78 protein-coding genes, 1 tRNA gene and 1 pseudogene are annotated in these 98,301 nt (G+C 72.8%); 34 read left to right on the forward strand and 46 right to left on the reverse strand.

Features of this window, described 5'->3' with window-relative positions:
- Positions 1-155: 155 nt before the first annotated feature.
- Both AC0693_RS32780 and AC0693_RS32785 read right to left on the reverse strand, forming a co-directional pair.
- Positions 156-500, reverse strand: a pseudogene (locus tag AC0693_RS32780) (hypothetical protein); the annotation flags it as partial.
- A gap of 24 nt (positions 501-524) precedes the next feature.
- A complete protein-coding gene (locus AC0693_RS32785; protein WP_356409243.1) occupies positions 525-1,466 on the reverse strand; it encodes a heme o synthase in 942 nt (313 codons plus the stop codon).
- A 284-nt stretch (positions 1,467-1,750) separates the two neighbouring features.
- On the opposite strand from AC0693_RS32785, the gene tkt reads away from it, so the two are divergent.
- The 5 genes from tkt (at position 1,751) to pgl (ending at position 8,508) form a co-directional block, all read left to right on the forward strand.
- Positions 1,751-3,838: a transketolase gene (tkt, locus tag AC0693_RS32790; protein WP_469337758.1), complete on the forward strand. Its 2,088-nt coding sequence runs from the start codon at positions 1,751-1,753 to the stop codon at positions 3,836-3,838.
- 33 nt (positions 3,839-3,871) lie between these two features.
- Entirely contained in the window at positions 3,872-4,990 is a 1,119-nt protein-coding gene (gene tal / locus AC0693_RS32795; protein ID WP_468467374.1) for a transaldolase, read from the forward strand.
- 5 nt (positions 4,991-4,995) lie between these two features.
- The gene (gene zwf / locus AC0693_RS32800) at positions 4,996-6,525 is read left to right on the forward strand and encodes a glucose-6-phosphate dehydrogenase (protein ID WP_469319259.1); all 1,530 of its coding nucleotides are present in this window, start codon (positions 4,996-4,998) and stop codon (positions 6,523-6,525) included.
- A complete protein-coding gene (gene opcA / locus AC0693_RS32805; RefSeq protein ID WP_469337762.1) occupies positions 6,522-7,595 on the forward strand; it encodes a glucose-6-phosphate dehydrogenase assembly protein OpcA in 1,074 nt (357 codons plus the stop codon). Before zwf ends, opcA begins: the two co-directional genes overlap by 4 nt.
- A 130-nt stretch (positions 7,596-7,725) precedes the next feature.
- Positions 7,726-8,508 (forward strand): 6-phosphogluconolactonase, encoded by a 783-nt coding sequence (gene pgl / locus AC0693_RS32810; RefSeq protein ID WP_469321094.1) that lies wholly within the window; start codon positions 7,726-7,728, stop codon positions 8,506-8,508.
- Between the two features lie 86 nt (positions 8,509-8,594).
- On the opposite strand, the gene pgi is transcribed toward pgl, so the two are convergent.
- From pgi to AC0693_RS32875, 13 genes are all read right to left on the reverse strand, one after another.
- Entirely contained in the window at positions 8,595-10,247 is a 1,653-nt protein-coding gene (gene pgi / locus AC0693_RS32815) for a glucose-6-phosphate isomerase (RefSeq protein ID WP_469337933.1), read from the reverse strand.
- A 153-nt stretch (positions 10,248-10,400) separates the two neighbouring features.
- A complete protein-coding gene (locus AC0693_RS32820; protein ID WP_008741068.1) occupies positions 10,401-10,736 on the reverse strand; it encodes an RNA polymerase-binding protein RbpA in 336 nt (111 codons plus the stop codon).
- Positions 10,737-10,915: 179 nt separating this feature from the next.
- Positions 10,916-11,155, reverse strand: coding sequence for a preprotein translocase subunit SecG (gene secG / locus AC0693_RS32825; protein WP_356409259.1), 240 nt, complete (start codon positions 11,153-11,155; stop codon positions 10,916-10,918).
- Between the two features lie 138 nt (positions 11,156-11,293).
- On the reverse strand, positions 11,294-12,070 hold the full coding sequence (tpiA, locus tag AC0693_RS32830; protein WP_356409262.1) for a triose-phosphate isomerase: 777 nt from the start codon (positions 12,068-12,070) through the stop codon (positions 11,294-11,296).
- Positions 12,071-12,076: 6 nt separating this feature from the next.
- The gene (locus AC0693_RS32835) at positions 12,077-13,288 is read right to left on the reverse strand and encodes a phosphoglycerate kinase (protein ID WP_356409265.1); all 1,212 of its coding nucleotides are present in this window, start codon (positions 13,286-13,288) and stop codon (positions 12,077-12,079) included.
- A gap of 140 nt (positions 13,289-13,428) precedes the next feature.
- Complete coding sequence (gap, locus tag AC0693_RS32840) at positions 13,429-14,433, reverse strand: type I glyceraldehyde-3-phosphate dehydrogenase (RefSeq protein WP_351046250.1); 1,005 nt, start codon at positions 14,431-14,433, stop codon at positions 13,429-13,431.
- Between the two features lie 215 nt (positions 14,434-14,648).
- Entirely contained in the window at positions 14,649-17,597 is a 2,949-nt protein-coding gene (locus AC0693_RS32845) for a M14 family metallopeptidase (RefSeq protein ID WP_478803794.1), read from the reverse strand.
- A gap of 168 nt (positions 17,598-17,765) precedes the next feature.
- Complete coding sequence (gene whiA, locus AC0693_RS32850) at positions 17,766-18,761, reverse strand: DNA-binding protein WhiA (RefSeq protein WP_330329807.1); 996 nt, start codon at positions 18,759-18,761, stop codon at positions 17,766-17,768.
- A complete protein-coding gene (locus AC0693_RS32855) occupies positions 18,752-19,822 on the reverse strand; it encodes a gluconeogenesis factor YvcK family protein (protein ID WP_356409270.1) in 1,071 nt (356 codons plus the stop codon). Before AC0693_RS32855 ends, whiA begins: the two co-directional genes overlap by 10 nt.
- Positions 19,819-20,766, reverse strand: a complete 948-nt coding sequence (gene rapZ, locus AC0693_RS32860) for an RNase adapter RapZ (protein WP_356409273.1) — start codon at positions 20,764-20,766, stop codon at positions 19,819-19,821. Before rapZ ends, AC0693_RS32855 begins: the two co-directional genes overlap by 4 nt.
- Positions 20,763-22,811: an excinuclease ABC subunit UvrC gene (gene uvrC, locus AC0693_RS32865; RefSeq protein WP_469318878.1), complete on the reverse strand. Its 2,049-nt coding sequence runs from the start codon at positions 22,809-22,811 to the stop codon at positions 20,763-20,765. The genes rapZ and uvrC overlap by 4 nt, the downstream gene beginning before the upstream one ends.
- Positions 22,812-23,077: 266 nt before the next feature.
- On the reverse strand, positions 23,078-23,905 hold the full coding sequence (locus AC0693_RS32870; protein WP_478803795.1) for a hypothetical protein: 828 nt from the start codon (positions 23,903-23,905) through the stop codon (positions 23,078-23,080).
- Positions 23,906-23,910: 5 nt separating this feature from the next.
- Entirely contained in the window at positions 23,911-24,504 is a 594-nt protein-coding gene (locus AC0693_RS32875) for a papain-like cysteine protease family protein (RefSeq protein WP_356416965.1), read from the reverse strand.
- Positions 24,505-24,815: 311 nt separating this feature from the next.
- Between AC0693_RS32875 and AC0693_RS32880 the strand changes: the two genes are divergently transcribed.
- On the forward strand, positions 24,816-25,739 hold the full coding sequence (locus tag AC0693_RS32880; protein WP_468467607.1) for a hypothetical protein: 924 nt from the start codon (positions 24,816-24,818) through the stop codon (positions 25,737-25,739).
- A gap of 183 nt (positions 25,740-25,922) precedes the next feature.
- On the opposite strand, the gene AC0693_RS32885 is transcribed toward AC0693_RS32880, so the two are convergent.
- Positions 25,923-26,354: a QcrA and Rieske domain-containing protein gene (locus AC0693_RS32885; RefSeq protein ID WP_478803796.1), complete on the reverse strand. Its 432-nt coding sequence runs from the start codon at positions 26,352-26,354 to the stop codon at positions 25,923-25,925.
- A gap of 118 nt (positions 26,355-26,472) precedes the next feature.
- Here AC0693_RS32885 and AC0693_RS32890 point away from each other — a divergent pair, with 118 nt between their 5' ends.
- Entirely contained in the window at positions 26,473-27,384 is a 912-nt protein-coding gene (locus tag AC0693_RS32890) for a carbohydrate kinase family protein (protein WP_478803797.1), read from the forward strand.
- Here AC0693_RS32890 and AC0693_RS32895 read toward each other — a convergent pair.
- Entirely contained in the window at positions 27,359-27,982 is a 624-nt protein-coding gene (locus tag AC0693_RS32895; RefSeq protein WP_356416959.1) for a TetR/AcrR family transcriptional regulator, read from the reverse strand. The genes AC0693_RS32890 and AC0693_RS32895 overlap by 26 nt on opposite strands.
- Before the next feature lie 94 nt (positions 27,983-28,076).
- Here AC0693_RS32895 and AC0693_RS32900 point away from each other — a divergent pair, with 94 nt between their 5' ends.
- Positions 28,077-28,727 (forward strand): NAD(P)-dependent oxidoreductase, encoded by a 651-nt coding sequence (locus AC0693_RS32900; protein WP_478740384.1) that lies wholly within the window; start codon positions 28,077-28,079, stop codon positions 28,725-28,727.
- A 90-nt stretch (positions 28,728-28,817) separates the two neighbouring features.
- Here AC0693_RS32900 and uvrA read toward each other — a convergent pair whose 3' ends face one another.
- Entirely contained in the window at positions 28,818-31,829 is a 3,012-nt protein-coding gene (gene uvrA / locus AC0693_RS32905) for an excinuclease ABC subunit UvrA (protein WP_469318883.1), read from the reverse strand.
- 178 nt (positions 31,830-32,007) lie between these two features.
- Between uvrA and AC0693_RS32910 the strand changes: the two genes are divergently transcribed.
- The 3 genes from AC0693_RS32910 (at position 32,008) to AC0693_RS32920 (ending at position 34,879) form a co-directional block, all read left to right on the forward strand.
- Positions 32,008-32,697, forward strand: coding sequence for a maleylpyruvate isomerase family mycothiol-dependent enzyme (locus tag AC0693_RS32910; protein WP_478803798.1), 690 nt, complete (start codon positions 32,008-32,010; stop codon positions 32,695-32,697).
- Positions 32,698-32,706: 9 nt separating this feature from the next.
- Positions 32,707-33,363 (forward strand): MBL fold metallo-hydrolase, encoded by a 657-nt coding sequence (locus AC0693_RS32915; protein WP_469318885.1) that lies wholly within the window; start codon positions 32,707-32,709, stop codon positions 33,361-33,363.
- A 226-nt stretch (positions 33,364-33,589) separates the two neighbouring features.
- The gene (locus tag AC0693_RS32920) at positions 33,590-34,879 is read left to right on the forward strand and encodes an MFS transporter (protein ID WP_478803823.1); all 1,290 of its coding nucleotides are present in this window, start codon (positions 33,590-33,592) and stop codon (positions 34,877-34,879) included.
- Positions 34,880-34,896: 17 nt separating this feature from the next.
- Here the strand turns inward: AC0693_RS32920 and AC0693_RS32925 are convergent, their stop codons facing one another.
- From AC0693_RS32925 to uvrB, 4 genes are all read right to left on the reverse strand, one after another.
- Positions 34,897-35,886, reverse strand: coding sequence for a TerC family protein (locus tag AC0693_RS32925; protein WP_356413017.1), 990 nt, complete (start codon positions 35,884-35,886; stop codon positions 34,897-34,899).
- Positions 35,887-36,160: 274 nt separating this feature from the next.
- The gene (locus AC0693_RS32930) at positions 36,161-38,158 is read right to left on the reverse strand and encodes a TerD family protein (protein WP_478803799.1); all 1,998 of its coding nucleotides are present in this window, start codon (positions 38,156-38,158) and stop codon (positions 36,161-36,163) included.
- Between the two features lie 85 nt (positions 38,159-38,243).
- A complete protein-coding gene (locus tag AC0693_RS32935) occupies positions 38,244-38,822 on the reverse strand; it encodes a TerD family protein (RefSeq protein ID WP_356413021.1) in 579 nt (192 codons plus the stop codon).
- An 83-nt stretch (positions 38,823-38,905) separates the two neighbouring features.
- On the reverse strand, positions 38,906-41,050 hold the full coding sequence (gene uvrB, locus AC0693_RS32940; RefSeq protein WP_469337914.1) for an excinuclease ABC subunit UvrB: 2,145 nt from the start codon (positions 41,048-41,050) through the stop codon (positions 38,906-38,908).
- Between the two features lie 444 nt (positions 41,051-41,494).
- Between uvrB and AC0693_RS32945 the strand changes: the two genes are divergently transcribed.
- The 3 genes from AC0693_RS32945 to AC0693_RS32955 all read left to right on the forward strand — a co-directional run bounded on the left by AC0693_RS32945 (position 41,495) and on the right by AC0693_RS32955 (position 44,823).
- Entirely contained in the window at positions 41,495-42,544 is a 1,050-nt protein-coding gene (locus tag AC0693_RS32945) for a glycerophosphodiester phosphodiesterase (RefSeq protein ID WP_469337912.1), read from the forward strand.
- Positions 42,545-42,611: 67 nt separating this feature from the next.
- Positions 42,612-43,163, forward strand: coding sequence for a methylated-DNA--[protein]-cysteine S-methyltransferase (locus AC0693_RS32950; protein ID WP_469318889.1), 552 nt, complete (start codon positions 42,612-42,614; stop codon positions 43,161-43,163).
- Between the two features lie 382 nt (positions 43,164-43,545).
- The gene (locus AC0693_RS32955; RefSeq protein WP_469318949.1) at positions 43,546-44,823 is read left to right on the forward strand and encodes an MFS transporter; all 1,278 of its coding nucleotides are present in this window, start codon (positions 43,546-43,548) and stop codon (positions 44,821-44,823) included.
- Here AC0693_RS32955 and AC0693_RS32960 read toward each other — a convergent pair.
- Positions 44,813-45,211: a cupin domain-containing protein gene (locus AC0693_RS32960; protein ID WP_356413029.1), complete on the reverse strand. Its 399-nt coding sequence runs from the start codon at positions 45,209-45,211 to the stop codon at positions 44,813-44,815. The genes AC0693_RS32955 and AC0693_RS32960 overlap by 11 nt on opposite strands.
- 185 nt (positions 45,212-45,396) lie before the next feature.
- Between AC0693_RS32960 and AC0693_RS32965 the strand changes: the two genes are divergently transcribed.
- Both AC0693_RS32965 and AC0693_RS32970 read left to right on the forward strand, forming a co-directional pair.
- Entirely contained in the window at positions 45,397-46,320 is a 924-nt protein-coding gene (locus AC0693_RS32965) for a pseudouridine-5'-phosphate glycosidase (RefSeq protein WP_478803800.1), read from the forward strand.
- On the forward strand, positions 46,317-47,276 hold the full coding sequence (locus AC0693_RS32970; RefSeq protein ID WP_469318890.1) for a carbohydrate kinase family protein: 960 nt from the start codon (positions 46,317-46,319) through the stop codon (positions 47,274-47,276). Before AC0693_RS32965 ends, AC0693_RS32970 begins: the two co-directional genes overlap by 4 nt.
- A gap of 48 nt (positions 47,277-47,324) precedes the next feature.
- Here AC0693_RS32970 and AC0693_RS32975 read toward each other — a convergent pair whose 3' ends face one another.
- Positions 47,325-48,002, reverse strand: coding sequence for a nucleoside/nucleotide kinase family protein (locus tag AC0693_RS32975; protein ID WP_478803801.1), 678 nt, complete (start codon positions 48,000-48,002; stop codon positions 47,325-47,327).
- 92 nt (positions 48,003-48,094) lie between these two features.
- On the opposite strand from AC0693_RS32975, the gene AC0693_RS32980 reads away from it, so the two are divergent.
- Positions 48,095-49,534 (forward strand): WGR domain-containing protein, encoded by a 1,440-nt coding sequence (locus tag AC0693_RS32980; protein ID WP_469318892.1) that lies wholly within the window; start codon positions 48,095-48,097, stop codon positions 49,532-49,534.
- Here AC0693_RS32980 and AC0693_RS32985 read toward each other — a convergent pair.
- Positions 49,498-49,998 carry a cupin domain-containing protein gene (locus AC0693_RS32985; protein ID WP_478803802.1) on the reverse strand — a complete coding sequence of 167 codons (501 nt, stop codon included), beginning with the start codon at positions 49,996-49,998 and terminating at the stop codon, positions 49,498-49,500. The two genes, AC0693_RS32980 and AC0693_RS32985, sit on opposite strands and share 37 nt — an antisense overlap.
- Positions 49,999-50,151: 153 nt before the next feature.
- On the opposite strand from AC0693_RS32985, the gene AC0693_RS32990 reads away from it, so the two are divergent.
- Positions 50,152-50,844, forward strand: a complete 693-nt coding sequence (locus AC0693_RS32990) for a DUF2293 domain-containing protein (RefSeq protein ID WP_478803803.1) — start codon at positions 50,152-50,154, stop codon at positions 50,842-50,844.
- Here the strand turns inward: AC0693_RS32990 and AC0693_RS32995 are convergent.
- Positions 50,820-51,461, reverse strand: a complete 642-nt coding sequence (locus AC0693_RS32995) for a chaplin (RefSeq protein ID WP_478740391.1) — start codon at positions 51,459-51,461, stop codon at positions 50,820-50,822. The two genes, AC0693_RS32990 and AC0693_RS32995, sit on opposite strands and share 25 nt — an antisense overlap.
- 189 nt (positions 51,462-51,650) lie before the next feature.
- On the opposite strand from AC0693_RS32995, the gene AC0693_RS33000 reads away from it, so the two are divergent.
- Positions 51,651-52,193: an HAD domain-containing protein gene (locus AC0693_RS33000; protein WP_356413042.1), complete on the forward strand. Its 543-nt coding sequence runs from the start codon at positions 51,651-51,653 to the stop codon at positions 52,191-52,193.
- A gap of 34 nt (positions 52,194-52,227) precedes the next feature.
- Here the strand turns inward: AC0693_RS33000 and AC0693_RS33005 are convergent, their stop codons facing one another.
- Both AC0693_RS33005 and AC0693_RS33010 read right to left on the reverse strand, forming a co-directional pair.
- A complete protein-coding gene (locus AC0693_RS33005) occupies positions 52,228-53,439 on the reverse strand; it encodes an SWIM zinc finger family protein (protein ID WP_478803804.1) in 1,212 nt (403 codons plus the stop codon).
- Complete coding sequence (locus AC0693_RS33010; protein ID WP_478803805.1) at positions 53,436-56,303, reverse strand: DEAD/DEAH box helicase; 2,868 nt, start codon at positions 56,301-56,303, stop codon at positions 53,436-53,438. The genes AC0693_RS33005 and AC0693_RS33010 overlap by 4 nt, the downstream gene beginning before the upstream one ends.
- A gap of 498 nt (positions 56,304-56,801) precedes the next feature.
- On the opposite strand from AC0693_RS33010, the gene AC0693_RS33015 reads away from it, so the two are divergent.
- Positions 56,802-57,038, forward strand: a complete 237-nt coding sequence (locus AC0693_RS33015; protein ID WP_478803806.1) for a hypothetical protein — start codon at positions 56,802-56,804, stop codon at positions 57,036-57,038.
- 149 nt (positions 57,039-57,187) lie between these two features.
- On the opposite strand, the gene AC0693_RS33020 is transcribed toward AC0693_RS33015, so the two are convergent.
- The 4 genes from AC0693_RS33020 to rpsA form a co-directional block, all read right to left on the reverse strand.
- A complete protein-coding gene (locus AC0693_RS33020; protein WP_356413104.1) occupies positions 57,188-57,523 on the reverse strand; it encodes a tetratricopeptide repeat protein in 336 nt (111 codons plus the stop codon).
- A gap of 181 nt (positions 57,524-57,704) precedes the next feature.
- Positions 57,705-58,313 carry a dephospho-CoA kinase gene (gene coaE, locus AC0693_RS33025; protein ID WP_469337889.1) on the reverse strand — a complete coding sequence of 203 codons (609 nt, stop codon included), beginning with the start codon at positions 58,311-58,313 and terminating at the stop codon, positions 57,705-57,707.
- A 44-nt stretch (positions 58,314-58,357) separates the two neighbouring features.
- Positions 58,358-59,296 carry a PAC2 family protein gene (locus tag AC0693_RS33030; RefSeq protein WP_469318901.1) on the reverse strand — a complete coding sequence of 313 codons (939 nt, stop codon included), beginning with the start codon at positions 59,294-59,296 and terminating at the stop codon, positions 58,358-58,360.
- Between the two features lie 208 nt (positions 59,297-59,504).
- Complete coding sequence (rpsA, locus tag AC0693_RS33035; RefSeq protein WP_283452132.1) at positions 59,505-61,028, reverse strand: 30S ribosomal protein S1; 1,524 nt, start codon at positions 61,026-61,028, stop codon at positions 59,505-59,507.
- A 352-nt stretch (positions 61,029-61,380) separates the two neighbouring features.
- On the opposite strand from rpsA, the gene AC0693_RS33040 reads away from it, so the two are divergent.
- Both AC0693_RS33040 and AC0693_RS33045 read left to right on the forward strand, forming a co-directional pair.
- A complete protein-coding gene (locus tag AC0693_RS33040; protein ID WP_478803807.1) occupies positions 61,381-62,232 on the forward strand; it encodes a class I SAM-dependent methyltransferase in 852 nt (283 codons plus the stop codon).
- Positions 62,233-62,235: 3 nt separating this feature from the next.
- Complete coding sequence (locus AC0693_RS33045; protein WP_478803808.1) at positions 62,236-64,974, forward strand: ATP-dependent RNA helicase; 2,739 nt, start codon at positions 62,236-62,238, stop codon at positions 64,972-64,974.
- Positions 64,975-64,979: 5 nt separating this feature from the next.
- Here the strand turns inward: AC0693_RS33045 and pgfA are convergent, their stop codons facing one another.
- From pgfA to AC0693_RS33060, 3 genes are all read right to left on the reverse strand, one after another.
- Complete coding sequence (gene pgfA / locus AC0693_RS33050) at positions 64,980-66,002, reverse strand: cell envelope lipid trafficking protein PgfA (protein ID WP_469318904.1); 1,023 nt, start codon at positions 66,000-66,002, stop codon at positions 64,980-64,982.
- 14 nt (positions 66,003-66,016) lie between these two features.
- Positions 66,017-66,157, reverse strand: a complete 141-nt coding sequence (locus tag AC0693_RS33055; RefSeq protein ID WP_356413058.1) for an SPW_0924 family protein — start codon at positions 66,155-66,157, stop codon at positions 66,017-66,019.
- Positions 66,158-66,244: 87 nt separating this feature from the next.
- Positions 66,245-67,456 carry a lytic transglycosylase domain-containing protein gene (locus tag AC0693_RS33060; protein ID WP_478803809.1) on the reverse strand — a complete coding sequence of 404 codons (1,212 nt, stop codon included), beginning with the start codon at positions 67,454-67,456 and terminating at the stop codon, positions 66,245-66,247.
- 327 nt (positions 67,457-67,783) lie between these two features.
- Between AC0693_RS33060 and AC0693_RS33065 the strand changes: the two genes are divergently transcribed.
- Positions 67,784-68,683 (forward strand): DUF4184 family protein, encoded by a 900-nt coding sequence (locus tag AC0693_RS33065; RefSeq protein ID WP_469337883.1) that lies wholly within the window; start codon positions 67,784-67,786, stop codon positions 68,681-68,683.
- Positions 68,684-68,746: 63 nt separating this feature from the next.
- Here the strand turns inward: AC0693_RS33065 and polA are convergent, their stop codons facing one another.
- Positions 68,747-71,467 carry a DNA polymerase I gene (polA, locus tag AC0693_RS33070; protein WP_478803810.1) on the reverse strand — a complete coding sequence of 907 codons (2,721 nt, stop codon included), beginning with the start codon at positions 71,465-71,467 and terminating at the stop codon, positions 68,747-68,749.
- Positions 71,468-71,699: 232 nt separating this feature from the next.
- Between polA and AC0693_RS33075 the strand changes: the two genes are divergently transcribed.
- From AC0693_RS33075 to AC0693_RS33110, 8 genes are all read left to right on the forward strand, one after another.
- Complete coding sequence (locus AC0693_RS33075; protein WP_478803811.1) at positions 71,700-73,994, forward strand: FdhF/YdeP family oxidoreductase; 2,295 nt, start codon at positions 71,700-71,702, stop codon at positions 73,992-73,994.
- 128 nt (positions 73,995-74,122) lie between these two features.
- Complete coding sequence (locus AC0693_RS33080; protein ID WP_478803812.1) at positions 74,123-74,599, forward strand: PaaI family thioesterase; 477 nt, start codon at positions 74,123-74,125, stop codon at positions 74,597-74,599.
- A gap of 39 nt (positions 74,600-74,638) precedes the next feature.
- The gene (locus AC0693_RS33085) at positions 74,639-75,121 is read left to right on the forward strand and encodes a hypothetical protein (RefSeq protein WP_478803813.1); all 483 of its coding nucleotides are present in this window, start codon (positions 74,639-74,641) and stop codon (positions 75,119-75,121) included.
- A gap of 980 nt (positions 75,122-76,101) precedes the next feature.
- Positions 76,102-77,334 (forward strand): branched-chain amino acid ABC transporter substrate-binding protein, encoded by a 1,233-nt coding sequence (locus tag AC0693_RS33090; RefSeq protein WP_356413071.1) that lies wholly within the window; start codon positions 76,102-76,104, stop codon positions 77,332-77,334.
- A gap of 91 nt (positions 77,335-77,425) precedes the next feature.
- Complete coding sequence (locus AC0693_RS33095) at positions 77,426-78,355, forward strand: branched-chain amino acid ABC transporter permease (RefSeq protein ID WP_356413073.1); 930 nt, start codon at positions 77,426-77,428, stop codon at positions 78,353-78,355.
- 5 nt (positions 78,356-78,360) lie between these two features.
- Positions 78,361-80,175, forward strand: a complete 1,815-nt coding sequence (locus tag AC0693_RS33100; protein WP_478803814.1) for a branched-chain amino acid ABC transporter permease — start codon at positions 78,361-78,363, stop codon at positions 80,173-80,175.
- 4 nt (positions 80,176-80,179) lie between these two features.
- Positions 80,180-81,064, forward strand: a complete 885-nt coding sequence (locus AC0693_RS33105) for an ABC transporter ATP-binding protein (RefSeq protein WP_468467445.1) — start codon at positions 80,180-80,182, stop codon at positions 81,062-81,064.
- Positions 81,061-81,777, forward strand: a complete 717-nt coding sequence (locus tag AC0693_RS33110; protein ID WP_356413077.1) for an ABC transporter ATP-binding protein — start codon at positions 81,061-81,063, stop codon at positions 81,775-81,777. The genes AC0693_RS33105 and AC0693_RS33110 overlap by 4 nt, the downstream gene beginning before the upstream one ends.
- A 116-nt stretch (positions 81,778-81,893) precedes the next feature.
- On the opposite strand, the gene AC0693_RS33115 is transcribed toward AC0693_RS33110, so the two are convergent.
- Positions 81,894-82,583: an ANTAR domain-containing response regulator gene (locus AC0693_RS33115; protein WP_356413079.1), complete on the reverse strand. Its 690-nt coding sequence runs from the start codon at positions 82,581-82,583 to the stop codon at positions 81,894-81,896.
- A 74-nt stretch (positions 82,584-82,657) separates the two neighbouring features.
- On the opposite strand from AC0693_RS33115, the gene AC0693_RS33120 reads away from it, so the two are divergent.
- A tRNA-Leu gene (locus AC0693_RS33120) sits at positions 82,658-82,732 on the forward strand.
- A gap of 114 nt (positions 82,733-82,846) precedes the next feature.
- On the opposite strand, the gene AC0693_RS33125 is transcribed toward AC0693_RS33120, so the two are convergent.
- A complete protein-coding gene (locus AC0693_RS33125; RefSeq protein ID WP_478803815.1) occupies positions 82,847-83,500 on the reverse strand; it encodes a TetR/AcrR family transcriptional regulator in 654 nt (217 codons plus the stop codon).
- Positions 83,501-83,594: 94 nt separating this feature from the next.
- Here AC0693_RS33125 and AC0693_RS33130 point away from each other — a divergent pair, with 94 nt between their 5' ends.
- Positions 83,595-84,005: a hypothetical protein gene (locus AC0693_RS33130; RefSeq protein WP_478803816.1), complete on the forward strand. Its 411-nt coding sequence runs from the start codon at positions 83,595-83,597 to the stop codon at positions 84,003-84,005.
- 75 nt (positions 84,006-84,080) lie between these two features.
- Here AC0693_RS33130 and AC0693_RS33135 read toward each other — a convergent pair whose 3' ends face one another.
- The 3 genes from AC0693_RS33135 to AC0693_RS33145 all read right to left on the reverse strand — a co-directional run bounded on the left by AC0693_RS33135 (position 84,081) and on the right by AC0693_RS33145 (position 89,140).
- A complete protein-coding gene (locus tag AC0693_RS33135; RefSeq protein WP_478803817.1) occupies positions 84,081-86,684 on the reverse strand; it encodes an MDR family MFS transporter in 2,604 nt (867 codons plus the stop codon).
- A 131-nt stretch (positions 86,685-86,815) separates the two neighbouring features.
- Positions 86,816-88,243 carry a pyruvate kinase gene (gene pyk / locus AC0693_RS33140; protein WP_356413086.1) on the reverse strand — a complete coding sequence of 476 codons (1,428 nt, stop codon included), beginning with the start codon at positions 88,241-88,243 and terminating at the stop codon, positions 86,816-86,818.
- 156 nt (positions 88,244-88,399) lie between these two features.
- Positions 88,400-89,140: an SIMPL domain-containing protein gene (locus AC0693_RS33145; RefSeq protein ID WP_469337864.1), complete on the reverse strand. Its 741-nt coding sequence runs from the start codon at positions 89,138-89,140 to the stop codon at positions 88,400-88,402.
- 173 nt (positions 89,141-89,313) lie between these two features.
- On the opposite strand from AC0693_RS33145, the gene AC0693_RS33150 reads away from it, so the two are divergent.
- Positions 89,314-91,122 (forward strand): bifunctional metallophosphatase/5'-nucleotidase, encoded by a 1,809-nt coding sequence (locus AC0693_RS33150; RefSeq protein ID WP_478740404.1) that lies wholly within the window; start codon positions 89,314-89,316, stop codon positions 91,120-91,122.
- A 45-nt stretch (positions 91,123-91,167) separates the two neighbouring features.
- On the opposite strand, the gene AC0693_RS33155 is transcribed toward AC0693_RS33150, so the two are convergent.
- From AC0693_RS33155 to AC0693_RS33175, 5 genes are all read right to left on the reverse strand, one after another.
- On the reverse strand, positions 91,168-92,580 hold the full coding sequence (locus tag AC0693_RS33155; protein ID WP_356413091.1) for a lysine N(6)-hydroxylase/L-ornithine N(5)-oxygenase family protein: 1,413 nt from the start codon (positions 92,578-92,580) through the stop codon (positions 91,168-91,170).
- Positions 92,577-94,004: a pyridoxal phosphate-dependent decarboxylase family protein gene (locus AC0693_RS33160; RefSeq protein WP_478803818.1), complete on the reverse strand. Its 1,428-nt coding sequence runs from the start codon at positions 94,002-94,004 to the stop codon at positions 92,577-92,579. Before AC0693_RS33160 ends, AC0693_RS33155 begins: the two co-directional genes overlap by 4 nt.
- A 125-nt stretch (positions 94,005-94,129) precedes the next feature.
- Positions 94,130-96,649 carry an aminopeptidase N gene (gene pepN, locus AC0693_RS33165; RefSeq protein WP_478803819.1) on the reverse strand — a complete coding sequence of 840 codons (2,520 nt, stop codon included), beginning with the start codon at positions 96,647-96,649 and terminating at the stop codon, positions 94,130-94,132.
- 96 nt (positions 96,650-96,745) lie between these two features.
- Positions 96,746-97,054: a chorismate mutase gene (locus AC0693_RS33170; protein ID WP_356413096.1), complete on the reverse strand. Its 309-nt coding sequence runs from the start codon at positions 97,052-97,054 to the stop codon at positions 96,746-96,748.
- Between the two features lie 143 nt (positions 97,055-97,197).
- Entirely contained in the window at positions 97,198-97,989 is a 792-nt protein-coding gene (locus AC0693_RS33175) for a serine protease (protein WP_469318919.1), read from the reverse strand.
- Positions 97,990-98,301: the final 312 nt, after the last annotated feature.

The following is a 98,301-nucleotide window of genomic DNA, read 5'->3' on the forward strand; positions in this document are numbered from 1 at the left end:
ACAGCGGGGGCAGCGGAAGCCGCAGGCTCGGCGGCCGGCTTCGCCGCAGCAGGCGCCGCGGCAGCGGGGGCCGAGGAGGCCACAGGCTTCGGCTCGGCCGCGGCCACCGGCTCAGCCACCGGCTCCGGCTCAGCGGCAGCGCCCCGCACCGGCGGGTTCTTCGGGCCGCCCAGTTGGAGGCCCGCCATCCGGGTCCACTCGTACGGACCCGTCCGCACCCGCGCCGCCATCTCGCCGTCGAAGGCGTCCTGGAGCGTCAGGCCGGCCTGCTGCGCCGCGAGCTCGGCGCACGCGTGGTCGGGGGCCACCAGGTCGCCCCAGCCGCCGTCGGTGCCGACGAGCACGATCCGGGTGCCCGCCTGCCCGATGTAGGCGAGCTGGCCCTCGGCGCCGCCGTGGGCCGCCGCGAAGGCGCCGATCTGCTTGGCCAGCTTCGCCGCGGTACGGGCCCGCTTCTTGTCGCCGGTGGCCTCGGGAGTGACTGCTGCGGTATCTGCCATGACTGGCATGCTACCGGCGAGTAATCAACGGAGGAAGGGATCCACGGCCACCGCCACGAACAGCAGCGACACATAGGTGATCGACCAGTGGAACAGCCGCATCTCCTTGAGCTTCGCGCCCGTCACGCCGGACTTGGCCCGGGCGTGCAGCGCGTGCGCCTCCCACAGCCACCAGCCGCCGGCCAGCAGCGCCACGGAGGTGTAGAACCAGCCCGTGTAGCCCAGCGGGGTCAGCAGCAGCGAGACCGCCACCATCACCCAGCTGTAGAGGACGATCTGCCGCGCCACGACCCGGTTGCCCGCGACCACCGGCAGCATCGGTACGCCGACCCGCGCGTAGTCGTCCTTGACCTTCATCGACAGCGGCCAGTAGTGCGGCGGCGTCCAGAAGAAGATGACGAGGAAGAGGATGACGGCGGCCCACGAGACCTCGTTCTTGACCGCCGACCAGCCGATGAGCACCGGCATGCAGCCCGCGATCCCGCCCCACACGATGTTCTGCGAGGTGCGCCGCTTCAGCAGCATCGTGTAGACCACGACGTAGAAGAGGAGCGCACCGAGCGACAGCGCGGCGGACAGCCAGTTGACGAGCAGTCCGAAGAACAGGGTGGAGACCACCCCGAGCGAGATGCCGAAGACCAGGCATTCGCGCGGGCTGACCATGCCGGTCACCAGCGGCCGCTGCGCGGTCCGGTCCATCAGCGCGTCGATGTCGCGGTCGATGTACATGTTCAGCGCGTTCGCGCCGCCCGCGGACAGGTAGCCGCCGAAGCAGGTCACCAGGACCAGCCACAGCGACGGCACGCCCTGCTCGGCGAGGAACATCACCGGCACGGTCGTGATGAGCAGCAGCTCGATGATCCGCGGCTTGGTCAGCGCCACGAAGGCCATGGCCCGGGCCCCGAACGGCCGGTGACCGGATGAGGTACCGAGCACCCCCGCTGGACGGGATTCGACGGCCGTCACGCACACCCCTGACAGAGACTCCCAGCAAGCTCCGGGCGGGAAGGCCCGGTGAAGACTTGCGCGTACCACGCCACTGTAGACGTTGCCCTTGTGTCGCCCCGCGCGGGGGTCGCCCCGTGTTGGGCCGATCGCGGTGAACCCGGCGGGCCCGGGGGACGTGCCAAGGTGGTGACGGCGTGGTGGCACTCGAATAGCTGCACGCCGCGGCGAGGGTAGGCTCGGAATCGCGCCGGTGCACGGTACGTCACCGGGATTCGACATGTGGAGAGGAGCCCTGACCCACGGTGAGCACCAAGCCGACGACCACAGAGCTCGAGTGGACCGAACTGGACCAGCGCGCCGTTGACACGGCCCGCATCCTCGCCGCTGACGCGGTGCAGAAGGTCGGGAACGGCCACCCCGGGACGGCCATGAGCCTGGCCCCCGCCGCCTACACCCTCTTCCAGAAGGTGATGCGGCACGACCCGTCGGACCCCGACTGGGTCGGCCGGGACCGTTTCGTGCTCTCCGCGGGGCACTCGTCCCTCACCCTGTACACCCAGCTCTACCTGGCCGGTTTCGGCCTGGAGCTGGACGACCTCAAGGCGTTCCGCACCTGGGGTTCCAAGACCCCCGGCCACCCCGAGTACGGGCACACCGCGGGCGTCGAGACCACGACCGGCCCGCTGGGCCAGGGCGTGGCGAACGCCGTGGGCATGGCGATGGCCGCCCGGTACGAGCGCGGCCTGTTCGACCCGGAGGCCGCCCCCGGCACCTCCCCGTTCGACCACATGGTCTACGCGATCGCGGGCGACGGCTGCCTCCAGGAGGGCATCTCCGCGGAGGCCTCCTCGCTGGCCGGCCACCAGAAGCTCGGCAACCTCGTGCTGCTGTGGGACGACAACCACATCTCCATCGAGGGCGACACCGAGACGGCCGTCTCCGAGGACACCCTGGCGCGCTACGAGGCGTACGGCTGGCACGTCCAGCGCGTCGCCCAGCTGGAGAACGGCGACCTCGACCCGAAGGGCCTGTACGCCGCGCTCGCGGCCGCCAAGGCCGAGACGGAGCGCCCGTCCTTCATCGCCGCCCGCTCGATCATCGCCTGGCCCGCGCCGCACGCGCAGGGCACCGAGGCCGCGCACGGCTCGGCCCTCGGCGACGACGAGATCGCGGCCACCAAGGCCGTCCTCGGCTTCGACCCGGCCCGGACCTTCGAGGTGTCGGACGAGGTCATCGCGCACACCCGCAAGGCGCTGGACCGCGGCCGCGAGGCCAGGGCCGCGTGGGAGAAGGACTTCTCCGCCTGGCGCACCGCCAACCCGGAGCGCGCCGCCGAGTTCGACCGCATCCAGGCCAACGAGCTGCCCGCGGGCTGGGAAGACGAGATCCCCGTCTTCGAGACCGGCAAGAGCGTCGCCACCCGCGCCGCCTCGGGCAAGGTCCTCGGGGCGCTCGGCGCGGTCATCCCGGAGCTGTGGGGCGGCTCGGCCGACCTCGCGGGTTCGAACAACACCACCATCGACAAGGACTCCTCGTTCCTGCCGGTGGGCAACCCGCTGCCGGAGGCCGACCCGTACGGCCGCACCATCCACTTCGGCATCCGCGAGCACGCCATGGCCGCGGCCATGAACGGCATCACCCTGCACGGCCACACGCGTGTCTACGGCGGCACCTTCCTGGTGTTCTCCGACTACATGCGCAACGCCGTGCGCCTGTCCGCGCTGATGCACCTGCCGGTGACCTACGTGTGGACGCACGACTCCATCGGCCTCGGCGAGGACGGCCCGACGCACCAGCCGGTCGAGCACGTCGCCGCGCTGCGCGCGATCCCGGGCCTGAACGTGGTCCGCCCGGCCGACGCGAACGAGACCGCCATCGCCTGGCGCGAGATCCTGCGCCGCCACACCAAGGTGTACGGCAAGGGCGCGCCGCACGGCCTGGCGCTGACCCGCCAGGGCGTGCCGACGTACGACCGCAACGAGGACGCCGTCAAGGGCGGCTACGTGCTCTTCGAGGCCGAGGGCGGTCCCGCCGAGGTCGTCCTCATCGGCACCGGTTCCGAGGTCCAGCTCGCCGTCGCCGCGCGCGAGGCGCTGCAGGCCGAGGGCGTCCCGGCCCGTGTGGTCTCGATGCCCTGCGTCGAGTGGTTTGAAGAGCAGGACCAGGAGTACAAGGACAGTGTGCTGCCTCCCTCGGTGAAGGCGCGCGTCGCCGTCGAGGCCGGCATCGGCCTGACCTGGCACCGTTACGTGGGCGACGCGGGCCGGATCGTCTCGCTGGAGCACTTCGGTGCCTCGGCCGACGCGAAGGTGCTGTTCCGCGAGTTCGGCTTCACCCCGGAGGCCGTGACCGCGGCCGCCCGGGAATCGATCGCCGCCGCCGCGCGCTGACGCCCGTACAACACAAGTAGGAGATGCAATCCCATGACAGACGCACTCAAGCGCCTCTCCGACGAGGGCGTGGCGATCTGGCTGGACGACCTGTCCCGCAAGCGCATCACGTCCGGCAACCTGGCCGAGCTGATCGACCAGCAGCACGTGGTCGGTGTCACCACCAACCCGTCGATCTTCCAGAAGGCCATCAGCCAGGGCGACGGTTACGACCAGCAGCTCTCGGACCTCGCCGCCCGCAAGGTGACCGTCGAGGAAGCCATCCGGATGATCACGACGGCGGACGTCCGCGACGCCGCCGACATCCTGCGGCCGGTCTTCGACGCCACCGACGGCCAGGACGGCCGGGTCTCGATCGAGGTCGACCCGCGCCTGGCCCACAACACCAAGGCGACCACCGCCGAGGCCAAGCAGCTGGCCTGGCTGGTGGACCGCCCGAACACGCTCATCAAGATCCCGGCGACCATGGGCGGCCTGCCCGCGATCACCGAGGTCATCGGCCGGGGCATCAGCGTCAACGTCACGCTGATCTTCTCGCTGGAGCGCTACCGCCAGGTCATGGACGCCTACCTGGCGGGTCTGGAGAAGGCCAAGGCCGCGGGCCTGGACCTCTCCAAGATCCACTCGGTGGCCTCCTTCTTCGTGTCCCGCGTGGACTCGGAGATCGACAAGCGCCTCGACGCCATCGGCACCGACGAGGCCAAGGCCCTCAAGGGCAAGGCGGCGCTCGCCAACGCCCGTCTGGCCTACGAGGCCTACGAGGAGGTCTTCTCCTCCGAGCGCTGGGCGGCCCTGGACAAGGCGCACGCCAACAAGCAGCGTCCGCTGTGGGCCTCGACCGGCGTCAAGGACCCGGCCTACAAGGACACCCTGTACGTGGTGGACCTGGTCGCCCCCGGCACGGTCAACACCATGCCGGAGGCCACCCTGGAGGCCACCGCCGACCACGGCGAGGTCACCGGCGACACCATCCGCGGCACCTACGACCAGGCGCGCGCCGAGCTGGCCGCGGTCGCGAAGCTGGGCATCTCGTACGACGATGTGGTGCAGCTGCTCGAAGACGAGGGCGTCGAGAAGTTCGAGGCGTCCTGGAACGACCTGCTGAAGTCGACCGAGGCGGAGCTTGAGCGCCTCGCACCCACGGAGGCCTGAACACTTTGTCTGTGAACGGAGCGAACCCGCTTCGTGACGCACAGGACCGGCGGCTCCCGCGCATCGCGGGGCCGTCCGGCCTGGTCATTTTCGGCGTTACGGGTGACCTGTCGCGCAAGAAGCTGATGCCCGCCGTCTACGACCTGGCGAACCGCGGCCTGCTGCCGCCGGGTTTCTCGCTGATCGGCTTCGCCCGCCGCGAGTGGCAGGACGAGGATTTCGCACAGGAGGTGCACGACGCGGTCAAGCAGCACGCCCGCACGCCCTTCCGTGAGGAGGTCTGGCAGCAGCTGGTGCAGGGCTGCCGGTTCGTCCAGGGCGACTTCGACGACGACGAGGCGTTCGAGACGCTGAAGTCGACGATCGAGGAACTGGACAAGGCGCAGGGCACGGGCGGCAACTTCGCCTTCTACCTCTCCGTCCCGCCCAAGTTCTTCCCGAAGGTCGTCGCCCAGCTCAAGAAGCACGGGCTGGCGGACCAGAAGGAGGGCTCCTGGCGGCGCGCCGTCATCGAGAAGCCGTTCGGTCACGACCTGACCAGTGCCCAGGAGCTCAACCAGCTGGTGCACGACGTCTTCCCGCCCAACGAGGTCTTCCGGATCGACCACTACCTCGGCAAGGAGACCGTCCAGAACATCCTGGCGCTCCGCTTCGCGAACACGATGTTCGAGCCGATCTGGAACCGGTCGTACGTCGACCACGTGCAGATCACCATGGCCGAGGACATCGGCATCGGCGGCCGGGCCGGGTACTACGACGGCATCGGCGCCGCGCGCGACGTCATCCAGAACCACCTGCTCCAGCTGCTCGCGCTGACCGCGATGGAGGAGCCCGGCTCCTTCCACCCCAAGGCGCTGGTGGCGGAGAAGCTCAAGGTGCTCACCGCCGTCGAGCTGCCCGAGGACCTGGGCAAGCACACCGTGCGCGGCCAGTACTCGGCCGCGTGGCAGGGTGGCGAGAAGGTCGTCGGCTACCTCGAAGAGGACGGCATCGACCCCAAGTCGAAGACCGACACCTACGCCGCGATCCGCCTGGAGATCAACAACCGCCGCTGGGCGGGCGTGCCGTTCTACCTGCGGACGGGCAAGCGCCTGGGCCGCCGGGTGACGGAGATCGCGGTCGTCTTCAAGCGGGCCCCGTACCTGCCGTTCGAGTCGGGCGCGACCGAGGAGCTGGGGCAGAACGCCCTGGTCATCCGGGTCCAGCCGGACGAGGGCGTGACGGTGCGCTTCGGCTCCAAGGTTCCGGGCACCTCCATGGAGGTCCGGGACGTGACGATGGACTTCGCCTACGGCGAGTCCTTCACGGAGTCGAGCCCGGAGGCGTACGAGCGGCTGATCCTGGACGTGCTCCTGGGTGACGCCAACCTCTTCCCGCGCCACCAGGAGGTCGAGCTGTCCTGGAACATCCTCGACCCGATCGAGGAGTACTGGGACAAGCACGGCAAGCCCGCGCAGTACCCCTCGGGCACCTGGGGACCGGTCGAGGCGGACGAGATGCTCGCACGAGACGGACGGAGCTGGCGCCGGCCATGAAGATCGACCTCACGGAGACCACCTCCAGCAAGATCAACGCCGCGTTGGTGCAGGCGCGCCGGGACATCGGCACGCCCGCGATCGGCATGGTCCTGACGCTGGTGATCGTGACCGACGAGGAGAACGCGTACGACGCGCTCAAGTCGGCGAACGACGCGGCCCACGAGCACCCCTCGCGGATCATCGTCGTGATCAAGCGGGTCAGCCGTTCGCCCCGCAGCCGCCGCGACGCCCGGCTCGACGCGGAGATCCGCGTCGGGGCGGACTCCGGCACGGGCGAGACGGTGGTGCTGCGGCTGCACGGCGAGCTGGTGGACCACGCGCAGTCGGTGGTCCTCCCGCTGCTGCTGCCGGACGCCCCGGTGGTCGTGTGGTGGCCGCAGGGCGCGCCGCCGGACCTGGCGGGCGACCCGCTGGGGGCCCTGGGCCAGCGCCGGATCACGGACACCTACGCGTCCGAGGAGCCCATCGGGGCCCTCGCCACCCGGGCGGCCGCCTACGCGCCCGGCGACACGGACCTGTCCTGGACCCGGATCACGCCGTGGCGCTCGATGCTCGCGGCCGCGCTCGACCAGCAGAAGGCGCTGCGGATCGTGTCGGCGACGGTCGAGGGCGAGGACGAGAACCCGAGCTGCGAGCTGCTGGCCATGTGGCTGGCGGACCGCCTCCAGGTCCCCGTCAAGCGCACCCACTCCGAGGGCCCGGGCTTGACGGCCGTACGCCTGGCGACCAAGGACGGCGGCATCGTCCTGGACCGGGCGGACGGCTCGCTGGCGACGCTGTGCATGCCGGGGCAGCCCGACCGCGCGGTGGCGCTCAAGCGCCGCGACACGGCCGAGCTGCTGGCGGAGGAGCTGCGCCGGCTGGACCCGGACAACACCTACGAGTCCGCGCTGAAGTTCGGCGTGCACGGCCTGGACCACGGGTCTGCCGAGGTTCCGGCGGACGCCCCCGCGGCGCCCGCGGCCGAAGCCACCGCTAAGGCTCCGGCGGCGAAGTCCGCGGCCAAGCGTCCGGCCAAGCCGGGCTCGGCCGCACCGGCCGCGGCGAAGAAGTCCGCGGCCAAGTGAGCACGGCGCGGCGCCGTACGCATCCCCCGCACGGGGGCGCGTACGGCGCCGCGCCCGTTCCACCGCACGCTCCGCACTCCCCCGACACCGCACCCCCTCACCCGACCAAGAAGGCGGCACCAGCATGGGCATGACGACTCCTCAGGTCGTCGTCCACCGGGACAAGGAACTGATGGCGCAGGCCGCCGCGGCCCGGCTGATCACGAAGATCGTCGACGCCCAGGCCGCCCGCGGCACCGCGTCGGTCGTCCTGACCGGCGGCCGCAACGGCAACGGCCTGCTGGCCGCCCTCGCCGCCGCGCCCGCCCGGGACGCGGTCGACTGGGGCAGGCTGGACCTGTGGTGGGGCGACGAGCGCTACGTCCCGGCCGACGACCCCGAGCGCAACCACACCCAGGCCCGCGCCGCCCTGCTGGACGCCGTCCCCGTCGACCCCGCGCGCGTGCACGTCATGCCCGCCTCCGACGGTCCCCACGGATCGGACGTGGACGCGGCCGCCGCGGCCTACGCGCAGGAGCTGCGCGAGGCCGCCGCTCCCGAGGACCACGGCCCCGTGCCCCGGTTCGACGTGCTGATGCTGGGCGTGGGCCCGGACACGCACGTGGCGTCCCTCTTCCCGGAGCACCCCGCCGCCCGGGAGACCGAGCGCACGGTGGTCGGCGTGCACGGCGCGCCCAAGCCGCCGCCGACCCGGATCTCCCTCACCCTCCCGGCCATCCGGGCCGCCCGCGAGGTGTGGCTGCTCGCCGCCGGCGAGGACAAGGCGGGCGCGGTGGCCGTCGCGCTCGGCGGGGCGGGCGAGGTCCAGGCCCCGGCCGCCGCCGCGTACGGGCGCGCGCGCACCCTGTGGCTGCTCGACCGGGCGGCCGCAGCGAAGCTGCCCCCCGCGCTGTACCCCCCGGCCTCCGCCTGAGACGCCCCGCGCACACGGGAGCGCCCCGCACCGTCCGGTGCGGGGCGCTCTCGCGTCCGTACGGCCCCTGCGGGACCCCGCGGGAGTCAGCGGCCGCGCAGCTCGCGGTACGTGGCCACCAGGGCCCGCGTGGAGGCGTCCAGGCCGGGCACCTCCGCGCCCTCCACGAGGGCGGGCTCGATCCGCTTGGCCAGGACCTTGCCCAGCTCCACGCCCCACTGGTCGAAGGAGTCGATGTTCCACACCGCGCCCTGGACGAACACCTTGTGCTCGTAGAGCGCGATCAGCTGCCCGAGGACCGACGGGGACAGGTCCTGCGCCAGGATCGTGGTCGTCGGGTGGTTCCCGCGGAAGGTCTTGTGCGGGACGAGGTCTTCGGCGACGCCCTCCGCGCGGACCTCGTCCGGGGTCTTGCCGAAGGCCAGCGCCTGCGTCTGCGCGAAGAAGTTCGCCATCAGCAGGTCGTGCTGCGCGGCGAGATCCGGGGAGAGCGTCGGGACCGGGCGGGCGAAGCCGATGAAGTCCGCCGGGATCAGCTTCGTGCCCTGGTGGAGCAACTGGTAGTAGGCGTGCTGTCCGTTGGTGCCGGGCGTGCCCCACACCACGGGACCGGTCTGCCAGTCCACCGGCTCGCCCTGGCGGTCCACCGACTTGCCGTTGGACTCCATGTCCAGCTGCTGCAAGTACGCGGTGAAGCGCGAGAGGTAGTGGCTGTACGGGAGCACGGCGTGCGCCTGCGCGTCGTGGAAGTTGCCGTACCAGATCCCCAACAGGCCCATCAGGAGCGGGGCGTTCTGCTCCGGCGGGGCCGTGCGGAAGTGCTGGTCCATCGTGCGGAAGCCCTGGAGCATCTCGCGGAAGGCGTCCGGACCGATCGCGATCATCAGCGAGAGGCCGATGGCCGAGTCGAAGGAGTAGCGCCCGCCGACCCAGTCCCAGAACTCGAACATGTTCTCCGGGTCGATGCCGAAGCCGGTGACCTTCTCGGCGTTGGTCGACAGGGCGACGAAGTGCCGTGCCACGGCGCTCTCGTCGCCGCCGAGGCCCGCGAGCAGCCAGGCCCGCGCCGAGGTGGCGTTGGTGATGGTCTCGATGGTGGTGAAGGTCTTCGAGGCGACGATGAAGAGGGTCTCGGCCGGGTCCAGGCCCTGGAGCGCCTCGTGCAGGTCGGCGCCGTCCACGTTGGAGACGAAGCGCAGGTTCAGCTGCCGGTCGGCGAAGGCGCGCAGCGCCTCGTACGCCATGGCCGGACCCAGGTCGGAACCGCCGATGCCGATGTTGACGACGTTCTTGATGCGCTTGCCGGTGGCGCCGAGCCACTCCCCCGACCTGACGCGGTCGGCGAAGTTCCCCATCTTGGCCAGGACCGCGTGGACGGCGGGGACGACGTTCTCCCCGTCGACCTCGACGACGTCCTGCGGCGCGGCGCGCAGCGCGGTGTGCAGGACCGCGCGGTCCTCGGTCGTGTTGATCTTCTCGCCGCGGAACATGCGCTCGCGCAGCTGCTCCACGCCGGTGGCCGCCGCCAGTTCGCGCAGCAGCCGGAGCGTCTCGTCGGTCACGAGGTGCTTGGAGTAATCGATGTGCAGGTCGCCGGCCCGCAGGGTGTAGCCGGTGCCGCGGCCCGGGTCGGATTCGAACAGCTCCCGCAGATGCGTCTGCCCCAGCTCTTCCCGGTGCTTGCCGAGTGCCAGCCACTCCGGCGTCCGGTGGAGCCTCGTACGTCCGTCTGCGTTCATCTCGGACATCAACCCACTTCTTCCGTCCTGTTGTGCCCCGCCGTACTCCAACCTAAGGGATCGGAAGCCGGGCCGGACAACTGACACAAAGGGGCCCGGCCCGCGGAAGAAGATCTTCCGCGGGCCGGGCCCGATGTCGTGGGGTGGTGCGGCTCAGATCTCGCCGCGCAGCTTGGCGAGGGCCTCGGCGAGGATCGCCTCGCCGTCCGCGTCCGTGCGCCGCTCCCGTACGTACGCCAGGTGCGTCTTGTACGGCTCGGTGCGCGGGGGCGCCGGAGGGCTGTCCCGGTCCTGGCCCGCGGGGAACCCGCAGCGCGGGCAGTCCCAGGTGTCCGGCACCTGCGCGTCGCTGGCGAAGCTGGGCTGCGTCTCGTGCCCGTTCGAGCACCAGAAGGAGATGCGCAGGCGGGGCGCGGACTCGCCGCGCTCGGCCTCGCCCATCGGCCCCGCTCCGACCCGACTTCCACGGATCGCGTTGCCACTTGCCACGGTCGTAACTCCCTGCGTGATGGTGCCGCGAAGCGTGAATGGAATTCCGCTGCGGGCGCCCCAGTCTACGTAAGGCCCAACGCGCGTCCAGTGACCGGAGTTACTACTTCCGGAGTAGGGGCGCGGACCTCATGATAGATCGGGTGGAGCCTGCCTGACCGCCGAAAGGGCCGGATCGTTCAGTTGCCCTGCGACTTCATCAGCAGACCGAGCGCGACGATGCACGCGAACCAGAGCAGGCCGATCACCATCGTGATGCGGTCGAGGTTGCGCTCGGCGACCGAGGAGCCGCCGACGGAGGACTGCATGCCGCCACCGAACATGTCGGAGAGGCCGCCGCCCTTGCCCTTGTGCATCAGCACCAGGAGCATCAGCAGCAGGCTGAAGACGACCAGGGCGATCGAGAACCCCATAATCACGGCTGATTCCTACTTTCTGACATTCCCTGGTGTGCTGTGAACCCCGACGGGGGCCGGTGACTGTCGCTCCAGCCTCCGGCCCCCGCAAGGGTACGACGGATCCGTCCTAGCGCATACTCGCTGCGACGATCAAGGTGCTCACTGGTCGCGGAAGCGGACGATCTTGACGAACTCGTCGGCGTCCAGGGCCGCGCCGCCGATCAGGGCGCCGTCGACGTCGGGCTGCGCCATGATCGCGGCGATGTTGCCGGACTTGACGGAGCCGCCGTACTGGATGCGGACCTTGTCGGCCAGCTCCTGCGAGTACAGCTCCGCGAGGCGGGTGCGGATCGCCCCGCAGACCTCCTGCGCGTCCTCGGGGGTGGCGACCTCACCGGTGCCGATCGCCCAGACGGGCTCGTACGCGATGACGATGGACTCGACCTGCTCCGCCGGGATGCCCGCGAGGCCGCCGTCGAGCTGGGCGAGGGTGTACTCGACCTGCTGACCGGCCTTGCGGACCTCCAGGCCCTCGCCGACGCACAGGATCGGGGTGAGCCCGTTCGCGTAGGCGGCCTTGACCTTGGCGTTGCAGAGCTCGTCGCTCTCGCCGTGGTACTGGCGGCGCTCGCTGTGGCCGACGGCCACGAAGGTGCACTTGAGCTTCGCGAGCATCGCGCCGGAGATCTCCCCGGTGTACGCGCCGGACTCGTGCGCCGAGATGTCCTGGGCGCCGTACTTGATCTTCAGCTTGTCGCCGTCGACCAGGGTCTGGACCGACCGCAGGTCGACGAAGGGCGGCAGGACCGCGACCTCGACGGCGTCGTAGTCCTTGTCGGTGAGCGCGAAGGCGAGCTTCTGGGTGTGCGCGATGGCCTCGAGGTGGTTGAGGTTCATCTTCCAGTTGCCGGCCATGAGCGGGGTGCGCGTGGTCATACGGGGTCAGACCTCCAGAGCGGCGATGCCGGGGAGCGTCTTGCCCTCGAGGTATTCGAGGGACGCGCCGCCACCGGTCGAGATGTGGCCGAACTTCGTCTCGTCGAAGCCCAGGTTGCGGACGGCCGCGGCGGAGTCGCCGCCGCCGACCACGGTGAAGCCCTTGCTGTCGAGCAGGGCCTGCGCGACGGCGGCGGTGCCGCCCGCGTAGTCGGGATGCTCGGCGACGCCGACCGGACCGTTCCAGAAGACGGTCTCGGCGTCGACGATCTTCGAGGCGAACAGCTCGCGGCTCTTGGGGCCGATGTCCAGGCCCTCCTGGTCCGCGGGGATCTTGTCCGCGTCGACGACCTCGAAGGTGGCCGGGGCCTTGGTCTTGAGGTCGGGGAAGTCCGTGGAGACGAGCACGTCGACCGGCAGGACCAGCTCGACGCCGTTCTTCTCCGCGCGCTCCATGTACTCCAGCACCACCGGGATCTGGTCCTCCTGGAGGAGGGAGATGCCGACCTCGTGGCCCTGGGCCTTGAGGAAGGTGTAGGCCATGCCGCCACCGATGAGCAGGCGGTCGGCCTTGCCGAGGAGCTCGTCGATGACGGCGAGCTTGTCGGAGACCTTCGCGCCGCCGAGGATCACCGTGTACGGGCGCTGGACGTCCGTGGTCAGCTTCTTCAGGACGGCGACCTCGGTCGCGATCAGGTAGCCGGCCGCGTGCGGGAGGCGCGCGGGCAGGTCGAAGACCGAGGCGTGCTTGCGGTGGACGGCGCCGAAGCCGTCGCCGACGTAGACGTCGGCCAGCTCCGCGAGCCGGTCCGCGAAGGCGCCGCGCTCGGCGTCGTCCTTCGCGGTCTCACCGGCGTTGAAGCGCAGGTTCTCGATGACGGCGACCTGGCCGTCGGCGAGGGCGGCGACCGTCTCCTTGGCGGAGGCGCCGACGGTGTCGGTCGCGAAGGCCACGTCCTGGCCGAGCAGCTCACCGAGCCGGGCGGCGGCGGGGGCCAGCGAGAAGGCCGGGTCCGGCGCGCCCTTGGGGCGGCCGAGGTGGGACGCGACGATGACGCGGGCGCCGGCGGCGGCGAGCTTCGCGATCGTCGGCTGGACGGCGCGGATGCGGCCGTCGTCGGTGATCTCGGTGCCGGCGAGCGGCACGTTCAGGTCGGCGCGGACGAAGACCCGCTTGCCGGAGACGCCCTCGGCGAGAAGTTCGTCGATCGTCTTCATGTGTATTTCTACTCCTTATCCCCATACATGGCTTTCGCCTGTGCGGAGCGAGAGGTACGAGGCAAGCAACAGGGCCCGCACAGCGCTTCATCGCGCTGCCCGAGCCCTGATGCTTCACATCGCGGTGCCTGCCCTGAAGATTAGAGCTGGCCGCCGACGAAGACGGTGAGGTCGACGAGACGGTTGGAGTAACCCCACTCGTTGTCGTACCAGCCGATGACCTTGACGCTCTTGCCCTGGACCATGGTGAGGGAAGAGTCGAAGGTGCAGGAGAACGGCCAGTTCACGATGTCGGAGGAGACGATCGCGTCCTCGGTGTAGTCGAGGATGCCCTTCAGCTGGCCCTGGGAGGCCTTCAGGAAGGCGGCGTTGACCTCTTCCTTCGTGGTCTCGCGCTCCAGCTCGATCACCAGGTCGGTCACGGAACCGGTCGGGACCGGGACGCGCATCGCGATGCCGTCGAGCTTGCCGGCCAGCTCCGGGATGACCAGCGCGGTGGCCTTGGCGGCACCGGTGGTGGTCGGGATGATGTTCTCGGCGGCGGCGCGGGCGCGGCGCAGGTCCGAGTGCGGGAAGTCCAGGATGCGCTGGTCGTTCGTGTACGCGTGGACCGTCGTCATCATGCCCTTGACGATGCCGAAGTTCTCCAGGAGGACCTTGGCCATCGGCGCCACGCAGTTGGTGGTGCAGGAGGCGTTGGAGATGACGTGGTGGTTGGCCGCGTCGTACTTCTCCTGGTTGACGCCCATCACGATCGTGATGTCCTCGTCCTTGGCCGGAGCCGAGATGAGGACCTTCTTCGCGCCCGCGGCGATGTGCTTGGCGGCGTCGGCCTTCTTCGTGAAGATGCCGGTCGACTCGATGACGATGTCGGCGCCCAGCTCGCCCCAGGGGAGGTTCGCGGGGTCGCGCTCGGCGAAGGTCTTGAAGGTGTTGCCACCGACCGTGATGGTGTCGTCGGTGTGGGAGACCTCGGCCTTGAGGCGGCCCAGGATGGTGTCGTACTTGAGCAGGTGCACCAGGGTCGCGTTGTCAGTCAGGTCGTTGACACCGACGATCTCGATGTCCGCTCCCTGCTCCAGGAGCGCCCGGAAGTAGTTGCGGCCAATTCGGCCAAAACCATTGATGCCTACGCGGATCGTCACGAACCGATCTCCTCGTTGGTGCGCCGGCCTGTCCGCCGGCGAGCTGTATGGGATGTCCCCGACCGCTTATGACCCTACCTCTCCGTGAGCTTGGGGGTGACATCGGAAGGGGCCTGACACGCCCCGGCGGCCCGTACCACACGCTGCGGTACGGGCCGTCGGGCACTTCGTCCCCCCTCACTCAGCGTGAGGGGAGGGGGGTCCGCAGGTCAGTGCTACAGCGAGCGGAGCGCCTTACCGACGAGTACCGCTCGGTCCTTCGCGGCCGGCAGGTGTTCCAGGCCGAAGCCGAGGAGCACGGTGTCACGCGTAGTGACCGCCGCGTAGGACTTGAACAGCTCCCCGGAGCGGGACCAATCGCCCGGAACATCGGGACTTCCGGCAGGTGCGCCCTGCGCCGTCCATGCCCCGAGCGAGGTCTCGAAGCCCTCGGCCGCCTGGTCGGCGCCGCCGACGGACAGCCGCGCCTCGTCCGCGAAGACCCCGCGGCCGCCGCTGCCCGGGTCGGTGATGGAGGAGAGCGAGACCTCGACGGTCCTGCCCGCGTACGCGCTCAGGTCGAAGGAGACCTGCTTCCAGCCGCCGGAGGAGCCGGTGAAGCTGTTCCACGCGCCGCTGCTGCCCTCGGCGGTGCAGCCGCCGGACGCGAGGGTGAGGTAGTGGCGCAGGAAGGGGTGGCCGTTGATGAAGAAGCCGCCCGCGCACTCCGCCGGGACGGCCGTGCCGCTCTGGCCGCCCGCCTCGGGCAGGGTGGTCCAGTCCTCGGCGCCCGTGGTGTGGGCCTCCAGGACGGCGTGGTCGTAGCCCGGCTCGGTGTCCCAGTTCAGGGCCATCTTGAGGGTGGGCCGGTCGGCGGCGCTGACCCCGGTCAGGTCGACCGTGCGAACCAGGCGCTTCCAGTCGTTGTCGTTGTGGACGGCCGAGGCCATCCAGGACCCGGCGTAGGGGGCGTAGGGATTGACGATGCCGTCGTACAGGCCCGCCTGGGCGCTCTTGAACTGCGGGAACTGCGCGGCGGCCAGGGTGTCGGAGGTGACGCTGTAGGCACCGGGCCGGTCCAGCGGGTTGCCGGGGGCGCCGCCGAGCGTTCCCTTGGCGCCGCCGAGCGCGCCCGCGCCGGTGAAGCCGGTCGCGCCCGTGCCGGTGCTGCGGTCGTAGGCGCCGAGGTAGTACTGGCTGAAGTCGTCGGTGACCGCGCGCCCGACCTTGGCGTCGCCGCCGGCCAGTTCACCGGCCTCGATCAGCTTGCCGCCCTCGTTCAGGAAGTCGCGGACCGCCAGCTGGGTGGGGCCGCCGGGAGCCTGGGCGCCCGTGTAGTGGACGGCCGTGCCGAAGTGGGAGAGCACCCCGAGGTGGTGCGGGGCGCCCTGGGTGGCGACGTCCCAGACGGCGGCGGAGCGTCCGTTGGCGCGCAGCGCGTCCACGTACGTCTGGGCCTGCTGGGCCTTGGCCCCTTCCTCCGCGATCACCAGGACGTCGGCGCGGGGCCGCTCGGCCACGCTGTAGGTGAAGTGCTCGCTGGAGACCCGCTTGGATCCGTCGCGGCCGGTGAACCAGACCTCGACCTTGTCCCCGGGCCGCGCGCCTTCCACCGCGGCGCGGTACTGGTCGTACCAGTTGTTGTCGTCGCCGCCGTAGGTCTCGCCGCCCTTCCAGGCCTTGAGGTCCTCGTCGTGGACGCGGCCGCCGTTGATCCGGTAGTTGAGTTCCTTGTCCTTCAGCGCCTTGCGGGCGGTGACGGAGACCTTCTGGTCCTCGCCGCGGGCGGCGTAGGAGGTGGTGAAGGGGTCCGTCGTGAAGTCGGCGGCGCTCAGGCCCACCGAGGAGACCGGCTTGTCCGGGTGCGCGGCGGACTGGGCGACCGAGAGCGCGAAGGGGACGTTCTTCTGGAACTCCGCCTGGACGAGCTTCTCGTCGTCCGGGAAGTTGAAGCCGGAGGCGCAGTCCTCGGACTTCCACTGGTCGTCCGGGACGCTGTCGGAGGCGGTCTGGCAGGTGGTCATCTCCGGCGTGAACATCATGACGCCGTTGACGTTGCCCGCGTGGCCGTCCGCCTCGCCGTTGGTGGTGTACAGCTCCGAGGAGACCTGCGGGTAGTACCCGGGGATCGCGGAGTGCTCCGGGGTGCCGGCGAGTGCCTTGTAGGCCACGTCGTCGGGGGTCGGGGTGGCGACCTGCCAGCCCACGCCGTAGAGCAGCAGCTCGGCGGCGGAGTGGTAGTTGACGGCGTACTCGAAGCCGATGCGCTTCTCGAAGGCGTCCAGCGCCGCGGTCTCGGGCTCGGACTCCGCCTTCGGGCCGCGGTAGGTCTCGCTCGACGGGTTGGCCGAGGAGCCCTCGTTGTCGTAGCCCCATTTGTAGGGGAAGTTGCGGTTGAGGTCGACCCCGTCGAGGGCGGTGTGCTTGCCGTCGCCGGTGTTGTCGCGCATGTTCTTGCGCCACAGCCGGTCGCCGTCGGGGGCGTGGGTGAAGTCGTAGCCGTCCGGGTTGGCGGACAGGACGAACCACATCTCGGTGGAGTCGACCAGCTGCGTGATGCGCTGGTCCTTGCCGTAGTTGTCCAGGTAGTGGTGCATCAGCCGCCGGGTCATCTCGGGGGTGATCCACTCGCGGGCGTGCTGGTTGGACATGTACAGGACCGAGGGCTTGGAACCGTCCTTGGCCTGCCGGGCGTTCTTGGTGAGCTTGAGGGCGAGGATGTCCTTGCCCTCCACGGTCTTGCCGATGGAGACGACTTTGGTGAGGCCGGGATGGCTCTGGCCGGTCGAGACGATCTCCTCCTGGAGACCGCCCTTGCCGCTGTAGGGGCGGAAGACCCCGTCGCCGGCCGCCTTGGCGCGCGCGGCGGCCTTGGCCGGGACCTTGCGCTCGGCGAGCTTGACGCCCTGGGCGCCGAGCTGGCCGGCCTGCGCGGTGGTGAGGAACAGCTCGACCCGGGCGGTGCCCCGGTCCGGTGCCTGCGCGGTCAGCTCGTGGGCGTCCTGGCCCGCGGCGAGGACCAGGGGCACCTGCTCCTTGGTGATGTCGGCGTCGTAGACCCGGACTTCATCGGCGGCCGGTCCTGCCGCGGATCCGTTCTGGGCCTGCGCCGCGACCGGTACGGCGGCGAGTGAACCGAAGACGAGTGCGCTTGCGGCGAGGATCGATCTCGCGCGGTGCCTCATGTGCCCCCCTGGGCGTCGTCTGCCACGAAAGAGTTCGCACGACAGGCTCACGACCCTCACATGCCCATGTCAATGGGAAACGCCGAAAGGGGCCCGCACGTGATCACGTGCGGGCCCCTTTCGGCCGAGGACGGACGGTGCGGCCGGGGCCGCGGCGGATCGGCCCGGTCAGCCGACCAGGTTGTCGGCCATCTCCTCGGCCTCGGTGAGGTTCGACTCGGTGCCCGGGATGCCGAGGTCCTGGGCCCGCTTGTCGGCCATCGCCAGCAGCCGCCGGATCCGGCCGGCGACCGCGTCCTTGGTCAGCGGCGGGTCGGCGAGCGCGCCCAGCTCCTCCAGGGAGGCCTGCTTGTGCTCCATGCGCAGCCGCCCGGCCGCCGCCAGGTGCTCGGGGACCTCGTCGGCGAGGATCTCCAGGGCGCGCTGGACGCGGGCTCCCGCGGCCACCGCGGCCCGGGCCGAGCGGCGCAGGTTGGCGTCGTCGAAGTTGGCGAGCCGGTTGGCGGTGGCGCGGACCTCGCGCCGCATCCGGCGCTCCTCCCAGGCCAGCACCGAGTCGTGGGCGCCGAGGCGGGTCAGCAGGGCGCCGATCGCGTCGCCGTCGCGGACCACCACCCGGTCCACCCCGCGCACCTCGCGCGCCTTGGCGGCGATGGAGAGCCTGCGGGCGGCGCCCACCAGGGCCAGGGCGGCCTCCGGACCGGGGCAGGTGACCTCCAGGGAGGAGGACCGGCCCGGTTCGGTGAGCGAGCCGTGGGCCAGGAAGGCACCGCGCCAGGCGGCCTCCGCGTCGCAGGTCGCACCGGAGACCACCTGCGGGGGGAGGCCCCGGATCGGGCGGCCGCGGCCGTCGACGAGCCCGGTCTGGCGCGCCAGCTGGTCACCGCCGGCGACGACCCGGACGACGTACCGGTTGCCGCGGCGCAGCCCGCCGGGGGCCATGATCACCAGGTCCGAGGAGTGGCCGAAGATCTCCAGGATGTCCTTGCGCAGCCGCCTCGCCGCGATCCCCGCGTCCAGCTCCGCCTCGATGACGATGCGGCCGCTCACCAGGTGCAGCCCGCCCGCGAACCGGAGGATCGCCGAGACCTCCGCCTTCCGGCAGCAGGTACGGGTGACGGGCAGCCGGGCGATCTCATCCTTCACCGCGGGCGTCATCGCCATGGGCCGATCCTTCCATGCATCCGAAAAATACGGTCGTACGCGGCGGCCAACAGCTCCGGATCGTGCTTCGGAGTCCCGTCGGGCCTGGCCACCGGCGCCAGCTCGACCGCGGCACCGAACCGTTTCGCGGCATCGGAGAGTGACTCGCGGTCGGGCACGGCGGCCTCGTCGGCCAGCACCACGTCCAGGGCGAGTTTAGGGGCGTGTCGGGCCAAAACCTCCAAATGACGCTGCGGAGAGAACCCCTCTGTTTCACCGGGTTGCGGCGCGAGGTTCAGCGAGAGGATCCGCCGGGCCTTCGTCTGGACCAGTGCGTCGAGCAGTTCCGGCACCAGGAGGTGCGGGATCACCGAGGAGAACCAGGAGCCCGGGCCGAGCACCACCCAGTCGGCGTCCAGGACCGCGGCGACGGCCTCCGGCACGGCCGGCGGGTCGCTCGGCACCAGCTGTACGGACTGCACCTCGCCCGGGGTCAGCGCCACCGTGGCCTGGCCACGGACGGTGTCCACGTCGTCCGGGCGGGCCGGGTCGTGGCCGCGCACCAGCGCCTGGAGCTCCAGGGGCACGGCCGACATCGGCAGCACCCGGCCGTGCGCGCCGAGCAGCTTGCCGACGAGGTCCAGGGCCTGCACCGGGTCGCCGAGCTTCTCCCACAGGGCGACGATCAGCAGGTTGCCGACCGCGTGCCCGTGCAGGTCACCGCGGGACTCGAAGCGGTGCTGGATGACCCGGGACCAGGTCTGGCCCCATTCGTCGTCCCCGCACAGCGCGGCCAGCGCCTTGCGCAGGTCGCCGGGCGGCAGGACGCCCAGCTCCTCGCGCAGCCGGCCGCTGGAGCCCCCGTCGTCGGCGACGGTGACCACGGCCGTGAGGTCGCCGGTGATCCGGCGCAGCGCGGCCAGGGAGGCGGACAGGCCCATGCCGCCGCCGAGGGCGACGACCTTGGGCGCGACCGCCTCGGGCGCGGCGCCGCGCCGCAGCTCGGCGGCCGGGGCGCCGTTGCCGCCCCGGCCCGCCGTCAGCCGGCGCAGGCGGCGCAGCCGCAGGCTCCGTCCGGTCACTCGCGCCCCATGTCCCGGTGGACGACGACGGTCTCTACTCCCTCGGAGGCGAGGCGGGCGGCGAGCTTCTCGGACATGGCCACGCTGCGGTGCTTGCCGCCGGTGCAGCCGACCGCGATCGTCACGTACCGCTTGCCCTCGCGGCGGTAGCCGGTGGCGATGAGCTGGAGCAGCTCGGTGTAGCGGTCGAGGAACTCCTTGGCGCCGGGCTGGCTGAAGACGTAGCCCGAGACCTCTTCGTTGAGCCCGGTGAAGGGGCGCAGCTCCGGGACCCAGTGCGGGTTCGGGATGAAGCGGCAGTCCACGACGAGGTCGGCGTCGACGGGCAGGCCGTACTTGTAGCCGAAGGACATGACGGTGGCCCGCAGCTCGGGCTCCTCGTCGCCCGCGAACTGGGCGTCCATCTTGGCGCGCAGTTCGTGCACGTTGAGGCTGGAGGTGTCGATGACCAGGTCGGCGTCGCCGCGCAGCTCGCGCAGCAGGTCGCGCTCGGCGGCGATGCCGTCGACGATGCGGCCGTCGCCCTGGAGCGGGTGCGGGCGGCGGACCGATTCGAAGCGGCGCACCAGCGCGTCGTCGGAGGACTCCAGGAACACGATGCGCCGGGTCACCCCGCGCGCTTCGAGGTCGGAGAGCGACTCGCGCAGCGCGTCGAAGAACTGGCGGCCGCGGACGTCGACGACGACGGCGATGCGCGCCACGTTGCCCTGCGAGCGGGCTCCCAGCTCCACCATCGTCGGGATCAGCGCCGGGGGCAGGTTGTCGACGACGAACCAGCCCAGGTCCTCCAGGCACTTGGCCGCCGTACTGCGGCCGGCTCCGGACATGCCGGAGATGATCACCAGCTCGGGGATGGCCGCCTCGGCGGTATCGCCGGGCTCCACTGTCGTGCCCGTACTCACCTGTACTCCGTCTCGGTCGCGCTCTGCTGCGTGCTCGGTCATTGCTCGCTCCCCCGTTCGGACGGTGCTCCCGCGGGCGCGGGGGCCTCGTCCTCAATGATCTCTCCTGTGGCCGTGTTGACGGCCGGAGCGGCGGGAGCCGCCTGGGCGAGGGCCACGGCCACGGTCTCGGCCGTCTTGCGGCCTATACCCGGGACCTCGCAGATCTGGTCGATTGTCGCCTGTCTCAGCTTCTTCACCGAACCGAAGTGCTTGATCAGCGCCAGCCTGCGGCTCTCCCCCAGGCCGGGTACGTCGTCCAGCGGTCCGGATTTCAGCCGCTTGGCCCGCTTGCCGCGCTGGTACTGGATGGCGAAGCGGTGGGCTTCGTCACGCACCCGCTGGAGCAGGTAGAGCCCCTCGCTGGTACGGGGCAGCACCACCGGGTCGCTCTCGCCGGGCAGCCACACCTCCTCCAGCCGCTTGGCCAGGCCGCACACGGCGACGTCGTCGATGCCCAGCTCGGCCAGGGCCCGCTGGGCGGCGGCGACCTGCGGCTGGCCGCCGTCCACCACAACGAGCTGGGGCGGGTAGGCGAAACGCTTCGGGCGGCCGTCATCCGTCTCCGCCGGGACCTCGCCGCCCGCGAGGCCGCCGTCGAGCCCGTCGACGACCGCGCCCTCCTCGGGCGACCACTCCCCCGTCCGGAGCTTCTCGCGCAGGTAGCGGCGGAAGCGGCGGGAGACCACCTCGTGCATGGAGCGGACGTCGTCCTGCCCCTCGAAGCCCTTGATCTCGAAGCGGCGGTACTCGCTCTTGCGGGGCAGGCCGTCCTCGAAGACCACCATGGAGGCCACCACGTCGTCGCCCTGGAGGTGCGAGATGTCGAAGCACTCGATGCGCAGCGGGGCGGTGTCCAGGTCCAGTGCCCCGGCGATCTCCTCCAGCGCCCGGGAGCGCGTGGTCAGGTCGCCCGCGCGCTTGGTCTTGTGCAGGGCCAGGGACTGCTGGGCGTTGCGGTGGACGGTCTCCATCAGGGACTTCTTGTCGCCGCGCTGCGGGATGCGCAGGCTGACCTGGGAGCCGCGGCGGCCGCCGAGCCACTCGGCCACGGCGGGGGCGTCCTCGGGCAGGGCCGGGACCAGCACCTCCTTGGGCACGGCCTCGCCCCGCTCCTCCCCGTACAGCTGCTGGAGGGCGTGCTCGACGAGCCCGGCCGTGTCGACGGCCTCGACCTTGTCGGTGATCCAGCCGCGCTGGCCGCGCACCCGTCCGCCGCGGACGTGGAAGATCTGGACGGCGGCCTCCAGCTCGTCCTCGGCGACCGCGATCAGGTCGGCGTCGGTGGCGTCGGCGAGCACCACCGCGTTCTTCTCCATGGCCCGCCGCAGGGCCCCGATGTCGTCGCGGAGCCGGGCGGCCTTCTCGTACTCCATGTCCTCGGCCGCCACCCGCATCTCGCCTTCGAGGCGGGTGAGGTAGGTGCCGGTGCGCCCGGCCATGAAGTCGCAGAAGTCCTCGGCCAGTTCCCGGTGCTCCTCGGGGGTGACCCGGCCGACGCAGGGCGCGGAGCACTTGCCGATGTAGCCGAGCAGGCAGGGGCGGCCGATCTGCGCGGACCGCTTGAAGACCCCGGCCGAGCAGGTGCGTACGGGGAACACCCGCAGCATCAGGTCGACGGTCTCGCGGATGGCCCACGCGTGCCCGTACGGCCCGAAGTAGCGCACGCCCTTCTTCTTCGGGCCGCGCATCACCTGGACGCGGGGGTACTGCTCGTTGAGCGTGACGGCGAGCGAGGGGTAGCTCTTGTCGTCGCGGTACTTGACGTTGAACCGGGGGTCGTACTCCTTGATCCAGGAGTACTCAAGCTGGAGCGCCTCGACCTCGGTGGAGACCACCGTCCACTCGACGGACGCGGCGGTGGTCACCATCGTGGCGGTGCGCGGGTGCAGGCCCGCGACGTCCTGGAAGTAGCTGGCCAGGCGCTGGCGCAGGCTCTTGGCCTTCCCGACGTAGATCACCCGGCGGTGCTCGTCGCGGAATCGGTAGACCCCCGGGGAGTCGGGGATCTGTCCCGGTCTGGGGCGGTAGCTGGAAGGGTCGGCCATGGCATCAGCCTACTTGCGGCCTCTGACAACCGGCCCTCACCTTGGCGGCGTCGCGGGACCCCGCTCGGCACAATCCAGCCCGGCCGGGCACAATCCAGCCCCGCCGGCGTTTGAGGCGCGGGGTCCGCCGACGAGGCCCGCTCGGCCCCGTCCAGCCCCGCCGGCGTTTGAGGCGCGGGGTCCGGGGCGGAGCCCCGGCGGCGGCGCCGCACCCGGACGGGGCCCGGCCGCCCGAGCGACGGCCGGACCCCACCCCCGCCGGGCGGCTACACCCGCACCGCCCGGCGCCGAGCCCTGCGCACGCCGAGCGCGCCGAGCCCGGCGACCCCGAGCGCTGCGGCCACGCCCCCGCCCGCGAGGGCCACCGCACCGGGCCCCGCGTCCGGGTCACCCCCGGTCACGGCCACGGCCACGGACCCCGCACCCGCCTCGGCAGGCCCGAACCCCCCGGCCTCACCCTCCTGGGCATAGGCGGAGCCGGGCAGCTTGTCCCCGTACGCCTTCACGACGCGCTCCCGGTAGGCGGCGAGGGTGGTGCCCCGCGCCCCCACGGCCTTCGTCGCGTCCTCGTCCAGCGGCAGCACACTGCTCCCCCGGGCGACGTACCAGGCGTCGATCTGCGGTTCGCGGAAGACCGTCCCGCCGGGCAGGGCGGCGGCCCCCAGCCGGGCGTAGCGGAATTCGTCGTCACCGGTGGCGATGTTCACCACCTGCCAGCCCGCCCCGGTCCGGGCGGTCCACAGGGCGGCCTCCTGCCCGTCGGAGGACACCGCCTTGCTGGCGAGGAACTCCAGCCGGGCGACGGGCGCGCCCGCCCGGCCCGCGACGAACTCCGGGGAGAGGTAGTTGACGGGGATCGCCTCGCCCTCGATGCGGGGCCGGGCGGTGGTCAGGGAGACCTTGCCCTCCCGGGAGAAGAACCGGGAGAGGGTGGCCAGGGTCTCGGGTGCGGCGGCCGCCTGGTGGGCGGCGGCCCGGACCTCGGCGGTGGCGGCCGGGGGCTGCGGGACGGGGGCGGCCGAGGCCTGCGGGGCCAGGCCCAACAGGGCGGCGGCGAGGGCGCCGGTCACCAGGGCGGCTGCGCGTCGGTTCATGGCGCTCACGCCCCGATCCGGTAGAGCGAGTGGGTCCAGGAGAAGGTGCTGTTGTCGACGTACCAGGCGTGGGAGGCCCAGTTGTAGCGGTCGCTGGAGGGCCAGGGGTCGCCCCAGTACACCCAGTTGCTGGCCGTGTCGTAGCCGTAGACGACGTGCATGTGGCCGCCGCCGTTGGCCCACTGGATGCGGGTCTCGACCGGCCGGTTGGCGTTGATCTCGCTCTGGACGGTGGAGTACTGGAGCCAGCCGGTCACGTACGAGCCGGAGTTGATCCCGGCCCAGCGCAGGGCGGTCTGCACGTTGGCGAGGTTGGCCTGGTTGTTGGGGCAGTCGTAGCCCTGCTGGCGGTTGAAGGCGGCGTTGCAGAACTGGTTCTGGCTGTAGGTGCGGCCGAACCAGGTGGCGATGGTGTTGCCACTGGCAGCCCAGCACCAGTTGGTCTTCTGCTGTGCCTGCATGGTGATGTTCAGGCGCTTGGCGGCGAGCGTCGCGCTGCCGGCCCCGGCGTCGGCGGCGGTTGCCGTGCCGGTGGGCAGTGCGAACAGGAGAGCGGTGAGGAAGGCGGCCAGGGAAAGCCGCCGGTGGGGATCGCGCATCGCGTTCCTCCCGAGGGGGGAGTGGGGGTGGAGGACCGCGTCCGGACGCTGTGGAGGAGCATCGGGGTGTTGTCGCGAGCAGGTCAACACGCTTCAATACGCGGTGACATTGCAATGTGAATGAGGAAGCCGGGATGTGAACGGCCGCCGCTCTGTCACCTGGACCACGGGCGTCACCGGCGCACTCCCCCGCCCCCTCACGCGTGAACGTTCACAAAGGAGTCGCCATGCTGCCGACCGTGCGGAGCGGCGGGTCCGGGAGCCGGGGCGGCCCGCCGCGCGGCCCGGGCGACGGCGCGGCGCCCGAGGGCATGCATCCGGAGGAATTCGCGCTGCTGCTGCGCGCCGGGCCCTTCCACCTCGCACTGCGCGCCGCGCTCGCCGCCCGCGGCCTGCCCCTGCACCGGGTCCAGCACCGGCTCGCCGCGCGCGGCATCAAGGTCGGGGTCACCAGCCTCAGTTACTGGCAGCAGGGCGCCCGGCGGCCCCGGCGCGCCGAGTCCCTGCGCGCGGTGCGGGCCCTGGAGCAGATCCTGGAACTGCCCCCGGGCACGCTCGTACGGCTCCTGGGCGGGTCCGCAGGGCCGGGCACCGACGCCCCCCGCCCGGCCGCGCGCCCCTTCCGGTCCCTGGTGGGCACGGGGGCGGCCGTCGAGGACCTGCTGGCCGGCATGGGCCTCCCGGCGGACGGCGGACTGCATACGGTCGGCCACCACGAACGGGTCCGGATCGGGGCCCGGCGCGAGCTGCTGGGCCGCGACTCCCAGCACGTCGTACGGGCCCACCGGGACGGCATCGACCGCTACCTCGCGATCCACGAGGGCGACCCGGGCTGCGATCCGGCCGCGGTGCGGGTACTGGCGCACGACAACTGCCGGACCGGGCGGATCCGGCGGGACCCGGAAGCGGGGCTGGTGGTCGCGGAGCTGCTCTTCGACGCGCGGCTGCGCAGCGGCGATACGTACGTCTTCGGCTACGGCTTCGAGGACGGCACCGGCAGCCGCAGCAGCGAGTACGTCCGGGGGTTCGGCTACGCGGGCGGCCAGTACGTGCTCCAGGTCCGCTTCGACGCGGCCGCCCTGCCCGTGAGCTGCCGGCGCTTTCGCCAGTCGGGCCCCGGCGCCCCGCGCAGCGAGCTGTCGGCGCTCACCCCGAGCGGCGGGCACCGCGCGGTCCACCTGGTGGAGCAGGGCGTCCGGCGCGGCATCCTCGGCATCGGCTGGGAGTGGGACTAGGGGGTGTCTGATGGATCTCCGTGGGTAAGGAGCGGCGTCCGGTGCGTGCTCTCGGTGTGCCGGCCGGAAGCTCGCGTACTGGACGTACTTGGGCTTTCGGCCGGTGCGGCGAGAGCGCGTGCCGGGCGTCGCGACGCCACGGAGATCCATCAGACACCCCCTAGAGAGCGGCCGCCCGCCGGGTCAGCCCGCGATGAGCTTGCCGCCCTCGGCGCGGACGGGGACGGACGGCAGCGGCTCGGTCGCCGGGCCCTGCACCACCTTGCCGGTGGCGGCGTCGAACCGGCTGCCGTGGCAGGGGCAGTTGCCGTGCCCCTCGACGATCTTGTCCAGCACGCAGCCCGCATGGGTGCACTGGGCGCTGAACGCCGCGTACTGGCCCTGTGCGGGGCAGTGCACGAGGAGCTTGTGCTCCCGGTAGAGCTTGGAGCCGCCGACCGGCACGTCCGCAGCGGCGCCCAGGTCCACGGGGGCGGTCGGGGTCGCGGAGGCGCCCTCGCCGCCGGTCCCGGGCGAGCAGGCGCCGAGCGTGAGGCCGGCCCCGGCGGACCCGGCGAGGGCGGCGGCGCCCTTGAGCACGGTACGGCGGGCGGCGGCGGACTGCGGCGCGGACATGGGGCTCTCCTGGGGGCGGGTGGTACGGGGGGACACCGGTGGGTCGGCCGTGGCGGCTGGGGCGCCGCCGACGCGCCCACCCGACGATACCGCCGCCCGATGCGGTAGCTTCCCCCGCGTGATCGTCGTCGCTGGAGAAGCCCTGATCGACCTGGTGCCCGTGGCGCAGCCGCCGGGCGCGCTGGTGCCCAGGGCGGGCGGGGGCCCGTACAACACGGCGCTGGCACTGGGCCGGCTCGGCGCCGAGGTGGCCTTCTGCTCCCGGGTGTCGACGGACGGCTTCGGGGAGATGCTGCTCGCCGGGCTGCGAGCGGCGGGGGTGGACCTGGCGCCGGTGCAGCGCGGGCCGGAGCCGACCACGCTGGCCGTGCCCTCGCTGGCCCCGGACGGCTCGGCCGCCTACGGGTTCTACGTCGAGGGCACCGCCGACCGGCTCTTCACGCTGCCCGACGCCCTTCCCGCGGGGGCCCTGGCGCTGGCCCTGGGGACCTGTTCGCTCGTGCTGGAACCGGGGGCGAGCGCGTACGAGGCCCTGCTGCGCCGGGAGTCCGCGCGCGGGCTGCTGACCCTGCTCGACCCCAACGTCCGCCCGGCGCTGATCGCGGACCCGGCGGCGTACCGGGCCCGCTTCCTGTCCTGGCTGCCGTACGTGCGCCTGCTCAAGCTCTCCGAGGAGGACGCGGCCTGGCTGGGCGGCCGGCCCGAGGAGTGGCTCGCGGCCGGGCCGTCGGCGGTGGTGCTGACCCGGGGCGCGGCGGGGCTGTCGGCGTGGACCCGGGACGGCGGGCGGTTCTCGGTGCCGGGGCTGCGGGTCGCCGTCGCGGACACGATCGGCGCGGGTGACACCGTGAACGCCGCGCTCCTGCACCGCCTGGCGGGTGGCCCGCAGGCGTGGGACGGGTCCGGCGCGCCGGTGGACTGGCCCGGGGTGCTGGCGTACGCCGCCCGCGCGGCCGCCCTGACCTGCACCCGGGCGGGCGCGGAACCGCCGTACGCCGCCGAGCTCAGCGCAGGGCGGCCCACACCGTAGCGGCGACGGCCGGGGCGAAGTCGGCCACCGGTTCGACGACCGCCGGGCCGGAGAAGTGCAGGAAGAACGCCCGCTGGAAGCAGGCGCCGAGCAGCAGCGCGGCGGCCGCGCGCGGGTCGGCGTCGGCGCGGATCCTGCCGTGCTCGCGCTCGCGGCGCAGGCAGTCGACGAGCGCGTCGAGCACCGCGTGCGGACCCTTGCCGATCTCCGCGAGGCCTTCGCGGTGCCGGCTCAGCAGGGCCGGTTCGGCGAAGAGGGAGCCCGCGATGGGCATGGCGTCGGCGTAGAAGCGGGCCGCGTGCCCGGCGATGTCCGCGAGCCGTTCCGGGACGGGCCGCTCCCCGGGGGCGGCGGCCAGGGCAGCCATCAGGGCGCCCGCGTTGGGCAGGCGTTCGAGCAGCACCCGGACGAACAGCTCTTCCTTGTTCGCGAAGTGCTTGTACAGCGCCGCCTCCGAGCAGCCGGCCTCGCGGGCGATGGCCTTGGTGGTGGCGTTCGCGAGACCGGTGGTGCGCATCAGGGTCTCGGCGGCGTCCAGCAGGCGCTGGGGGGTGGGCCGACCGGACCGGCCGGATTCGCTTGACTTCGGGGTGAGCATTCACTCACCCTAGCGGAGGGAGGGGTGAGTGAATACTCACCCACCCTGGGGCGTGGTCCACGAGGAGACCGGAACCGACGATGAGGAGTCCACGATGAAGATCACGGTGTTCGGGGCCACGGGAGGCGTGGGCCGCGAGGTCGTGCGCCAGGCGCTCGACGCGGGTCACGAGGTCACCGCCGTGGTGCGGGACCCGGCGCGGCTGACGGTGCCGGAGCACGAACGGCTCCGCGTGGCGACGGTCCCCGACGTCACGGACGAGGAGGCACTGGTCCCGGTGCTGCGCGGGCGGGACGCGGTGGTCTCCGCACTCGGCCCGAGCAGCAACAAGCAGGCCCGGCTGGCCCCGGTGGCCGGCCCCGCGCTCAGCGCGATCGTCTCGGCCATGGACCGGGCCGGGGTGCGACGGCTCTCCGCGGTGAGCGCGGCGCCGCTGGGTCCGGACCACGCGCAGGACGGCGTCCTCACCCGGGCGGTCGTCATGCCGCTGCTGCGGCGCGCGCTGCGGGACGTGTACGCCGACCTGGCGGTGATGGAGGCGGTGATCGGCGCCAGCGGCACGCAGTGGACGGTGGTCCGGCCGCCGCGCCTGCTGAACAAGCCCGGCACCGGCACCTACCGCCGCGCCGTCGACGCGAACGTCCGGGCCGCCCGCACCATCCCCCGCGCCGATGTCGCCGACGCCCTGCTGGCCGCCCTGACGGACCCGGCGTCCTCCCGCCACGCGGTGGGCATCGCCACCTGACGCCCCGCCCCGCCCCGGCGACCGCCTCGGGGGTCGGCCGCGGGGGCGGAGCGGGGGGCGCGGGGTCCGGGGTGATGCCCCGGACCCCGCTCAGGCCTTGCGGGCCCGGGTCGCCTTCTTGGCCGGGGCGGCGGCCGAGGCGGTCTTCTTCGCCGCCGCCTTCTTCGCGGTGGCGGCGCCCGCCGCGGCCACGGCCTTCTTCGCCGGGGCCCGCTTCTTCGTCGCGGCCCGCGCCGCGGGCACACCGGCGTCCGAGACCCGCTCCGCGCCCAGGATGTCCCGCAGGAACTTGCCGGTGTGGCTGGCCCCCACGGAGGCCACCTGCTCCGGCGTGCCCTCCGCGACCACCAGACCGCCGCCGTAACCGCCCTCGGGGCCCATGTCGATGACCCAGTCGGCGGTCTTGACGACATCGAGGTTGTGCTCGATGACGATCACCGAGTTGCCCTTGTCGACCAGCCCCGACAGCACCTTGATCAGCTTCGAGATGTCCTCGAAGTGCAGACCCGTCGTCGGCTCGTCCAGCACGTAGACCGTCCGGCCCGTCGACCGCTTCTGCAGCTCCGACGCCAGCTTCACCCGCTGCGCCTCACCGCCCGACAGCGTCGGCGCGGACTGCCCAAGCCGCACGTAGCCGAGCCCGACCTCGTTGAGCGTGCGCAGGTGCCGGCTGATCGTCGGAACGGCCTCGAAGAAGCCGAGGGCCTCCTCGATCGGCATGTTCAGCACCTCGGCGATGGACTTGCCCTTGTAGTGCACCTCCAGCGTCTCCCGGTTGTACCGGTCCCCGTGGCAGACCTCGCACGGGACGTAGACGTCGGGCAGGAAGTTCATCTCGATCTTGATCGTGCCGTCGCCGGAGCAGTTCTCGCACCGGCCGCCCTTGACGTTGAAGGAGAAGCGGCCCGGCAGGTAGCCGCGCACCTTCGCCTCCATCGTCTCCGCGAAGAGCTTGCGCACGTGGTCGAAGACGCCGGTGTACGTCGCCGGGTTGGACCGCGGGGTGCGGCCGATCGGCGACTGGTCGACATGGACGACCTTGTCGACGAGGTCGTCGCCCTCCACCCGGGTGTGCCGCCCGGGTACCGTCCGGGCGCCGTTCAGCTCGCGCGCCAGGTGCGTGTAGAGGATGTCGTTGACCAGCGTGGACTTTCCGGAGCCGGACACGCCGGTGACGGCGGTCAGCACCCCCAGCGGGAAGGACACGTCGATGTCGCGCAGGTTGTTCTCCCGCGCGCCGTGGACGGTGAGCATGCGGCTCTCGTCCACCGGCCGCCGCACCTCGGGCAGCTCGATGGACTTCTTCCCGGACAGGTACTGCCCGGTCATCGACTCGGTGTTCTTCAGCAGGTCCTTCAGCGAGCCGCTGTGCACGACCTTGCCGCCGTGCTCACCGGCGCCCGGGCCGATGTCCACGACCCAGTCCGCCACCTTGATGGTGTCCTCGTCGTGCTCGACGACGATCAGCGTGTTGCCCATGTCGCGCAGCCGCACCAGCGTTTCGATCAGCCGGTGGTTGTCGCGCTGGTGCAGGCCGATGGACGGCTCGTCCAGTACGTAGAGCACGCCGACCAGGCCGGAACCGATCTGCGTGGCCAGCCGGATGCGCTGGGCCTCGCCGCCGGACAGGGTGCCCGCGGCGCGGTTGAGCGAGAGGTAGTCCAGGCCGACGTCCACGAGGAAGCGCAGCCGCTCGTTGACCTCCTTGAGCACCCGCTCGGCGATCTTCTTGTCGCGGGCGTCCAGGCGCAGTTCGCCCAGGAACTCGGCGCACTCGCTGATCGACATCGCGGACACCGCGGCGATGGACTTGCCCATCACGGTCACCGCGAGCACGATCGGCTTGAGCCGGGTGCCCTCGCAGGTCGGGCAGGGCACCTCGCGCATGTAGCCCTCGAAGCGCTCGCGGCTGGTGTCGCTCTCCGCCTCCGAGTGCCGCCGCTTGACGAAGGGCACGGCGCCTTCGAAGGCGGTCGTGTAGGCCCGCTCGCGCCCGTACCGGTTGCGGTAGCGGACCTCGATCTGCGTCTTGTGGCCGTACAGCAGGGCCTTCTTGGCCCGCTGCGGCAGTCCGGCCCAGGGGATGTCCGTACGGAATCCCAGCTCGCCCGCGAGCGCGCCGATCAGCCGCTGGAAGTAGTCCTTGGTGTGGCCGAGCGACCACGGCGAGATCGCGCCCTCTTCGAGGGACTTGTCCTCGTCGGGGATGATCAGCTCGGGGTCCACCTCCATGCGCGTACCGATACCGGTGCACTCGGGGCAGGCGCCGAAGGGCGAGTTGAAGGAGAAGGAGCGCGGCTCCAGCTCCTCGAAGGACAGGTCGTCGTACGGGCAGTAGAGGTGCTCGGAGAACATCCGCTCACGCTCGGGGTCGTCCTCGGCGAGGTCGACGAAGTCCAGGATGACCATGCCGCCGGAGAGGCCGAGCGCGGTCTCCACCGAGTCGGTGAGCCGCCGCTTGGCGCCGTCCTTGACGGTGAGGCGGTCGACGACCACCTCGATCGTGTGCTTCTCCTGCTTCTTCAGCGTGGGCGGCTCGGAGAGCTGGATCGTCGTCCCGTCCACCCGGGCCCGGCTGTAGCCCTTGGTCTGGAGGTCGGCGAAGAGGTCGACGAACTCGCCCTTGCGCTCGCGCACGAGCGGCGAGAGCACCTGGAAGCGGCTGCCCTCGGGCAGCGCGAGCACCCGGTCGACGATCGCCTGCGGCGACTGCCGCGCGATCGGACGGCTGCACTCGGGGCAGTGCGGCTTGCCGATGCGGGCGAAGAGCAGGCGGAGGTAGTCGTAGACCTCGGTGATGGTGCCGACGGTGGAGCGCGGGTTGCGCGAGGTCGACTTCTGGTCGATCGAGACGGCCGGGGAGAGGCCCTCGATGAAGTCGACGTCGGGCTTGTCCATCTGCCCCAGGAACTGACGGGCGTAGGACGACAGCGACTCGACGTAGCGGCGCTGGCCCTCGGCGAAGATCGTGTCGAAGGCCAGGGAGGACTTGCCCGACCCGGAGAGTCCGGTAAAGACGATGAGTGAGTCGCGGGGCAGGTCGAGCGAAACGTTCTTGAGGTTGTGCTCGCGAGCGCCACGAACGATGAGACGGTCGGTCACGCCGGTCCGCACCTTTCTTGAGAGAGCGGGGGACGGGCCCCGGCCATCCAGAGTATGGGAGGGGGGAGGCGCCGCTGGGGTGTGTGTCTTGTTCTCCGAGCGTATAGCACGTGCATTCGATTTACGGCACTCCGCAGAGTGCTTCACCCGATCGTGTGGCAGCGCTAGGGTCGGCCCCATGATTGATCATGTGCACGACCTGCGATCCCTACGCGAAGCCACGGACCGACTGCTGACCGCGGCCGCGAAACTGGACAACGCCGCCGTGGCCGAGGCGTCACGCCTGCCGGGCTGGTCCCGGGGTCACGTCCTCGCCCACCTCTCCCGCAACGCCGACGCCCTCGTGAACGTGTTCGAGGGGCGTCCGATGTACGAGAGCGCCACCGCCCGCGACGCCGACATCGCGCGCGACGCAGGGCGGCCTCTGGTGGAACAGCTGGAGGACGTGCGGAATTCCGCCGCCGCCTTCGAGACCGTGGCCGGAGCCCCCCAGGACTGGTCCCGCACGGTCGAGCTGCGCAACGGGGTCACCGACAGCGCCTCCCGGATCCCCTTCCGCCGCCTCGTCGAGGTCGAGCTGCACCACGTGGACCTCGGGATCGGCTACGAGCTGGCGGACCTCCCGGACGAGTTCACCGAGCGCGAGATCGTCTTCCTGGCCGACCGCTGGTCCGGGCACCCCGAGGTGCCGCCGGTGACGCTGTCTACGGGGGACGGCCGCACCTGGCGCACCGGCTCCGCCGACGGCTCCCCGGTCACCCTGACCGGTACCCCGGCGCAGCTCCTGGCCTGGCTGGCCGGGCGCGGCGACAAGGGCGACGCCCTGACCACCGCGGGCGGTCCCCTCCCTCTGCTGCCTCCGCTCTAGGATCAGGTCATGACGTACAGCGGAGCGGTGAAGGTCGGCGGTCCGGCCGACGTGCACGAACTCGCGGACCTGATGATTTCCAAGGTCGCCGTGGGCGACATGAACAACAACGCCTACCTGCTGCGCTGCCGGGCGACCGGCGAGCAGCTGCTGATCGACGCGGCCGCCGAGGCCGCCACCCTGCTCGGCCTGATCGGTGACGACGGCATCACGGCGGTCGTCACCACCCACCGGCACGGCGACCACTGGGGCGCCCTGCGCGAGGTGGTCGACGCGACCGGAGCCCGGACCTACGCCGGGCGCCACGACACCGAGGGCATCCCGGTGCCGACGGACGTCCCGGTCGAGGACGGCGACACCCTGACCTTCGGGCGGGTCACCCTGACCGCCCGCCACCTGGTCGGCCACACCCCCGGCTCGATCGCCCTGGTCTACGACGACCCGCACGGGCACCCGCACGTCTTCACCGGGGACTGCCTCTTCCCGGGCGGCGTCGGCAATACCGGGGGCGACGCGAAGGCGTTCGCCCGGCTCCTCGGCGACGTCGAGGAGAAGCTCTTCGGGCAGCTCCCGGACGAGGCCTGGGTCTACCCCGGCCACGGCAACGACACCACGATCGGCGCCGAGCGCCCGCAGCTCGCGCAGTGGCGCGAGCGCGGCTGGTAACCCCTCCTCCCTCCCGGCTCCGGGCCGCCCCTCCCCAGCGGAAGGGCGGCCCGCGTCAACACCGCGGCGGCGCTCCACCCGTTCCGGCGAAGGAGGCGCGAAGCCGCCCCCCGGCCCCGCGCGGCGGGGTACTTGCTGCACCATGCACCAAGATCGCTCCACCCGCCCGGACCCGTCCGATCCGGGCCCCCGTGACCACGCCCCGCACCGGGACCGCTCCCCCTCGATGCTCCGCCTCGCCTCGGCCTCGCTCGTCGGCACGGCCATCGAGTTCTACGACTTCTTCGTCTACGGGACCGCCGCCGCCCTGGTCCTCGGCCCCCTGTTCTTCCCCACCTTCTCGCCGCTGGCCGGGACCCTCGCGGCCTTCGGCACCTTCGGCGTGGGCTTCCTCGCCCGCCCGCTGGGCTCGGTGCTCTTCGGCCACGTCGGCGACCGGTACGGCCGGCGGCCGGTGCTGCTCGCGTCCCTGCTGCTGACCGGGCTCGCCACGGTGGCGGTGGGCTGCGTCCCGGCGTACTCCTCGATCGGGGCCGGCGCTCCGGTGCTGCTGCTCCTGCTGCGCTTCCTCCAGGGCCTCGGGCTCGGCGGGGAGTGGGGCGGGGCGGTGCTGCTGACCGCGGAGCACGCCCCCGAGAACCGGCGCGGGCTGTGGTCGAGCTTCCCGCAGATGGGTCCGGCCGTCGGGTTCCTGCTGGCGAACGGGCTGATGCTGGCGCTGTCCGCCGCGCTCACGGACGGCCAGTTCACGTCCTGGGGCTGGCGGGTGCCGTTCTGGGCGGCCGGTCTGCTGGCGCTGTCGGGCCTGTGGCTGCGCCGGTCGGTCGAGGAGACCCCGGAGTTCCGCGGGCTCGCCGCCGACGGCCGGCGGGCGAACGCGCCGGTGGCCGAGGTCGTCCGCGACCACGGGCGGCTGCTCCTGCTCACCGGCGGCGCGCTCGCCGTCGGCTACGCCGTCTTCTACGCGGTGACGACCTGGTCCCTGGCCTACGCGACCGAGCACCTGGGGGTCGACCGCAGCGTGATGCTGGCCTGCGTCATGGCGGCCGTCGCCGTGAAGGGATGCGTCACCCCGCTGGTGGCGGTGCTGGGCGACCGGTACGGGCGGCGCCCGCTCTGCCTGGCCGGGAGCGCGGCCTGCGCGGTGTGGATGTTCCCGCTGGTGGCCCTGTTGCGGACCGCCGACCCGCTGCTGATGACGCTGGGCTGCCTGGGCGCGCTGCTGGGCATGGTGACGATGTTCGCGGTGGTGGGCGCGTACCTGCCGGAGCTGTATCCGCCGCGCGTGCGGTGCACGGGGGCGGCCGTCGGCTACAACCTGGGCGGGGTGCTGGGCGGCGCGCTGACGCCCGTCGTGGCCACCGCGCTGGCCGAGGGCCCGGGGCCGCCCTGGGGGGTGGCCGCGTACCTGACCGTGATCGCCCTGGTCAGCCTCGCGTGCTTCGCCCTGCTGCCGGAGACGCGCCCGGTGGCCGTACGCACGGCGGGGGCGGCCGAAGCGGCCGCCCCCGCCTGAGCGCAATCCCGCGCGCCTCAGCCGACGCTGTCGCGCGACGCGGCCCCGGCGGCGGCCTCGGCCGCCGCCTGCTTCTTCGAGGCGAGCAGGCTGGTGATCGTGGTGATCACCAGGACGCCGCAGATGACGCCGAGCGAGACCGGGATGGAGATCTGCGGGACGTGCACCCCGGACTCGTGCAGGGCGTGCAGCACGAGCTTGATCCCGATGAAGCCCAGGATGATCGACAGGCCGTAGCTGAGGTGGACCAGCTTCTTGAGCAGGCCGCCGATGAGGAAGTACAGCTGGCGCAGGCCCATGAGGGCGAAGGCGTTGGCCGTGAAGACGATGTACGGGTCCTGGGTCAGGCCGAAGATCGCGGGGATGGAGTCCAGGGCGAACAGGATGTCCGTCGTGCCGATGGCGAGCATGACGACCATCAGCGGCGTCAGGACGCGCTTGCCGTTCTCCCGGATGAAGAGCTTGGTGCCGTGGTACCTGTCGGCGACGCCGAACTTCTCCTCGACGGACTTCAGGAGGCGGTTCTCCTCGAACTCCTCGTCCGCCTCGTCCTTGCGGGCCTCCTGGATGAGCTTCCACGCGGTGTAGATCAGGAACGCGCCGAAGATGTAGAAGACCCAGGAGAAGCTGGCGATGATCGCGGCGCCCGCGGCGATGAAGATGGCGCGCAGCACCAGGGCGATCAGCACGCCCACGAGCAGCACCCGCTGCTGGAGGTGGGAGGGCACCGCGAACTTCGCCATGATCAGGACGAAGACGAAGAGGTTGTCGACGCTCAGCGACTTCTCGGTGATGAAGCCGGCGAAGAACTCCTGGGAGGCCTGGCCGTTGCCGAAGACCAGCAGGCCGAGGCCGAAGAGCGCGGCGAGGGCGATCCAGACGACCGTCCAGATGCCCGCTTCCTTGATCGATACGTCGTGCGGTTTACGGCCGATGAAGAAATCGGCTCCGATGAGGATGCCCAGACCGAGAATGGTCAGCACCCAGAGGGTCCACGAAACGTCCACGTTGAACTCGCCTCCGGCGGATGGCTCAGCACTGCGTCAGCGTCATCGCTGCCGGAGGTCTCTTCCACCCGGGCGGCCAGGAGGCCGTGGGCCGACGCCCCGGGACCGGTCACGGTCCGTATTGACGGGCACGCCGTAGCTGGGAAGCAGGAATACTCCCCTCCGCACTCACGAGGGTACCCCGCTCCACCCCTTTTGGTAAAGAGAAGGCCAAGAGAAGGTCAGGCACTGGTCAGGAACCGCTCGGCCGACGGCCCCGCACGGGGCCGTCCGCTCAGGCGCCGCGCCCGCCTCGCGCCTCCACGATCCGGTCCAGCACCTGGTCCAGGACCCGGCTGCCGGGCGGCGGGAACGACGCCTCGAAGGTCCAGGCATGACCCACCCACGGATCGGCCAGGTGGTTGTCGGGGACGGGCGACAGCCGCATCAGCGACCGCCACAGCGGGTCCAGCAGCGGCCCGTACGCCGAGGACTCGTCACGGTCCGCGACCATCAGCAGGTGCACGCCGACCGCGGGACCCTCGTCGGCCAGGTAGCGCAACCGGGTGACCGCCCGGTCGTCGAAGCCATGCGGGAAGTCGTGGACGATCAGCAGCTGCTCGGCGGTGTCCAGGTCCGGCGGCAGGTCCTCCGGCGCCCCGGCCCGCACCGCCATCTGTACGAGGTCCACCCGGCGGGTGAGCCGCGCCAGGGTCTCGGTGACCCCGGCGGCCCCCGCGGCGGGCGGCGCCGCCAGGACGCCCGCCCGCACGAGCGGGGCCAGCGCGTCGGCCCCGGCTCCGGCGGCGTCGATGACGTGCACGGAGAACCGGCCCGCGGGGTGCACGGCGAGCAGCCGTACGGCGTGCGCGACGGCCATGTCCATGGCGGCCCGGCGCAGCGGGGCGGTGTCCGCCGCCATCGACGCCTCGGAGCCGGTCCGGCCGTTGTCGATCCACAGCCCGCGCTCCAGCGGGAACCGCACCAGCATGGGGATGCGCAGCCCGGGGCACTCCGGCAGGTGCAGGTCGCCCAGGCGCAGCGCCAGGGGGGCTTCGGCGGGGATCCGGTGGGCGTGCCAGACGGGGTTGTCCCAGTGGGCGAAGGCGGCGGGGAGCGCGGGTTCGACCACCTCGGATTCGGCCGTCAGCTGGGCGAGGTCCCGGTCCAGGACGGCCCGGGCGCGGCCGACCAGGTCGTCGCGGCGGGCCCGGGCCTTCTCCCGGGCGCCGTCGCCGGAGCCGCCCAGCCGGTTCCGGGGGTCGGCGAGGGCCTCGTCCAGTTCGCGGTCCATCCGGGTCTCGGCGTGGTCGGCGGCGCCGCGGTAGGCGGAGACCGAGCGGGCCAGGTCCTCGAACATGCCCCAGACCTGGTTGTAGAGCCGCTCGTCCATGGTCCAGCCGGTGGCGTCACCGGCGACCGGGCGGGGCGGTTCGCCGGGCCGCGCGGGCGGGGCCTGCGGAGCGGGCGCCGGGGGTGCGTCGGTGCGCGAGCGGCGCGGGTGGGCGTAGCTGATGGTGGGCGGCCCGTCCGGGCCGGAGCCGGGGTCCGCGGGCGGCGGCGGGGGCACCGGGCCGGGGACCGGTTCCTGCGGGGCCGCTGCGAGCGGGGCCGTCGGCGGGGCCGGGGTAGCGGAAGCCGCGGGCGCCGGTACGGGGGGCGGTGCGGGCACGGACTCCGTCCCCGCCGGCGCGGCGGAGTAGGGGGAGCCCGGAGAGCCCGGGACGGGCGCAGGGTCGACGGACCCGGAGCCCGCGGCCGCGTGGGCCTCGGCGGCGAGGTCCGCGGCGGCCGGGGCGCTCAGCCCGTGGTCGGTGAGGAGGGCGGCGAGACCGTCGGCGTACCCCTGGCCGACGGCGCGGACCTTCCAGGCGCCCTGGCGGCGGTACAGCTCGACCGCGACGACGGCGGTCTCCGCGTCCAGCCCGGTCAGGGTGTACCCGGCCAGCTCGGCGCCGTCGGGGGCGGCCACGGCCACGTGCGGCGCGGCGACCGCGCCGAAGCGGGCCGGGCCGCCGGGCGGCAGCGCCAGCACGACCCCGACCCTGTGCACGGCGGCGGGGACCTCGTCCAGGTCGACCGCGAAGGCGTGCCGAGCGGCCGCGGCGCCGGGCACCTCCAGGCCGGGCACCCGGGGCGCACCGGGGTGGGCCAGGGATCCGGGGCCGTCCAGCATCCCCCGGTCGTCGCCCAGCGCGGCCCCGGCGAGCACGGGTGTGCCCGCCGAGACCCTGATCTCCACCCGGTGCCGGGACAGGGGGTGGTTCTGCCCCCGGACCAGTTCGGCCGTCATCGTGCAGCCCCTCCCCCGTCGTACGCGTTCTTGTCGGCGGCCGCCGCCGCCCGCCGGGTGACGGCAGGCGCGGCGGGACCGGTGACTACAGGTGCGGCAGGATCGCCGGAAGCAGGTCCTGGAAGGTCCGGCCGTTGGCCGCGTTGCCCAGGGCCGTCATCTTCCAGCCGGCGCCCGCGCGGTGCACCTTCGCCATGATCTGCGCGGTGTACTGGCCGCCGCCGTCGAGCGTGTAGCGGGCCAGCTCCTGGCCGTTGGTCTCGTCGACGATGCGGCAGAAGGCGTTCTGCACCTCCTGGAACGTCTGGCCGGTGAACGAGTTCACCGTGAAGACGATCTGGTCGATGTGCACCGGTACGCGCTGGAGGTCGACGAGGATCGACTCGTCGTCGCCCCCCTGGCCGGCGCCGCCGACCAGGTTGTCGCCGGTGTGCCGGACCGAACCATCGTCGCTCTGCAGGTGCCGGAAGAAGACGACGTCCATGGGCTCCTTGCCGGCGAACAGCACCGCCGAGGCGTCCAGGTCGATCTCCCGGGTACGGCCGCCGAACAGGCCGCGGCGCTTGGCCGCCTGCCATCCGAGGCCCATGCGGACCGCGGTCAGCGTCCCCCCGTCCGCCTTCTCCAGACTGATGGCCTGACCCTTGGTCATGTTGACCGTCACGCGCTGTCCCCTCTCCATAGCCACCCCCAGGCAGCGAGTACCTGCGGCTGTTCCACGCCCGAACACTACTGACCGGCTCCGGCTCAGGCGAGGCCCGCTTCCTTCATCTGCCGCAGCTCCTTCTTCAGTTCCCCGACCTCGTCCCGGATCCGGGCCGCGACCTCGAACTGCAGCTCGGCCGCGGACGCCCGCATCCGCTCGGTCATCTGCTCGATCAGCGCGGCCAGTTCCGCGGCGGGCCGGTCGGTGAGCACCTCGCCCCGGGCGCCGCCCTTCGCGGCCTTGCCGCCCTTGACCGCCGCCGCCCGGGCGCCCAGCACGGGCACCGGCGCCTTCGCGTCCTTGCCGCCCTTCTGCTGGCGGTAGCCGGTGCCGAGCAGCTGCTCGGTGTCGACCTCCTCGCGGGCGATGGTGGCCACGATGTCGTTGATCTTCTTGCGCAGCGGCTGCGGGTCGATGCCGTGCGCCGTGTTGTAGGCGACCTGCTTCTCCCGGCGCCGGTTCGTCTCGTCGATCGCCTGGGCCATCGCCGGGGTGATGCTGTCCGCGTACATGTGGACCTGGCCGGAGACGTTGCGCGCCGCGCGGCCGATGGTCTGGATCAGCGAGGTCCCCGACCGCAGGAAGCCCTGCTTGTCGGCGTCGAGGATGGCCACCAGCGAGACCTCGGGCAGGTCGAGGCCCTCGCGGAGCAGGTTGATGCCGACCAGGACGTCGTACTCGCCGGCCCGCAGCTCGCGCAGCAGCTCGATGCGGCGCAGGGTGTCCACGTCACTGTGCAGGTAGCGGACCTGGATGCCGAGCTCCAGGAAGTAGTCCGTGAGGTCCTCGGCCATCTTCTTGGTGAGGGTGGTGACCAGGACCCGCTCGTCCTTCTCGACGCGCTGGCGGATCTCGTGCACCAGGTCGTCGATCTGGCCCTCGGTCGGCTTGACGACGACCTCGGGGTCGATCAGGCCGGTGGGCCGGATGATCTGCTCGACGAAGCCGTCGCCGCGCGAGAGCTCGTACTTTCCGGGCGTGGCCGACAGGTAGACGGTCTGGCCGATCCGCTCCTGGAACTCCTCCCACTTCAGGGGACGGTTGTCCAGCGCGGAGGGCAGCCGGAAGCCGTGGTCGACCAGGGTCCGCTTGCGCGAGGCGTCGCCCTCGTACATGGCGCCGATCTGGGGCACGGTGACGTGCGACTCGTCGATGACGAGGAGGAAGTCCTCGGGGAAGTAGTCGATGAGGGTGTTGGGCGCCGAGCCGCGCTCGCGGTCGTCCATGTGCAGCGAGTAGTTCTCGATGCCGGAGCAGGACCCGATCTGGCGCATCATCTCCAGGTCGTAGGTGGTGCGCATGCGCAGCCGCTGGGCCTCCAGCATCTTGCCCTGCTTCTCCAGCTCGTCCAGGCGCGCGGTCAGCTCCGCCTCGATGCCCCGGACCGCCTTCTCCATGCGCTCGGGCCCGGCGACGTAGTGGCTGGCGGGGAACACGTACAGCTCGCGGTCCTCGCTGATCACCTCGCCGGTCAGCGGGTGCAGGGTGGAGAGGGCCTCGATCTCGTCGCCGAACATCTCGATCCGGACGGCCAGCTCCTCGTACACCGGGAAGATCTCGATGGTGTCGCCGCGCACCCGGAAGGTGCCGCGGGTGAAGGCGACGTCGTTGCGGGTGTACTGGATGTCGACGAACCGGCGCAGCAGCTGGTCACGGTCGAACTCCTCGCCGACCTTGAGCGAGACCATCCGGTCGACGTACTCCTGCGGGGTGCCGAGGCCGTAGATGCAGGAGACGGAGGCGACCACGATGACGTCGCGGCGGGTCAGCAGCGAGTTGGTCGCGGAGTGGCGCAGCCGCTCGACCTCCTCGTTGATGGAGGAGTCCTTCTCGATGTAGGTGTCCGACTGCGGGACGTAGGCCTCGGGCTGGTAGTAGTCGTAGTACGAGACGAAGTACTCGACGGCGTTGTTGGGCAGCAGCTCGCGGAACTCGTTCGCCAGCTGGGCGGCCAGCGTCTTGTTCGGGGCCATGACCAGCGTCGGCCGCTGGAGCTTCTCGATCATCCAGGCCGTGGTGGCCGACTTTCCGGTGCCGGTCGCGCCCAGCAGGACGACGTCCTTCTCCCCCGCGCGGATGCGCTTCTCCAGCTCGGCGATGGCCGCCGGCTGGTCGCCGCTGGGCTGGTAGGGACTGACGACCTCGAAAGGCGCCACCGTGCGTTCGATCTTCGATACGGGCCGCATGAGTCAACCGTACGGCCCCCCACTGACACTCACGCATCCGCGCGCCCGCCGGGCTCCGCGACGGGCGGCCGACCCCCGTGCGACCAGCGCGGTCCCGGCTCCGTGACGTCCCGGGACGCCCGGCGGCCCTGGTCCGTTTGTCGTAGTTCGGTGGCGACGCGCCGAGGGGGAACGGCATCATCGCGAGCAGGCCGTCACACACCGCGACGGGCCGTCAGATGCGCCAGGAGGGGCGGGACCAGTCATCACCGCCGAGCCGCCGAGCGCGCCGCACCGCCGGGCCGCGCCGTCCGCCCCGCCGCCCCGCGCCCCCGCCCCGCTCCCGCTCCCGCCCGCGCGCGCCCCGCGCCCCCGCCCGCCCGCGCGTCCGGCCGGGCCGCCGGCCGGCCCCTTCACGACCCGCGAGTCGACCCCTTGCTGACCCGTGACCCGAGGAGACCGCAGATGTACGTCCGAACCGTTGCCGCGGCTGCCGCCGTGCTGGGCATCACCCTCTGCGCGCTGGGCGGGCCGGCCGGCGCCACCCGGGCCGCCCACCCGGCGCCGGCGCGGTCGGCCGGACCGCCGGCCGAGCCGGGCGCGCGTACCGCCCGGGGCCCGGTCACGGGTCCCGCCACGGGCGCGGCCGTGCGTCCCGCCGCGCTGCGCGGGAGCGCGGGCCGGGCCGCCGCGCCCCGCTCCGCTCCGCTGGCGGGGCCGCGGCCGGGGCTGTTCGGGCTGCCGGTGGTGTACGCCCACCGGGGGGCCTCGGCGTACGCCCCGGAGAACACGCTGGCCTCCATCGACCTCGCCGCCCGGCTGGGCTTCGACTGGGTGGAGAACGACGTCCAGCGCACCAAGGACGGCGTGCTCGTGGTGATCCACGACGACACCCTCAAGCGGACCACCGACGCCCGGACGGTGTTCCCGAACCGCAGCCCGTGGCGGGTGAAGGACTTCACCGCGGCCGAGATCGCCCGGCTCGACGCGGGCAGCTGGTTCCGTCCCGAGTTCGCCGGCGCCCGGGTCCCGACGCTGGCGGAGTACCTGGACCGGGTCCAGCGCAATCAGGGCCGGCTGCTGCTGGAGGTCAAGAAGCCGGAGCTGTACCCGGGGATCGAGCGGCAGATCCTGGAGCAGCTCGACCGGGCGGGCTGGCTCGACGACCGGCACGTCGCCTCCCGCCTCGTCGTGCAGAGCTTCAGCGCCGACTCGGTGGCCCTGGTGCACAGCCTGCGTCCGGATCTGGTGACCGCCTTCCTCGGCGCGCCGCCGGAGGACGAGCTGGAGCGGTACGCCGCCTTCTCCGACCGGATCAACCCCTGGTTCCGGGAGATCTCCGCCGAGTGGGTGGCCGACGTGCACGCCCTCCGGGGGCCGCACGGCCGGCCCATGGAGGTGGACACCTGGATCGTGGACGATCCGGAGACGACCGAGCGCGTCGTGGAGATGGGCGTGGACGGCATCATCACCAACGCCCCGGACGTGGTGCGCCAGACGGTCTACGGGTACTGACCCGCCCGTCCCGGGCGGCCGGAAGCGGCCCCGGGGCGTTGTCGGCGGGGCGCCGTACGGTGGTGGGGTGGACAGCACCGAGCGGCCCCGGGGGCCGCACCTCGAATGGACCGTGGTCGACAGCCCCATCGGTCCGCTCCTCCTCGCCGCGACCCACGAAGGTCTGGTCAAGGTCGCCTTCCACGCGTCCGCGCGGACGGCCGGGCCGCTGATCGACCGGCTGGGCGCGGCGGCCGTCCGCCCGGCGCCGGGCGAGGAGGTCCTGCTGGCCGAGCCCGTACGCCAGCTCGCCGCCTACTTCGCGGGCGGTCTGCGGCGCTTCGACCTCCCGCTGGACTGGCGCCTCAGCTCCGGCTTCCACCGCCAGGTGCTCCAGGAGCTGGACCGCTCCGTGCCGTACGGGGCGGTCGTCGGGTACGGCGAGCTGGCCGCCCGGGTCGGCCAGCCCGGCGCGGCCCAGGCCGTGGGCGCGGCGATGGGCTCCAATCCGCTGCCGCTGGTCGTGGCCTGCCACCGGGTCGTGGAGAACGGCGGCGGGATCGGCGGCTTCGGCGGCGGGGTGGAGACCAAGCGCACCCTACTGGCGTTGGAGGGCGTCCTCCCGGAGCCGTTGTTCTGAGCGGCGGGGCCGCGGCTCCCCGGCAGCTGACCTGGAACTATCCGGTTCCCCCGGGCGGCGGGCGGTGCGACACTGCGCCGGTGACTGCTGCCGCGGCCCCGCCCGCCGTCCCCCGCCCCGCACGGCCCGTCCGCTCCTGCCCGCCGGACCGGAGGTGTACGTCGTGACCGCCCCGCACGGTACGGACCGCTCCGGCGGCCCCGCCGAGCCCGGTGCGCCGGCCGGAGCCGGTGCCGCCGTAGGGCCCGGCGCGCCCGTCGACCCCCACGCGCCCCTCGACCCCGGCGCTCCCGCCGACCCCGTCGCGGCCGCGCCGCCGGACCGCGCGGCGCGCCCGGGCCCGCGGCGGCGCTGGGGCCGCACGGCCCTTGAGGTCCGCGAGGTGACCGAGGCCGACCTGCCCACGCTGCGCAGGCGCACCTCCGGCGTCCTCATAGCCGGCCAGATCCTGGGCGGCCTGGGCATACCGATCAGCATCGCGCTGGCTCCGGTGCTCGCCACCGAGGTCAGCGGCACCGAAGCCATGTCCGGGCTGGCCTCGACCGCCTCCGTCGTGGGCACCGCCCTGGTCTCGCTCCCGCTCGCGGCGCTGATGACCGCGCGCGGGCGCAGGCCGGGGCTGGTGCTCGCCTATCTGATCGGCGCGGGCGGCGCGGGCCTGGTGGTCCTGGCCGCCGTGCTGGGCAACTTCCCGCTGCTGCTCGTCGGCATGGCCGCCTTCGGCGCCGCGTCCTCGGCCAATCTGCAGTGCCGGTTCGCCGCCGCCGACCTGGCGGCCCCCGACCACCGGGCCCGGGCGATCTCGACGGTGGTGTGGGCCACGACCATCGGTGCGGTGCTGGGACCCAACCTGTCGGCTCCGGCCAGCCGGAGCTTCGCGGGGACGTCCATACCCGAGAAGGCCGGCCCCTTCCTGTGGGCCGGCGCGATCTTCCTGCTCACCGCGCTGCTGATCGGCGTCCTCCTGCGGCCGGATCCGCTGCTGACCGCGCGGGCGCTGGCCGGACCGGCCGAGCAGGCGGCCGGTGCCCGCTCGCTGCGGGCCGGGTTCGCCGCCGTACGGAGCTCGCCCCGGGCGCGCCTGGCGCTGGTGACGGTCGCCGTGACGCACACCGCCATGGTCTCGATCATGGTGATGACCCCGGTCGACCTGGGCCACCACGGCGCCGGCCTCCAGCTGATCGGGCTGGTGATCAGCGGGCACATCGCCGGGATGTTCGCCTTTTCGCCGGTGATGGGATGGCTCGCCGACCGGCTCGGCAGGCTGTCCGTGATCGGGCTGGCCGCCGGACTGCTCGCGATCGCCGCGCTGCTGGCGGGCACCGCCGGAGCGCACCACGCGCAGACCGCGGCGGGACTGTTCCTGCTGGGCCTGGGCTGGTCGGCCGGGCTGGTCTCCGGTTCGGCGCTGCTGACGGACTCGGTGCCGCAGGCCGCGCGGGCGGCCGTACAGGGCCTGTCCGACCTGACCATGAACACCTGCGCGGGCGTCGGCGGGGCGGTGTCCGGGCTGATCGTCGCCCAGGCGGGCTACGGCTGGCTGAACGCGGTCGGCGCCGCGCTGCTGCTGCCGATGGCCGGGCTGGCGCTGTTCACCGCGCGCCGCCACCCCGTGGCCGCCGGCCCCGCGGCCACCGGCGGCGGGGCCGTCAAAGGCTGATGTGGTAGGCCTTGCGCAGCGTCTCGTGCACGGTCCAGGTGGTCCTGTCACCCTCCCGGAGCACGCAGGCGGTGCCGGGGCCGACCTCCAGCCGCGCGCCGCCCTCGACCTCGATGGTGGCCCGGCCGCTGACGACGACGAACAGCTCGTTCGCCTCGGTGTCGGTGACCGTGCCGGGCGTGATCTGCCAGATTCCGCGCAGCTGCTTGCCGTCCGCGGACTCCCACAGCACCTTGCCGGTCACCACCGGGTCGCCGGACAGGATCTGCGCGGGGTCGAGCTCCTCGGCCTCCAGTTCCGTATCCGCCAGATCGGGCACGGACACGGCGAAGGAGGCGGGGGCGGAGGTGGGCGCGGGGGCGGGCGCGGCGGGGTCTTCGGTGCTCATGGCGCGAAACCCTAGCCCGGCCGGCCGGCCCGGCGCGGTGACCAGGACGTCCAGGATCGGGAGCGCGGACGAGTCACCCTGTCCAGGGGCGCGAGCACTGCGAGCGCCGCGCGCACCCCGCGCATCTCGGACAGTTGGGCCGGGGGCGCGTTTGGCGGCCGGGATCCCGTGCCATGGATGGGGACATGTCACAGCACACAGCGGTTCCGGTCCTGTCGGAAGAGGTCCGCGACGCGCTCGCGGAGCAGCGGCCCGTCGTCGCCCTCGAATCGACGATCCTCGCGCACGGCCTGCCCCGGCCCCGCAACCTTCAGGTGGGCGGGGAACTGGAGGCGCTCGTCCGGTCGGAGGGCGCGGTTCCGGCGACCGTCGCGGTGCTCGACGGAGTGCCGTACGCCGGGCTCGACAAGGCACAGCTGGAGCGCATCGCCACCGGTGACGGCGTGCGCAAGCTCGGGCACCGGGACCTGGCCCCCGCGATGGCGGCGGGCGCCACCGGGGCGACGACGGTGTCGGCGACGGCCTTCCTGGCCGCCCGGGCCGGGCTGCGGGTCTTCGCCACGGGCGGGCTGGGCGGCGTACACCGCGACTGGGCGCGGGCGCAGGACGAGTCGGCGGACCTTCCGCTGCTCGCCCGGACCCGGATCACTGTGGTGTGCGCGGGCGTGAAGTCGGTCCTGGACGTCCCCGCCACGCTCCAGCGGCTGGAAACGCTGGGCGTGGGGGTGCTGGGCTTCGGGACGGAACGTTTTCCCGGGTTCTACCTGCGCAGTTCCGGCGAGCCGGTCGACTGGACCGTGCACCGGCCGGAGGAAGTGGCCGCGGTGATGGCCGCCCAGGACGCCCTGGGCGGGCCGGGCTCCGCGCTGCTGGTCGCCAACCCGGTCCCCGAGTCGGAGCAGCTGGACCCCGACCTGCACGACCGGGTCCTGGCCGAGGCGCTCGCTGAGTGCCGGGAGCGCGGCATCACGGGGCAGGCGGTGACCCCGTTCCTGCTCGGCTTCCTGGTCCGGGCGACCGGCGGGGCCTCGCTGGAGGCCAACCTCGCGGCGGTGCGCGGCAACGTGCGCCTGGGCGCGCGGATCGCGTCGGCCTGGGCGGCCTGGTGAGCGGGCCGGGGGGAACGCCCGGGCACGCGCCCACCGGCCGGCCCGGCGCACCGGCCGCGGAGTTCGCGGGGAGCCTGCTGGTGGTCGGGGACGTGGTCACGGACGTGGTCGCCGTGCACCTGGAACCGCTGGCTCCGGCCACCGACACGGCCGCCCGGATCCGTACGATGCCCGGTGGCGCCGGGGCCAACGCGGCCTGCTGGGCGGCCCACGAGGGCGCCGCCGACGTCGCCCTGCTCGCGCGGGTGGGCGCGGAGTCGGCGCGGTGGCACGAACACGCCCTGGTGGCCGCCGGGGTGCGGCCGCTGCTGGTGACCGATCCGGTGGAGCCGACCGGGACGGTGGTGGCGCTGGTCGGCAAGGACGCGGAGCGGACCTTCCTGACCGACAGCGGGGCGGTGCTGCGGCTCTCCCGGGCCGACTGGACCCCGGAGCTGCTGGACGGGGTGGCCCACCTGCACCTGTCCGGCTACCTCTTCTTCGGGGACACCAGCCGGGAGCTGGCCCGCCTCGCGCTGCGGTCGGCCCGGGAGCGCGGCATACCGGTGAGCGTGGACCCCGCCTCGGCCGGGTTCCTGGCCGCGCTGGGGGTGGACCGCTTCCTGGACGCGGTGGCGGGGGCCGATGTGCTCCTGCCCAACGAGGACGAGGCGCGGCTGCTGGCCGGGCTGCCCGGCCCGGCCCCTTCGGCGCGGGCGGCGGCGGAGCTGAGCCTGCGGGTGCCGCTGGTGGTGGTGACCCGCGGTCCGGCCGGGGCGCTGGTCGCCGAGGGGGGCCGGGTGAGCGCCGAGGTCGCGGCGGAGCCCGCGCTGGCGGTGGATTCCACGGGCGCGGGCGACGCGTTCACCGGCGGGTTCCTGGCCGCCCGGCTGGCGGGCGCGGGCCCGGTGGAAGCGGCGCGGGCGGGGTGCCGCGCGGGGGCGGTGGCGGTGACCCGGCTGGGCGGCCGGCCGTAGGCGGCGGATCGGTGGCGGCGGGAGCGGTGGCGGCGGGAGCACCGCGGCTCAGCGCGGGGGTCCGGTCCAGGCGGGGTGGCGGGGGTCGTCGGCGCGGACGATGACGTCGGCGGCCGACTCCGGGCCGGTCTCGGCGTCGTAGCGCGCGAAGGCCGGTACCGTCCAGCGCTCGGCCTCGGGCGTGCGCCGGGCCAGGGCCGCGGCGGACAGCCGGATGTGGATGCTGAGGTCGAAGGGGAACCAATGGCCCATCAGGAACGGTCCGTGCAGGACGAGTACTCCGCCCGGCGGCAGGGTCACGTACGGGCTGCGGGTCGCCCGGTCGGTGACCGGGTCCCAGAGGTCGGGCAGCACCCGGCCGCTGCCGCCCGGGTCCAGCGGGCCGACGACTTCGCGCCACAGGGCCGCCGTGTCGTACCAGCCGTCGAGGTAGGAGTCGACGTCGCGCCGGCCGTGCTCGAAGCGCAGCGAGGCGGGCCGCAGGAATCCGCCGGTGGGCACCACGAGGACCGAACGGCCGCGCAGGCGCAGGGCGTCGGCGAGGTGTCCGGCGAGCGTGCCGGTACCGGCGGCGGGCGCGCCGTCCACGGCGACCCGCAGCCAGGACGCTGCCCCGCCCGGATCGCCGCCGGCGTCCGCGGCGCCGCCCGGAGCCGGCCGCGCCTCGTCGAGATGGCCCGCGAGCCGCTCGGCCATCCCCTGCCATGTGATCGCTTCCAGCTGCACGGTCCCATTGTCAGTGGTCGGCCGTAGCGTTTCTCGACAAGGGATCACCGACGCGCAAGAGCCGTCGGCCCGGCCTTGGGGAGGGGTCTGTCATGGCTCGCGAGACGACGTACCTGGAGCTGTCGCAGGAAGGTGGCGGCGCCCACAAGTTCTACGAGGTGACCGTCGACGGGACGGCCGTCTCCGTGCGCTACGGCCGGATCGGGGCTGAGGGCCAGGTGCAGAACTCCTCCTTCCCGACCCTGGAGAAGGCGCGGGCGGCCGCCGCGAAGAAGGTCGGCGAGAAGGTCCGCAAGGGGTACGCCCCCGCCGTCCGGGGCCAGCGGACGGCGCGCGCGGTCTCCCGCCGCCAGGTGGCCTCGGCTCCCTCGACGGCGCGCGCGGTGGCGCCGGTGCTGTGGCGGTTCCGCACGGGCGCCTCGGCGTTCGGAATCCATGTGGACGAGGACCGCTGCTGGGTCGGCAACCAGGCCGGGGACGTCTACACGCTGAGCCACGGCGGTGAGGTGCTGGCCCGCTATGCGCTGCCGGACGGCGTCAAGTGCCTGGTGGCGGACGAGTTCTGGATCTACGCGGGCTGCGACGACGGCACGGTGTACGACCTGTCGTCGAAGGTCCCCTTCGGGGCGTACGACATCGCGGCGGACGTGGACATCTTCTGGCTGGACATCCACGAGGGCGTGCTCACCGTGTCCGACCGCGACGGCGGTCTGACGGTCATCGACCACGAGGACGAGTTCCAGTGGTCGCGCCGGTCCTCCGGTTCCAACGGGTGGATGGTGCGGACCGACGGGGACGCGGTCTACCACGGGCACAGCGCGGGCGTGACGGCGTACGCCCCGGACGGCAGCGGCGAGTTGTGGCACACCGCGACCAAGGGACAGGTGCTCTTCGGCTGGCAGGAGGACCACGCGGTGTACGCGGGGACCTCGCGGTACACCGTGGAGCGGATATCGAAGGCGCGGGGGACGGTCGAGGCCACCTACCGGTGCGACGCGGCGGTGTACGCGTGCGCGACCTCGCCCGACGGCCGGCACGTCTTCGCGGGGGACTCGTCCTCGTCGGTGTACTGCTTCGACGCCGACGGGCGGCGGCTGTGGAAGCTGGGCACGGGCAGCGGTTCCGCGCTGTCGATGCAGTACCTGGACGAGCGGCTGTACTTGGTGACCACCGACGGATCGCTGGTGTGCGTGGACGCGAGCGAGGCGGCCATCGCGGCGGCCCAGCAGGGCTCGGTGCCGACCGCGCTGGACGTGAAGTCGGCGGCGGCCCTGCCGGTGTTCACCCCGGCCGCGTCGCCGGCCGCGGTGGCGACGGTGACGGTCGCGCCCGCGGGCGGCGTGGTGGTCGAGTGCGTCCAGCAGGGCGGGCGGATGCGGGTGCAGGTGGTATCGGGCGGCTTCGAGCCCTCCTGGAACGTGCAGTTCCCGCGGGGCATCCGGGAGGCGGGCGCCCGGTACGTGGTGGACGGGCTGCACTCGGCGCCCGGGGGCTTCTACCGGGTGCGCGGGGAGATACGCCGCCTGGTGTGAGCGGGGACCGCGGCGGACGGCGGCTCCGCGGCCGGGCCGGGCCGGCCGTCCCGGGCGCGGCGGGGGGCGGGCGCGTCGACCGAGAGGGGCAGCCCCTCGGGGAGGGCGTAGGTGACGTGCAGGACGACCGGCTCGGCGCCGAGGTTGCGGCCGAGGTGGACGTGTTCGGCGCCGCCGCGTTCGACGAAGCGCGTCCCGGCCTCGTGCACCTCGACCGTGCCGTCGTACAGGAACCGGGTGAGCGTGCCGGACCGGACGACGGCGTGCAGCGGGACGTGGTGGAAGTGCCAGCCGGTGGAACCGCCGGGCTCCAGGACGATCTCCCGCTCCAGGAGGTCGGCCAGGGCCGACGGCCCGGCCGCCGGGCGTATGCGCCCGGGCTCTTCCCGCGCGGCGGGGGCCGGCAGTCGTCGTCTGCGGGGCGCCGCGCCCGCGATCCCGGCCATCGGCTTCGGCCCGCCCATGTACGCCTCCTCCGCGCTCCCTCCGGGGGCGGCCGGCGCCCCTGGAGTGGTTCACCGTAGGCAGGCTCCAGGTTGACCGGAAAGAATTCCCGGAACACCAACTCCCGGGCTGGGGAAGGTGATACAAGGCGGGGGCGGCGGTATCACTCCTGTATGGACCTCGTCGTCTTCGAGCCGCTCAAGCGGATCAGCTGCGCCGAGTGCGGCCACGGACCGCTTCCGCACCTCGTGCGCGAGTCGGGCGTTCCCCGCTGCCTGGACTGCGCGGACCTCGGGCACCTCGTCTACCTGCCGCGCGGGGACGCCGCCCTCACCCGCCGCGCCCGGACGGCCAGTTCGCTGTGCGCGGTCGTGGTGCGGTTCAACAAGCGGCGCCGCCGGCACGAGCGCCAGGGCCTGCTGGTCGAGGAGCACGCGCTGGTCCGCGCCGAAGCCGCCTGCCTCGTGGACGCCGAGGCGCGGGCCCGGCGCCGGGCCCGTGACCGGGTGCGCCGGGCCGCGGAGGACACCCGGTTCACGGCGCTCTTCGCGGCCGAGATAGCGCGGCTGTTCCCGGGCTGCCCACCCGACCGCGCCCGGGCGATCGCGGCGCACGCCTCGGTCCGGGGCAGCGGGCGGGTGGGCCGCAGCGCGGCGGGGCGGGCCCTGTCCGAGCAGGCCGTCTCGGTCGCGGTCCGCGCCGCGGTCCGGCACGAGGACACCGAGTACGACGCCCTGCTGATGGCGGGCGTGCCCCGGTTCGAGGCCCGCGCCCGGCTCGCCGCGCGGATCGACGCGGTCCTCGACTCCTGGCGCCCCGGCCACGGCCCCGCGGACACGGCTCAGCTGGCGCGGGACCGCCGGTAGAGCAGGGCTCCGCCGAGGAGCAGGGCGGCGCTGCCCGGGACGAGGTAGCCCAGCGCCTCGGCGCCCGTGTGCGCCAGCGCGGCTCCCGTCGCGCGCGGCGGCGCGGGCGGGGTGACCGGGGCGGACGGAGCGGGCGGCCGCACCGCGGTCGGCGGCTGCGCGGGCTTGCCGCCACTGGGCGGGGTGCCGTTCACCGAGGTGTTGCCCGTGGCGGAGTTGCCCGCGCCGACCACGCTCACCGCGTTGCCGCTGATGTTCACCGGGAGGTCGATCGGCAGCTGGAGCCCGTTTCCGGACAGCAGGCCGGGCGAACCCTGTGCGTGCCCCGAGGCGACCGCGCCCCCGCCGTTCCCGGCACCCTGCCGGGAGGGGCCCGTCGAGGACGACGGGCCCGACGGATGCGAGGGCCTCGGGTCCGGATGCTCGCCAGGACCGGCGTTGGAACACCGGTTGCCGGAGGCGGAGTTGAGCAAGCCCACCACGCTCACGGTGTTCCCGCACACGTTCACAGGGGTGTGCACCGGCAGCTGCACCAGGTTCCCCGAGAGCAGCCCCGGCGAACCCAGCGCCTGTCCACCCGCGCCCGCGTCGGCTTGGGCGAAGCCGCCCGCGCTCACGGCAGCCAGTCCACCTCCCGCAACCACCGCCGCGATCAGGCCATTTCGACGACTGCGTCGCATCAGCTTCCCTGCCTTCCGGAGGAGTTCACGGACGTCGCGCCCGCACCGGAACAACGCCCGAGACCCATTCGGGTTATAGAGCCGGTAGGCATTTCACTCCATCGTGTACTGGGTAGTGCGTACTTCATGATGGACAGACCGCTGCTGCTCCTCGACGTGGACGGCCCGCTCAATCCGTTCCGGTCGCCCCTCGCCGGGCTGCGGGGATACACCACCCACCGCATGCGCCCGGCCCTGTGGATGTCCCGCCGCGACCCGGATTCCGCGAGCGCCCGCCGGGGACTGCGGGTCCGCCTGCACCCCACGCACGGCCCCCGGCTCCAGGCCCTGCCCTTCGAACTCGCCTGGGCCACCACCTGGATGCACCAGGCCAACACGATGATCGCCCCGCACATCGGACTACCCGGTGATCTGCCCGTCATCGAATGGCCGGAACTGTTCGCCCATGATCCCGACGGCCTCTACTGGAAGACCCGGCCACTGCTCGACTGGGCCGACGGGCGGCCCTTCGCCTGGGTCGACGACATGATCACCGACCGGGACCGCGCCTGGACCCGCGCCCACCACCCGGCGCCCGCCCTGCTCCTGCGCATCCACCCCCGCCACGGCCTGCGCGTACGCGACTTCACCACCCTCGCCCGCTGGGCGGCCGCGCTGCACGGCAACTGAGCGGAGCCGTGCCGCGCTGCGGTCGGCCGGTGGATCAGTGCCGGGAGCCGAGGGCCGTGACCGGATCGGGAGAGGGGCGGCCGCGGGGCCACCAGTCCTCCTCGCCCGGTTCGGACTCGTAGGCGTACCAGAGCCCGTCCCGGCCGAGGCGGAGCTGTGCCGTGTCCCCGCAGAGCCGGTTGCGGCGGGGCCGCAAGGGACCGAGCCCGGCGGCCAGCAGTGCGGGGCGCGCGCGGTCGAAGGGACCGGCGGGCGGATCCCACTGCTCCTCCAGGACCAGCAGCCCGGCCCGGCCGCCCTGGCGCCAGGCCGCGACCGCGCGGGCCAGATCGCCCGGCGAACGGCCGGTGGCGGCGGCCAGATCCCGGTACAGGGCGCGGGTGGAAGCCGCCAGCCCCGAGGTCGGCGGCTGCGCGGTGGCCAGCCGGACCGCGTCCTGCCACAGCGTCAGGCCCGCGATCGGGTCCCGGCCGGTGGTGAGCAGGGCGTGGGCGCGCGCCGAGGCGTCGGAGGCGAGCTGGTCCAGCGCCAGCGGGTCGGGGGCGCCCGTCTCGCCCGGGTAGGCCGGGGCGGCCCCCACGGGCGGGGCGTCGAGCGGTGCCGGCAGCGGCGGCAGGACGGAGCGGTGCACGGCGGCGCGCGCCGGGACGCCGGGGAAGCGGCCGTCCGCCTCGGGCTGTTCGCGGGCGGCGTGGGCGGCGTTGCGGCGGGTCAGCTCGTCGAGCAGGTCCCGCTCGCCCCGCCCGCGCAGCAGCATCAGGACGAACGGGTCCTCGTCCAGCAGCCGGGCCGCCCGGTAGCAGAGCGCCGCGGCGTGCTTGCACGGCGGACGCCCGATGTCCGGACAGGAGCAGCGCGGTACGAGGTCCCCGGCACCCGGCAGCAGCCGCCCGGCCAGGTCCTGCGGGATCTCCCGCTCCAGCAGCGCGGCCAGGGCGGCAGGCCGGGCGGCGATGTCCTCCAGCAGCTCGTCCCACTCCTGCGGGGCGAAGACGGTCAGGGCCAGTTCCGTGCGGTAGGGCCGGGCCCGGCTGCCCCGCACGTACGCCACGATGCGGCCCGGGGTGACCGTCACCGCGTCGACGTGCCCGTCGTCGGCGTACGCCCGCCCGCGCCCGAGGCGCGCGGAGTCGCGGGAGAGTCCCTCCAGGGCGGCCACCCAGGCCCGCCCCCACCAGCTGGCGGCCTCGGCGCCGGCGGGCAGCGAGTCGAAGGTGCGGCGCAGGTCATCGCGTGCGGTGATCATGAGCGCCTGCGCAGGGAGACGAGGTCGGCCAGTTCCCGGTCGGTCAGCTCGGTGAGCGCGGCCTCGCCCGATCCGAGGACGGCGTCGGCCAGGGCCCGCTTGGCTTCCAGCATCTCCGCGATGCGGTCCTCGACGGTGCCTTCGGCGATGATCCGGTGGACCTGGACGGGCTGGGTCTGGCCGATGCGGTAGGCGCGGTCGGTGGCCTGCTCCTCGACGGCCGGGTTCCACCAGCGGTCGTAGTGGATGACGTGCCCGGCGCGGGTGAGGTTGAGGCCGGTGCCCGCGGCCTTCAGCGACAGCAGGAACACGGGGACCTCGCCCGCCTGGAAGCGGTCGACCAGTTCCTCCCGGCGGGCCACCGGGGTCCCGCCGTGCAGCAGGTGGGCCGGGATCCCGCGCGCCGCGAGGTGCTGCTCCAGGATCCGGGCCATCGTCACGTACTGGGTGAAGACCAGCACGGAGCCGCCCTCGGAGACGATGGTGTCCAGCAGCTCGTCCAGCAGGGCGAGTTTGCCGGAGCGGTGCGGGATCCGGGGCCGCTCCTCTTTGAGGTACTGGGCCGGGTGGTTGCAGATCTGCTTGAGCGAGGCGAGCAGCTTCATGATCATCCCGCGGCGTGCGATGCCTTCGCTCGCTCCGATCACGGCCATCGCCTCGTCCACCGCGGCCTGGTACAGGGAGGCTTGCTCCCGGGTCAGCGAAACGGGGTGGTCGGTCTCCGTCTTGGGCGGCAGCTCGGGGGCGATCCCCGGGTCGGATTTCTTGCGGCGCAGCAGGAACGGCCGGACCAGCGCGGCGAGGCGGGCCACCGCCTCCTCGTTCCCGCCGTCCTCCTCCGCCTGGTGCTCCACGGGCCGGGCGTGCCGGGCGCGGAAGGCGGTCAGCGGGCCGAGCAGCCCGGGGGTGGTCCAGTCCAGGAGGGCCCACAGCTCGGAGAGGTTGTTCTCGACGGGGGTGCCGGTCAGCGCCACCCGGGCCGGGGCGCCGATGGTGCGCAGCGCCCGCGCGGTCGCCGAGTGCGGGTTCTTGATGTGCTGCGCCTCGTCGGCGACGACCATGCCCCACTCCTGCCCCGCCAGCCGGGACGCGCTCGCCCGCATCGTCCCGTACGTGGTGAGGACGAAGCCGTCGGCGAGGCCCTCCAGGGTCCGGCCGGCGCCGTGGAAGCGGCGCACCGCAACCCCGGGGGCGAACCGCTCGATCTCCCGCTGCCAGTTGCCGAGCAGGGACGCGGGGCAGATCACCAGGGTCGGTTCGGGGCGCGCCCGGTGCAGGTGGAGGGCGATCAGCGTGACGGTCTTGCCCAGGCCCATGTCGTCGGCGAGGCAGCCGCCGAGGCCCAGCGAGGTCATCAGGTCGAGCCAGGCCAGGCCGCGCGCCTGGTAGTCGCGCAGGGTGGCGCGCAGCCCGGTCGGCTGCGGCAGCGGCGCGAGGTCGGCGGTCAGCCGGTCCCGCAGGGCGGCCAGGGAGCCCACCGCGACGGCGGGCACGGCCTCCCCCTCGACCTCGGCCTCCCCGGTCAGTACGGCCGCCAGCGCGTCCACCGGATCCAGCAGCCCCAGCTCGCGCTTGCGGGCCTTGCGCACCAGCTCGGGATCGACGCGCACCCACTGGTCGCGCAGCCGCACCACCGGCCGGTGGGCCTGCGCGAGGGCGTCCATCTCGCCGGGGGTCAGCCGGTCCCCGCCCAGCGCCAGCTCCCAGGAGAAGGCGAACAGGCCTTCCGCGTCGAAGAACGCGGTCCCGTCGGTCGCCGAACCGGGCGCCGTCGACCGTACGACGGCACTCGCGTCCAGGGTCCGCGCCAGGTCCCGCGGCCAGTGGACGCCGACCCCGGCCGCGGCGAGCCGGGTCGCGGCGGCGCCCAGGAGGTCCTCCAGCTCGGGGTCCGACAGGGCCAGCGCATCGGGCACGGGCTGGTCCAGCAGGCGCAGCAGCGGCGGCCACACCCGGGCGGCGCGGCGCAGCGCGAGCACCGCGTCGACCCGGGCCCGGGGGCCGAACCGGTCGGTGGCCTCTCCCGACCACAGCGCACCCGCGTCGGTGACCAGCGTCGGATCGGCCAGGCTGTGCACCTGGACCACGGCCGCACCGGCCCGGCGCACCTCGTCGGTGTCCTGCGCGGCGCCCTCTTCGGGGTCGAAGAGGCGGTACGACGACAGGTCGAGGCGCAGCGAGATCCCCACCCCCGCGTCGGCCCCGGCAGCGACCTGAGCCGCCCAGTCCCGCAGCCCCGGCACCCGCTGCGGTTCGGCCGCGGCGAAGGGGCGCCCGGCGGCGACCGGGGCGGCCGGGCTCCGCGGCAGCGTGTCGGCGACGGCGTCGAGGAAGGCGCGGACCAGGGCCTCCGGTTCGGGCAGGAGCAGCGGTCTGCTGCCGGGCAGGGGCGCGGCGTACCCCTCGTGGGGCAGGGCGGCGGCGACCGCGCGGAGATAGGCGATGTCCTCGGCCTCCAGCGGGCCGATCCGCCAGGCGTCGAAGCCCTCCGGGGTCAGGCCGGGGAGCAGCCGGCCCCGCGCGGCGAGCGCGAGGGCCTGGCGGGCGGCGGTCCCCCAGGCGCGGGTGGCGGGATGCGCGGCGGGGTGGTGCGGGGCTGCGGCGAGCACCGGGAGCGCCGCGGCGAGCGGGAGCACGAGCGAGGGCACGGTCCGGGTCCGCACGGTGGTGCCGGCGGGGTGGACCGCGCCGAGGGGTTCGCGGACCGCTTCCACGCCGTCGGGGAGGTCCGCGGGATCCGGCAGGTCCTCGCCGGCCGGGGACCAGAACGCGATCCGGCCCTGCCGGGGCACCTCGGCGGGGAGGAAGAGCGCGGCGTGGCGCAGCAGCGCGGCGGGCGCGGGGTCGGGCGGCGGGTGTGCCATGACCTTCCTCCCTCCCCTGGCGCGCATCCGACTCGTCCGTGGATGTCCTTGCCGGAGAGTCTAGGCGGGGCCACTGACAATGCCGTTGACCTGGGACGTTGACCACCGCAATACCGGGCCGCGACCGGGGTACGGCTACCCGCACGGACCGCACCGCGCGGCCTGTGGCCCAGCACCCGCCTCACGGCCCCGACGCACCGCCGTACGCATCGCCCGGCGCACCGCCGCCCACCGCACCGGGCCGGGTCCGCACCGGCCACCGCACCGAGCCGCACGTACCGCGACACCGCACCGACCACACCGCCCAGCCCCGCACCGCGCCGCGCCGCGCCACAGCACACTGCCCGCACCGCAGCACCGCAGCACCGCAGCACCGCAGCACACCGCACCGACCACCACGGGGATCCCGCCGCGTTCCGACGCGTCACCGCCTCAGCCGCCGTCCTCGCCGCGGCAGCCGCGCTCACCCTCACCACGTCCGCCGCCGCCGCGGCTTCCGTGTCCGCCCCGGCCTCCGACGCGGCGGCCCGCAAGCTGGCCACCGCGCCGAAGCGCACGGCGGCGGCCTGCGCGGCCGACTGGCTGCGCGCGAACCCGGGCGGGACAGCGTCTTGGCACGACTACGGCGCGCTCCGCGTCGAGGAGGGGGCGCACGTCTACGGCGTGCACACCTCGGTCCGGACTCCGAGCCCGGCGTCCACCTCTACGGCATCGGACGCGACGGCTCGACCGTGACCGTCGTCACGCGGGGACGGATGGGCGTCCTGGCCGACGCGCCCGTCCCGGCCTTCAAGAAGACGACCTCCACGGCCGTGCGCAAGCTCAACCCCTGACGGGCGGCCCGGTACGACGGCCCCCGGACACCCCGTGGGCGGCACGTCGCCCTACTGGTCCTCGAACCCCGCCGCCTGGAGGTACTCCGGCTGCGGGTCCAGGGCCGCGGCGAGCCGGAAGTGCCTGCGGGCGCGCTCCGGCTGCCCGGCGCGCTGGTGCGTGCGGGCCAGGGCGAAGTGCGCGAAGGCGTTGTCCGGCTCCCGTTCCAGGACCAGCTCGAACTCCAGCGCCGCGGGCCTGAGTTGGGCGGCGGCGAAGAAGGCACGGGCGCGCAGCAGCCGGGCGGCGGTGTTCTCCGGATGGGCCGCTATCACCGAGTCGAGCAGCTTCACCGCGCCCCGCGGGTCCCGGGCGGCGAGCAGCTGCTCGGCGGCCCGGAAGTCGATGACGTGGGTCTCCGGGCTGACGGCGCCCGGCCCGGGGCCCGGCTCCCGACGGGGGTCGGGCTCGGGCGCGGACGCGGGCGGCGGCGTGGTGTCGGACACGATGTATTTCCTTCCCTCTCCCAGCGCCGTCAACGCACGGCGGGGCCGAACCCGTACGGGGAAGCGGCCCGGCGACCGCTCCTCAGGCCCGGCGCGCGGCCGCGCGCGCGGTCAGTTCCTTCCACACCTCACGGACCTGCGGCTCCAGTGCCGCGAGCGGCCCGTCGTTGTCGATGACCAGGGTGGCCACCGCGAGTCGCTGCTCCCGGGTCGCCTGGGCCGCCATCCTGGCCCGCGCCTCGTCCTGCGCCATACCGCGCAGCGAGGTCAGCCGTGCCAGCCGGGTCTCCGGCGCCGCGTCCACGACGACGACCAGGTCGTACAGCGGCGCCAGCCCGTTCTCGGTGAGGAGCGGTACGTCGTGCACGACGATCGCGTCGGGACCCGCGGCCGCTTCCAGCTCGGCCGAGCGGGCGCCGACCAGCGGGTGCACGATCGCGTTCAGGGTGGCCAGGCGTTCCCGGTCGGCGAAGACGATCGAACCCAGCTTCGGCCGGTCGAGCGTGCCGTCGGGAGAAAGGACGGACTCCCCGAAGGCGTCCACGACGGCCGCCAGTCCGGGGGTGCCGGGCTCGACGACCTCCCGCGCGATCCGGTCGGCGTCGACGATCACCGCCCCGTACCCCGCCAGCAGTCGTGAGACCGCGCTCTTACCGGCACCGATTCCGCCCGTCAGGCCCACTTTCAGCATGGCCCGCAGCCTAGACCCCGCGCCTGGAGCGACGTTCGGGCCCCCTACGCCTCGCCCTCGCGCTCCGCGAGGAAGCGCTCGAACTCGCGGCCGATCTCGTCCGCCGAGGGGATCTCGGCGGGCTCGGCGATCATGTTGCCGCGGGTCTCGGCGCCGGCTGCGGCGTCGAACTGGTGCTCAAGCCCCTGCACGAGGCTGACGAGCTCCTCGTCTCCCTCGCGGATCTGCCGGTCGATCTCCGTCTGCGTGCGGTGCGCCTCGGTGCGCAGCGCGTGCGCCACGCTCGGCAGCACCAGACCGGTCGCACCCGTGATCGCCTCCAGGGCGGTCAGCGCGGCGTCCGGGTAGGAGGAGCGGGCGACGTAGTGCGGGACGTGCGCCGCGACACCCAGGACGTCGTGCCCGGCCTGGGCGAGCCGGTACTCCACCAGCGACTCCGCGCTGCCGGGCACCTGCGCCTCGTCGAAGGGGCTGCGGTGACCCGGCATCAGGTCGGTGCGGTTGCCGTGCGGGGTGATGCCGACGGGGCGGGTGTGCGGGACGCCCATCGGGATGCCGTGGAAGTTCACCGAGAGGCGGACGCCGAGCCGCTCGACGATCTGCTGGACGGCGGCGGCGAAGCGCTCCCACTCCACGTCGGGCTCGGGCCCCGACAGCAGCAGGAACGGCGCGCCCGTGGCGTCCTGGACGAGCCGGACCTCCAGGGCGGGCGCGTCGAAGTCGCTCCAGCGGTCGCGCTGGAAGGTGAGCAGCGGGCGCCGGGCCCGGTAGTCCACGAGCCGGTCCGCGTCGAAGCGGGCCACCACCTGGTGGGGCAGGGCGTCCAGGAGCCGCTCGACGATCTGCTCGCCGGTCTCACCGGCGTCGATGTAGCCCTCGAAGTGGTAGAGCATGACCAGCCCGGCGGACTCCTGGGCGAGCGCCAGGTCCACCACGGCCAGACCCTCGGCATCCCACTCGTACAGCCCTTGCGGATCGAGCACCGTCACCACTCCCCTTCGTCACGTTCACTGCCAAGAACGTTCAAGGACCCGTGCCCATTCCCCAGTTGGCCATTCCCGCGCGGACAGCCGGAAACGCGGCGGACGCGACGCGGGGGAAACGCGACGAGGCCCGCCCCCCGAAGGGGACGGGCCTCGCCGTTTCAGCTCAGCTCAGCCGCGCGCCGGAGCGCACCGCCATGCGCTGCGATCAGCTCTGGCCGCCGGCCAGCTTCTCGCGCAGCGCCGCCAGGGCCTCGTCCGACGCCAGGGCGCCGGAGGTCTCGTCCGCACCCTCGGAGGAGTACGAACCACCGGAGAGGCTCGCGCCGCCACCGGTGCTGCTGCTGCCGGCGGCCGGAGCGGCAGCGCCCTCGGCAGCGGCGGCCTCGTCGGCCTCGCGGCTCTTGATGACCTGCGCCTGGTGCTGCTCGAAGCGAACCTGCGCCTCGGCGTACTGGCGCTCCCACGTCTCGCGCTGGGAGTCGAAGCCCTCGAGCCAGTCGTTGGTCTCGGGGTCGAAGCCCTCGGGGTAGATGTAGTTGCCCTGGTCGTCGTACGAGGCAGCCATGCCGTACAGCGTCGGGTCGAACTCGACCGAGGCCGGGTCGGCACCGAAGGACTCGTTGGCCTGCTTCAGCGACAGCGAGATCCGGCGACGCTCGAGGTCGATGTCGATGACCTTGACGAAGATCTCGTCGTTGACCTGGACGACCTGCTCCGGGATCTCCACGTGGCGCTCGGCCAGCTCGGAGATGTGGACCAGACCCTCGATGCCCTCGTCGACGCGCACGAACGCACCGAAGGGAACGAGCTTGGTGACCTTACCGGGAACGACCTGCCCGATCTGGTGCGTGCGGGCGAACTGCTGCCACGGGTCTTCCTGCGTCGCCTTCAGCGACAGGGAGACGCGCTCGCGGTCCATGTCGACGTCGAGGACCTCGACGGTGACTTCCTGGCCGACCTCGACAACCTCGGACGGGTGGTCGATGTGCTTCCAGGACAGCTCGGAGACGTGGACGAGACCGTCGACGCCACCCAGGTCCACGAAGGCACCGAAGTTGACGATCGAGGAAACGACGCCGGAGCGGACCTGACCCTTCTGCAGGGTGGTGAGGAACGTCTGGCGAACCTCGGACTGGGTCTGCTCGAGCCAGGCGCGGCGGGACAGGACCACGTTGTTGCGGTTCTTGTCCAGCTCGATGATCTTGGCCTCGAGCTCCTTGCCCACGTAGGGCTGGAGGTCGCGGACGCGACGCATCTCGACGAGAGAGGCCGGCAGGAAGCCACGGAGGCCGATGTCGAGGATGAGACCACCCTTGACGACCTCGATGACGGTACCGGTGACGATGCCGTCTTCTTCCTTGATCTTCTCGATCGTGCCCCAGGCGCGCTCGTACTGCGCACGCTTCTTGGACAGGATGAGACGGCCTTCCTTGTCCTCCTTCTGGAGAACCAGGGCCTCGATCTCGTCGCCGACCTTGACGACATCGTTCGGGTCGACGTCGTGCTTGATCGAGAGCTCGCGGCTCGGGATCACGCCTTCCGTCTTGTAACCGATGTCGAGGAGAACCTCGTCCCGGTCCACCTTGACGATGACGCCGTCGACGATGTCGCCGTCGTTGAAGTACTTGATCGTCTCGTCGATCGCCGCGAGGAACGCGTCCGCGTCGCCGATGTCGTTGACCGCTACCTGCGGAGGAGTGGTGGCGGTGGTCTCGGTGCTGCTCGTCATGTGGGAAAGGGCTCCGGTTACGGACAGAAAGTCGTAGGTACTGCTACGCCGGGAGCCCTTATCGCCATCTGCCTCTGACCGGACAGCCAAAGAGGTCCCCGGAACGCTCGAAGAAGAGCGGTGGGGAGCCTCGAAAACCGAGGGGACTGCAACAGATGCGAGCGCAGCCTGCTAGGTCTGAGGAGCGCAGGCTCGCAGCGCAACTTGTAGCATACGGGGGCAGCCGGACAGGGTCAATGCGCGAAGGCGGACACCCGGGGCAGAACGCCATTTACCCGGCACAATTCGTAGGCGGGGAGCCCGTGATGACCGGCTCCCTGCCTCTTTTTCGAAGACTACGACGACGGGCCCCATGAACCAAGAGGACTACGACCCCCAAGAAGCGTACGGAGCGGAAGCGTCCGCCGGAGACGACGACGCCGAGGCCACGCGCCGCGTCGCCGGGGAGGCGGAGAGCAGCCGCGCCAGCCGGAGCTGGTGGGACCGCAACGCCGACGAGTACCAGAGCGACCACGGCGCCTTCCTCGGCGACGACCGCTTCGTCTGGGGTCCCGAGGGCCTGGACGAGGCCGAGGCCGCGCTGCTCGGCCCGGCCGCGTCCCTGAAGGGGCTCTCGGTCCTGGAGATCGGCGCGGGCGCGGCCCAGTGCTCGCGCTGGCTGGCCGCCCAGGGGGCCCGTCCCGTCGCCCTCGACCTCTCCCACCGCCAGCTCCAGCACGCCCTGCGTATCGGCGGCGGCGTCCCCCTGGTGGAGGCCGACGCCGGGAACCTGCCGTTCCGCGACGGCTCCTTCGACCTGGCCTGCTCGGCCTACGGCGCCGTGCCCTTCGTCGCCGACCCGGTGAACGTGATGCGCGAGGTCCACCGCGTGCTGCGCCCCGGCGGCCGCTGGGTCTTCTCCGTGACCCACCCCGTCCGGTGGGCCTTCCCCGACGAGCCCGGGCCCGAGGGTCTCTCCGTCGCCGCGTCCTACTTCGACCGGACGCCGTACGTCGAGCAGGACGAGGCGGGCCGCGCCGTCTACGTGGAGCACCACCGCACCCTCGGCGACCGGGTCCGGGACGTGGTCGCGGGCGGTTTCCGCCTCGTCGACCTCGTCGAGCCCGAGTGGCCCGCCTGGAACAGCCAGGAGTGGGGCGGCTGGTCCCCGCTGCGCGGCAACCTGATCCCCGGCACCGCGATCTTCGTCTGCGAGCGCGACTGATCCATGGCGCCCGCGAACCGCACACCCTCCGGCCCCGGCGCCCCCGTCGGCGGCCCCGCCGCCGTCCGGACCGCCGCCCTGGAGTCCCTGCCCGTCGGCGCGTCCGTGCCCGCGCTGGTCGCGGCGCTCGACGCGCACGGCACGGCGGTGCTCTGCGCGCCGCCCGGCACCGGCAAGACCACGCTGGTGCCGCTGGTCCTGGCCGGCCTGGTGGGCGGCGGCCTCGCGCGCAAGGTGATCGTCGCCGAGCCCCGGCGGATCGCGGCCAGGGCGGCGGCGCGCCGGATGGCCTGGCTGCTGGGCGAGCCGGTGGGGGCCTCGGTCGGCTTCACGGTGCGCGGCGAGCGGGTCGTGGGCCCCGCCACCCGGGTGGAGGTGGTGACCACCGGCGTCCTGCTCCAGCGTCTCCAGCGGGACCAGGAGCTGGCCGGTACGGACGTGGTGGTCCTGGACGAGTGCCACGAGCGGCACCTGGACGCCGATACGGTCGCCGCCTTCCTGCTGGACGTACGGGCCGCCCTGCGCCCGGAGCTGCGGCTGCTGGCGGCGTCGGCGACCACCGACGCCGCCGGGTGGGCGCGGCTGCTCGGGGACGCTCCCGTGGTGGAGGCCGCAGGGGTGGCGCACCCGGTGGAGGTGGTGTGGGCACCGCCGGTCCGTCCGGTGCGACCGCCGCACGGCATGCGCGTCGACCCCGCCCTGCTGACCCACGTCGCGGCGGTGGTGCGGCGGGCGCTGGCCGAGCGGGAGGGGGACGTCCTGTGCTTCCTGCCGGGGGTCGGTGAGATCTCCCGGGTCGCGGGGCAGCTGGCCGGGGTGGACGCCGAGGTGCTCCAGGTGCACGGGCGGGCCCCGGCGGCGGTGCAGGACGCGGTCCTCGCGGGCGGCTCGGGGCGGCGCCGGGTGATCCTGGCGACGGCGGTGGCGGAGTCCAGCCTGACCGTGCCGGGGGTGCGGATCGTGGTGGACGCGGGGCTGGCCCGCGAGCCGCGGGTGGACCACGCGCGGGGCCTGGGCGCGCTGGCGACCGTACGGGCCTCCCGGGCGTCGGCGCGGCAGCGGGCCGGGCGGGCCGGGCGGGAGGCGCCGGGGGCGGTGTACCGGTGCTGGCCCGAGGCGGAGCACGGGCGGCTCCCGGCCTTCCCCTCGCCGGAGATCCGGATCGCGGACCTGGCCCAGTTCGCGCTCCAGGCCGCCTGCTGGGGCGATCCGGACGCGTCCGGGCTGGCGCTGCTGGACCCGCCGCCGGCGGGGGCGATGGCGGCGGCGCGGGAGGTGCTGGCGGCCGTGGACGCGGTGTCCCCGGCCGGCCGGGTGAGCGCGCGGGGCCACGCGATGGCCCGCCTCGGCCTGCACCCGCGCCTGGCCCGCGCCCTGCTGGACGGCGCGGCCGAGGTCGGCCCGCGCCGGGCGGCGGAGGTCGTGGCGCTGCTGAGCGAGGAGCCGCCGCGGGAGTACGGCGACGACCTGGCCGCCGCCTGGCGCCAGGCCCGCCGCGCCACCGACGCCTACGCCCCCCGCTGGCGCAAAGAATCCACCCGCCTGACCCGCGCCCTCCCCCACACCCCTCCGCGCACGCCTCAAACGCCGGCGAGGCTGAATGCCCCCGCGCCCAGCGGCGATGCCCAGGGGCGCCACAACCCAGCCCCGCCGGCGTTTGAGGCGCCGCCGGAGGCGACATCGGGCACCGGACGCCCGCGGAGGCGTCCGGCGGGGGCTGGGCCGGAGGGCCAGGGGCTCGGGGACGACTCCGTCGTCGGCCTGATCGTCGCGCTCGCCTTCCCCGAGCGCGTCGCGCAGCGCAAGGGCGCGGGGGCCTACCTCATGGCCTCCGGCACGGGGGCCGAGCTGCCCGAAGGCTCACCCCTGCGCAACGCCCCCTGGCTGGCCGTCGCCGTCGCCGACCGCGCCCCCCACTCCCCCTCCGCCAGGATCCGGCTCGCCGCCCTCCTCGACGAGGACACGGCCCGCGCGGCCGCCGCCCACCTGCTGTCCTCCGGCGAGGAGGTGCACTGGGAGTCCGCCGGCGGCGACGGCGAGGTCGTCGCCCGCCGCGTGCACCGCCTCGGCGCGATCGAGCTGACCGTGCGCCCACTGAAGGCCCCCGCCCCGGAGCGGGTCCGGGCCGCCCTGCTGGAGGGCCTGCGCAGCGAGGGCCTCGGCCTGCTGCGCTGGTCCGCCGACGCGCGCACGCTGCGGGCCCGCCTCGCGTTCCTGCACCGCACCCTCGGCGCGCCCTGGCCCGACGTCGCGCGTGACGACGTACTCCTGGCGCGGGCGGACGACTGGCTGGAGCCCGAGCTGTCCCGCGCCCGGCGCCGCGCCGACCTCGGCCGGATCGAGGCGGGCCAGGCCCTGAACCGGCTGCTGCCGTGGGCCACCGGCGACGCCGCCCGCCTGGACGAGCTGGCGCCCGAGCGGATCGAGGTCCCGAGCGGTTCGCGGATCCGGGTGGACTACGGCGACGGCGACGCCCAGCCCGTCCTGGCGGTCAAGCTCCAGGAGCTGTTCGGGCTCGCCCGGACGCCCGAGGTCGCCGGGGTCCCCGTACTGGTCCACCTGCTGTCGCCCGCCGGGCGCCCCGCGGCGGTCACCGCCGACCTGGCATCGTTCTGGCGGGAGGGCTACCGCGCTGTGCGCGCCGAGCTGCGCGGCCGCTACCCGCGCCACCCCTGGCCGCTCGACCCGGCGACCGCCGAGCCGACCCGCCACACCACCCACCGCCGGCGCCCCTCCCCGTAGGGACGTCAGGCGGTGGCGGGGACCGGCTCCGCCGGCTCGGCCGGGCCGCCGCCCGGCCCGCCGTCGCCGGATCCGCGCCGACGGCGGCCGCGCGCCTCCAGCCACAGCGCGAGCCCGAACAGGCCGAGGCCCGTGACCAGCAGTCCCACCGGCCCGTAGGTGTGCAGGGCGAGCACCTTGGTCCGGTTCGCCTTGACCAGGTCGACGGTGTGGTCGAGGTAGTCCGGCCGGATCTTCACGTCTCCGGCGAAGGCGGTGAGCTTCCCGTCGGGCCGCGCGGCCGCGATGCCGCCGCGCATCTCCTGCCGGATGCTCTGCTCGGCGTTGACCGGCGCCCCGGTCACCGGGTCGACCCAGAACTTCATGGTGGCCGAGTACCAGAGCGAGGTGCCGGTCTGCTCCTCGATCTTCGCCGGGTCGACACCGGGGATCGGCATCTTCTTCGGCATCGGGACCTTGGTCCAGGGGACGGTCATCTCGAAGTAGTGGACGTCCAGGCCGCGGAAGGCGCGCGGGCCGACGTAGTGGATCGGGGAGGAGGTGCGCGTCTGCGCGTCGAAGTACAGGTAGTCGCGCGGCTCGGTGAAGAACGGCCACTTGAACTCGATGCCCTCGCGCCGGACCGCGTCCCCGTCGACCATCTCGCCCGTGGCGTGCACCGGGTCCTGGGTGTGCGCGTCGAAGATGTAGCGCTCGGGGATCTGGGAGACCATCTTGCCGTCCGGCCCGGCGATGTAGGTCAGCGTGTCCCAGACGACGACGTCCTTGCCCGCGCTCGCCTCGATCTCCCGGGACGCCTCGACGTTGCCCTTGAGGGTCTGGATGATCGTGACCTTGTCGACCTTCCTGGGCTCCATGCCGTTGTTGTAGTCGAGCAGGGTCGCGTCCTTCGCCTCCAGCACCATCTCCTGGTACTGGCTCGGCGGGATCTTGGCCAGCCTCGGGTACGCGTACCAGCGCAGCAGCGGCGCGAGGGCGGTGCAGAACACGGCTAGGGCAAGCAGGACGAGGCTCGCTCTGCGTCGCATGGCCGGGCCTCCTCTTACTTTCCGGGGGCGGAGGGGATCGTGGTGAGCAGCGGCTCCGGCGAAGTCCTGCCTTCCGGCACCCCGATCGCCGTGACGGTGAGGACGAGGGCCAGCGCGGCGGCCAGCCCGATGGCGGCGGCGACGAGTGCGCGCATGCCGGGGCCTCCGGGATCTCCGAGATCTGATGTGTCGTCAGGTCTGGCGCACCGTAGCAACGCGGGGCCGAGATGAGAACCGTCCGGCTACGGGCTTTCCGCGCCCGCCGCCGAGGCACTCGGGGAGGCCTTCGCCGGCCCGGTGGGCGAGGGGCTCGCGGCGGGCGCGGAGGGAGCGGACGACCGGCTCGGGCTCGGCTTCGGGGCGGGGGAAGCCGTGGCCGACGGCGCGGGGGTGGGGGTCGGAGACGGAGACGGAGTCGTCGACGGCTGCGGGGTGGGGGTCGGGGTGGGCGTGGGCGTGGGCGTGGGACTGGGATTCGGGGTGGGGGTCGGCGTGGGAGTGGGCGTCGGCTTCGGGGTCGGCACAGGAGACGGGGTGGGAGTGGGCGTCGGCGTGGGGGTCGGCTTCGGCTTCGCGGGCGGCGGCGTCACCGCCGTGCCCGTGCCCGGCCGCGGGCTCGTACCCGTACCGCTGCCCGTGCCCGTACCGGCTCCCGTCCCCGGCCCCCCGTCCGGCACCTCGTGCGCGCCCTTGAGGTAGTACGCGTACCAGGACCGCACCGTCGCGAGGTACGCCGCCGACTGGTTGTAGGAGAGGACCGCCCGGTCGAGGTCGCCGCCCACCCGCAGGTCGCGCGTGCCCGCGCACAGGTAGCGCCCGGCCGCGAGGGCCGCGTCGTGCACGTTGTTGGGGTCGCGCCGGCCGTCGCCGTTCGCGTCCTGGCCCCAGGCCGCCCAGGTGGACGGGATGAACTGCATCGGCCCCACCGCCCGGTCGTGCGCCGCGTCCCCGTCGTACGCCCCGCCGTCCGTGTCGGGGATGTTCGCGAACCCGTTGCCGTCGAGCACGGGCCCGAGGATCGGCCGTAGCGTCGTGCCCGCGGCGTCCACCCGGCCCCCGCCGGCCTGGCCGGACTCGACCTTGCCTATCGCCGCGAGCAGTTGCCAGCGCAGCCCGCAGCCGGGGTCGCTCGCCGCCACCTTCCGCTCCGCGTCCCGGTAGGCCCCCAGCACGCTCGCCGGTATCCCCTGGGCGCCCTCGCCGGGAACCGCGGCCCCGGTCACGGCCGTCCCCCCGGAAGGGGCCGCGGCGGCCGGGACGGGCCCGGGGCTCTCCTCGCCCTGCGGCTCGGCGAGCGGCTCGGGGCTGGAGAGGGGCGGGAGTTCGGTGAAGTACGCGGAGTCCCCGCCCCCGGAGGCGGTCGCGCTGCCGGGTCCAACGGCGGGCCGCTCGTCGCGCGCGCCGTTCCCCGCGTCGGCGAGCACCAGCGCGCCCGGTGCCTGTGAACCGGTCACGGCTGCCGCCACCACGGCCGAGACGACGACCGCCAGGCCGCCGCGGAGCCACCCGTGGCCGGAACGGGCCGCGCGGCGGCCCGCTGAACGGGCGGTTGACCGGACTGTTGACCGAGCCGTCATGGCGGGCCCCTCCCCTTCGACGTCCGCGCGACGGTACGTCAACTCGCTTCACACTGCATCAAGGCGGCCCCGGTATTCACCACTTCCGCACGTCTTGGGCAGGTCACGCATACTGACGCGACCGTTTGGGGCGCATGGGACCGAAGTAAAGACCGCAGGGCCCGCCGTGCGGACCGGAGCCCCGAGAGACCGACGAGAGGTGCCATGCCGTTCACACTCAGCCACGCGGCCGCCGTCCTTCCGGCCATCCACCGGACCGGCCGCGCGCGGGGGCCGCTGATCGCCTCCGCCCTGGTACTGGGCTCGTTCGCGCCCGACACCTTCTACTTCGCGGACGCCGTCGTCCAAGGGGTGATGGGTTACGGGGACTTCGCGCACTCCGTGGCGGGCGTGCTCACCCTCGACGCCGCCCTGACCGCCGCCCTCGCCGGATGCTGGCTGCTGCTGCGGGAGCCGCTGGTCGCGCTGCTGCCCCGGCGGGCCCGGGGCCGGACGTACGCCCTGGTCCGCGGTGAGGACTGGCGGGGCCGCCGGCTGTCCGTGCTCGTGCTCCGGTTCTACCTCTCCGCGGTGCTCGGCTCGCTGACGCACGTGGTCTGGGACAGCTTCACGCACATGGACCGGTGGGGGATGCGGGCGCTGCCCGCGCTGGGCCGCCCGCTGGCGTGGGGGCTGCCCCTCTACACCTGGCTCCAGTACGGCAGTTCGGCGGTGGCCGCCGTGGCGCTCGGCTGGTTCACGGTGAGCGCGCTGCGCCGGCTGCCGCACTCCCCCGCGCCGGATTCCGTGCCGGTGCCGGGGCGGGTGGACCGCTGGGGCGCCGTCCTGCTGGCGGTGGTCTGCGGGGGCGCCGGGGTGGGGATGCGGGTGGCCCGCTTCTTCACGTACCACGACCGGATCCGCAGCCCGCTCGACATCATCCCGACCGTCTGCTTCGGCGCCGGCGGCGGGCTCGCCGTGGCCCTGCTGCTGTACGGGGTCCTGGTGCGCCTGCGCCACCGCGGCGACCGGGACCGTACGGGCGAGGGAGACCGGGACGGCGACGGCGACCGGGGTGTCGGCCCGGACCGCTCCGACACACGGACGCCCGTCCCCACCTCCTAGCGGGAACGGGCGTACGGGCCTACCGGGCCGCGGCGAGCCGACGCCGCGGCCCCGGTGCGCCCGTCAGTGCGCGGCCGACTCCCAGTCCGTGCCCACGCCCACGGACACGTCCAGCGGGGCCCGCAGGTCGACGGCGGCGGCCATCTCGCGGCGCACCAGCTCCTCGACGGCCGCGCGCTCGCCGGGGGCGATCTCCAGCACGATTTCGTCGTGGACCTGGAGCAGCATCCGCGAGGTGAGCCCCGCCGCGGTGAGCGCGCGGTCCACCCGGAGCATCGCGACCTTCACGATGTCGGCGGCCGTGCCCTGGATCGGGGCGTTCAGCGCCATCCGCTCGGCGGCCTCGCGGCGCTGGCGGTTGTCGCTGTTGAGGTCGGGCAGGTAGCGGCGGCGGCCCAGGACCGTCTCGGTGTAGCCGGTGGCACGGGCCTCCTCCACCACGCGCTGGAGGTAGTCCCGCACCCCGCCGAACCGCTCGAAGAAGGTCTCCATCAGGCCTCGCGCCTCGGCGGGCTCGATGTTCAGCTGCTGGGAGAGGCCGAAGGCGGACAGTCCGTAGGCCAGGCCGTAGGACATGGCCTTGATCTTGCGGCGCATCTCGGCGTCGACGGCGGAGCGTTCCACGCCGAACACCTGGGAGGCGACGGTGGTGTGCAGGTCCTCACCCGTGGCGAAGGCCTCGATCAGGCCCGCGTCCTCGGAGAGGTGCGCCATGACGCGCAGCTCGATCTGGCTGTAGTCGGCCGTCATCAGCGACTCGAAGCCCTCGCCGACGACGAAGCCGCGGCGGATGGCCCGGCCCTCGTCGGTGCGCACCGGCACGTTCTGCAGGTTGGGGTCGGTGGAGGACAGGCGGCCGGTCGCGGCGACGGTCTGGCTGAAGCTGGTGTGCACGCGGCCGTCGGCGGCGATGCACTTGACCAGGCCCTCGACGGTGACCCGCAGCTTGGCCTGCTCGCGGTGGCGCAGCATGATCACGGGGAGTTCGTGCTCGGTCTGGGTGGCGAGCCAGGCCAGCGCGTCCGCGTCGGTGGTGTAGCCGGTCTTGGTCTTCTTCGTCTTGGGCAGGTCCAGCTCCCCGAAGAACACCTCCTGGAGCTGCTTGGGCGAGCCGAGGTTGAACTCGTGGCCCACCGCGGCGTGCGCCTCCTTGACGGCCTGCTGGACCGCGCCCGCGAACTGCTGCTCCATCGCTTCGAGGTGCTCGCGGTCGGCGGCGATGCCGTACCGCTCCATTCGGGCGAGCAGCTCGGAGGTGGGCAGCTCCATGTCGTGGAGCAGCCCGGTCGCGCCGACCTCGGCGAGCCGGCCCGTGAAGGCGTCACCCAGGTCGAGGACGGCGCGGGCCTGCGCCATCAGCGCCTCGGCCTCGGCGGTCTCGTCGGCGCCGAAGGCCAGCTGGCCGTCGGCGGCGGCGGGGGCCAGCTCGCGGTGCAGGTACTCGTTGGACAGCACGTCCAGCGCGAAGGACCGGCGGCCCGGCTTGACCAGGTAGGCGGCGAGGGCGGTGTCCATGGCGACGCCGTCCAGGCTCCAGCCGTGCTCGGGGAAGACCCGCATCAGGGCCTTCGCGTTGTGCACGACCTTGATCCGCTCCGGGTCGGCGGCCCAGGCGACGAAGGCGCGCTCGTCGCCCTCGTCCAGCGCGGACGGCTCGAACCAGGCCGCGGCCCCTCCGGCGGCGGCCAGCGCCACCTCGGTGATCCGGCCCGCGCCGAGCGCCCAGCTGTCGACGGTCGCGATGCCCAGCGGGGCGGTCGCGTGCTCCTCCAGCCAGGGCGCCAGCTCGCCCGCGCCCAGTACGGAGGCGTCCAGCTCGACGCCGGCGGCCGGGGCGGGGGCGGGTTCCTCGGCCGCGCCGGGGTCGACCGCGAGGAGGCGCTCGCGCAGCGAGGCGTTGCGGATCTCCAGGACGTCCAGCACGCCGGTCATGGCGCTGCGGTCGTAGGGCGCGCGGACCAGGTCGGCGGGGGTCTTGGGCAGCTCGACGTCGCGGACCATCTCGGTGAGGACCCGGTTGAGCTTGACCGCGTCCAGGTGGTCGCGGAGGTTCTGCCCGGCCTTGCCCTTGACCTCGTCGGCCCGCTCGACCAGGGCGGCGAACGAACCGAACTGGTTGATCCACTTCGCGGCGGTCTTCTCGCCGACGCCGGGGATGCCGGGCAGGTTGTCGGACGGGTCGCCGCGCAGCGCCGCGAAGTCCGGGTACTGCTGGGGGGTGAGCCCGTACTTCTCCTCGACCTTCTCGGGGGTGAAGCGGGTCAGCTCCGAGACGCCCTTGGTCGGGTAGAGGACGGTGGTGCGCTCGGACACCAGCTGGAAGGAGTCCCGGTCACCGGTGACGATCAGCACGTCGAAGCCGAGCGCCTCGGCCTGGGTGGCGAGGGTGGCGATCACGTCGTCGGCCTCGAAGCCGTCGACCGCGAACCGCGGCACGCTCATCGTGTCGAGCAGCTCGCCGATCAGCTCGACCTGCCCCTTGAACTCGTCCGGGGTCTTGGAGCGGTTCGCCTTGTACTCGGGGAACTCCGTCGAGCGCCAGGTCTTGCGCGAGACGTCGAAGGCCACCGCGAAGTGCGTGGGCGCCTCGTCGCGCAGCGTGTTCGCCAGCATCGACGCGAAGCCGTAGACGGCGTTCGTCGGCTGGCCGCTCGCGGTGGTGAAGTTCTCCGCGGGCAGCGCGAAGAACGCCCGGTACGCCAGGGAGTGCCCGTCCATGAGCATCAGGCGGGGGCGGTCCGCTGCGGTCGGCTGGTCGGTCTTCTTCGATGCTGAATCTGCCACGCCTTTGATCCTAGGCGGCCCCACCGACAATTCCGGACGGCCGACCGCGGCGCGGGTCCCGCGGCCGGTCGCGGTGCCGGTCGCGGTTGCGGCGTCGCCGCCGGTCGCGCCGTCCGTGAGGTGGCGGCGTCGCCCCCGGTCGCCGCGTCGGCGATGTCGGCGGGCCGTGGCAGGATCGGAGGTGTACGCGCGATCCGCAGCAGTGCCGCTGCGATGCCTGAAGGGGAGCCACATGGCCACCAGACCGCCCGCAGGGGACCCGGTGCAGGACGCGCCGCAGGTCACTCCCCCCAAGCACGCGGCCGCGGGTCTGCCCGCGATCGGCCACACCCTCAAGATGGCCCAGCAGCAGATGGGCGTCGCCCGGACCGCGCGGACGCTCCTCAAGGTCAACCAGAAGGACGGTTTCGACTGCCCGGGCTGCGCCTGGCCCGAGGGCGACAAGCGGCACACCGCGGAATTCTGCGAGAACGGCGCGAAGGCCGTGGCCGAGGAGGCCACCCTGCGCCGGGTCACGCCGGAGTTCTTCGCCGCCCATCCGCTGGCCGACCTGGAGCGGCGCAGCGGCTACTGGCTGGGCCAGCAGGGCCGGATCACCCAGCCGATGCTGCTGCCCGAGGGCGGCGACCGGTACGAGCCGGTGAGCTGGGACCGGGCGTTCGAGATCATCGCCCAGGAGCTGACCGCCCTCGGTTCGCCGGACGAGGCGCTCTTCTACACCTCGGGCCGCACCAGCAACGAAGCGGCGTTCCTCTTCCAGCTCTTCGCCCGCGAGTTCGGCACGAACAACCTGCCGGACTGCTCCAACATGTGCCACGAGTCCTCGGGCTCGGCGCTGACGGAGACGATCGGCATCGGCAAGGGCAGCGTCTCCCTGGAGGACCTGCACCAGGCGGACCTGATCATCGTCGCCGGGCAGAACCCGGGCACCAACCACCCGCGCATGCTGTCCGCGCTGGAGAAGGCCAAGTCGGCCGGCGCGAAGATCATTTCGGTGAACCCGCTGCCCGAGGCCGGGATGGAGCGGTTCAAGAACCCGCAGACCCCGCTCGGCATGCTCAAGGGCACCGCCCTGAACGACCTCTTCCTCCAGATCCGCATCGGCGGGGACCAGGCCCTCTTCCGCCTCCTCAACAAGCTCGTCCTGGAGGCGTCCGAGAACGCCTCCGGCGCGGGATCCGGCGCCCTGGACGAGGCGTTCATCCGGGAGCACACGCACGGCTTCGAGGAGTTCGCGGCCGCCGCCAAGGACACCGACTGGGCCGAGACCCTCACCGCGACCGGCCTGACCCGCCCCGAGATCGAGCGCGCCCTGGCCATGATCCTGGCCTCGGAGCGCACCATCGTCTGCTGGGCGATGGGCCTCACCCAGCACAAGCACTCCGTCGCCACCATCCGCGAGGTCGTCAACCTGCTGCTGCTGCGCGGCAACATCGGCCGCCCCGGCGCGGGCGTCTGCCCCGTGCGCGGCCACTCCAACGTCCAGGGCGACCGGACGATGGGCATCTTCGAGCGCCCGGCGGCCGCCTTCCTCGACGCCCTCGACCGGGAATTCGGCATCACCTCTCCGCGCGCGCACGGCTACGACGTGGTCCGTTCCATCCAGGCGCTGCGCGACGGCGAGGCCAAGGTCCTCTTCGCCATGGGCGGCAACTTCGTCGGCGCCACCCCGGACACCGAGGTCACCGAGGCCGCGATCCGCCGCGCCGCCCTCACCGTGCACGTGTCCACCAAGCTCAACCGCTCGCACGTGGTGACCGGCCGGCGCGCGCTGATCCTGCCCACCCTGGGCCGTACCGACAAGGACGTGCAGGCCGGGGGCAAGCAGTTCGTGACCGTCGAGGACTCGATGGGCATGGTCCACGCCTCGCGCGGCAACCTCGCCCCCGCCAGTGGCCACCTGCTCTCCGAGCTCGCCATCGTCGCGCGGCTGGCCCGCGCGGTCCTGGGCGCCGCCTCCCGCACCCCGTGGGAGGAGTTCGAGAAGGACTACGGGACCATCCGCGACCGGATCTCCCGGGTGGTCCCCGGCTTCGAGGACTTCAACGCGCGCGTCGCCCGCCCGGGCGGCTTCCAGCTGCCGCACGCCCCCCGCGACGAGCGCCGCTTCCCGACGAAGACCGGCAAGGCGAACTTCACGGCCGCCCCGGTGGAGTACCCGCGCGTCCCGGCGGGCCGGCTGCTGCTCCAGACCCTGCGCAGCCACGACCAGTACAACACCACGATCTACGGCCTGGACGACCGCTACCGGGGCATCACCGGCGGCCGCCGGGTGGTCATGGTCAACCCGCAGGACGCGGCCGAGCTGGGGCTCGCCGACGGCGCGTACACCGACATCGTGAGCGAGTGGCGCGACGGCGTGGAGCGCCGCGCGCCCGGTTTCCGCGTGGTGCACTACCCGACGGCGCGCGGCTGCGCCGCCGCCTACTACCCGGAGACCAATGTGCTGGTCCCGCTGGATTCGACGGCGGACACCAGCAACACCCCGGCGAGCAAGTCCGTCGTCGTGCGCTTCGAACCGGTCTGAGGGGCGGGCCGGGGGCCCGCCCGGCCGTCCTGATCGAACGGCCGACCTGATAGAACGGCCCTTCGGACACGATGGTTAACGAACGTTGACGCGCACGAACGTTGACGCACACGAACGGAGCCGTCCCCATGGGCGAGCAGCAGGCTGTGAAGTTCCCGCAGGAAGTCCTCGACGAATACGCGGCGCTGGGCATCGACCTGCCCTCGCTCTTCTCGGCCGGCCACCTGGGCGAGCGCATGGACATCCGCATCCTGGAGGCCTCGGCCGACAAGGTCGTGGGCACCATGCCCGTCGAGGGCAACACCCAGCCGTACGGTCTGCTGCACGGCGGGGCCTCCGCGGTGCTCGCGGAGACCCTCGGGTCGGTGGGCGCGATGATGCACGGCGGCATCAACAAGGTCGCCGTCGGCGTGGACCTCAACTGCACGCACCACCGCGGCGCCCGGTCCGGCCTGGTCACGGGCACCGCGACCCCCGTGCACAAGGGGCGTACGACCACCACCTTCGAGATCGCCATCACCGACGAGCAGGACCGGCGCATCTGCACCGCCCGCCTCACCTGCCTCCTGCGCGACGCCAACCCGCAACAGGCCCGTAACGACTGACCAGTTGCCCTCGTCCCGGCACCGGTCTAGCGTTCCCGCATGGGATCCGGACCGGCGCCGCGGGGCGCCCTGGCGGCGTGCGCGGCGGCGCTCCTCGCCGCCGCCGTGACGGGCTGCTCGTTACCGGCCCCCGATCCGATCGCGGATTCCGCCGCGGGAGCCGCCGCCGGTACGCCGCCCCCCGCGTCCGGGGCCGCCGCCCCCGCCCCGCACCCCACCTCCCCCGAAGACCTCTGCGCCGCCCTGGTCACCCGCTGGGCCGAGACCGCCCTCGACGGCGACGGCGGCGCCCCGGGCGCCGGTACCGGCGGTCTCGACTACCAGTCGATGGGCCTGTCCGGCGACCAGTACGAGATCCTGCGCGCCGTGCTCGCCGACGCCCGCGCCGAGCGCGCGGCCAGGGTCCACGACGGCCCCGCCGCCGCCGGCACCGCCGCCCGCCGGCTCGCCGCGCGCGGGGCGCGCGAGCGCTGCGCCGAGCGCCACCGCACCGCCGTGGCGACCGGCGGCCCCTGGGGATGAGCGGCATCGGCCCGGTCGAGCCGGGCGAGGGCACCGCGGGCGACGGGCCCGACGACCTCGCGGACGGCCCCGCCGGCGTCCCGGGTACCCCGCACGGCGCCCTCCGCGCCCCCCGCGCTCTCCTGGGCCGTGTCCGCGCCCGTTGCGCCCGCCACCGCCGCGCGCTCACCGCGGTGGCCGTGGCGGCCGCCCTCGGCCTCGGCGGGGGCTACCTCTACGCGGTCCGGCCCCGGCCGCCCGCGCCCGTACCGCCGCCGCCCCCGGCCGCGCCCTCGCAGCTGCTCGCCCTGACCTACGGGGAGCCCGGGGCGCCGGAATCGAATCCGCCGGGGACCGCCTTCACCTTCACTGTGCGTGCTCGTACGTCCTCCGGGCCGGCGGTGACGATCGAGCGGATCGGGCAACCGTCGCGTGCACTGACGGTGACCGTGCGGCCACCCTCACCCGTGGTCGTCGCGGCGGGAGAGGTGCGTGAGGTTGTTGTGGAGATTCACGTGGCGGACTGTGTGCATGTTGCACGGAATGCGGGACTCCCTTTTTTGGAAGTAACCCTCAGTAATGGATTCCGGAAAGAGGATCACAGCTACATCCTCGGTGACCGATATGCCAGGGATCTTTCCACCGCTCTGACCAGGGCCTGTCCCGAAGGCCGAGATGTGCCCCCTCCCGCGGGGTCATGACCAAAACCCTTGAGAGGCCTGGCCTGTCAGGACTCAAACCGTCCGACAGTCCTGCCACATCTCAGCATGCGGACAAGACGAACCGACCGGAATTCCCCCGTTCCACCCCTGGAGATCCGCTATGTATTACGCCGTGGCATAACAAGAGAGTCACATCATTGGCCTGAGCCCTCCATATCGTCCGATGGGCGGCTTAGAGTCACGGCCAGTTACCGCGACCGCCGGATGTCCTTCAGTTCGGTTGCGCGCGTTCGACTCGGCGCGTCCCAGGGGGGACGCGGCGCCAGGAAAGGACTGATCGTGCGTCATCGTTCGCTCATCGCCGTGACGGCCGCCCTCGCCGCGGGCGCTCTCACTCTCACCGCCTGTGGCTCCCGCGACAACAAGGCGGACTCCTCCGGCGGCGGAGACATCACGGTCACCATCGGCGTCGACGCGCCGCTCTCCGGCGACCTGTCCGCCCTGGGTCTCGGCATCAAGAACTCCGTGGACCTCGCCGTCAAGACGGCCAACGAGAAGAAGTACGTCAAGGGCGTCACCTTCAAGATCCAGGCCCTCGACGACCAGGCGCAGCCGTCCTCCGGACAGCAGAACGCCACCAAGCTCGTCGCCGACAAGAACGTCCTCGGCGTCGTGGGTCCGCTGAACTCCTCGGTGTCCGAGTCGATGCAGAAGGTCTTCGACGACGCCAAGCTGGCCCAGATCTCCCCGGCCAACACCAGCCCGTCCCTGACCCAGGGGCCGAACTGGGCCACCGGCCAGAAGGTCCGCACCTACAAGAGCTACTTCCGCACCGCCACCACGGACGCCATCCAGGGCCCGTTCGCGGCGCAGTACCTCTTCAACAAGGGCGGCAAGAAGAAGGTCTTCGTCATCGACGACAAGAAGACCTACGGCGCCGGTCTGGCCGCCACCTTCAAGGGCGAGTTCACCAAGCTCGGCGGCACCGTCGCGGGCGAGGGACACCTCGACCCGGAGTCCAAGGACTTCTCGGCGATCGTGACCCAGGTCAAGAACTCGGGCGCCGACGTCGTCTACTACGGCGGCGAGTACCCGGCGGCCGGTCCGCTCAGCAAGCAGATCAAGGCCGCGGGCGCCAACATCCCCCTCATCGGTGGTGACGGCATCTACGACAAGAAGTTCGTCGACCTGGCCGGCCCCGCCGCCGCGGGCGACATGGCCACCTCGGTCGGCGCGCCCGTCGAGACCCTCCCGTCGGCCACCGAGTTCATCGCGAACTACAAGAAGGCCGGCTTCAAGGACCCGTACGCGGCCTACGGCGGCTACTCGTACGACTCCGCCTGGGCGATCATCGAGGCCGTCAAGAAGACGGTCGACGGCAACGACGGCAAGCTCCCCGACGGCGCCCGCGCCAAGGTGCTCGAAGCCGTCCAGGGCGTCACCTTCGACGGTGTGACCGGCAAGGTCTCCTTCGACGAGTTCGGCGACGCCACCAACAAGCAGCTGACCGTCTACAAGGTCGACGGCCCGGACTTCAAGGCCGTCGAGTCGGGCACCTACCCCGCCAAGTAACCGGCCCGTACCACTTCTCTCCTGCCGCGCGGGGCGCGCACACAGCGCCCCGCGCGGTGTCACATCCGTCGAAAGACTCGGAGGACCTGCGGTGCACGAACTGCCGCAACAGCTGGTCAACGGCCTGCTACTGGGATCCATGTACGGGCTCGTCGCCATTGGCTACACGATGGTCTACGGCATTGTCCAGCTCATCAACTTCGCGCACGGCGAGATCTTCATGACCGGAGGCTTCGGCGCCTTCACCGCATGGACGATCCTCCCCTCGGGCACCACCATGTGGATCGCGCTGCCCCTCATGCTCATAGGCGCCGTCATCGTGGCGACCCTCTTCGCCGTCGGAGCGGAACGCTTCGCCTACCGGCCGCTGCGGAACGCTCCCCGGCTCGCCCCGCTCATCACCGCCATCGGCCTCTCGCTCGCCCTCCAGCAGGCGGTATGGGCCTGGTACCCCAACGCGAAGTCCTCCATCGTCTTCCCCGAGATCGCGGGCGGACCCTTCCACCTCGGCAGTGTCACCATCCAGACCGGTGACGTCTTCCTGCTGATCGCCGCCCCCATCTCCATGGCCTTCCTCGGTTACTTCGTCATGAAGACCCGTACGGGCCGCGGCATGCAGGCCACGGCGCAGGACCCGGACACCGCCAAGCTCATGGGCATCAACACCGACCGGATCATCACGGTCGCGTTCGCCCTGGGTGCCGTGTTCGCCGCCATCGGAGCCGTCGCCTACGGGCTCAAGTACGGCGAGATCAACTTCAAGATGGGCTTCCTGCTGGGCCTCAAGGCCTTCACGGCGGCCGTCCTCGGCGGCATCGGCAACATCTACGGCGCCATGATCGGCGGACTCGTCCTCGGCCTCGCCGAGACGATGGCCACCGCCTACATCGCCGACATCCCCGGCTTCCAGCAGCTGGGCGGTCAGACCTGGGGCAACACCTGGGCGTTCGTACTCCTCATCCTCGTGCTCCTCTTCCGGCCCCAGGGCCTGCTGGGCCAGCGCGTGGCCGACAGGGCGTGACAACCATGACCACCAACACCGCGGACACCGCGCAGACCGCCACCCCCGTCCGGGGCTTCGTTCCCCTCTCCGAGAAGACGGGCCGCGCCCTCGCCACGGTCGGCGGCGCGCTCACCGCCCTCTCCGCCTTCCTCTCCTGGACCTGGACCGCCGCCTTCCCCGGAGACCTGACCTTCTACGGCTCCCCCGCGGGCCTGCAGTGGCTGGTCCTCGTCGGCGGCCTGATGACCGCCCTCTTCGGCCTCGCGTCGTACGGCATCAAGGGTCTCGGCTGGCTCGTCCCGGCCGGCGCCGACGCGGCGATCAAGCTCTCCGCGCTCGCCGCCTTCGCCACCGCCTGGTTCACGATCATCGCGATCATCACCGAACTGGGCCACCTCGTGGACCTGGAGCCCGGCGGCTTCTTCCTCGCGGTCGTCAGCCTGCTGGCCCTGCTCGGCGCCCTCGCGCTGCCCTTCGAGCGCCCGGTGGCAGAGGAGCCGGACCCCGAAGACAGCGGCATGGACAACTTCAAGCTGGCCTGCCGCAACCGGTGGGCCACCGTGAAGGCCGCCTTCACCAACGGTCCCGTCCGCCCCATGAAGGCGCTGCCCGCCTACCTGGAGATCCTGCTCATCGCGGTCCTCCTCGGCATCGGCCTGGGCATCTTCACCTTCGGCATCACCACCGCGTACCAGGAGCTCTTCCTCGGCTTCCTGATCACCGCGGGCTTCGGGGCCGCCGCCCTGAACAAGGCGGGGCTCATCGCCCGCTTCTCGGCGGTCACCGCCCGGCACCGCAACGTCGCGCTCGTCGGAGCCTTCGTCGCCGCCGCGGCCTTCCCCTTCACCCAGACCGACGACCAGTACGCGACCCTCGGCGTCAACATCCTCATCTTCGCCACCGTCGCGCTCGGCCTGAACATCGTCGTCGGCCTGACCGGTCTCCTCGACCTCGGTTACGTCGCCTTCCTCGGCGTCGGCGCCTACACCGCGGCCCTGGTCTCCGGCTCGCCCAACTCGCCGTTCGGCGTGCACCTGCCCTTCTGGGCCGCGATCCTGATCGGCGCCGCCGCCTCCATGGTCTTCGGCGTGCTGATCGGCGCCCCGACCCTGCGGCTGCGCGGCGACTACCTCGCCATCGTGACGCTCGGCTTCGGTGAGATCTTCCGGATCTCCATGAACAACCTCGACGGCGTCTCCGGCCCCGACGTCACCAACGGCCCCAACGGAATCTCCTCGATCCCGAACGTGGACCTGTTCGGCTTCGACTTCGGCGCTTCGCACACCGTCGCCGGATTCACCATCGGTCGCTTCGCGAACTACTTCCTGCTGATGCTGCTCATCACCCTCATCGTGGTGATGGTCTTCCGCCGCAGCTCGGAGTCCCGCATCGGGCGCGCCTGGGTCGCCATCCGCGAGGACGAGACCGCCGCCGAAGCCATGGGCATCAACGGCTTCCGCGTCAAGCTCATCGCCTTCGCCCTCGGCGCCACCCTGGCCGGTCTGGCCGGCGCCGTACAGGCCCACGTCTCGTACACCGTGACGCCCGAGCAGTACGTCTTCGCCAACGCGGTCCCGCCGAACTCGGCGTTCCTCCTCGCCGCCGTCGTACTCGGCGGCATGGGCACCATCTCCGGTCCCCTCATCGGCGGCTCGCTGCTCTTCCTCATCCCCAACAAGCTCCAGGGCATGGAGGAGTACCAGCTCCTCGCCTTCGGCGTCGCGCTCATCATCCTGATGCGCCTGCGCCCCGAAGGCATCATCCCCAACCGGCGCAACCAGCTCGAACTCCACCAGGACATGGAAGCGCCCACGGTCCTCGGCAAGGCAGGGGTCTGAACCCATGACGACCACCACCACCGACACCCCCGCCGCCCCCGCGGCGGAGACCGTCCTCGACGCGCGGGGCGTCACGATGCGCTTCGGCGGCCTCACGGCCGTCAAGAACGTCGACCTCACCGTCAGGGCGGGCGAGATCGTGGGGCTCATCGGCCCCAACGGCGCGGGCAAGACCACCTTCTTCAACTGCCTGACCGGCCTCTACATCCCCACCGAGGGTGAGGTCCGGTACAAGGGCACGGTGCTGCCGCCCAAGTCGTACAAGGTCACCGCGGCCGGTATCGCGCGTACCTTCCAGAACATCCGCCTCTTCAACAACATGACGGTGCTGGAGAACGTCCTGGTCGGCCGGCACACCCGGACCAAGCAGGGCCTGTGGTCCTCGCTGCTGCGGCTGCCGGTCTTCCACCGCGAGGAAGCGGCCAGCCGGGCGCGCGCCCTGGAACTCCTGGAGTTCATCGGCCTGTCCCACAAGGCCGAGCACCTGGCGCGCAACCTGCCCTACGGCGAGCAGCGCAAGCTGGAGATCGCCCGCGCGCTCGCCAGCGACCCGGGGCTCATCCTGCTCGACGAGCCCACCGCGGGCATGAACCCGCAGGAGACCCGGGCGGCCGAAGAGCTGATCTTCGCCATCCGGGACCAGGGCATCGCCGTGCTCGTCATCGAGCACGACATGCGCTTCATCTTCAACCTCTGCGACCGCGTCGCCTGTCTCGTCCAGGGCGAGAAGCTCATCGAGGGCACCGCGGCCGAGGTCCAGGGTGACGAGCGCGTCGTCGCCGCCTACCTCGGCGAACCCTTCGAAGGCGCCCCCGGCGCCGAGGAAGCCGCGGAGGTCGAGGCCGCCGAGGCGCACAGCACCACCAGCACGGACGGAGAAGCCAAGTGACCGCACTCCTCGAGGTCGAGGACCTCCGGGTCGCCTACGGCAAGATCGAAGCCGTCAAGGGCATCTCGTTCAGTGTCGAGGCCGGCCAGATCGTCACCCTCATCGGCACCAACGGTGCGGGCAAGACGACCACCCTGCGGACGCTGTCCGGCCTGATCAAGCCGCGCGGCGGCCAGATCCGGTTCAACGGGAAGTCGCTGAAGAAGACCCCCGCGCACGACATCGTCGCGCTCGGGCTCGCCCACTCCCCCGAGGGGCGGCACATCTTCCCGCGCATGACGATCGAGGACAACCTCCTCCTCGGCGCCTTCCTGAGCAAGGACAAGGAAGGCATCCAGAAGGACGTCCAGCGGGCCTACGACCTCTTCCCGATCCTGGGAGAGCGCCGCAAGCAGGCCGCGGGCACCCTCTCGGGCGGCGAGCAGCAGATGCTGGCGATGGGCCGCGCGCTCATGTGCCGGCCGAAGCTGCTGATGCTGGACGAGCCGTCCATGGGCCTCTCGCCGATCATGATGCAGAAGATCATGGCGACCATCGCCGAACTCAAGGCGGCGGGCACCACGATCCTGCTGGTCGAGCAGAACGCGCAGGCCGCGCTCTCGCTCGCGGACCAGGGGCACGTCATGGAGATCGGCAAGATCGTCCTGTCGGGTCCGGGCCGCGAGCTGCTCGTCAACGAGGACGTCCGCAAGGCGTACCTCGGCGAGGACTGACCGGCCGGCCCGATCGGCCGAGTTGACACACAACGCAGGTGACCCGCCCCGGATTCCGGGGCGGGTCACTTGCGTCGTACGGGGGGCGCGGCCGCGCGCGAGGTCGCGGCCGGGGGTTACTCCTTGGCCGCCGCGGCGGCGTTCTTCTTCTCCTCGGCGTCCTCGATGACCGCCTCGGCGACCTGCTGCATCGACATGCGGCGGTCCATGGAGGTCTTCTGGATCCAGCGGAAGGCGGCCGGCTCGGTCAGGCCGTACTGGGTCTGCAGGATGCTCTTGGCGCGGTCCACGAGCTTGCGGGTCTCCAGGCGGAGCGAGAGGTCGGCGACCTCCTTCTCCAGGGCGCGCAGCTCGGCGAAGCGGGACACGGCCATCTCGATGGCCGGGACCACGTCGCTCTTGGAGAACGGCTTGACCAGGTACGCCATGGCCCCCGCGTCCCGGGCGCGCTCGACGAGGTCGCGCTGCGAGAACGCCGTGAGCATCAGCACCGGGGCGATGGACTCCGCGGCGATCATCTCGGCGGCGGAGATCCCGTCCAGGACGGGCATCTTCACGTCCAGGATGACGAGGTCCGGGCGGTGCTCGCGGGCCAGCTCCACGGCGCGCTGACCGTCACCCGCCTCGCCGACGACGGAGTAGCCCTCCTCCTCCAGCATTTCTTTCAGGTCGAGCCGGATGAGCGCCTCGTCCTCGGCGATGACGACGCGGGTCGTCAGCGGCGGGACATGCGACTGGTCGGCGTCGACGGGCGTGGGCGACGACTCGTGCTCGGCGGTCACGGAGGGCTCCTCGTTGCGGGGCATAACAGCTCCCCTGAGCCTACCTAGCTCCTGTAAGGTGGTCTCGCGCAGGGTTCGTTGAGTCCTTCGTTTCGTAGGCCCCAGTACTCCAACTGGTCAGAGAGGCCGCTCTCAAACAGCGGACAGTGTGGGTTCGAATCCCACCTGGGGCACTTTCCTTATATTCCATGGTCGCGCGAATCTTGCGGGCCTTAGCTCAAACGAGCGATTCCGACCGCGCTGTCGACTGTCTTGCTGACTGGATCGCCGGTCCTTTGCGGGTCCCTTCACCCTTCCGCGCGGCCGTGCGCCCTCCCCCTCCCGCTTCCGCTCCCCCTCCCGTCCGTGCTTCCGCCTTCCGGAGCCGCCAGGCCGTGGAGGAAGGCCGCCGTGTCACGGGAGGCGTCGGCGGCGTCGAGGGGGGTGCCGGTGATCAGGAGCCGGTACCAGAACGGCGCGAGGACGAGGTCCGCGGCGCGGTCGAGGTCGGTGGCCGGGGGGATCTCCTCGCGCGCGACGGCGCGGGCGAGCACGGACCGGACGAGCTCGCGGCGGGCCCGGCACCAGGCCCGGAAGGGGTCGGCGGAGGCGGGCGCGAGCTGGGCCTCGGCGGCGAGGCCGGTGAGGGCGCGGGCCCGGACGGGATCGCCCGCCTCGGCGTAGAGGCCGGCGAGGAACGCGGTGAGGTCGCCCGCGAGGCCGCCCGTGTCCGGGCCGGGCTCCGGGGCGTGCGTGAAGGCGTCCATGACGAGTTCGGGCTTGGTCTTCCACCAGCGGTAGACCGTGCTCTTCGCGACGTTCGCCCGCCGGGCGACCCCTTCGATGGTGAGGGCGCCGTAGCCGTTCTCCAGGAGGAGCGCGGCGGTGGCCTCCAGGACGGATCGATGGGCTTCCTCGTTGCGGAGGCGGCCGCCGGTTCGGGGGGTGGGAGTGGTTGACACGGCTTCACGATAGCCGCTACCGTTTATCGAAACGCTGCGTAGCGTTTCGATAGATCGGTTCGACTGGGGCGGGGGCTGAGTCATGAACGGATGCGTGAGCACGCAAGGGCAACAGCAGGATCAGCAGGATCAGCAGGAGGGTGGGCGCCCGGAGCTCTGGCAGGAGCACTGGTACGAGCCCACGGGCGAGGAGTTCGCCGCCGCGGGGCACGAGGTGCCGATCCCCAACTTCCCGGAGCCGAAAGCCTGGTGGGAGTCCGCACAGGCGGCCGCGCCGGGGCGCCGGGAGGTGCGGGCGGCGCAGGGACTGCGGGCGGTGCGGGAACTGCGGGAGCACGACTCGGCGGCCGAGCGGGCGTTCGCCGCGAGGGTGGCGGGCGCGGGCGCGGGCGCGAGCCGGGACGGGTGGAGGCGCGGGGCTCCGGTGCCGGTCCTCTCCCCCGAGGTGCGCAGGGACCGGAGCCTCAGAGCCGCGGCCGGGGCGATCCCCCGCATACGGGGCTGAGGCCGCGCGGGGTCGGCGCCGGGGGCCCGGGGGTGTCCCTTGGAGCCGGTCAGGGCGGTCCGGCGAACGCGCCTGTCAGGACAGGCCCACCCCGGACGGGTCGGGGTGCGCCATGGCGCCGGGGCGCGCGGACCGGGACCCGATCAGCACGGCGGCGAGCAGGGCCGCAAGGAGCGTGCTCCCGCAGGCCCACCAAAGGGTGTTGATGTGACCCTTGAGCAGCTCTTCGGCAACCGCCACGGGCAGCGACCTCGCCCGCGCAGCTCGTACCTGGTTCGCGATGCTCGCGCTGAGCAGCGCCGCGCCGATCGAGAGGCCAAGGTGCTGGGCTCCGGAGATCACGGCCGAGGCGCCGCCGGCGTGCGGTCCGGCGGCGTCGGTCGCGACGGCGAAGAGCGCCGGCACGGCCAGGCCGGAGCCGAGACCGGCGAGGACGATGCCGGGCAGGGCCAGCGGTGCGTAGCCGCTGTGGAGTGAGAGCGAGGCCAGCAGCGCCAGGCCGACCGCGGTGACCAGCAGGCCCGCCACGATCAGGAGCCGCGGGGCGGTGCGCCGCAGCAGGTGGGGGGAGATCAGGGTCGAGGCGATGACGTTCGCGGCGACCAGGGGCAGCAGGTGCACTGCCGTGTCGAAGGGGGACAACCGGAGGGCGAACTGGAGGAAGAAGGTCAGGGCCGCGAAAAGGGTGAAGAGACCGATGCCGGACAGGGCCACGGCGAGGAAGGCGCCGATGCGGTTGCCGTCCGGTGCGAGCACCGGGTTCGAGGCCAGGCTCTGCCACCACATGAAGCCGACGAACAGGAGGGCACCGCCGACGATGAGCAGGAGGACCAGCGGGGTGACGGCCCAGCCCTCGGACTGGCCACCGGTCAGACCGTAGGTGAGGGCGACCAGTGCGCCGGAGCCGAGGATGACCCCGAGCGGGTCGGGGCGGGCTCCCGTGCTCCCCGGGCGGTCGTGCACCAGGGTGAGCGCACCGATCAGGACGATCACGGCGAGGAGGACGCCGGAGAAGAAGGACCAGCGCCAGCTCAGGGTCTCGACGAACCAGCCGCCCGCCAACAGGGAAAGCACCGAACCGCTGCCGATGACCGTGGCGTACACGCCGAAGGCCCGGCCGCGTTCCCTCGGGTCGGTGAAGGCGTTGGCCACCAGCGACAGCGCGGAGGCGGTCAGCAGGGCGCCGAAGACGCCTTGCAGGGCGCGGGCCCAGAGCAGCATGTCGGCGTTGGCGGCCGCGCCGCCGAGCCCGCAGGCCACCGCCAGGCCGACCACTCCGACGGTCAGGATCCTCTTGCGGCCCGCCAGGTCCGCGAGGTGTCCGCCGATCAGCAGGAAGCCTCCGAAGGCGAGCCCGTAGGCGTTGCCCAGGCTGCTCAGGTCCTGGGTCCGCATCCCCAGGTCGGCCTGAATGGAGGGGAACGCGATGTTGAAGGCCGATGCCTGGAGCAGCACCATCAGTTGCGCCAGGACGAGGAACGCCAGGCCCCACCACCGCCGGGGGTGCGGGGGCGACGGGTCCTGGGGCGAGAGCGGGGAGGCGGTGGTGGCCCAGGAGCCGTCGACGGGGCCGAAGGTCTGCCCGGGGATCAGCGGCGTGGGCGTCGTCGGGGGGTAGGCGGGGGGTGCGGGCAGCGGGTGCGCGTACGGGTTGTCCGACGCGACACGGGGGTCCGGCCGCGCGGCGAGCGGTTCCACGGGGGTCTGCGCGGGGGTGTGGGCGGGGGTGTGGGCCGGGGTCGGCGCGGGGGTCGGCGCCGGAATCTCTGCGGGCGCCTGCGCCGGGGCGAAGTCCAGGAGTTCGGCGGCGTGGCGGCCGAGCTGGGCCAGGACGGCGCCGGGCAGCCATTCCCCGGGGTGGTCCGTCGCCGTACGGGCGGCGACCTCCTCGGGGGTGGGCCGCCGGTCCGGGGCCTTGTCGAGGCACGCGCGGACGAGGTCGACGAGCGATTCCGGGACCCCGGTCAGGTCGGCCTCCTCCTCCGCGATCCGGAAGAGGTGGGCGTTCAGCCCGGTGTCGGGCGCCCCGAAGAGCAGGCGCCCGGTCGAGGCGTAGACGAGGACGGCGCCGAGGCAGAAGACGTCGCTGGCGGGGGTCAGGTCGAGGCCCCGGACCTGCTCCGGCGACATGAAGCCGGGGGAACCGATCAGCATGCCGGGGCGCGTGTACAGGCTGTCCCCGGTCAGGCTCTCCATCGCGCGGGCGATGCCGAAGTCGATGACGCGGGGGGCGTCGACGGTGACGAGAACGTTGGACGGCTTGAGGTCGCGGTGGATCAGCCCGGCTTCGTGGATGGCGCGCAGGGCGAGGGCGAGGCGGTTGGCGAGGATGCGGACCGAGTGTTCCGGCAGCGGGCCGAAGTCCTTGGCCACCACGGTCTGGAGGTCCGGTCCCGGGATGTACTGGGTCGCCACCCACGGGATCGCGGCCTCGGGATCGGCGTCGAGTACGGCCGCCGTCCAGTTGCCGCCCACCCGGCGGGCCGCGGCCACTTCGCGGGCGAACCGCCTGCGGAACTCGGGCTGACCGGCGAACTCCGCCTGCACCACCTTCACCGCGACGGTGCGGCCGCCCTCGGAGCGGCCCAGGTAGACCAGGCCCATGCCGCCCGCACCCAGCCGGGCGATCAGACGGTACGGGCCTATACGGGGCGGGTCTTCGGCGATCAGCTCGTCCACGGAAGAAAGATAGTGCAACCCTCCGGCACGACAAGGGTCATCGGCGCTGATTCACCGGCCCTGGGCACACCTGGCCGCCCGCCCGTCCGCGCCCCGCAGGGGCCCGGGCGGGCGGCCATCGGCCGCCGGGGTCAGCGGACCGCGTCCCCGATGTGGTGGATGCGGACCAGGTTGGTCGATCCGGAGACGCCGGGGGGCGAGCCCGCCGTGATCACGACGACATCGCCGGGCACGCAGCGGCCGATGCGCAGGAGCTCTTCCTCGACCTGGGCGACCATCGCGTCGGTGGAGTCCACGTGCGGCCCGAGGAAGGTCTCCACGCCCCACGTGAGGTTGAGCTGGGAGCGGGTGGCCTGGTCCGGGGTGAAGGCCAGCAGCGGAATGGGCGAGCGGTAGCGGGAGAGCCGGCGGACGGTGTCCCCGCTCTGGGTGAAGGCGACGAGGAACTTGGCGCCGAGGAAGTCGCCCATCTCGGCGGCGGCCCGTGCGACGGCCCCGCCCTGGGTGCGCGGCTTGTTCCGCTCGGTGAGCGGCGGCAGCCCCTTGGCGAGGATGTCCTCTTCCGCGGCCTCGACGATGCGGGCCATGGTGCGGACCGTCTCGATCGGGTACTTTCCGACGCTGGTCTCGCCGGAGAGCATGACGGCGTCGGTGCCGTCGATGACGGCGTTGGCGACATCGGAGGCTTCGGCGCGCGTGGGGCGGGAGTTGTCGATCATCGAGTCGAGCATCTGCGTCGCCACGATGACGGGCTTGGCGTTGCGCTTGGCGAGCTTCACCGCGCGCTTCTGCACGATCGGCACCTGTTCCAGGGGCATTTCGACGCCGAGGTCGCCGCGCGCCACCATGATGCCGTCGAAGGCGGCGACGATGTCGTCGATGTTCTCGACCGCCTGCGGCTTTTCGATCTTGGCGATGACGGGGAGGCGCCGGCCTTCCTCGTCCATGATGCGGTGGACGTCCTCGATGTCGCGGCCGCTGCGCACGAAGGACAGCGCGATGACGTCGGCGCCGGTGCGCAGCGCCCAGCGGAGGTCGTCGATGTCCTTCTCGGAGAGGGCGGGCACGGAGACGGCGACGCCGGGGAGGTTCAGCCCCTTGTGGTCGGAGACCATGCCGCCCTCGACGACCAGGGTGTGCACGCGCGGTCCGTCGACCCCCGTGACTTCGAGGGTGACGCGGCCGTCGTCGACGAGGATGCGCTCGCCGGTGGTGACGTCGTGGGAGAGGCCCTTGTAGGTGGTGCCGCAGGTGTGGCGGTCACCCTCGTGGTCCTCGACGGTGATGGTGAACTCGTCTCCGCGTTCAAGGAGTACGGGTCCTTCGCGGAAGCGGCCGAGGCGAATCTTCGGACCTTGAAGGTCGGCGAGGATTCCGACGCTGCGGCCGGTTTCGTCGGAGGCCTTGCGCACCCGGTGGTAACGCTCCTCGTGTTCGGCGTAGGTGCCGTGGCTGAGGTTGAAGCGGGCGATGTCCATTCCGGCTTCGACCAGGGCTTTGATCTGGTCGTATGAGTCGGTCGCGGGGCCCAGGGTACAAACGATTTTCGCTCGGCGCATGAGCTGAGCGTATGCCCCTACCGGGGAGTAGAGAATTGGTTCCGGGTGACCACTCAACAACCTTTGGGCAAAAGCTTGTTGACAATTATTGAATGTGCACGGGGGTGCTCTGATGAGCACCCCCGGGGGCCTCCGCGAAGCCGGCCGGCACGTGCGTCAGAGCTGCGGAGGAGTCATCGTGAAGCGGGCGTTCACCTGGGCGTAGACGGTCTGCCGCTGGGGTTCGAGGTCGAGCGCCGGGGCGTGTTCCTCGGGGGCGCCGCCGTAGGCCATCGACCGCATGGCGCCGCCCGGGGCGGCCAGCATCCGGGGCCCCGCGTCCTCGGCCCCGAGGTCGGCCAGTTCGACGAGGGCGGCGAGCCGGGCGCCGAGGGCTTCGGCGTACTCGCGGGCGCGCTTGACGGCTTCGAGCACCGCCTGCCGGCGGGCCTGGCCGTGGGCGGGCGACTCGGGGCGCAGCGCCCACCACGGTCCGTCCACACGGGTGAGTTCGAGGTCGGCGAGCCGGGTGGTGAGCTCACCCAGGGCGGTGAAGTCGCTGAGTTCGGCGGTGATGAGGACCCGGCCGTGGTAGGCGCGGACGCGTTCGCCGCGGCCCTGGCGGGTGAGTTCGGGGGTGATCGAGAAGGCGCCGGTTTCGAGCTTCTCCACGGAATCCCCGTAGCTCTTGACCAGGTCGAGGACGGCGTTGTTGCGCCGGGTGAGGTCTTCGAGGGCGCCCCGGCGGTCGACGCCGCGGGCGCTGACCGTGATGCCGATGCGGGCGATCTCGGGGTCGACCTCGATGCGGGCTTCGCCGCGCACGGCGACCCGGGGGACGTCAGGGGTCCCGTAGGGCAGCGGCGTTCCGTAGGGCTGGTGGGTTCCGAAGGACTGGGGCGTTGCGTCATCGGTCATGGTTTCACTCTCGCACTGTCGGCCTCCCGCTGACTCCGGTCATCGGATCGCAACCTGGCGGGGCTGGTCGCCGTCGCTCTCGCCGGGTCAGAATCTACGCGCGTTACCTACGCAGTTGTTCACGCTTCACAGGGGCCGCCCCACCGGGCGGGCCCCGGCACGAGGGAGATGGCATGGCGTTCGACCGCAGGACGTTCCTGGGGACCACGGCCGCGACGGGGGCCGCCGTGGCGTTGACGGGGGCCGCGAGCGCCCCGGCGTCCGCGAGCACCCCGGCCGCCGCGCAGGGGTCCCGGCCGCCGCGCACCTACGCGTTCACGGTGATGGGGACCACCGACCTGCACGGCAATGTCTTCAACTGGGACTACTTCACGGACAAGGAGTTCGACGACAAGGCGCACAACGACGTCGGCCTGGCGAAGATCTCCACGCTGGTGAACCAGGTCCGTGCGGAGAAGGGACGCGGCAACACCCTGCTGATCGACGCGGGCGACACGATCCAGGGCACCCAGCTCTCGTACTACTACGCCAAGGTGGACCCGATCACGGCGCGCCGCGGTCCGGTGCACCCGATGGCGCAGGCGATGAACGCGATCGGCTACGACGCGGCGGCGCTCGGCAATCACGAGTTCAATTACGGCATTCCGGTGCTGCGGAAGTTCGAGGAGCAGTGCGACTTCCCGCTGCTGGGGGCGAACGCGCTGGACGCGAAGACGCTCCGGCCGGCCTTCCCGCCGTACAGCATGCACCGGGTGTGCACCCCGCACGGCCCGGACGTGAAGGTGGCGGTGCTGGGTCTGACCAACCCGGGGATCGCGATCTGGGACAAGGCGAACGTGCAGGGGAAGATGACCTTCCCCGGTCTGGAGGAGCAGGCGGCGAAGTACGTGCCGCGGCTGCGTTCGCTGGGCGCGGACATCGTGATCGTCTCGGCGCACTCGGGGTCGAGCGGTACGTCGAGCTACGGCGACCAGCTCCCGTACATCGAGAACGCGGCCGCCCTGGTGGCCGAGCAGGTGCCGGGGATCGACGCGATCCTGGTGGGCCACGCGCACACCGAGATCCCGGAGTACCGGGTGAAGAACAAGGCGACCGGCAAGGACGTCGTGCTCTCCGAGCCGCTCAAGTGGGGTCAGCGCCTGACCCTGTTCGACTTCGAGCTGTCGTGGGCGAAGGGCCGCTGGTCGGTCGACAAGGTCGGGGCGCGGGTGCTGAACTCCAACACCGCGGCCGAGGACCCGAAGATCGTCCGGCTGCTGTCGGACGAGCACCGCAAGGTGGTGTCGTACGTCAACCAGGTGATCGGCACCTCGCTGGCGGCGATGTCCTCGGCGGAGGGCCCGTTCAAGGACGTGCCGATCATCGACCTGATCAGCCACGTGCAGGCCCAGACGGTGAAGACGGCGCTGGCCGGTACCGAGTGGGCGGCGCTGCCGGTCCTCTCGCAGGCCTCCTGCTTCTCGCGGACGGCGGCCATCCCGGCGGGCCAGGTGACCATCAAGGACGCGGCGGGCCTGTACCCGTTCGAGAACACCCTGGAAGCGCGGCTGCTGACGGGCGCGCAGTTGAAGGACTACCTGGAGTTCTCGGCGAAGTACTACGTTCGCACCGCGCCGGGTGATCCGGTGGACCCGGCGAAGCTGACGAACGCGGAGAGCATCCCGGACTACAACTACGACGCGGTGTACGGCGTGACGTACGACATCGACATCGCGCAGCCGGCCGGGTCGCGGATCACCGGGCTGTCCTTCCAGGGCAAGCCCGTGGACCCGGCGGCGCAGTTCGTCCTGGCGGTCAACAACTACCGGGCGTCGGGCGGCGGCAACTTCCCGCACGTGCCGAAGGCCAAGCAGCTGTGGGCCAACTCGGAGGAGATCCGCAACACCATCATCCAGTGGGTGAAGGCGAAGGGCACGGTCGACCCGGCGCAGTTCGCGTCGGTGGACTGGAAGCTGACGCGGGCCGGGGTGCCGGTCTTCTAGCGGGCCCGGGCGGGGGTGGCAACGGAAACCACCCCCGCCCCCGTCTCAGGGGTGTTCCACGAGCGGCAGCAGCGCGCCGGGCACCCGCGGCCGGGCGGCTTCGCGCTGTTCGAGGCCGAAGGTCGTGAAGGCGGTGCGGGCGGGCAGCGGATAGGGGTCCTTGCCCGTGAGCGTGTTGAGGATGGTGGCGCTGCGCCAGGCGGCGAGCCCGAGGTCGGGGGCGCCGACGCCGTGGGTGTGGCGCTCGCCGTTCTGCACGAAGACGGTGCCGGTGACGGTGGGGTCGAGCTTCATCCGGTACCGGTCGTCGATCCGGGGGCGCCCGGAGGAGTCCTTGCGCAGGTACGGGTCGAGCCCGGCCAGGAGCTGCCCGAGCGGCCGTTCCCGGTAGCCGGTGGCCAGGACCACGGCGTCGGTGGTGAGCCGGGAGCGGGTGCCCTGCTCCAGGTGTTCCAGGTGGAGTTCGACCTTGGTGGTGGCGACCCGGCCCGCGGTGCGGACGCTGACCCCGGGGGTGAGGACGACGTCGGGCCAGCCGCCGTGCAGGGTCCGCCGGTACAGCTCGTCGTGGATGGCGGCGATGGTGTCGGCGTCGATGCCCTTGTGGAGCTGCCACTGCGCGGGCAGCAGCTTGTCCCGTACGGGCTCGGGCAGGTCGTGGAAGTAGCGGGTGTAGTCCGGGGTGAAGTGCTCCAGGCCCAGCTTGGAGTACTCCATGGGGGCGAAGGAGGGCGTGCGGGCGAGCCAGGTGAGGCGTTCGCGTCCGGCGGGGCGGGCGCGCAGCAGGTCGAGGAAGACCTCGGCGCCGGACTGGCCCGAGCCGATGACGGTGACGTGTTCCGCGCCGAGGATCCGCTGCCGGTTGTCGAGGTACTCGGCGGAGTGCACGACCGGGACGGTGGGGGCTTCGGCGAGCGGGCGCAGGGGGTCGGGGACGTAGGGCGCGGTGCCGATGCCGAGCGCGAGGTTGCGGGTGTAGGTGCGGCCGAGGGCCTCGGCTTCGCCGTCGGCGTCGACCTGGGTGAAGTCGACCTCGAAGAGGTCGCGTTCGGGGTTCCAGCGGACGGCGTCGACCTGGTGGCCGAAGTGCAGGCCCGGCAGCTGCCCGGCGACCCAGCGGCAGTAGGCGTCGTACTCGGCGCGCTGGATGTGGAAGCGCTCGGCGAAGTAGAAGGGGAAGAGGCGTTCCTTGTGCTTGAGGTAGTTCAGGAACGTCCAGGGGCTGGCCGGGTCGGCGAGGGTGACGAGGTCCGCGAGGAAGGGGACCTGGAGGGTGGCGCCTTCGATGAGGAGGCCGGGGTGCCAGGCGAAGTCGCGGCGCTGGTCGTAGAAGGCGGTGGCGAGGCCGCCGGAGAACTCGTGCTGCTGGAGTCCGTGGGCGAGGGCGGCGAGGGAGAGGTTGAAGGGGCCGATGCCGATTCCGACGAGGTCATGGGGTGCTTCGAGTGGAGCGGTCATCGGTGGGTGCTGCCTTCCAGGAGGGTCAGGAGGGTGGCGAGGTCCCCCGCGGTGGTGCGGGGGTTGAGCAGGGTGGCCTTGAGCCAGAGGCGGCCGTCGGCCGTGGCGCGGCCGAGGACGGCGCGGCCGTCGAGGAGGAGGGTGCGGCGGACCGCGGCGAGGCGGGCGTCGTCGGCGTCGGTCGGCCGGAACAGGACGGTGCTGATGGTGGGCGGGGCGTGCAGGACGAAACCGGGGTGGGCCTCCACGAGGCGGGCGAAGTCCGCGGCGACGGCGCAGGTGGCGTCGATGAGCCGGGCGAGGCCGTCGCGGCCCAGGGAGCGCAGGGTGACCGCGATCTTCAGGGCGTCGGGCCGGCGGGTGGTGCGCAGGGAGCGGCCGAGCAGGTCGGGCAGGCCCGCTTCGGTGTCGTCGGTGGCGTTGAGGTAGTCGGCCTGGTGGGCGAGGGGGGCCAGCAGGGCGGTGTCGGGGACGGCGAGGAGTCCGGCGGCGACGGGCTGCCAGCCGAGTTTGTGCAGATCGAGGGTGAGGGACCGGGCGCGGCCGAGGCCGTGCAGGAGGTGTCGGTGGCGGGGGCTGAGGGCGAGGAGCCCGCCGTAGGCCGCGTCGACGTGGAGGTCGGCGCCGTGGCGGGCGCAGACGTCGGCGAGGGCGTCCAGGGGGTCGATGAGCCCGGCGTCGGTGGTGCCCGCGGTGGCGGTGACCAGGACGGGCCCGGGGCGCTCCTGGCGGACCCGGGTCAGGGCCGCGTCCAGGTCGGCGGGGTGCAGGGTGCCGGTGGGGGTGGGGATGCCGGTGGCCGGGGGGAGGCCGAGGAGCCAGGCGGCGCGGGGGACGGAGTGGTGGGCGTTGGCGCCGTGCAGGACGGTCAGCGGGCCCGCGCGGCGGTGGTGTTCACGGGCCAGCAGCAGGGCGAGCTGGTTGGCTTCGGTGCCGCCGGTGGTGACGAGGGCGTCCGGGTGCGGGGTGTCGTACAGCTCGGCGGCGAGGGCGCGGGTCAGGAGCGCTTCGACCACCGAGGCGGCGGGGGCCTGGTCCCATGAGTCGAGGGACGGGTTCAGGGCGCTGGCGGCGAGGTCGGCCGCGGCGGCGACGGCGAGCGGCGGGCCGTGCAGGTGGGCCGCGCACAGCGGGTCGGCCGGGTCGGCGGCGCCCTCGGCGAGGGTGTGGACGAGGGTGCGCAGGGCTTCGTGGTCGCCGTGGCCGTGCGCGGGCAGTACGTCGCCCAGCGCGGCGCGGACGCGGGCGGCGACGGCGTCGGGCCCGCCCGCGGGGAGGGGCCCGCCGCGGGCGGCGGCGCCGGTGGTGAGGGCGTCGAGGACGGTGTCGAGGAGGGGCCGCAGCGCGGCGGCGCCCCCGCTGCCGCCCGCGAGCGGGGGCAGCGGGGGCGGGGCGCCGGGCGGCGGTGTCGTGCGGCTCGTCACGCGGGTCCTCACGGAAGCTGGGCGGGGCGCGGGGCCCGGACCAGCCGGACCCCCACCCGTGACAACGATCCGACCCGAATGGGGTAACCGCCGGGGTTTGTCCCGTGGGCGGTTTTCGGCCGCCGTCAGTCGGCCACCGGGGCGGTCCGCACCCGCAGGGCGCGCGCGAGGTCGTCGAGCTGGTCGGTGAGCTTGCGCCGGAGCAGCGGGATGGGCTCGCCGTGGTCCAGGCAGTCCTGTCCGGCGCGCAGGTTCTCCTGGTCGATGGCGTGGACGGGGAAGGCGTAGCGGCCGACGGCCTCGGCGATGGCGGGGCCGCGGCGGGCGGTCAGGGCGAGGGCGTCGGGGTAGAAGCGGGGCACGTAGGCGTGCAGGAGTTCGGCCTGTTCGGGCTGCCAGAAGCCCTGCGCGGTGGCGGAGAACAGGTAGTTGGACAGCGTGTCGTCGTGGAACATCCGGTCCCAGGCGGCCTGCTTCGTGTCGGCGTCGGGCAGGGCGGCGCGGCAGCGGGCGGCGCCTTCCTCGCCGGTGGCGCTGGGGTCGTCGGCGAGCGCGGCCGCGATGGCGTCCTCGCCGACGGCGCCGAGGGCGGCGAGCCGGGCCAGGACGCGCCAGCGCAGTTCGGGGTCGAGTTCGGGTCCGCCGGGGACGGTGCCGTCGGCGAGCCACGCGGCGATGGTGTCGGGCTGGGTGGCGCTGTCGATGAAGGTGCGGACGGAGGCCAGGCGCAGCCCGGGTTCGGCGCCGTCCTCGGTGCGCCGGATCAGGGCGCGGGTGAGGGCGGTGAGGGTGGCGAGCGCGCCGGCGCGGTCCGCGGCGGGCAGGTAGCGGTCGGCGATGTGGGCGCGGGCGAAGCCGAGGACGCTCTGCACGATGGCGAGGTCGCCCTCGTGCGGGAGGTGGGCGGCGGCCGCTTCGAGGTAGGCGGCGGGCGGGAGTTCGCCGTCGCGGACCATGTCGCGGGCGGCGTTCCAGATGATGCTCCGGGTCAGGGCGTCGGGGACGCCGGAGAGGGCGCGCACCACGGTGTCCCAGGAGCCGGGGTCCAGGCGGACCTTGGCGTAGCCGAGGTCGCCGTCGTTGAGGAGGATCAGGGCGGGGCGGGGACCGGCGCCGGAGATGACCTCGGTGGTGGGCAGGTCGAGTTCGAGGAGCTCGCGACGTTCCAGTACGCCGTCCTCGCCGGGTACGTCGTCGTAGGCGCCGACGGCGATGTGGTGCGGGCGGCTGCCCTGCCGGTCGACGGTGAGGGTCCAGCCGCCGGCGCCGTCCTCGACGCGCGGGACGAGGGTGTCGGTGCCGGTGGTGCGCAGCCAGGTCTCGGCCCAGGCGTGGACGTCGCGGTCGGTGTGGGCGGCGAGGGAGTCCACGAAGTCCGCGAGGGAGGCGTTGGCGAACTTGTGCCGCTGGAAATGGGTGTTGATGCCGGCGAGGAAGTCCTTCTCGCCGAGCCAGGCGACGAGCTGGCGCAGGGCGGAGGCACCCTTGGCGTAGGAGATGCCGTCGAAGTTGAGGAGGGCGGATGCCGTGTCGGGGACGGCTTCCGGGTCGGGGGCGACGGGGTGGGTGGAGGGCCGCTGGTCGGCGTCGTAGCCCCAGGCCTTGCGGGCGAGGCCGAAGTCGGTCCAGGCGCCGGTGAACCGGGTCGCCTCGGTGAGGATCTGGTAGCCCATGTACTCGGCGAAGGACTCGTTCAGCCAGATGTCGTCCCACCAGCGCAGGGTGACGAGGTCGCCGAACCACATGTGGGCCATCTCGTGGGCGATGACCACGGCGCGCCACTGGCGTTCGGTGTCGGTGACGGCGGAGCGGTAGATGTACTCGTCGCGGAAGGTGACCAGACCCGGGTTCTCCATGGCGCCCGCGTTGAACTCGGGGACGAAGGCCTGGTCGTAGGAGTCGAAGGGGTACGGCTCGGTGAACTTCTCGTGGTAGCGGTCGTAGCAGGCCGTGGTGATGCCGAGGATCTCCTCGGCGTCGGCGTCCAGGTGGGGGGCCAGGGACCGGCGGCAGTGCACGGCGAAGGGCAGCCCGGCGTGCTCGGTGCGGACGGTGTGCCAGGGGCCCGCGGCGATCGCGGCGAGGTAGGTGGAGATGACGGGGGTGGGCGCGGACGTCCAGATTCCGGCGCCGTCCCCTGCGCGTTCCCCGGTCCGCTCGGTGGTCCCGTTCGCGATGACGCTCCAGTGGGCGGGCGCGGTGACGGTGAACTCGAAGACGGCCTTGAGGTCGGGCTGGTCGAAGGCGGGCAGGACGCGCTGCACGTCGTCCAGGAACATCTGGCTGTAGACGTACGTCTCCCCGTCCGCGGGGTCGGTGAAGCGGTGCAGTCCCTCGCCCGTGCGCGAGTACCGCATCACCGCCTCGACGCGCAGCTCGTGGGGGCCCTCGGTGAGCCCGGTGAGCGGGAGCCGGTTGCCGGTCAGGGCGGCGGGGTCGAGCGGGCTGCCGTCGAGCGCGGCGGAGCGCAGTTCCTCCGGCTTCAGCTCCACGAAGGTGTCACCGGCGGCGCGGGCGCTGAACCGGATGACGGTGGTGGAGTCGAAGGTCTCGTCGCCCCGCGTGAGGTCGAGGGCGACGGCGTAGTGGTGGACGTCGAGGAGGGCGGCTCGGGTCTGCGCTTCGTTGCGCGTCAGTGCGGACATGCGCCCCATGCTGCCAAAACGGCGCCGCGTGCCAAAGGGCCGGTACGGGCGCCCGCGGAACGGGTCGGGGCGGACGGGCCCCGCATGCGGCCCGGCCTACGCCTCGGTGTCCTCGCCCGCGGCGATCGTCTCGTGGTGGCGGATCACCTCGGCGATGATGAAGTTGAGCAGCTTCTCGGCGAAGGCAGGGTCGAGCTTGGCGTTCTCGGCGAGCTGGCGGAGCCGGGCGATCTGGCTGGCCTCGCGGTTCGGGTCGGCGGGCGGCAGCTGGTGCCTGGCCTTGAGGTGGCCGACCTGCTGGGTGCACTTGAACCGCTCGGCGAGCATGTGCACCACGGCCGCGTCGATGTTGTCGATGCTGTCCCGCAGCCGCGCCAGTTCCTCGCGGACGTTCTCGTTCGTCATGGTTCCCGAGCTTACGTGGCTGGTGGGGCCCGGTCTGCGGCCGCTCGGCCTGTGAGACGGCTCCGTGCGTACGGGCCCGGGGCCCCCGTCCTTGCGGCCGCGTCCCGCGCGGCCGGAAGGACGGGGAGGTCGACGGGACGGGGTCAGAGCGTGGCGGCGGCGGCGCGGATCGCGGAGGCGAAGGTGGACACCTCGCTGTAGACACCGGGGTAACCGCGGCGGGCACAGCCCTCGCCCCAGCTCACGATGCCGACCTGGATCCATGCTCCGGCGTCGTCGCGGCGGAACATCGGGCCGCCGGAGTCGCCCTGGCAGGTGTCGACGCCGCCCTGGTCGAAGCCGGCGCAGATCTCGTCACCGGGGACCAGGTCGCTGCCGTAGGCGGCCTGGCAGGCGGCGTCCGAGACGAAGGGGACGGTGGCCTTCATCAGGTAGCGCTGCTGGCCGCCGCCCTCACGGGTGGCGCCCCAGCCCGCGACGGTGAAGGTGCCGTTGTTGTAGGCGGTGGTGTCGGCGATCTTGAGGGTGGGCTGGTTGATGGGCTTGGCGAGCTTGATGAGGGCCCAGTCCTTGCCCTTGCCGTTGTAACCGGGGGCCTGGAGGACCTTGGTGGACCTGACCTTGACGGCGCTGGAGCTGTTGAGGTCGACGACTCCGGCGGTGGCGGTGATGGAGGTGTTGCTGCCGGATCCGTCGACGCAGTGGGCGGCGGTCAGCACGATCTGCGAGCTGTAGAGGGCGCCGCCGCAGCCCATGGAGAGACGGACCATGAAGGGGAACTCGCCCTGGGCGGCGCGGGTTCCGCCGACGACGGGGGTCGGGTCGGCGCTGGCCGCGCCGGGCTGGAGGCTGACGGCCGCGAGGGCGACCGCCGCGACGGCGAGGGTACGGCGGATCAGGCGGGTGACGTTCTTGGTCTGCAACACAGTCGGCACGCTGCCTTTCGTGGGGGGTGGGGCGGTGCGTGGGTGCGTCGCGCACGCCGCCGCAGGGACGGCGGACATGACGGGTCCATGTCACATCCCCCCACCACCCCCGCACAAGAACCCCATTCCGGCCAAGGTCCACCCGGCCGGCCCCCCGGTGCGCGCTTCAGTCCCGCCGGGCACCATCCAGCCTTGCCGGGCAAATCCGGCCTCGCCGGGCGAATTTAGCCTCGCCGGCGTTTGAGGCGCGGGGTCTGGGGCGGAGCCCCAGGAGCCCCGCAGGGGACAACGGCCCTGGCGGGCCGCCCCGGGCTCCGCCCG

The organism is Streptomyces sp. NPDC043876, assembly GCF_056435825.1.

Excerpts from the sequence above, each read along its gene's own strand:
- tal (WP_468467374.1), top strand. The coding sequence starts at position 3,872 with ATGACAGACGCACTCAAGCGCCTCTCCGACGAGGGCGTGGCGATCTGG.
- opcA (WP_469337762.1), top strand. The coding sequence starts at position 6,522 with ATGAAGATCGACCTCACGGAGACCACCTCCAGCAAGATCAACGCCGCG.
- pgl (WP_469321094.1), top strand. The coding sequence starts at position 7,726 with ATGACGACTCCTCAGGTCGTCGTCCACCGGGACAAGGAACTGATGGCG.
- pgi (WP_469337933.1), bottom strand. The coding sequence starts at position 10,247 with ATGAACGCAGACGGACGTACGAGGCTCCACCGGACGCCGGAGTGGCTG.
- tpiA (WP_356409262.1), bottom strand. The coding sequence starts at position 12,070 with ATGACCACGCGCACCCCGCTCATGGCCGGCAACTGGAAGATGAACCTC.
- AC0693_RS32835 (WP_356409265.1), bottom strand. The coding sequence starts at position 13,288 with ATGAAGACGATCGACGAACTTCTCGCCGAGGGCGTCTCCGGCAAGCGG.
- AC0693_RS32845 (WP_478803794.1), bottom strand. The coding sequence starts at position 17,597 with ATGAGGCACCGCGCGAGATCGATCCTCGCCGCAAGCGCACTCGTCTTC.
- whiA (WP_330329807.1), bottom strand. The coding sequence starts at position 18,761 with ATGGCGATGACGCCCGCGGTGAAGGATGAGATCGCCCGGCTGCCCGTC.
- rapZ (WP_356409273.1), bottom strand. The coding sequence starts at position 20,766 with ATGACCGAGCACGCAGCAGAGCGCGACCGAGACGGAGTACAGGTGAGT.
- uvrC (WP_469318878.1), bottom strand. The coding sequence starts at position 22,811 with ATGGCCGACCCTTCCAGCTACCGCCCCAGACCGGGACAGATCCCCGAC.
- AC0693_RS32870 (WP_478803795.1), bottom strand. The coding sequence starts at position 23,905 with ATGAACCGACGCGCAGCCGCCCTGGTGACCGGCGCCCTCGCCGCCGCC.
- AC0693_RS32875 (WP_356416965.1), bottom strand. The coding sequence starts at position 24,504 with ATGCGCGATCCCCACCGGCGGCTTTCCCTGGCCGCCTTCCTCACCGCT.
- AC0693_RS32880 (WP_468467607.1), top strand. The coding sequence starts at position 24,816 with ATGCATCCGGAGGAATTCGCGCTGCTGCTGCGCGCCGGGCCCTTCCAC.
- AC0693_RS32885 (WP_478803796.1), bottom strand. The coding sequence starts at position 26,354 with ATGTCCGCGCCGCAGTCCGCCGCCGCCCGCCGTACCGTGCTCAAGGGC.
- AC0693_RS32895 (WP_356416959.1), bottom strand. The coding sequence starts at position 27,982 with ATGCTCACCCCGAAGTCAAGCGAATCCGGCCGGTCCGGTCGGCCCACC.
- AC0693_RS32900 (WP_478740384.1), top strand. The coding sequence starts at position 28,077 with ATGAAGATCACGGTGTTCGGGGCCACGGGAGGCGTGGGCCGCGAGGTC.
- AC0693_RS32910 (WP_478803798.1), top strand. The coding sequence starts at position 32,008 with ATGATTGATCATGTGCACGACCTGCGATCCCTACGCGAAGCCACGGAC.
- AC0693_RS32915 (WP_469318885.1), top strand. The coding sequence starts at position 32,707 with ATGACGTACAGCGGAGCGGTGAAGGTCGGCGGTCCGGCCGACGTGCAC.
- AC0693_RS32920 (WP_478803823.1), top strand. The coding sequence starts at position 33,590 with ATGCTCCGCCTCGCCTCGGCCTCGCTCGTCGGCACGGCCATCGAGTTC.
- AC0693_RS32930 (WP_478803799.1), bottom strand. The coding sequence starts at position 38,158 with ATGACGGCCGAACTGGTCCGGGGGCAGAACCACCCCCTGTCCCGGCAC.
- uvrB (WP_469337914.1), bottom strand. The coding sequence starts at position 41,050 with ATGCGGCCCGTATCGAAGATCGAACGCACGGTGGCGCCTTTCGAGGTC.
- AC0693_RS32945 (WP_469337912.1), top strand. The coding sequence starts at position 41,495 with ATGTACGTCCGAACCGTTGCCGCGGCTGCCGCCGTGCTGGGCATCACC.
- AC0693_RS32960 (WP_356413029.1), bottom strand. The coding sequence starts at position 45,211 with ATGAGCACCGAAGACCCCGCCGCGCCCGCCCCCGCGCCCACCTCCGCC.
- AC0693_RS32965 (WP_478803800.1), top strand. The coding sequence starts at position 45,397 with ATGTCACAGCACACAGCGGTTCCGGTCCTGTCGGAAGAGGTCCGCGAC.
- AC0693_RS32980 (WP_469318892.1), top strand. The coding sequence starts at position 48,095 with ATGGCTCGCGAGACGACGTACCTGGAGCTGTCGCAGGAAGGTGGCGGC.
- AC0693_RS32985 (WP_478803802.1), bottom strand. The coding sequence starts at position 49,998 with ATGGGCGGGCCGAAGCCGATGGCCGGGATCGCGGGCGCGGCGCCCCGC.
- AC0693_RS32990 (WP_478803803.1), top strand. The coding sequence starts at position 50,152 with ATGGACCTCGTCGTCTTCGAGCCGCTCAAGCGGATCAGCTGCGCCGAG.
- AC0693_RS33000 (WP_356413042.1), top strand. The coding sequence starts at position 51,651 with ATGATGGACAGACCGCTGCTGCTCCTCGACGTGGACGGCCCGCTCAAT.
- AC0693_RS33005 (WP_478803804.1), bottom strand. The coding sequence starts at position 53,439 with ATGATCACCGCACGCGATGACCTGCGCCGCACCTTCGACTCGCTGCCC.
- AC0693_RS33010 (WP_478803805.1), bottom strand. The coding sequence starts at position 56,303 with ATGGCACACCCGCCGCCCGACCCCGCGCCCGCCGCGCTGCTGCGCCAC.
- coaE (WP_469337889.1), bottom strand. The coding sequence starts at position 58,313 with ATGCTGAAAGTGGGCCTGACGGGCGGAATCGGTGCCGGTAAGAGCGCG.
- rpsA (WP_283452132.1), bottom strand. The coding sequence starts at position 61,028 with ATGACGAGCAGCACCGAGACCACCGCCACCACTCCTCCGCAGGTAGCG.
- AC0693_RS33040 (WP_478803807.1), top strand. The coding sequence starts at position 61,381 with ATGAACCAAGAGGACTACGACCCCCAAGAAGCGTACGGAGCGGAAGCG.
- AC0693_RS33045 (WP_478803808.1), top strand. The coding sequence starts at position 62,236 with ATGGCGCCCGCGAACCGCACACCCTCCGGCCCCGGCGCCCCCGTCGGC.
- pgfA (WP_469318904.1), bottom strand. The coding sequence starts at position 66,002 with ATGCGACGCAGAGCGAGCCTCGTCCTGCTTGCCCTAGCCGTGTTCTGC.
- AC0693_RS33055 (WP_356413058.1), bottom strand. The coding sequence starts at position 66,157 with ATGCGCGCACTCGTCGCCGCCGCCATCGGGCTGGCCGCCGCGCTGGCC.
- AC0693_RS33065 (WP_469337883.1), top strand. The coding sequence starts at position 67,784 with ATGCCGTTCACACTCAGCCACGCGGCCGCCGTCCTTCCGGCCATCCAC.
- AC0693_RS33075 (WP_478803811.1), top strand. The coding sequence starts at position 71,700 with ATGGCCACCAGACCGCCCGCAGGGGACCCGGTGCAGGACGCGCCGCAG.
- AC0693_RS33080 (WP_478803812.1), top strand. The coding sequence starts at position 74,123 with ATGGGCGAGCAGCAGGCTGTGAAGTTCCCGCAGGAAGTCCTCGACGAA.
- AC0693_RS33085 (WP_478803813.1), top strand. The coding sequence starts at position 74,639 with ATGGGATCCGGACCGGCGCCGCGGGGCGCCCTGGCGGCGTGCGCGGCG.
- AC0693_RS33100 (WP_478803814.1), top strand. The coding sequence starts at position 78,361 with ATGACCACCAACACCGCGGACACCGCGCAGACCGCCACCCCCGTCCGG.
- AC0693_RS33105 (WP_468467445.1), top strand. The coding sequence starts at position 80,180 with ATGACGACCACCACCACCGACACCCCCGCCGCCCCCGCGGCGGAGACC.
- AC0693_RS33115 (WP_356413079.1), bottom strand. The coding sequence starts at position 82,583 with ATGCCCCGCAACGAGGAGCCCTCCGTGACCGCCGAGCACGAGTCGTCG.
- pyk (WP_356413086.1), bottom strand. The coding sequence starts at position 88,243 with ATGCGCCGAGCGAAAATCGTTTGTACCCTGGGCCCCGCGACCGACTCA.
- AC0693_RS33145 (WP_469337864.1), bottom strand. The coding sequence starts at position 89,140 with ATGACCGATGACGCAACGCCCCAGTCCTTCGGAACCCACCAGCCCTAC.
- AC0693_RS33150 (WP_478740404.1), top strand. The coding sequence starts at position 89,314 with ATGGCGTTCGACCGCAGGACGTTCCTGGGGACCACGGCCGCGACGGGG.
- AC0693_RS33155 (WP_356413091.1), bottom strand. The coding sequence starts at position 92,580 with ATGACCGCTCCACTCGAAGCACCCCATGACCTCGTCGGAATCGGCATC.
- pepN (WP_478803819.1), bottom strand. The coding sequence starts at position 96,649 with ATGTCCGCACTGACGCGCAACGAAGCGCAGACCCGAGCCGCCCTCCTC.
- AC0693_RS33170 (WP_356413096.1), bottom strand. The coding sequence starts at position 97,054 with ATGACGAACGAGAACGTCCGCGAGGAACTGGCGCGGCTGCGGGACAGC.